105 protein-coding genes, 1 tRNA gene and 1 pseudogene (1 of these 107 running past the window's edge) are annotated in these 115343 nt (G+C 42.1%); 53 read left to right on the top strand and 54 right to left on the bottom strand.

The features are described 5' to 3' along the window. The 3 genes from hpsA to gloA form a co-directional block, all read right to left on the bottom strand. A protein-coding gene (hpsA, locus tag V7L31_RS30945; RefSeq protein WP_334699771.1) for a hormogonium polysaccharide biosynthesis protein HpsA crosses the window boundary here: on the bottom strand, positions 1 to 1697 show its 5' end (the start). Its footprint begins 2932 nt before the window's first position; the window shows 1697 of its 4629 coding nt (coding positions 1–1697); the start codon lies at positions 1695 to 1697; its stop codon lies beyond the left edge, outside the window. 1068 nt (positions 1698 to 2765) lie between these two features. Next, positions 2766 to 5408 carry an ATP-dependent chaperone ClpB gene (gene clpB / locus V7L31_RS30940; protein ID WP_334699770.1) on the bottom strand — a complete coding sequence of 881 codons (2643 nt, stop codon included), beginning with the start codon at positions 5406 to 5408 and terminating at the stop codon, positions 2766 to 2768. Positions 5409 to 6036: 628 nt separating this feature from the next. Continuing rightward, positions 6037 to 6471 (bottom strand): lactoylglutathione lyase, encoded by a 435-nt coding sequence (gloA, locus tag V7L31_RS30935; protein ID WP_334699769.1) that lies wholly within the window; start codon positions 6469 to 6471, stop codon positions 6037 to 6039. 269 nt (positions 6472 to 6740) lie between these two features. Here gloA and eno point away from each other — a divergent pair, with 269 nt between their 5' ends. Then, positions 6741 to 8030: a phosphopyruvate hydratase gene (gene eno, locus V7L31_RS30930; RefSeq protein ID WP_334699768.1), complete on the top strand. Its 1290-nt coding sequence runs from the start codon at positions 6741 to 6743 to the stop codon at positions 8028 to 8030. Positions 8031 to 8105: 75 nt separating this feature from the next. On the opposite strand, the gene argC is transcribed toward eno, so the two are convergent. Next, complete coding sequence (gene argC, locus V7L31_RS30925; protein ID WP_334699767.1) at positions 8106 to 9164, bottom strand: N-acetyl-gamma-glutamyl-phosphate reductase; 1059 nt, start codon at positions 9162 to 9164, stop codon at positions 8106 to 8108. Between the two features lie 333 nt (positions 9165 to 9497). Between argC and ribBA the strand changes: the two genes are divergently transcribed. From ribBA to V7L31_RS30910, 3 genes are all read left to right on the top strand, one after another. Next, the gene (gene ribBA / locus V7L31_RS30920) at positions 9498 to 11183 is read left to right on the top strand and encodes a bifunctional 3,4-dihydroxy-2-butanone-4-phosphate synthase/GTP cyclohydrolase II (protein ID WP_334699766.1); all 1686 of its coding nucleotides are present in this window, start codon (positions 9498 to 9500) and stop codon (positions 11181 to 11183) included. A gap of 86 nt (positions 11184 to 11269) precedes the next feature. Further along, positions 11270 to 11494: a type II toxin-antitoxin system HicB family antitoxin gene (locus V7L31_RS30915; protein ID WP_334699765.1), complete on the top strand. Its 225-nt coding sequence runs from the start codon at positions 11270 to 11272 to the stop codon at positions 11492 to 11494. After that, complete coding sequence (locus tag V7L31_RS30910) at positions 11494 to 11733, top strand: type II toxin-antitoxin system HicA family toxin (RefSeq protein WP_334699764.1); 240 nt, start codon at positions 11494 to 11496, stop codon at positions 11731 to 11733. The genes V7L31_RS30915 and V7L31_RS30910 overlap by 1 nt, the downstream gene beginning before the upstream one ends. Before the next feature lie 262 nt (positions 11734 to 11995). Here V7L31_RS30910 and V7L31_RS30905 read toward each other — a convergent pair whose 3' ends face one another. Further along, on the bottom strand, positions 11996 to 13708 hold the full coding sequence (locus tag V7L31_RS30905; RefSeq protein WP_334699763.1) for a diflavin flavoprotein: 1713 nt from the start codon (positions 13706 to 13708) through the stop codon (positions 11996 to 11998). Between the two features lie 134 nt (positions 13709 to 13842). Further along, positions 13843 to 15567 carry a diflavin flavoprotein gene (locus V7L31_RS30900; RefSeq protein WP_334699762.1) on the bottom strand — a complete coding sequence of 575 codons (1725 nt, stop codon included), beginning with the start codon at positions 15565 to 15567 and terminating at the stop codon, positions 13843 to 13845. A gap of 134 nt (positions 15568 to 15701) precedes the next feature. Here V7L31_RS30900 and V7L31_RS30895 point away from each other — a divergent pair, with 134 nt between their 5' ends. Then, a complete protein-coding gene (locus tag V7L31_RS30895; protein ID WP_334699761.1) occupies positions 15702 to 16520 on the top strand; it encodes a pantothenate kinase in 819 nt (272 codons plus the stop codon). Positions 16521 to 16688: 168 nt separating this feature from the next. On the opposite strand, the gene V7L31_RS30890 is transcribed toward V7L31_RS30895, so the two are convergent. After that, a complete protein-coding gene (locus V7L31_RS30890; protein WP_334699760.1) occupies positions 16689 to 17531 on the bottom strand; it encodes an alpha/beta fold hydrolase in 843 nt (280 codons plus the stop codon). A 193-nt stretch (positions 17532 to 17724) separates the two neighbouring features. Further along, on the bottom strand, positions 17725 to 18219 hold the full coding sequence (locus tag V7L31_RS30885; protein ID WP_334699759.1) for an NUDIX hydrolase: 495 nt from the start codon (positions 18217 to 18219) through the stop codon (positions 17725 to 17727). Between the two features lie 577 nt (positions 18220 to 18796). On the opposite strand from V7L31_RS30885, the gene V7L31_RS30880 reads away from it, so the two are divergent. Continuing rightward, positions 18797 to 18961: a hypothetical protein gene (locus tag V7L31_RS30880; RefSeq protein WP_167407613.1), complete on the top strand. Its 165-nt coding sequence runs from the start codon at positions 18797 to 18799 to the stop codon at positions 18959 to 18961. Positions 18962 to 19194: 233 nt separating this feature from the next. On the opposite strand, the gene argH is transcribed toward V7L31_RS30880, so the two are convergent. The 6 genes from argH to trmD form a co-directional block, all read right to left on the bottom strand. Then, positions 19195 to 20580, bottom strand: a complete 1386-nt coding sequence (argH, locus tag V7L31_RS30875) for an argininosuccinate lyase (RefSeq protein ID WP_334699758.1) — start codon at positions 20578 to 20580, stop codon at positions 19195 to 19197. A 108-nt stretch (positions 20581 to 20688) separates the two neighbouring features. Then, a complete protein-coding gene (locus V7L31_RS30870) occupies positions 20689 to 20895 on the bottom strand; it encodes a hypothetical protein (protein WP_334699757.1) in 207 nt (68 codons plus the stop codon). A 100-nt stretch (positions 20896 to 20995) separates the two neighbouring features. Next, positions 20996 to 21784, bottom strand: a complete 789-nt coding sequence (larB, locus tag V7L31_RS30865; protein WP_334699756.1) for a nickel pincer cofactor biosynthesis protein LarB — start codon at positions 21782 to 21784, stop codon at positions 20996 to 20998. Between the two features lie 72 nt (positions 21785 to 21856). Beyond that, a complete protein-coding gene (locus V7L31_RS30860; RefSeq protein WP_334699755.1) occupies positions 21857 to 23638 on the bottom strand; it encodes an ABC transporter substrate-binding protein in 1782 nt (593 codons plus the stop codon). Positions 23639 to 23701: 63 nt separating this feature from the next. Beyond that, complete coding sequence (gene ispF, locus V7L31_RS30855; RefSeq protein WP_334699754.1) at positions 23702 to 24187, bottom strand: 2-C-methyl-D-erythritol 2,4-cyclodiphosphate synthase; 486 nt, start codon at positions 24185 to 24187, stop codon at positions 23702 to 23704. A 38-nt stretch (positions 24188 to 24225) separates the two neighbouring features. Beyond that, positions 24226 to 24969 (bottom strand): tRNA (guanosine(37)-N1)-methyltransferase TrmD, encoded by a 744-nt coding sequence (gene trmD, locus V7L31_RS30850; protein ID WP_334699753.1) that lies wholly within the window; start codon positions 24967 to 24969, stop codon positions 24226 to 24228. A gap of 538 nt (positions 24970 to 25507) precedes the next feature. Between trmD and V7L31_RS30845 the strand changes: the two genes are divergently transcribed. Together V7L31_RS30845 and cphA are read left to right on the top strand one after the other, a co-directional pair. Next, positions 25508 to 26371, top strand: a complete 864-nt coding sequence (locus V7L31_RS30845) for a cyanophycinase (RefSeq protein ID WP_334699752.1) — start codon at positions 25508 to 25510, stop codon at positions 26369 to 26371. A 377-nt stretch (positions 26372 to 26748) separates the two neighbouring features. Next, on the top strand, positions 26749 to 29454 hold the full coding sequence (cphA, locus tag V7L31_RS30840; RefSeq protein WP_334699751.1) for a cyanophycin synthetase: 2706 nt from the start codon (positions 26749 to 26751) through the stop codon (positions 29452 to 29454). A gap of 41 nt (positions 29455 to 29495) precedes the next feature. On the opposite strand, the gene tatA is transcribed toward cphA, so the two are convergent. Then, positions 29496 to 29669 (bottom strand): twin-arginine translocase TatA/TatE family subunit, encoded by a 174-nt coding sequence (gene tatA, locus V7L31_RS30835; RefSeq protein WP_094348761.1) that lies wholly within the window; start codon positions 29667 to 29669, stop codon positions 29496 to 29498. A gap of 81 nt (positions 29670 to 29750) precedes the next feature. After that, positions 29751 to 31154, bottom strand: a complete 1404-nt coding sequence (locus tag V7L31_RS30830; RefSeq protein ID WP_334699750.1) for a serine/threonine protein kinase — start codon at positions 31152 to 31154, stop codon at positions 29751 to 29753. A gap of 93 nt (positions 31155 to 31247) precedes the next feature. On the opposite strand from V7L31_RS30830, the gene cbiT reads away from it, so the two are divergent. Both cbiT and V7L31_RS30820 read left to right on the top strand, forming a co-directional pair. Continuing rightward, positions 31248 to 31850: a precorrin-6Y C5,15-methyltransferase subunit CbiT gene (cbiT, locus tag V7L31_RS30825; RefSeq protein WP_292849404.1), complete on the top strand. Its 603-nt coding sequence runs from the start codon at positions 31248 to 31250 to the stop codon at positions 31848 to 31850. A 142-nt stretch (positions 31851 to 31992) separates the two neighbouring features. Continuing rightward, entirely contained in the window at positions 31993 to 32874 is an 882-nt protein-coding gene (locus tag V7L31_RS30820; protein WP_334699749.1) for a phosphatidate cytidylyltransferase, read from the top strand. 329 nt (positions 32875 to 33203) lie between these two features. Here V7L31_RS30820 and V7L31_RS30815 read toward each other — a convergent pair whose 3' ends face one another. Next, positions 33204 to 33917 carry an LmeA family phospholipid-binding protein gene (locus tag V7L31_RS30815; RefSeq protein ID WP_334699748.1) on the bottom strand — a complete coding sequence of 238 codons (714 nt, stop codon included), beginning with the start codon at positions 33915 to 33917 and terminating at the stop codon, positions 33204 to 33206. Between the two features lie 134 nt (positions 33918 to 34051). Between V7L31_RS30815 and V7L31_RS30810 the strand changes: the two genes are divergently transcribed. Together V7L31_RS30810 and V7L31_RS30805 are read left to right on the top strand one after the other, a co-directional pair. Further along, the gene (locus V7L31_RS30810) at positions 34052 to 34864 is read left to right on the top strand and encodes a pseudouridine synthase (protein ID WP_334699747.1); all 813 of its coding nucleotides are present in this window, start codon (positions 34052 to 34054) and stop codon (positions 34862 to 34864) included. Continuing rightward, positions 34839 to 35651 (top strand): helix-turn-helix domain-containing protein, encoded by an 813-nt coding sequence (locus tag V7L31_RS30805; protein ID WP_334699746.1) that lies wholly within the window; start codon positions 34839 to 34841, stop codon positions 35649 to 35651. The genes V7L31_RS30810 and V7L31_RS30805 overlap by 26 nt, the downstream gene beginning before the upstream one ends. Before the next feature lie 87 nt (positions 35652 to 35738). Here the strand turns inward: V7L31_RS30805 and malQ are convergent, their stop codons facing one another. Then, on the bottom strand, positions 35739 to 37247 hold the full coding sequence (gene malQ, locus V7L31_RS30800; protein WP_334699745.1) for a 4-alpha-glucanotransferase: 1509 nt from the start codon (positions 37245 to 37247) through the stop codon (positions 35739 to 35741). Positions 37248 to 37474: 227 nt separating this feature from the next. On the opposite strand from malQ, the gene V7L31_RS30795 reads away from it, so the two are divergent. Continuing rightward, complete coding sequence (locus V7L31_RS30795; RefSeq protein ID WP_334699744.1) at positions 37475 to 37906, top strand: NUDIX hydrolase; 432 nt, start codon at positions 37475 to 37477, stop codon at positions 37904 to 37906. A gap of 100 nt (positions 37907 to 38006) precedes the next feature. After that, the gene (locus V7L31_RS30790) at positions 38007 to 39134 is read left to right on the top strand and encodes a Rid family detoxifying hydrolase (RefSeq protein WP_334699743.1); all 1128 of its coding nucleotides are present in this window, start codon (positions 38007 to 38009) and stop codon (positions 39132 to 39134) included. A gap of 550 nt (positions 39135 to 39684) precedes the next feature. Here V7L31_RS30790 and V7L31_RS30785 read toward each other — a convergent pair. Together V7L31_RS30785 and V7L31_RS30780 are read right to left on the bottom strand one after the other, a co-directional pair. Continuing rightward, positions 39685 to 40332, bottom strand: a complete 648-nt coding sequence (locus V7L31_RS30785) for a (2Fe-2S) ferredoxin domain-containing protein (protein WP_334699742.1) — start codon at positions 40330 to 40332, stop codon at positions 39685 to 39687. A gap of 70 nt (positions 40333 to 40402) precedes the next feature. Next, positions 40403 to 40654: an Asr1405/Asl0597 family protein gene (locus tag V7L31_RS30780; RefSeq protein WP_334699741.1), complete on the bottom strand. Its 252-nt coding sequence runs from the start codon at positions 40652 to 40654 to the stop codon at positions 40403 to 40405. A gap of 508 nt (positions 40655 to 41162) precedes the next feature. Between V7L31_RS30780 and V7L31_RS30775 the strand changes: the two genes are divergently transcribed. The 7 genes from V7L31_RS30775 to nblB all read left to right on the top strand — a co-directional run bounded on the left by V7L31_RS30775 (position 41163) and on the right by nblB (position 49789). Then, a complete protein-coding gene (locus V7L31_RS30775) occupies positions 41163 to 41717 on the top strand; it encodes a Dps family protein (protein WP_334699740.1) in 555 nt (184 codons plus the stop codon). Positions 41718 to 42247: 530 nt separating this feature from the next. Next, on the top strand, positions 42248 to 45514 hold the full coding sequence (gene carB, locus V7L31_RS30770; RefSeq protein ID WP_334699739.1) for a carbamoyl-phosphate synthase large subunit: 3267 nt from the start codon (positions 42248 to 42250) through the stop codon (positions 45512 to 45514). Between the two features lie 609 nt (positions 45515 to 46123). Then, positions 46124 to 47080, top strand: coding sequence for an RNA polymerase sigma factor, RpoD/SigA family (locus V7L31_RS30765; protein WP_334699738.1), 957 nt, complete (start codon positions 46124 to 46126; stop codon positions 47078 to 47080). Between the two features lie 241 nt (positions 47081 to 47321). Then, positions 47322 to 47666, top strand: a complete 345-nt coding sequence (locus V7L31_RS30760) for a DUF760 domain-containing protein (protein ID WP_334699737.1) — start codon at positions 47322 to 47324, stop codon at positions 47664 to 47666. Between the two features lie 332 nt (positions 47667 to 47998). Then, complete coding sequence (gene mutT, locus V7L31_RS30755) at positions 47999 to 48415, top strand: 8-oxo-dGTP diphosphatase MutT (RefSeq protein ID WP_334699736.1); 417 nt, start codon at positions 47999 to 48001, stop codon at positions 48413 to 48415. Between the two features lie 172 nt (positions 48416 to 48587). Then, positions 48588 to 49052: a CBS domain-containing protein gene (locus V7L31_RS30750; RefSeq protein WP_179068350.1), complete on the top strand. Its 465-nt coding sequence runs from the start codon at positions 48588 to 48590 to the stop codon at positions 49050 to 49052. A 71-nt stretch (positions 49053 to 49123) separates the two neighbouring features. Then, positions 49124 to 49789, top strand: a complete 666-nt coding sequence (gene nblB / locus V7L31_RS30745) for a phycobilisome degradation protein NblB (RefSeq protein WP_334699735.1) — start codon at positions 49124 to 49126, stop codon at positions 49787 to 49789. A 116-nt stretch (positions 49790 to 49905) separates the two neighbouring features. On the opposite strand, the gene V7L31_RS30740 is transcribed toward nblB, so the two are convergent. After that, a complete protein-coding gene (locus V7L31_RS30740; RefSeq protein ID WP_334699734.1) occupies positions 49906 to 50649 on the bottom strand; it encodes a PEP-CTERM sorting domain-containing protein in 744 nt (247 codons plus the stop codon). A 529-nt stretch (positions 50650 to 51178) separates the two neighbouring features. Then, complete coding sequence (locus tag V7L31_RS30735) at positions 51179 to 51697, bottom strand: DUF456 domain-containing protein (RefSeq protein WP_334699733.1); 519 nt, start codon at positions 51695 to 51697, stop codon at positions 51179 to 51181. 155 nt (positions 51698 to 51852) lie between these two features. Here V7L31_RS30735 and V7L31_RS30730 point away from each other — a divergent pair, with 155 nt between their 5' ends. Next, positions 51853 to 52767: a M48 family metallopeptidase gene (locus V7L31_RS30730; RefSeq protein WP_334699732.1), complete on the top strand. Its 915-nt coding sequence runs from the start codon at positions 51853 to 51855 to the stop codon at positions 52765 to 52767. Between the two features lie 370 nt (positions 52768 to 53137). Here V7L31_RS30730 and V7L31_RS30725 read toward each other — a convergent pair whose 3' ends face one another. After that, positions 53138 to 53770 carry a cofactor assembly of complex C subunit B gene (locus V7L31_RS30725; protein ID WP_334699731.1) on the bottom strand — a complete coding sequence of 211 codons (633 nt, stop codon included), beginning with the start codon at positions 53768 to 53770 and terminating at the stop codon, positions 53138 to 53140. A 61-nt stretch (positions 53771 to 53831) separates the two neighbouring features. Then, entirely contained in the window at positions 53832 to 54560 is a 729-nt protein-coding gene (gene rpaB, locus V7L31_RS30720; protein WP_012412029.1) for a response regulator transcription factor RpaB, read from the bottom strand. Between the two features lie 170 nt (positions 54561 to 54730). On the opposite strand from rpaB, the gene radA reads away from it, so the two are divergent. The 4 genes from radA to V7L31_RS30700 all read left to right on the top strand — a co-directional run bounded on the left by radA (position 54731) and on the right by V7L31_RS30700 (position 59970). Further along, positions 54731 to 56263, top strand: a complete 1533-nt coding sequence (gene radA, locus V7L31_RS30715) for a DNA repair protein RadA (RefSeq protein WP_334699730.1) — start codon at positions 54731 to 54733, stop codon at positions 56261 to 56263. An 85-nt stretch (positions 56264 to 56348) separates the two neighbouring features. Then, on the top strand, positions 56349 to 57074 hold the full coding sequence (locus tag V7L31_RS30710) for a Uma2 family endonuclease (protein WP_334699729.1): 726 nt from the start codon (positions 56349 to 56351) through the stop codon (positions 57072 to 57074). A gap of 238 nt (positions 57075 to 57312) precedes the next feature. Further along, positions 57313 to 58068, top strand: a complete 756-nt coding sequence (locus V7L31_RS30705) for a Uma2 family endonuclease (protein ID WP_334699728.1) — start codon at positions 57313 to 57315, stop codon at positions 58066 to 58068. A gap of 654 nt (positions 58069 to 58722) precedes the next feature. Beyond that, on the top strand, positions 58723 to 59970 hold the full coding sequence (locus V7L31_RS30700; RefSeq protein WP_334699895.1) for a serine/threonine-protein kinase: 1248 nt from the start codon (positions 58723 to 58725) through the stop codon (positions 59968 to 59970). A gap of 221 nt (positions 59971 to 60191) precedes the next feature. On the opposite strand, the gene V7L31_RS30695 is transcribed toward V7L31_RS30700, so the two are convergent. After that, positions 60192 to 61100, bottom strand: a complete 909-nt coding sequence (locus tag V7L31_RS30695) for a Tll0287-like domain-containing protein (protein ID WP_334699727.1) — start codon at positions 61098 to 61100, stop codon at positions 60192 to 60194. Between the two features lie 292 nt (positions 61101 to 61392). Between V7L31_RS30695 and V7L31_RS30690 the strand changes: the two genes are divergently transcribed. Both V7L31_RS30690 and V7L31_RS30685 read left to right on the top strand, forming a co-directional pair. Then, positions 61393 to 63282 (top strand): serine/threonine-protein kinase, encoded by a 1890-nt coding sequence (locus tag V7L31_RS30690; RefSeq protein ID WP_334699726.1) that lies wholly within the window; start codon positions 61393 to 61395, stop codon positions 63280 to 63282. Between the two features lie 142 nt (positions 63283 to 63424). Then, positions 63425 to 64318 carry an SDH family Clp fold serine proteinase gene (locus tag V7L31_RS30685; RefSeq protein ID WP_334699725.1) on the top strand — a complete coding sequence of 298 codons (894 nt, stop codon included), beginning with the start codon at positions 63425 to 63427 and terminating at the stop codon, positions 64316 to 64318. Between the two features lie 31 nt (positions 64319 to 64349). Here V7L31_RS30685 and V7L31_RS30680 read toward each other — a convergent pair whose 3' ends face one another. After that, positions 64350 to 65063 carry a peptidoglycan-binding domain-containing protein gene (locus V7L31_RS30680; RefSeq protein WP_334699724.1) on the bottom strand — a complete coding sequence of 238 codons (714 nt, stop codon included), beginning with the start codon at positions 65061 to 65063 and terminating at the stop codon, positions 64350 to 64352. Positions 65064 to 65486: 423 nt separating this feature from the next. Here V7L31_RS30680 and V7L31_RS30675 point away from each other — a divergent pair, with 423 nt between their 5' ends. The 8 genes from V7L31_RS30675 to V7L31_RS30640 all read left to right on the top strand — a co-directional run bounded on the left by V7L31_RS30675 (position 65487) and on the right by V7L31_RS30640 (position 76280). Then, positions 65487 to 66935 (top strand): hypothetical protein, encoded by a 1449-nt coding sequence (locus tag V7L31_RS30675; RefSeq protein WP_334699723.1) that lies wholly within the window; start codon positions 65487 to 65489, stop codon positions 66933 to 66935. Between the two features lie 231 nt (positions 66936 to 67166). Next, on the top strand, positions 67167 to 67628 hold the full coding sequence (gene rimP / locus V7L31_RS30670; protein ID WP_292849347.1) for a ribosome maturation factor RimP: 462 nt from the start codon (positions 67167 to 67169) through the stop codon (positions 67626 to 67628). Between the two features lie 214 nt (positions 67629 to 67842). After that, entirely contained in the window at positions 67843 to 69117 is a 1275-nt protein-coding gene (gene nusA, locus V7L31_RS30665) for a transcription termination factor NusA (RefSeq protein ID WP_334699722.1), read from the top strand. Between the two features lie 147 nt (positions 69118 to 69264). Further along, positions 69265 to 69534, top strand: a complete 270-nt coding sequence (locus tag V7L31_RS30660) for a YlxR family protein (protein WP_179066568.1) — start codon at positions 69265 to 69267, stop codon at positions 69532 to 69534. 482 nt (positions 69535 to 70016) lie between these two features. After that, positions 70017 to 73193 carry a translation initiation factor IF-2 gene (gene infB, locus V7L31_RS30655; protein WP_334699721.1) on the top strand — a complete coding sequence of 1059 codons (3177 nt, stop codon included), beginning with the start codon at positions 70017 to 70019 and terminating at the stop codon, positions 73191 to 73193. A gap of 105 nt (positions 73194 to 73298) precedes the next feature. Then, complete coding sequence (locus V7L31_RS30650; protein ID WP_334699720.1) at positions 73299 to 73919, top strand: low-complexity tail membrane protein; 621 nt, start codon at positions 73299 to 73301, stop codon at positions 73917 to 73919. A gap of 177 nt (positions 73920 to 74096) precedes the next feature. Beyond that, the gene (locus V7L31_RS30645) at positions 74097 to 74294 is read left to right on the top strand and encodes a hypothetical protein (RefSeq protein ID WP_179066571.1); all 198 of its coding nucleotides are present in this window, start codon (positions 74097 to 74099) and stop codon (positions 74292 to 74294) included. A 294-nt stretch (positions 74295 to 74588) separates the two neighbouring features. Continuing rightward, positions 74589 to 76280, top strand: a complete 1692-nt coding sequence (locus tag V7L31_RS30640; protein WP_334699719.1) for a DUF1565 domain-containing protein — start codon at positions 74589 to 74591, stop codon at positions 76278 to 76280. 138 nt (positions 76281 to 76418) lie between these two features. Here the strand turns inward: V7L31_RS30640 and V7L31_RS30635 are convergent, their stop codons facing one another. Next, complete coding sequence (locus V7L31_RS30635) at positions 76419 to 76712, bottom strand: DUF3493 domain-containing protein (protein WP_334699718.1); 294 nt, start codon at positions 76710 to 76712, stop codon at positions 76419 to 76421. Positions 76713 to 76745: 33 nt separating this feature from the next. On the opposite strand from V7L31_RS30635, the gene V7L31_RS30630 reads away from it, so the two are divergent. Then, positions 76746 to 76817: transfer RNA gene (locus V7L31_RS30630), tRNA-Thr, on the top strand. A 275-nt stretch (positions 76818 to 77092) separates the two neighbouring features. Here V7L31_RS30630 and V7L31_RS30625 read toward each other — a convergent pair. Both V7L31_RS30625 and V7L31_RS30620 read right to left on the bottom strand, forming a co-directional pair. Continuing rightward, on the bottom strand, positions 77093 to 77530 hold the full coding sequence (locus V7L31_RS30625) for a hypothetical protein (protein ID WP_334699717.1): 438 nt from the start codon (positions 77528 to 77530) through the stop codon (positions 77093 to 77095). A gap of 140 nt (positions 77531 to 77670) precedes the next feature. After that, complete coding sequence (locus V7L31_RS30620; protein WP_334699716.1) at positions 77671 to 78009, bottom strand: hypothetical protein; 339 nt, start codon at positions 78007 to 78009, stop codon at positions 77671 to 77673. Positions 78010 to 78135: 126 nt separating this feature from the next. Between V7L31_RS30620 and V7L31_RS30615 the strand changes: the two genes are divergently transcribed. The 6 genes from V7L31_RS30615 to V7L31_RS30595 all read left to right on the top strand — a co-directional run bounded on the left by V7L31_RS30615 (position 78136) and on the right by V7L31_RS30595 (position 81152). After that, a complete protein-coding gene (locus tag V7L31_RS30615) occupies positions 78136 to 78339 on the top strand; it encodes a BrnT family toxin (RefSeq protein ID WP_334699715.1) in 204 nt (67 codons plus the stop codon). Positions 78340 to 78377: 38 nt separating this feature from the next. Continuing rightward, on the top strand, positions 78378 to 78656 hold the full coding sequence (locus V7L31_RS30610; RefSeq protein ID WP_334699714.1) for a BrnA antitoxin family protein: 279 nt from the start codon (positions 78378 to 78380) through the stop codon (positions 78654 to 78656). 75 nt (positions 78657 to 78731) lie between these two features. Further along, positions 78732 to 78995, top strand: a complete 264-nt coding sequence (locus V7L31_RS30605) for a hypothetical protein (protein ID WP_334699713.1) — start codon at positions 78732 to 78734, stop codon at positions 78993 to 78995. Positions 78996 to 79116: 121 nt separating this feature from the next. Beyond that, complete coding sequence (locus tag V7L31_RS32760; protein ID WP_442944523.1) at positions 79117 to 79320, top strand: DNA cytosine methyltransferase; 204 nt, start codon at positions 79117 to 79119, stop codon at positions 79318 to 79320. A 66-nt stretch (positions 79321 to 79386) separates the two neighbouring features. Further along, complete coding sequence (locus V7L31_RS30600; protein ID WP_334699712.1) at positions 79387 to 80175, top strand: DUF3883 domain-containing protein; 789 nt, start codon at positions 79387 to 79389, stop codon at positions 80173 to 80175. A gap of 20 nt (positions 80176 to 80195) precedes the next feature. Continuing rightward, complete coding sequence (locus V7L31_RS30595; protein WP_334699894.1) at positions 80196 to 81152, top strand: Z1 domain-containing protein; 957 nt, start codon at positions 80196 to 80198, stop codon at positions 81150 to 81152. Positions 81153 to 81372: 220 nt separating this feature from the next. Here the strand turns inward: V7L31_RS30595 and V7L31_RS30590 are convergent. Beyond that, positions 81373 to 81486 (bottom strand): annotated as a pseudogene (locus tag V7L31_RS30590) (M42 family peptidase); the annotation flags it as partial. Here V7L31_RS30590 and V7L31_RS30585 point away from each other — a divergent pair. Beyond that, a complete protein-coding gene (locus tag V7L31_RS30585; protein ID WP_334699711.1) occupies positions 81468 to 81629 on the top strand; it encodes a hypothetical protein in 162 nt (53 codons plus the stop codon). The pseudogene V7L31_RS30590 and the gene V7L31_RS30585 sit on opposite strands and share 19 nt — an antisense overlap. A 25-nt stretch (positions 81630 to 81654) precedes the next feature. Here the strand turns inward: V7L31_RS30585 and V7L31_RS30580 are convergent, their stop codons facing one another. The 3 genes from V7L31_RS30580 to V7L31_RS30570 all read right to left on the bottom strand — a co-directional run bounded on the left by V7L31_RS30580 (position 81655) and on the right by V7L31_RS30570 (position 85628). Beyond that, entirely contained in the window at positions 81655 to 82689 is a 1035-nt protein-coding gene (locus tag V7L31_RS30580) for an SGNH/GDSL hydrolase family protein (protein WP_334699710.1), read from the bottom strand. A 508-nt stretch (positions 82690 to 83197) separates the two neighbouring features. Then, complete coding sequence (locus V7L31_RS30575; protein ID WP_334699709.1) at positions 83198 to 84595, bottom strand: S-layer homology domain-containing protein; 1398 nt, start codon at positions 84593 to 84595, stop codon at positions 83198 to 83200. Between the two features lie 856 nt (positions 84596 to 85451). Then, positions 85452 to 85628 (bottom strand): hypothetical protein, encoded by a 177-nt coding sequence (locus V7L31_RS30570; protein ID WP_334699708.1) that lies wholly within the window; start codon positions 85626 to 85628, stop codon positions 85452 to 85454. A gap of 609 nt (positions 85629 to 86237) precedes the next feature. On the opposite strand from V7L31_RS30570, the gene V7L31_RS30565 reads away from it, so the two are divergent. Next, complete coding sequence (locus V7L31_RS30565) at positions 86238 to 87443, top strand: histidine kinase (protein ID WP_334699707.1); 1206 nt, start codon at positions 86238 to 86240, stop codon at positions 87441 to 87443. Between the two features lie 52 nt (positions 87444 to 87495). Here V7L31_RS30565 and V7L31_RS30560 read toward each other — a convergent pair whose 3' ends face one another. After that, complete coding sequence (locus V7L31_RS30560) at positions 87496 to 88524, bottom strand: PleD family two-component system response regulator (protein ID WP_334699706.1); 1029 nt, start codon at positions 88522 to 88524, stop codon at positions 87496 to 87498. Next, the gene (locus V7L31_RS30555) at positions 88512 to 88712 is read right to left on the bottom strand and encodes a hypothetical protein (RefSeq protein WP_334699705.1); all 201 of its coding nucleotides are present in this window, start codon (positions 88710 to 88712) and stop codon (positions 88512 to 88514) included. Before V7L31_RS30555 ends, V7L31_RS30560 begins: the two co-directional genes overlap by 13 nt. A gap of 583 nt (positions 88713 to 89295) precedes the next feature. Between V7L31_RS30555 and V7L31_RS30550 the strand changes: the two genes are divergently transcribed. Continuing rightward, positions 89296 to 89556, top strand: coding sequence for a chlororespiratory reduction protein 7 (locus tag V7L31_RS30550; RefSeq protein ID WP_334699704.1), 261 nt, complete (start codon positions 89296 to 89298; stop codon positions 89554 to 89556). Positions 89557 to 89716: 160 nt separating this feature from the next. Here V7L31_RS30550 and V7L31_RS30545 read toward each other — a convergent pair whose 3' ends face one another. Then, positions 89717 to 90286 (bottom strand): DUF2854 domain-containing protein, encoded by a 570-nt coding sequence (locus V7L31_RS30545; protein WP_292849317.1) that lies wholly within the window; start codon positions 90284 to 90286, stop codon positions 89717 to 89719. Between the two features lie 378 nt (positions 90287 to 90664). Between V7L31_RS30545 and V7L31_RS30540 the strand changes: the two genes are divergently transcribed. Beyond that, positions 90665 to 90838 (top strand): hypothetical protein, encoded by a 174-nt coding sequence (locus V7L31_RS30540; RefSeq protein ID WP_179066585.1) that lies wholly within the window; start codon positions 90665 to 90667, stop codon positions 90836 to 90838. Between the two features lie 130 nt (positions 90839 to 90968). Here the strand turns inward: V7L31_RS30540 and V7L31_RS30535 are convergent, their stop codons facing one another. Together V7L31_RS30535 and ppk1 are read right to left on the bottom strand one after the other, a co-directional pair. Beyond that, entirely contained in the window at positions 90969 to 91385 is a 417-nt protein-coding gene (locus V7L31_RS30535; RefSeq protein WP_334699703.1) for a response regulator, read from the bottom strand. A gap of 270 nt (positions 91386 to 91655) precedes the next feature. Further along, positions 91656 to 93806, bottom strand: coding sequence for a polyphosphate kinase 1 (gene ppk1, locus V7L31_RS30530; protein ID WP_334699702.1), 2151 nt, complete (start codon positions 93804 to 93806; stop codon positions 91656 to 91658). A gap of 878 nt (positions 93807 to 94684) precedes the next feature. On the opposite strand from ppk1, the gene V7L31_RS30525 reads away from it, so the two are divergent. Both V7L31_RS30525 and V7L31_RS30520 read left to right on the top strand, forming a co-directional pair. Continuing rightward, complete coding sequence (locus tag V7L31_RS30525; protein WP_334699701.1) at positions 94685 to 95113, top strand: hypothetical protein; 429 nt, start codon at positions 94685 to 94687, stop codon at positions 95111 to 95113. A 559-nt stretch (positions 95114 to 95672) separates the two neighbouring features. Continuing rightward, the gene (locus tag V7L31_RS30520) at positions 95673 to 96575 is read left to right on the top strand and encodes a cation diffusion facilitator family transporter (protein WP_334699700.1); all 903 of its coding nucleotides are present in this window, start codon (positions 95673 to 95675) and stop codon (positions 96573 to 96575) included. Between the two features lie 134 nt (positions 96576 to 96709). Here the strand turns inward: V7L31_RS30520 and V7L31_RS30515 are convergent, their stop codons facing one another. From V7L31_RS30515 to V7L31_RS30470, 11 genes are all read right to left on the bottom strand, one after another. Then, complete coding sequence (locus V7L31_RS30515) at positions 96710 to 97114, bottom strand: response regulator (protein WP_334699699.1); 405 nt, start codon at positions 97112 to 97114, stop codon at positions 96710 to 96712. A 1110-nt stretch (positions 97115 to 98224) separates the two neighbouring features. Beyond that, complete coding sequence (gene guaA / locus V7L31_RS30510; RefSeq protein WP_334699698.1) at positions 98225 to 99847, bottom strand: glutamine-hydrolyzing GMP synthase; 1623 nt, start codon at positions 99845 to 99847, stop codon at positions 98225 to 98227. A gap of 228 nt (positions 99848 to 100075) precedes the next feature. Continuing rightward, on the bottom strand, positions 100076 to 101191 hold the full coding sequence (gene cbiD, locus V7L31_RS30505) for a cobalt-precorrin-5B (C(1))-methyltransferase CbiD (protein WP_334699697.1): 1116 nt from the start codon (positions 101189 to 101191) through the stop codon (positions 100076 to 100078). A 208-nt stretch (positions 101192 to 101399) separates the two neighbouring features. After that, positions 101400 to 101801, bottom strand: coding sequence for a hypothetical protein (locus V7L31_RS30500; protein ID WP_334699696.1), 402 nt, complete (start codon positions 101799 to 101801; stop codon positions 101400 to 101402). 202 nt (positions 101802 to 102003) lie between these two features. Then, positions 102004 to 102186, bottom strand: a complete 183-nt coding sequence (locus tag V7L31_RS30495; RefSeq protein ID WP_334699695.1) for a type II toxin-antitoxin system HicA family toxin — start codon at positions 102184 to 102186, stop codon at positions 102004 to 102006. Continuing rightward, entirely contained in the window at positions 102183 to 102374 is a 192-nt protein-coding gene (locus V7L31_RS30490) for a hypothetical protein (RefSeq protein ID WP_334699694.1), read from the bottom strand. The genes V7L31_RS30495 and V7L31_RS30490 overlap by 4 nt, the downstream gene beginning before the upstream one ends. A 109-nt stretch (positions 102375 to 102483) precedes the next feature. Continuing rightward, positions 102484 to 102705 (bottom strand): DUF6887 family protein, encoded by a 222-nt coding sequence (locus tag V7L31_RS30485; protein ID WP_334699693.1) that lies wholly within the window; start codon positions 102703 to 102705, stop codon positions 102484 to 102486. Further along, entirely contained in the window at positions 102692 to 102820 is a 129-nt protein-coding gene (locus V7L31_RS32755; RefSeq protein ID WP_442944520.1) for a DUF6888 family protein, read from the bottom strand. Before V7L31_RS32755 ends, V7L31_RS30485 begins: the two co-directional genes overlap by 14 nt. Before the next feature lie 108 nt (positions 102821 to 102928). Beyond that, a complete protein-coding gene (locus V7L31_RS30480; protein WP_322667827.1) occupies positions 102929 to 103225 on the bottom strand; it encodes a DUF7734 family protein in 297 nt (98 codons plus the stop codon). A gap of 16 nt (positions 103226 to 103241) precedes the next feature. After that, complete coding sequence (locus V7L31_RS30475; protein ID WP_334699692.1) at positions 103242 to 103838, bottom strand: DUF3177 family protein; 597 nt, start codon at positions 103836 to 103838, stop codon at positions 103242 to 103244. 480 nt (positions 103839 to 104318) lie between these two features. Next, a complete protein-coding gene (locus V7L31_RS30470; protein WP_334699691.1) occupies positions 104319 to 104564 on the bottom strand; it encodes a Calvin cycle protein CP12 in 246 nt (81 codons plus the stop codon). 373 nt (positions 104565 to 104937) lie between these two features. Here V7L31_RS30470 and V7L31_RS30465 point away from each other — a divergent pair, with 373 nt between their 5' ends. Beyond that, the gene (locus V7L31_RS30465; RefSeq protein ID WP_334699690.1) at positions 104938 to 106170 is read left to right on the top strand and encodes an FIST signal transduction protein; all 1233 of its coding nucleotides are present in this window, start codon (positions 104938 to 104940) and stop codon (positions 106168 to 106170) included. Positions 106171 to 106250: 80 nt separating this feature from the next. On the opposite strand, the gene V7L31_RS30460 is transcribed toward V7L31_RS30465, so the two are convergent. The 3 genes from V7L31_RS30460 to V7L31_RS30450 form a co-directional block, all read right to left on the bottom strand. Next, the gene (locus tag V7L31_RS30460; RefSeq protein ID WP_334699689.1) at positions 106251 to 107378 is read right to left on the bottom strand and encodes a metallophosphoesterase family protein; all 1128 of its coding nucleotides are present in this window, start codon (positions 107376 to 107378) and stop codon (positions 106251 to 106253) included. A 275-nt stretch (positions 107379 to 107653) separates the two neighbouring features. Further along, the gene (locus tag V7L31_RS30455; RefSeq protein ID WP_334699688.1) at positions 107654 to 107791 is read right to left on the bottom strand and encodes a hypothetical protein; all 138 of its coding nucleotides are present in this window, start codon (positions 107789 to 107791) and stop codon (positions 107654 to 107656) included. 240 nt (positions 107792 to 108031) lie between these two features. Beyond that, complete coding sequence (locus V7L31_RS30450; RefSeq protein WP_334699687.1) at positions 108032 to 108154, bottom strand: hypothetical protein; 123 nt, start codon at positions 108152 to 108154, stop codon at positions 108032 to 108034. Positions 108155 to 108252: 98 nt separating this feature from the next. Between V7L31_RS30450 and V7L31_RS30445 the strand changes: the two genes are divergently transcribed. Next, positions 108253 to 109125, top strand: a complete 873-nt coding sequence (locus tag V7L31_RS30445; RefSeq protein WP_334699686.1) for an S-methyl-5'-thioadenosine phosphorylase — start codon at positions 108253 to 108255, stop codon at positions 109123 to 109125. 340 nt (positions 109126 to 109465) lie between these two features. On the opposite strand, the gene V7L31_RS30440 is transcribed toward V7L31_RS30445, so the two are convergent. Next, a complete protein-coding gene (locus tag V7L31_RS30440) occupies positions 109466 to 110065 on the bottom strand; it encodes a hypothetical protein (protein ID WP_334699685.1) in 600 nt (199 codons plus the stop codon). Positions 110066 to 110402: 337 nt separating this feature from the next. On the opposite strand from V7L31_RS30440, the gene V7L31_RS30435 reads away from it, so the two are divergent. Next, entirely contained in the window at positions 110403 to 111323 is a 921-nt protein-coding gene (locus V7L31_RS30435; RefSeq protein WP_334699684.1) for a lysylphosphatidylglycerol synthase domain-containing protein, read from the top strand. 12 nt (positions 111324 to 111335) lie between these two features. Here V7L31_RS30435 and V7L31_RS30430 read toward each other — a convergent pair whose 3' ends face one another. Continuing rightward, the gene (locus V7L31_RS30430; protein WP_442944519.1) at positions 111336 to 112658 is read right to left on the bottom strand and encodes a hypothetical protein; all 1323 of its coding nucleotides are present in this window, start codon (positions 112656 to 112658) and stop codon (positions 111336 to 111338) included. 834 nt (positions 112659 to 113492) lie between these two features. On the opposite strand from V7L31_RS30430, the gene V7L31_RS30425 reads away from it, so the two are divergent. Continuing rightward, entirely contained in the window at positions 113493 to 115247 is a 1755-nt protein-coding gene (locus V7L31_RS30425; protein WP_334699682.1) for a Mu transposase C-terminal domain-containing protein, read from the top strand. The last annotated feature ends 96 nt before the right edge of the window (positions 115248 to 115343 follow it).

Raw genomic sequence — 115343 nt, 5'->3', positions numbered from 1 at the left:
CCGTTCCACCACAATGCAGGTAGGTTATTGCCAAGCAAAACGCGATCGCCAACGTATTGTTCTTTACCTAATTGTTGCTGCTTAGTTGTCTCTGTAGCGCTAGGTAACAGCTTAGTACTATCAGAACTATTAAGTTTGAGCGTTAATTTGGCATAGTTAGTATTAGTTTTACCATCACTAGGATCAAAGGGATAAACCCAAGTGTCTGGTGGACGCAGCGAGTCACCACTTCCTTGTAGGGGTTTATTATCAGTAGTATTATAAGTTCCTGCCGCATCTGTACCAGAAGGAATTTCATTATAGGGTACACGGCGAGTACGTTTTTTAAAGTAGAGTCCTAGCTGGTTATTACGGATACTAGCTTGTTGTGCTGTAGAGGCAGTCGAGGTGGTTAGATTTAATACTTTTAGTTGCTGTGTAATACCATCTTTGACTTCCTGTGGGTCAGTAGATGCATCGTAAGATGCCTGCGCTTGTACTAAGAGATTGATGCGCTGTACATAAGCGGAACTATTGTAGGCAATATTAGTCGGTACTCCGGCAACTGATTTGTTATCTTTAACACCATTACTGGTATTAGGATCAGATCCTTGTCCTTGGAACAAATGTACTAGAGTACTGTTACCTAAATCACTATCATTCGTGAAACCACCTGCTGCTAAATTGCCACCGACAATAATTTTGGAATTGTCTTGATCGTAAAAACAGGAATTTTTACTACTAACCTGATAAAGTGTAACAGTTTGAGCACCGCTACCAGTCAGGAAGTTACTATTAGTTAATATCCGTCCATTGAGGTTAAATGCAGGACCAGGGGTAAGTTCTATATCATCTTCATAAACCACCGCATTGTTAACTAGCGGTAGTTGTACGCGATCTTGTTGATACTCTAAACCTGAAAAGCCTTTATTACCTTTGAAAGATTCGTAATTACCACTGGCTGATTGGTCAGTGATGGGAACATTAGCAGTGTAAACAAAAAAGCTTTTTTTGAGCTTGCTAGCGATATTAAACCAGCCTGTACTCCCCACTAAAGTAGCACTTGTTCCTAGAGTATCTTGACAACCGTTGCTTATACTACCAGAGGTCATGGGCGGAGTTCTGGCCTCTAGAGGATTTCTAGCACGACTATATGCGCCATTAGTTATAGGCGGATTTCGGAAATAAATTCCATAAAGAGTATAAGTGTCAAATTTCCCATTGTTATTTGTATCAATCGGGTACATCCATGCGGTTGGTAGTACTGTTTGACCGGTATAATTCAGATTTAGTTGAGTTTCATCTCCAAAAGTATATTCATTCAAATAATTTTTGAAGGCACTCTCTAAAGCTGTATCTGAAGGTGTAGCTCGTGGGAGCCGACGGTCATCAAATAGCTTGTCTAATTTTGCTCTAGCTCTGTCAAGGGCAGGTGATGCGGCGTTAAGTACAGCCTCATTCACCCGGACATTACTAGCATTTTTGGAGCGTTCAAAAGACCGAAACAAAATAACAGTGGTCAACAAGACGACTACTATTAAAACCATTGCCACTGTCGGCAACAAAAACCCAGCATTTTCTGAGCCGCGTTTTCTTCGAGTACCAAAAAGAGTCCGCAGGAGCCAAATAATTTGCTTGTTAATTGCAGATAAAAACTGCTTGCTAATTTGTTTGAAGGTTTTTTGAATTGCCTTGACTAGCTGACGTTTTCGAGACATAGCTGCTTCCCTGTCAAGTTGTTTTTAGTGAGGTTTCTATTTTTTTGATATCTTTATTTTATGGCTGTCAAGTATTTTCACAGACATAAGATGAAGCTATATTTATGTGCCTACTGCATCTGGTTTTACGAAATTCCAAATGAAGTAGCTATTGCAAAAGAGAATTTGTTTAAAGTTATATCATTAATGAATTGTTGATTTTATCCGGTAAATACTGATTTTTTCAGAATTGTTTAATTCAAACTCGGTCAAGAATAAGAGCATAACGTCACAGTAAAATTGCGGAAATGTATTTTATTTGAAAGGAAATTTATGAAGATGTTGTTAGCAGAGTAGACCTATAGTACCCATCTGTTAAAAGAAAAATATCAGTTATTGCAAAATAATCAGATGTTAAGCGAAAATTCCCGACTTCTCTAAGAAGAAGCCGGGAATTTTGCTGTTTACATTGTTTTTATGAAGAGGTCATTTATAAAGAAAGCCAGGGCAATCAATACGCTTAGGTTAAGGGCTACTGGCAACAATTTTGGGTTGTAGAGACGGCGATTTATCGCCGTCTCTACAAGTGTTTTGGACTTATCTGAACTGTATTGGGACAAATGGAATGATGCCTTCGGCACGCCAAGGCAAAGGTATGTACACAAACATAGACGCTTTGCGGCTTCCCGTAGGGTATAGCGGTTCTTAATTGCATAGAAGAATACAGACCATTATTTGTAGGGGCACAGTATTGCTCATTGGTGTCAACTTAACGTGAAACCGCTCGTCCGCCGGGAATTGAAATTCCCGTCTCATAGCTAAAGTCATCTGAAGATGACTAAATATCGCTAAAAATCTCCAGTCTACTTCAGTAGACTTAAGCTAAAAGCCAAAGAAATTTATTTCCGGGCGGGCATGGATGCCAACAGATAAGCTATTTCCAGCTTAAGTTGACACTAATGGCATCTTGCCCACCCCACAAGAGTTTTAATTCCAGGCAATATGCAGGTTAAACGTCCAACAGCTTAACTACTGATTCAATGTAAGTTGACATTAAAGAGAAATGTCTCTCATTGAATTTGCCAGATGCTATGTAGCAATCTGTGGTACTGACACCTTCACCGGCACTTTTTTACTAAAAGACAGACCGTTTTCATTTTTGTCAATGATAATCGTGTCTCCAGAGATAAAAGTATTTTCCAGTAACTTGGTGGCGAGGGGGTTTTCTACTTCTCGCTGAATTGCGCGTTTGAGTGGACGCGCACCGTAAACTGGGTCATAACCTGATTCAACAAGATGATCGCAAGCTGATTGGGATATCTCAAAGAAGATTTTTTGCTCGCGGAGGAGATTTTCTACTCGTTTGAGTTGAATACGGATGATCTGCCGCATTTCTGTGCGATTTAAGGTATGGAAGAGAATAATATCATCGACGCGGTTGAGAAATTCGGGGCGGAAATGCGATCGCAACCCATCCATTACCCGTTTCCGCATCGTTTCATATTTGGAATCATCACCAGATACATCCAAAATATGTTCGCTACCAATGTTACTGGTCATGACAATAACGCTGTTACGAAAATCTACCGTCCTTCCCTGAGAATCAGTAATTCTCCCATCATCTAACACTTGCAATAAAATATTAAACACATCGGGGTGCGCTTTTTCCACTTCATCTAGCAGCACCACTGAGTAAGGGCGGCGGCGAACCGCCTCGGAAAGTTGACCGCCTTCTTCATAGCCTACATATCCCGGAGGCGCACCCACTAACCGAGAAACTGAGTGTTTTTCCATATACTCAGACATATCTAAGCGCACCAAGGCATCATCAGAATCAAAGAGAAACTGAGCTAATGCGCGGGCGAGTTCGGTTTTGCCCACACCTGTAGGGCCCATGAACAAAAATGAACCAATGGGACGAGAGGGATCTTTCATCCCCGCACGGGCGCGACGAATTGCGGCGGCTACTGCTTCTACAGCCTCTTCTTGCCCAATGACTCGTTGATGCAAATGACTTTCTAGTTGCAGTAATTTTTGCCGTTCTGATTCCAACAGGCGATTAACAGGAATTCCTGTCCACTTGGCGACGATTTCGGCAATATCGGCTTCGGTGACTTGTTCTCGCAGTAACGTGGAACCTTGGTTTTGAATTTCTAAAAGGCTCGCTTCTTTCGCTTCGCGATCGCGTTGTACTCCTTCTAATTTGCCATACTTCAATTGGGCAGCTTTATTCAAATCATAAGCACGTTCCGCCTGTTCGATTTGCACTCGCAGCGCATCTTCTTCTTTCTTTAAGGCGCTGATAGCTTCAAGTATCTGCTTTTCACCTTGCCATTGCTCGTTAAATGTCAGCTGTTTTTCCGTTAAATTGGCGATTTCTTGCTCAATTCGTTCTAAACGTTCTTTAGTTTGGGGAGTACCCTTTTCTTCGCCAGCTAACGACAGTTTTTCCATTTCTAACTGCATGAGGCGGCGATCGATGGTTTCCAATTCGGCTGGTTTGGAGGTAATCTCCATTTTCAACTGTGCTGCTGCTTCATCCACTAAATCAATGGCTTTATCTGGTAGGAAGCGATCGCTAATATAACGCGCTGACAAGCTTGCTGCTGCTACTAAAGCCGAATCAGAAATTTTGACGTTGTGATGCACTTCATAGCGTTCTTTCAATCCCCGCAGAATGGAAATAGTATTTTCCACCGTTGGCTGATCGACAAATACTTGCTGAAAGCGGCGTTCTAAGGCGGCATCTTTTTCTATGTGTTTGCGGAACTCGTCGAGGGTAGTAGCGCCAATACAACGCAGTTCTCCCCTCGCCAACATTGGTTTGAGCAGATTTCCGGCATCCATCGCCCCTTGTTGGTTGGAACCTGTACCGACTACGGTATGCAGTTCGTCAATAAACAGGACGATTTGCCCGTTAGATTCCGTAACTTCCCGGAGAACAGATTTTAGACGGTCTTCAAACTCACCCCGGTATTTGGCTCCAGCAATCAAACTACCCATATCTAAAGAAATGAGTTGGCGATTTTTTAGCGATTCGGGAACGTCACCATTAACCATTCGCTGTGCCAAAGCTTCAGCGATCGCAGTTTTACCTACCCCAGGTTCACCAATCAAGACAGGGTTATTTTTGCTACGACGAGACAAGACTTGAATTACCCGCCGAATTTCGTCATCCCGCCCAATCACCGGGTCGAGTTTTCCCGCTTTTGCCTGTTCTGTCAAATCTCTGCCAAATTTTTGTAAGGCTTCATAGCGGGATTCTGGGCTTTGATCTGTCACCTTTTGGCTACCGCGAACGGCTTTGATAGTAGCTTCTAGTTTAGCGGCATCCGCACTAAAGCCTTTGAGGATCTTTCGTCCAATGCGATCGTCTTCAGCAAAGGCCAAAAGTATATGTTCTACGGAGATGTAGGAATCTTTCATCCTAACTCTAGCTTCCTCGGCTCGGTCTAGTAAAATATCTAAATTGCGGCTAAGGTAAAGCTGATCGCTTTTACCAACTTTGGGCTGACGTTGGGTAAAGGCTTCTAGCTGCTGCTGCAAGCGGATTGGATCTACTTCAGATCGAGCCAGGATACGTATCGCTAGACTAGTGGGTTCTTCTAACAGGGCAATAATTAAATGTTCAACATCTAGTTGCTGTTGTTGATAAGCACGTACTATATCCTGAGATTTAACAATTGCTTCCCAGGCTTTATCAGTAAATTTATTTGGATCTGTAGGTTGCATCTTTAGAATTTTGGAATTTTGATTTTTAGTTTAGGGATTGGGAGTGGGGATTGGGGATTGGAAAAACTTTTCTCTAGTCACTAATTCCTAGTCACTAGTCCCCAGTCCCTAATTATCCAAGCATTCTCAGCGTATATCCGTGTGTATCTCTGGTGGCAATTTTGGCTTGGTAATTGGTGATAGTTTAATCCATTACCTATTTCCTAATTTAACGTGTCGTGGAAGTCCCCACCTTCTCTGCGAGACGCTAACGCGAACAATGTACTTATAAGGTGGGGATTATGAGCGGGATGTGAGAATTGCATCCAGTATGGTTTTTTTGCGTCAGCAAAAACAAATACGCTTATGATACTAATAGGATTTACGCAGAAGAGATCCCCTAACCTGCTTAAAAAGGGGAGGCAAAAAGCGAAAAGCCTCACGTATCTAGGTTTACCAGTATGAGATGCCAATGTGCGGGGAGATTGAATCTTCCCGCGTCTGGTTCAACTTTTCAAGATATCTCTTCAGCAAAAGTTGCTATCCAGATCCCCGACTTCTTCAAGAAGTCGGGGATCTAAATCCAGCTGAAGTAAGTGATATTCCACCCTAGCGGATAATTTATTTTTTTGGAAATCCGTTATGAGAATTACTTACTCACAAGTTGCTCTTGTGATTCCTGTTTGACTGCTGACCCTTGACTTCCAAGTTGAATCAGTTCAATTTTATATCCATCTGGATCTTCCACAAAAGCAATTACTGTCGAACCATGTTTCATCGCCCCTGGTTCACGCACGATTTTACCGCCCTGGCTGCGGATTTCGTCACATGTAGCGTAAATGTCATCAACACCAAGGGCAATGTGACCGTAAGCATTACCCAATTCGTACTTTTCCACTCCCCAGTTATATGTTAGTTCGATTACCGAATTGTCGCTTTCATCGCCATAGCCAACAAAAGCGAGGGTAAATTCTCCTCCTGGATAATCTTTTCGGCGCAGCAGTTTCATTCCTAAAACTTCACAGTAGAACTTTAAGGACTCTTCAAGGTTGCCTACCCGCAGCATTGTGTGTAGTAATCGCATATTGACCTTTTCTGTGTAATTGATTTAGTGTTATTCTCTGCAAACATTTTACCTAGCTCAAAGTCTTAAGGTAAAAATGCCGTCATAGAAAGAATTAAAAGCTTAAAGGACACGATAAACAATTACCCATTCTTGGCGTTGATTCCGATCCCTATAGTGAAAATCTTCTTTAATCTCAGCCAATAAAGCCTCTTAACAGCATAAGCTAACGATTGGGTTAGGCAACTGGACTGGATGCGTAACACACTCGAATAAAGGATAAAGTACAGATGAGTAAATTTCTAGATACTGCCATTGAGGCGATCGCAGCCCGTGAAATTCTTGATTCACGCGGTAGACCGACAATTGAAGCCGAAGTGCATTTAGCCAACGGTGTTGTCGGACTGGCGCAGGTTCCCAGTGGCGCTTCCACAGGCACTTTTGAAGCTCACGAACTGCGTGATGGCGATAAAAGCCGTTATGGAGGCAAAGGCGTACTCAAGGCAGTACAAAACGTCAAAGAAGCACTTGCACCAAAATTACTAGGCTTGGATGCCCTCAACCAAGAACTCCTAGACCGCACAATGATCGCGATCGATGGTTCTCCTAACAAATCCAATTTGGGCGCAAATGCGATTTTGGGAGTTTCCTTAGCAGCAGCCAAAGCTGGTGCTGAATCTCTTGATATTCCTCTATATCGCTATTTGGGTGGCCCTTTAGCGAATTTGCTCCCAGTACCGTTGATGAACGTGATTAACGGTGGCGCACACGCATCAAATAATGTGGATTTTCAAGAATTTATGATTGTGCCAATTGGCGCAACTTCTTTCCGAGAAGCATTGCGCTGGGGTGCAGAGGTGTTTGCAACTCTTAGTCAGGTATTGGATGAAAAGGGTTTGCTTACTGGTGTGGGCGATGAAGGTGGTTTTGCCCCTAATTTAGAGTCCAATCAAGTAGCTTTGGAATTGTTGGTTGCTGCCATTAAGAAAGCTGGTTATAAGCCAGGGGAAGAAGTCGCTTTGGCATTGGATGTAGCGGCTAGCGAATTTTACAAGAATGGGCAGTATGTTTACGATGGTAAACCTCACGCCCCGGCTGAGTTTATTGATTATTTAGGACAACTAGTTGACCAATATCCAATTGTGTCAATTGAAGATGGCTTGCATGAAGAAGATTGGCAAAGTTGGCAATTACTTACCCAGAAGTTAGGTTCGCGGGTGCAGTTGGTAGGGGATGATTTGTTTGTTACCAATGCCACTCGCTTACAAAGAGGCATTCAGGAAAAAGCCGCTAATGCCATTTTGATTAAACTCAATCAAATTGGTTCACTTACCGAAACCTTAGAAACGATTGATTTGGCAACTCGCAACAGTATCCGTTCAGTAATTAGCCATCGTTCTGGTGAAACCGAAGACACAACGATCGCTGATTTAGCTGTAGCAACCCGTGCCGGTCAAATCAAAACAGGTTCTCTGTGTCGCAGCGAACGCGTAGCAAAATATAATCGCTTGCTGCGAATTGAAGATCAACTAGGCGATCGCGCCGTTTATGCTGGTGCTGTGGGGTTAGGGCCAAAGTAGGGACTGGGGACTGGGGACTAGGGACTGGGGGCAAGAATTCTTCCCAATACCCAATACCCAATCCCTAATCCCCAATCATGGATAAAACCCCAACTTAGGCAACCCCAAGGTTTCATCCCAGCCCATCATCAGGTTTAGGCACTGAATAGCTTGGCCCGCCTGTCCTTTAATTAGATTGTCAATTGCTGACATGACAATTACGCGACCTGTGCGCGGGTCAACTTCTACACCGATGTAACAAAGATTGCTGCCATTAGCCCATTTGGTTTGGGGGTAAATACCGCTACCACAGACTTTTACCCAAGGAGAGTTACGGTAGAAGGCTGAGAAAATTGTGATTAAGTCATCTCGCACTAGACCAGGGTCGCTCATCTTGGCATATACCGTTGCCAAAATCCCGCGTACCATTGGGATCAGGTGCGGTGTAAATTGGATCATGAGTTCGTGACCAGCTAGGTCACTGCAAATTTGCTCAATTTCTGGGGTATGACGGTGACGACCGACGTTGAAAGCTGCGATTGAGTTGTCTGCTTCAGCTAGTAATAAGTTGGTTTGAGGCTGTCGTCCACTGCTAGATGTGCCGGACTTGGCATCGATAATAGCTGTTTCTGGTACGATTAAACCTTGCTTTAAGAGTGGCGAAAGTGCAAGAAGACTAGCAGTGGGATAGGAACCAGGACAGCCAATGAGTTGAGCTTCGGCAATGCGATCGCGATAAAGTTCTGGTAATCCATAAACTGCTGTCGCTGCAATTGTGCGATCGCTTCTCTCAATGCCATACCAATTTGTATAAGTTGTCAAATTACTAAACCGATAGTCTGCACTCAAATCTATAACTTTACATCCTTTTTCCAACAGTTTCGGCGCGATTTGGCAAGCCAGACCATTTGGTAAAGACAGGAAAACTACTTCACAGCGGTGAGCAATTATTTCTGGTTCTACAGCCTCTATTAGCAGGTTAGTTGCATGAGCTAGATGCGGGTAGAGATCCCCGAAGGATTTCCCGATACTAGTCTCACCACCTAAATAAACCAGTTCAACTTCTGGATGATCCATCAGTAATCGTACTAACTGTACTCCGCCATAGCCCGACGCGCCAACAATCCCAACGGGTACGCGTCTAAATTTGCCCATGATCTGAAATCCTTATCCCATGAATAGTTAATTCGTTCTCAGCTATCAACAATATCAGCGACTAGACGCGTAGCGCACAAAACGCCCCAAACGGGGAGATGGGGGAGAAATGGGGGCAGAGGAAGAGTTTTGCCTCCCCTGCTTATCCGAGCAGTATTGCCCCTCATCCCTCTCATCCTTTACTGTCGCTGCACTTTATCTCTACTTTTAATGACATAAATTCTTGTCACGCGATCAAATTATTGCTAGTCTACTTCTCTGCCTTATAAAGGAGCTACAATCTAAAAGGAGAAATTGTAAAAAAAATTTACGTTTATAGCTGGAAATCTTTCTGTGTCACAGCCTAATACTACCCAAGCTTTTAAATTTGATTCGATTGATGCCGCCTTAGCAGACCTAAAAGCTGGTCGCGTCATTGTAGTGGTAGATGATGAAAATAGAGAAAACGAAGGCGACTTGATTTGTGCTGCCCAATTTGCCACACCCGACACGATTAATTTCATGGCGGTGGAAGCGAGAGGGCTGATTTGTTTGGCAATGACAGGCGATCGCCTAGACGAGCTAGACTTACCTTTGATGGTAAGCAACATTACAGATACTAACCAAACTGCCTTCACTGTCAGTATTGATGCCGGGCCAGAATTAGGCGTAAGCACAGGCATCTCAGCCGAAGACCGCGCCCGCACTATCCAGGTTACTCTCAACCCAGCCACAAAACCCACCGATTTACGTCGCCCTGGTCATATTTTTCCCATTCGGGCTAAGGCTGGAGGCGTACTCAAACGCGCAGGGCATACGGAAGCGGCTGTAGACTTATCTCGACTAGCAGGGCTATACCCAGCCGGGGTAATTTGTGAAATTCAAAACCCTGATGGTTCAATGGCGCGGTTGCAGCAGTTAGTTGAATATGCTAAACGTCACAATTTAAAAATTATTAGTATTGCGGATTTAATCAGCTATCGCCTAAAGCACGATCGCTTAGTGTATCGTGAGGTGATTACCAAGCTGCCTAGTCAATTCGGCCAGTTTGAAATTTACGCCTACCGCCATACTCTGGATAATACAGAACACGTTGCAATTGTCAAGGGCGATCCAGCTAACTTCAAAGATGAGGCAGTAATGGTGCGGATGCACTCAGAATGCTTAACTGGTGACGCTTTGGGTTCTTTGCGTTGTGACTGTCGGATGCAGTTGCAAGCTGCACTGAAAATGATTGAGGCTGCTGGTCAAGGTGTAGTTGTATACCTGCGCCAAGAAGGGCGGGGAATCGGCTTGATTAATAAGTTGAAAGCCTACTCATTACAGGATATGGGGCTGGATACAGTCGAGGCAAATGAGCGTTTAGGATTTCCTGCTGACTTGCGAGACTACGGGATGGGGGCACAAATGCTCATGGATTTGGGTATCAAAAAGATTCGCTTGATTACCAATAATCCCCGTAAAATTGCTGGAGTCAAAGGCTATGGGTTGGAAGTAGTCGATCGCTTGCCATTGTTAATTGAAGCAAACGATTACAATTCTTATTACCTGGCAACAAAGGCGAAAAAGCTGGGTCATCTGCTGTTACAAACTTATTTAGTAACAGTAGCAATCCACTGGCAAGATGACCCGGAAGCTGTGACAGAACGCTATGAACGCTTAGAAAAACTGCGACATTTAGCGAGAAGTAATGATTTATTGTTGCAGGAAGAAGCGCGTCCGTTGGCGATCGCTATATTTGACGAGCCATCTTTAACAGTACACTTGGGTTTAGATCAGCCAAAAGTTGCTAGCTGTGATTGGTATCAACAAAGCGGTCATCCTTATGTACAGGCGGTCTTTCAAATTCTCGATAACCTCGCTACTTTGCCATACATCCAGAAACTAGAGTTTCTGATTTCTTCTGGTTGCGATCCTTTGAGCAATTTACAAGTCCAACTAGATCGGCAGACATTCACCGATGGTACACTGCCTTCATCGATTAGCGATCGCTTGGAGACACAGCAAATTTACAGCTTTAGCAAAAAGCCACAGCCCTAAAAGCCAACTTCTTAAGGGGTTGGAGGATTTATTGTATGTAAGTCTTACATTCCCCCCAAACTCTTCAGCCGTTCTTTTATATAACAATGAGAGCAATCAAAATTATTGTTGAAAAACATAATGACGGTTACGTAGCATATCCCTTGGGTATCAAGGGGGTTGTAGTTGGCGAAGGTGACAGCTATGAAGAAGCACTAGCTGATGTTAAATCTGCTATCTACTGCCATATAGAGATATTTGGTCAAGAAGTTTTAGAAGAGGAATCACCAGTTTTAGAAGCTTTTGTGGCGGAAGCTGAGGTTCCTATTTAATGGTTAAATTCCCAGTAGATGTACCTAAAGCTAAAGTTATTAAGACATTGGAATTTCTGGGATTCACTGTTATTAGGGAGCGAGAGCATATTGTTATGGAGCGAGAAAACGAAGATGGAACAAAAACCCCACTGACTATGCCTAACCATTCTCAAATTAAAGGTTCGACGTTGAAATCCATTTGTACTCAAGCGGGTATCTCAAGAGAGGATTTTTTGTCTGCTTATGAGCGAATCTGAAAGCAATACTGCTCGGTTAAGACTAAAAAATAGAAATGTGTAGCGAATTAGGCGATCGCTTTGAAACTGAAGTTCAATTATAAAACTCGCATTACAGATACTTTTGCACCAACCGCTCATGTAGCATAGCTTTTTTCAAAAGATGTTTCGTTCATAATCTTCACGTTCCTTTCGAGTAGCTAGACGGGCGCTGATGATACGGATAGCATTGGAACGTTAGCTATCCGCTATCAGAACTGTTTTGCCCAATGCCCATTCCCAATTAATAATGAGTTGCCGACTTGCGATGATGGACGGCTGTAACGCCATCAGTATCTAGCAATTTGCCACTCTCCACAGTCGCATAAACTAGCCAGTGGTCGCCAGATTCCATCCGGTTTTGTACGGAACATTCGAGATATGCTAGGGCATCGGTAAGTATGGGAGAACCGCTTTCCGTTTCTTCGGCGGCGACATCAGCAAATCGGTCTTGTCCTGGCCCAAAAGGTTTGAGAAAGTGCTTCATCAATCCCAAGTGATTGCCTTCTTTAAGGATGTTGAGGACAAATTTGTTTCCTGTATGGGTCAGTGTTTCTACTGCGCGGTCTTTGGCGACGGCGATGGTTAAACCAGGTGGGCTAAAGCTAGCTTGAGATACCCAAGAAGCTAACATGGCACTGGAGCGATCGCCTTCCTTGGCTGTAAGTACGCAAAGAGAACCGACAATGCGACCAACTGCTTGTTCTACAGTTGTTGCAGGTTGGCTTGGCGATCGCACTTTTCTCGCTTTCTTCAGTGCTTGGGCAAAGTCAGTTCCAGCTTCTTCACATAATTGCAGGGTAGCATCGTCGGGTTTGAATTTGACGCGGATGGTATCAAAACCAAACCGATAGCCAGCATCTTTTAATTTACTTTCAATTAAATCAACTGCTTCCCCACTCCAGCCAAAGGAACCAAAAGCACCGGCGAGTTTATTGTTAGTAGCGGTGGATAGTACAATTCCTAAAGCTGTTTGTACGGGTGTCGGTGCATGACCGCCGAGAGTCGGAGAACCGATGATGAAACCACCGGCTTTTTCCACAGCCGCCCGGATTTCTTCTGGTTCAGTGAATTCGCAGTTAATCGATTCTACAGCGACACCAGCTTTGGTGATGCCACGAGCGATCGCTTGGGCTAATGTGGCTGTATTACCATAAGCTGATGCATAAATTAACGCCACTGTCAAGTCAGCAGATGTTTGCTGTTGACTCCATTCCCGATAAGCTTTAGTCAATTCAATTAAACCATAGCGCACCAAAGGCCCGTGCCCATTGGCATACATTCGCACAGGAAAATCGACAAGTTTATCCAGTGCTGTTTCAACTTGACGGGCGTGGGGAGCCATGAGGCAATCAAAATAATAGCGCCGATCTTCGTTATATACTTCCCAACCTTCATCAAATACCTGATCTCCACAAACGTGCGCCCCAAATAACTTATCTGTGTACAAAACTTCTGTTTGCGGATCGTAGGTGCAGAGTTGATCTGCATAGCGGGGATTGGGGGTGGGAATAAATTGTAAATTGTGCCCATTACCCAAATCTAGGGTTTCTTCGCCCCGCATCACAAGAATTTGCAAATTTGGATTTTCTAGCGCCGCACGTAAATTTATTGCCCCTGGATTAGAACACACAAAGGTAATTTGCGGGGCAATTTCTAACAAAGCTTTTAAAGTTGCAACGCGGTTAGGATTTACGTGCCCCAAAATTACATAATCTAAATTTTCAAAATGGAAACGTTGCTTTAAAGCTTCTAAATAAATTTGCGTAAACGTTTCCCCAGGAGGATCGATAATTGCGGTTTTCTCGCTTTCTATTAAATAAGAATTAGCAGTTGTACCCTTAGCAAGAGCGTATTCAATTTCAAATCTCAGCCTTGACCAACTGCGCGATCGCAGTATTCTCGTATCTGTAGCTATTGGACAAACTTGAACATCACGGGGTTTATTTTGTGACATAGCTTTATTGGGGATTGGGGACTGGGGATTAGGGATTGGGTACTGGGGAACTCGGCGTACCTAAAGGGGATAAGGATCAATGAGGATTAGGTATTTGGAAACTTTTTCCCAGTCCCCAGTCCCCAGTCCCTTCTTTAATAATGATTACCAACTTTACGGTGATGCACAGCAGTCAAAGCTTCTGGCTTAGAAACCCGTCCGGCGTAGACTGTGCTGTATACTGCCCAGTGGTCGCCACAATCCATTCTAGTGGTGACTTCGCACTCCATGTAGGCGAGAGCATCGTTGAGGATAGGCGCACCATTTTCGGCTGGCTGGGTTCTCACACCTTCAAAACGATCGGCACCAGGGGCGAACCGCTTCAAAAAGTGCTTCATGAGTGGTTGGAAATTGCCTTCTTCTAAGATGTTGAGAACAAAGCGATCGCCTACTTGCATGAGTGATTCAATTGCCCGATCTTTGGCGACTGCAATGGAAAATCCCAAGGGTTTGAAGCTGGCTTGAGCAACCCAGGAGGCTAACATGGCACTGGATACATCGCCTTTTTTGGCAGTGATGATATACAATCCGCCGCTGATTCTACCTAATGCTTTATCTAAGTCAGCACCAAGGGATTTCATGGCTTTGATAGTGCGATCGCGTGTTACCCATTGAGCTAAGTCTGTACCCGCTTCTTCACACAGCTTGTAAGTGTTTTCCGTAGGTGTTTCTTTAATCCGAATCGCTGGAAAAACTGTTGTCAAACCCAAATTGCGGAATTTACTCACCAAAGGATCTATCGGTTCATCATCGCCACCGCCAGTTTCAAATACGCCGATGGCTTGCTTTTCTTTAGCAGATCCTAAAACTGTGCTGAGTGCAGCTTGAATACTAGCAGCACCAGAAGCCGGAGGTAGACCAACGATTAGCCCAGCACAGCGGCTAACTAGTTCCCGCAGTTCTTGTAAATCGACTTCAGATCCCAAATCGACGATTTCCACGGCAACACCAGTTTTACCGATACCGTTGGCAATTGCTTGGGCGAGGCGATCGCTATATCCGTATTCGGAAACATAAAATATTCCAATTGTTGTTTCTGGTTTGGTTTGGGTTTGACTCCAAGAGCGGTAACGTCCAACTAGTTCTTCAACATTATGAGATAATAATGGCCCGTGTCCTGTGGCAATCATGTCAATGGTTTTCAGTTCCGCCATCCGCTTCAGGGCAGACAAAACCGATCGGGCATTTGGCCCCATCAAGCAATCGTAGTAGTAATGAAAGTCTTCTTCGATCGCTGCCAAGTCTTCATCAAAGGTGCTATCTGAGCAATAGTGCAACCCAAAGGCATCACAAGTATAGAGAACTTTGGTTTTGTGGTCAAAGCTAAAGATGGTATCAGGCCAGTGTAAATTTGGAGCAATCACGAATTCAAATTCATGACCATTACCCAAATCTAAGCGATCGCCATTTTTCACAATCCGCCGCTTAAATGGCTGATGTACCAAATCTTCAAGAAACTGAATTGCCACTTTAGAACCGACAACGGTTATTTCTGGAGCGATTTGCAGCAAATCTTTAACTAAACCGCTATGGTCTGGCTCGGTGTGGCTGATAATCAAATAATCAATCTCTGTTGGCTTGATTAGTCCGGTGAGCGTATCGAAATATAGTTGACGAAACTTTTCGTGGGAGGTATCAACTAAGGCAGTCTGCTCCCCACGAATGAGAAACGAGTTATAAGTAGTACCGTTTTGCAGACCAAACTCAATATCGAAGCGATCGCGATCCCAATCCAAAGAGCGAATAGCCGTCGTCTCTTGAGCAATCTCTACAGTCTGTATGGTGAGCCGTTTTTCAGTTTTTTCGGTGAGCGCTACCATAACTCCCCTCCTTAATACAATGAGTATTTCTTCCTCTTATTTTATTGTGACACGGCTTGAATGTTAATTTTTATTAAAAAACCTATAGCTTACTTAAAAAAGTTAAAAGTGTGAAACGCAGAGGGATTGGGGGGATGGGGGAAATTTGGCTAGCATTGGAAATTGGGAACTCTCGGCTACATTGGGCGTTGTTTATTGGCAAAAAGCTTTACTCAGCTTGGGATAGCGACCATCTAGCTGAGTCTGCCATACAACAGTTAGCTAAATGTCAAACCCTGAATCATTTACTACTGGCAATTTCTGCACCCCATCAGAAAATTAGGGTAGAAAATACTTCCTCATTTCCCCCTCCCCTCCTCCTCGCCTCCGTAGTTCCTAGCCAAACTGCGATTTGGCAAACTTACCCAAATACTCGCGTTATTACCTTAGAGCAAGTACCACTCAAAAAGGTCTATCCCACACTGGGAATTGACCGCGCTTTAGCTTTGTGGGGTGCGGGAAAAACTTGGGGTTTTCCCATGTTGGTGATTGATGCTGGTACAGCGCTGACTTTTACAGCTGCGGATGCTAACCAGTGTCTAGTTGGAGGTGCAATTCTGCCAGGATTAGGCTTACAATTTGCAAGTCTTGACCAACATACAGGACAATTACCATTTGTAGAAATGCGAAAAATCGCATCTCTACCACCACGTTTTGCGCTTAATACAACAGAAGCAATTCAAAGTGGGGTAATTTACACACTATTAGCTGGAATTAAAGATTTTATTGAGGCATGGTTGCAATTATTTCCTAATGGAAAAATTGCAATTAAAGGTGGCGATCGCACTTTATTATTAAAGTATTTACAAGCCTTATATCCTGAAATTGCAGAACATTTAATTGTAGAACCAAATTTAATATTTTTGGGAATGCGCGAAATAGTAATAGGTAATAGCGTAGATAGAATAAAATGAAGAGAGAAGAGACGTAGGTTGGGTGGAGCGGAGCGCAACCCAAGAGATATCAATCAGCTTAACTTTGCGCTCTTTGCGTCCAACTCTTACGAGACGCTGCACGTACTTGCTTCTTCGTAGGAGTATGCAGTTCGTTCTTTTATCCCTCAAATTTAATGGGATAGACTACTAGTTTAATTCGTTTAAATTATGGCTTTTTAAAATACTTTCAATAAACTCCCGAATCTCCATCGCCACAACCCCAGCAGAAGATTCTGGTAAATCATTTCCAGCGTGGGCAATCATTTTTAACTCTACTTTCGGCATCAGTTGAGCATAAACCCGACTTTTGGCTAAAGCATCTGGTGTATCTTGGCCACCTTGTAAAATAAAAACTGGGGCATCTATCATATAAAGCCGCTTTTGCACTAATTCCGCCTCAATTTCTACTTGTCGTCGTTTGAAAAGTAACTGACAAGCTATGGGGAAACGTGACAATTCCTGACGTAATTGCAAATCCTGGGCAATTTTGTCATGCCAACCCAGAACTTTAGTTAAGGGAATTAGCGATCGCAACAATTTAACTATTATTGTTGGATAATTCAATAATCGCCGCATCTTCCGGCAATGTTGTTCTTGTCCTGCTATCTCTACACCCTCTGGTGCTAACAATACTAAACCATCAACTTTCTCTGGATACTTTAAAGCATAGCTAGCAGCAATCCAACCGCCAAGAGAATGCCCCACTAAATATACTTTTTCTAGCTTGACAGCTTGCAAAAATTCAGCTAAACACTCAACTTGTAAATCTATCGAATGGTGGATATTCGGATTCTCTGATTCACCAAACCCTAATAAATCAGGTGCAAAACAATGAAAATCTTGTGCAAGAGACTCCATCACAGATAACCATTGGCTGCTCTCATTCCAAGCACCATGTAAAAAAATTATAGGAGTTTTTTCACCGACTTCACGCCAGAATATTAGCCCTTGAGAAAGCTTTCTCCGGGAGTTGCGAAATAGTGTATCCATTTTAATTTAGTAGTTAACTTTTAGCACCATAATAAATAGTCATTAATCATTAGTCATTAGTCATTGGTTATTAGTTGTGGACAAATTTAAAGAGAGAAGCGTGAGCCGTTCGCACAGCCTCTCGTAGAGAAGAGATGCTTCCTTAGATCGTAACTTTGGCAGCAAATGACAAAAGACTAATGACCAATTATTATTATGCCAATGTTGTCAAGCCCTTCAAGTAGTCTTGCAACTGCCGAGTATGGTCGTGAGACATCTGTCCTGAAGGTAGGAAACTGGGAGAGAAAGCTTGGATTTCCATAACTTCCAAAGTATCCTTAATTTCCATTGTCCCATGCACCTCAGCTTCAACCACAATACAAATTGAATGGATTCTGGGATCGCGGTCTGGTGCAGAGTAAACCCCTACCAAACGGTTAATTTTCACTAAGTCTAGCCCAGTTTCCTCCATCAATTCCCGGCGGACTGTATTGGGAATATCTTCTCCCCAATCTACTATTCCTCCAGGCAATGCCCAAAGACCATCGTCACGCCGCCGGATCAGTACTATTCGACCGTCAGGTAAAATTGGGATGATGCTAGTGCCAGTAATGGGATGACGAAATATTATACCCAGTACTGTTTGTCCAATACGCCATAAGCTACGTGTGGACTCTACAGCTGCCGGAAAAAAAGCAATAACGTTCAATCTTCAAATTTTCTATGTTGTATTCTATAGTTCTCTACCACTTACATAGACTCAACTAATAAAATCTTGGTTGAGTTTTGTTTTATACAAAAATGTTTGTGGGTTGAGATTTTATTCTCACGATTTACGTAGAATATTATTAATTCTAACATCAAGTTTCAAGAGAAGCACTATATTTATATATACATAATATTTTTTGAATTAGGAAAAATTTCAGTTTATCGTTAGCATTCTTGCTGCTGAAACTAGCTATTACTAATAGTTTTTCAGCACACATTAAAAAAATAATCTGAATTCTTTCCTGATAAAATTGATTTGTTTCAATAACAACAAGTAGTTAGCTAATTTACAATCTATTTAACAGATTAGAATCTAAGAAAAGGTATTTTTCGTCTACCTGGCAGGGATAATTTAGAATTTTTATTGACAGATCAAGGTTCTATGCGATAGACTAGTACACTGTTTAAAGCGTATTTATTGCTGCACTAGGCTACAAGTATATCAATAACATTGGTAACTAATATTGCCTACGTGATGCCTAGTTGCTACTTTTTTGTTGTTTATTAATGAGGTGAACATGGCCAAGCGCCGTAACCCGAAAAAAGAAAAGGCGCTACGTAACCAGGCGTATGCCAGAAAGTTTCGTAAACGAACTACGACAGGAAGAATGCAGAGAAGGTTCCAACAAAGACCACCAAAGAGTGAGGAAGAAGAAGGCGCAGCAGCAGCTGACACTGAATAAGCTGCCTGCCTAAATCCTTATTGTTTCGGTTATTTAATTTTTAGGGCGTACATTTATTTGTACGCCCTTATTTATTATTGAGCATTGGGCAATTCAATTTTGGATTTTGGATTAAATTTCAATCTAAAATCCGTCTTAAAAAGTTTGCTCAACGGGGGGAACCCCCGCACGCAACTTTTGTCTCCGACACGCTACGCGAACGCAAAATCTAAAATCTAAAATTCTTACTCCCCCTACTGATCAATTTGAGCGCGGGCAGCTATGAGTGCTTTGCCTACCTGTACAAAGCCAGTACCACCGTAACTGTTGCGGGCTGCCACAACCTGACGGGGGGATATCGCCTCATAAATATCTGCTGCAAATGCTGGATGTAGTTGTTGCCACTCTTCCAATGTCAAATCTTTGAGGAGTTTGCCTACGGCAATACTAGTTTTTACGACTTTACCCACGAGGTTATATGCTTCTCGGAAAGGAACGCCTCGTGCTGCCAGATAATCTGCTACATCGGTAGCATTAGAAAAATCTTCCGCCACAGCTGATGCTAACCGCTCAGTACGAAATTCCAAACCTTCTCTCAGCAAAATCGTCATTGCTTCTAGAGAGGCTTTGACTGTCTTAACGCTATCAAATAAACCTTCTTTATCTTCTTGTAGGTCTTTGTTATATGCCAGGGGTAGCCCCTTCATAATCACTAACATTGCCTGGAGATGACCAAATACACGCCCCGTTTTCCCCCGCACCAATTCTGGAACATCGGGGTTTTTCTTTTGGGGCATGATACTGGAACCCGTAGCACAGCTATCTTTGAGGGTGACAAAGCGAAATTCTTCCGATGACCAAAGAATGACTTCTTCTGCAAGGCGGCTGAGGTGAACCATAATCAAACTAGCAGCACACAAGAATTCGATCGCAAAATCGCGATCGCTCACTCCATCGAGGCTATTAGCATAAATATCGTCAAAATTCAAAAGTTTGGCTGTGTAGTGGCGATCGATGGGGAAAGTAGTTCCCGCTAAAGCACCGCACCCCAAAGGTGAGATATTCACACGGCGAGAAACGTCACCTAGACGTTCCCAGTCGCGTTGAGCCATTTGAAAGTATGCCAAGAGGTGATGAGCTAAACTCACCGGTTGGGCGCGTTGTAGATGAGTATAGCCAGGAATCAGAGTTTCAACGTGTTTTTCAGCTATATCTAGTAAAACACCTTGAAATTCTCGCAATTCGCTTTTGATTTGTTGGATTTGGTCGCGGAGGTAGAGTCTGGTATCAGTACCAACTTGGTCATTACGCGATCGCGCCGTATGCACTTTTTTACCCACATCGCCCACAATTTCTGTCAGTCGGTGTTCAACTGCAAAATGTACATCTTCAGCATCGACACCAGGCTGAAATTTTCCCTGGCGGTACTCTTGGCGAATTTGTTCTAAACCGGCAACCAGTTGCTCTCCTTCTTCTAAGGAGATAATGCCCGTGTGAGCGAGCATTTTAGCATGGGCTTGAGAACCAGTCAGATCGTATTCGATTAATTCAATATCAAAACCTATACTGGCATTAAAACGAGCGATCGCTGGATGCAATGCTGATTCAAACCGCTGGCTCCAAGTTTCTTTTGTGGTCATAAATATTATGAGGGGAGTGGGGAGTGGGGAGTGGGGAATGGAAAGTGATGATTTAGGAAGAGAGGAAGACAATTTTCCTGATTTCCTACTCCCCACTCCCCCCTAAATTTAACCGTAGCTAGTTAGATTGCGAACGATATAGCCAATGAATAAACCAATCAACAATGCCCACACTTGACCTGTTTGTATAAAGTGGCTCCAAGCTTTTTGTATCTGATCCAAAACATGTGGATCAGTAATTGTTTGTGCTATGGCTGTCCAATTTACAGGCAAGTGCCAGAGGAAATGAGATATCAGATCGCTGTAGTGGCTCATATTTGATGATAAAGAAGTTAGGTTTTGCAAATTTCAGCATCAGTGCATTTTTAAGTACTGATATTTACTGAAATATTCGATATAACTTCAATGTCTTAACTCAAGATGTAGCCGATGCCAACCGCAATTTCTCGGCAGTCCGCAAAATTTGCCCTGCCAAAACTGCTGCACCAAAACCATTATCAATATTTACTACACCTACTCCCGCAGCACAAGAGTTGAGCATTGTCAATAAAGGTGCTAAACCACCAAAACTTGCGCCATAACCGATGCTGGTGGGTACAGCAATTACAGGACAACTCGCTAAACCAGCGACAACGCTGGGTAAAGCGCCTTCCATCCCCGCCACGACAATCAACACTGATGCTGACTCAATCAGGTGGCGGTTACTTAGCAAACGGTGAATTCCCGCAACGCCAACATCCCAAAGCCGCTGGACGCGGAAACCTGAAAGTTCAGCGGTGACAGCGGCTTCTTCCGCAACCGGTAAATCAGCCGTACCAGCAGAAAGAATGCCAATTTCACCCGCAAATTGTGGTTCGATGGTAAGAGGAGCGATCGCACAAATTCGCGCCGATTGGTAATATCGCAAACCGCTAACTTTTGATTCTAATACGGCATAAACTGCTGGTTCAATGCGAGTTGCCATCACCACCGGATTACGGAGGCGCATTACCTCCATAATTTGAGCAATTTGGTCGGGAGTCTTACCAGGGCCCCAAATCACCTCAGGGAAACCAGTTCTTAGCTGACGATGGTGGTCAATTTTGGCAAACTCGCCCACAGATTCATAAGTCAAGTCTTTGAGTGAGTCTAATGCCGTATCTGGGGTAACTTTACCATTAGCAACCGCAACGAGTAGCGATCGCAAAGTTTTTTCATCAGTCATTTGTCTTCTGTCCTTTGTCCTTTGTCCTTTGTCATTTATTTTTATCTGCAAGTAATGACCAATGACTAATGACTAATTTGTTATTTTAATTTCATGAATGTTCCAGAATGCGCCACCAAGTGCAGAGTATTGGATGCCTTCAAAGCGATTACGCACTGCTGACATTGATAAAGCATTAACTAGATAAATAAACGGTAAATTTTCTTGGGTAATTTTTTGTGTTTCGGCATAAATTTCTTTCCGCTTTGCTGGATCTAATTCCCTGGCTCCTTGAATGTATAACTTAGCAATTTCTGCTTCCCAAGGAGCCACTTCCCAACCTTGCACTGGCTTTTGTCCAGCTTGGGGTTTCTGATTAAACATGTGTAATCCACCTTCGGGAGACCAGACATTAGCCCCATCATTTGGTTCTAAACCACCAGTCAGACCCAGCATAGAAACTTCCCAGTCTAATGAATTTGATAGCTTATCTGTGTAAGTATTCCACGCTAGAGGAGTGAAATCAACTTGAATACCAATTTTACTCAGGTCTTGTTTAATTTGCGAGCCAATTGCTTCGCGGATTTTGTTACCAGCATTGGTGAGTAACGAGAAGCGAACGCGGTTTCCTTGAGCATCAATTAGTTGGTTATTGTTATATTTGAATCCTGCTTTTAATAGCAGTTCCTTCGCCTTTTCTATATTGTAGTTATAAACTTTTAGACCTTCTTCTGGCGACAAATAATAAGGGCTTTGCACAGAAATTGGCGAATTTTGGGGTTTACCTAAGCCACGGAAAGTGTTGTTAATCATTGTTTGCCGGTCAATTGCATAGGCTACTGCCTGCCGAAACTCTACAGTATTGAACCAACGCGATTTAATTGGATCGACCAGTGGTTTTCCATCTCTTTTACCTTTATTTAAATTGAATAAAATAAACGTTGTACCTGTTGCTGGCCCACCATTGAAAATTTTGAAATTTCCCTGCTTTTCTTGCACCTTTAGCAAAGAGAAATAATCTGGCGAGACTCCCACAGTATCTAATCCACCAGAACGGAATTGTAGTAAAGAAGTATCTGTTGATTCTACAATTTGCCACACAATCCGTTCAATATAAGGTTGGGGTTCTCCTTTGGGACCTTTGCGCCAGTAGTAGGGGTTGCGCCTGAAGACTACACGCTGACTTGTGTCGTAGCGCTCTAGCTTGTAAGGGCCGTTAACGATAATTTGATCTGGAGGAGTATCAACACCCCACTTTGACAGAAATATGGGCTTACCCTCTTGGTCTTTTGTCTTGATAAATGGTTCTAGGGTGTGAGCAGGTAAAATTGGTAATCCTAGAGTTCCTAAAAATGGTGCAAATGGTTCTGGAGTTGTGAATTCAATTCGTTGAGCATCGATTTTTCGTACCTTTGGCAAAGCCCGACTTGCACCAATCCGTAGCACATCTCTAGCATCTGCGGGAATCGCTTCGTTTAGGTAAATTTGGTTGAAGGTAAATACTACATCATCTGCTGTTAAGGGTTCCCCATCAGACCATTTCAATTCCTTACGTAAGGTAAAAACAAATCGTAATTTGTCATCAGAAATTTCCCAAGATTCTGCTAAAGAAGGCTCAATTTTGCCAGTTACGGGGTTTTCAGAAGTTAACCCTTCAAAAATCAGAGGAAAAACATTCGGAGATTCCTGGCTCAAAGGGTAGTTAAAAGTTTTGGGATCGCTGAGAATAGCAGTTACCAATTGCGGCGTTTGAGCAGCTGCACTTTTAAAGTTAGTAGGGTTGCAGGCGGTAAGTGTAAGGGCTGTTGCTGAAGTCAAAATTATGGGCAACCAAAAATATTTAATTGCCAGAAATATTTTTCTAAAAGATTTCATAATTCCAAATTTATTTCCATCCTAATCAGTCTTCAATATCTTTATCAGAGGCTAAAACAAAAGTTACTCGGAAGCAACTAGTAAGACAACAGCATAAGCACATATACCTTCTTCACGTCCAACAGGGCCTAATTTTTCGTTAGTGGTAGCTTTGATGCCAATTTGATTTGGTTCTAATTCTAAAACCGCTGCTAGTTTGTCACGCATATTGTGAATATGCGGTTTCAATTTTGGACGTTCTGCTACTACTACCGAGTCAATATTCCCCACCTGCCAACCTCGATCGCGAATTAGTTGATTTACTTGAGTTAATAGTATTAAACTATCTGCTCCCGCCCATTGAGGGTCACTAGGCGGAAAATAATGACCAATATCCCCCAAGGATAAAGCCCCAAGCATGGCATCCATAATCGCATGGGTTAGTACGTCAGCGTCACTGTGCCCTAATAAGCCGAGTTCATGGGGAATTTTAATTCCACCTAAAATCAAAGCGCGATCGCTCACCAGTTGATGAATATCGTAGCCGTTACCAATACGAATTTTAGTCATTAGTCATTAGTCATTAGTCATTGGTCATTAGTCAAGAGTTAGAAATTATTATTCTCCCCCTGCTCCCCTGCTCCCCTGCTCCCCTGCTTCCCCTGCTCCCCCTGCTCCAATTTCTCCAGAAGATCGGGGCGGCGATCGCGGGTTCTTTGAATTTGTTGTTCGTAACGCCATCGGGCGATCGCTGCGTGATTGCCACTGAGTAAGACATCAGGCACTTTCAAGCCGCGAAAATTGGCAGGACGAGTATATTGAGGATAGTCTAATAACCCTTCCTCAAAACTTTCTGCTGTGAGAGACTCCGTTTTGGCTACAGTTCCGGGTATTAGTCGCACGACGCCATTAATCAAAGCCATTGCTGGAATTTCTCCACCAGTCAGAATAAAATCGCCTAAAGATACCTCACGAGTTACTAAATGTAGCACCCTCTCATCCACTCCTTCGTAATGTCCGCAAATTACTATTAACTGGTCATAATTTGTCACCAATTCTTTCAAAAGAGGTTGATTAATTGTTTGACCTTGTGGACTCATCAAAATTACTTCTCTTCGGGGTAGAATCGGCAGCGACTCCACAGCGCTAAAAAGAGGTTCTGGCTTCATTAGCATCCCAACACCGCCACCGTAGGGTTCATCATCTACTTTTCGGTGCTTGTCAGTGGTAAAGTCCCGTGGATTAACCAGATGCACTTCGGCAATCTGTTTGGCTAAGGCTTTACCCAGCAGCCCAGAATTGAGAACAGAGTTAAAACAGTCAGGAAAAAGCGTAACTATATCAAAGCGCACAGTTATTCGTATTCGAGGACACTAATCTTAAATTTGAATGTCTAGCAAACATCAGCAAGCCAAGGTCGGGTTAAACTCCAGTTAAACTTTATCAATAGTATCTAAAACTACCAGACCTCTTGGATTTTAGATGGGATCAAAAGTTTTTCTAATTACTTAATTTATGTTTAAATGTTGTCACAACTACATTTAAATTAATAATCATATCAAGTTAACAACTTCCAGGATGCATCAAGCCGGCCTCAGAAAAAAGCGTAGTCTTAAATGCTTGTCCCCAATACTAAAGGGGGAATCTAGCCTCCAAAGACTATTTTGCCCTGCTGCAAGTGGACAGGTGAAAAACAAGGCACTGGCTTTGAGGAATGGGAACAAACACGTTTAGACTGAGGCAACGCGAGCGTTAGGCGAAAATTTGGAGAGTGGCTAGCCCAGATCCAAACTTCCAAAAAGTGTCCTCTCTAAAGTTGCAAAGCGCAAAAATCATGGCTGCTTCCGAACCTTGTTAAATTCACCTGAAGTTGTTGACAGGAGAGACAAAATGCCGCAATTACAAGCTAAATGGCTAGAAATGAGGACACCCCAAGCAACTAAAACCGCCGTTCTGGTTATCGGAGGTGCAGAAGATAAAGTTCATGGGCGCGAAATCCTACGAACTTTTTTTGGACGCGCCGGTGCTAGTAAGGCTTATATTACAATTATTCCATCTGCCTCTCGCGAACCTGCCATCATCGGTGGTCGGTATATTCGCATTTTTGAAGAAATGGGTGCCCAGAAGGTAGAGATTTTAGACATCCGCGAACGAGAACAGTGTGAAACCTCCCAGATTAAAGCATCCTTAGAAGCCTGTAGTGGGGTATTTTTGACAGGAGGAGACCAGCTGCGTCTTTGTGGCGTATTGGCAGATACGCCAGCAATGGAAATTATTCGTCAGAGGGTGAGGGCAGGGCAACTGACGTTAGCAGGCACTAGTGCAGGAGCGGCGGTGATGGGGCATCACATGATTGCTGGCGGCGGTAGTGGAGAAACGCCAAATCGTTCCCTAGTGGATATGGCAACTGGTTTGGGATTTATTCCTGAAGTCATCGTTGACCAACACTTTCACAACCGTAATCGGATGGGGCGATTGATTAGCGCGATCTCAGCTCATCCCGATCGCTTAGGTATTGGCATTGACGAAGATACTTGTGCTGTGTTTGAACGTGATGGGTGGTTACAAGTTATGGGTAAAGGCAGTGTCACCATTGTTGATCCCACTGAGTTGACCCACACCAACGAACCTCATGTTGGCGCTAATGAACCGTTAACCGTACATAATTTACGTCTTCATATCCTCAGCTACGGCGATCGCTTCCACTTGTACCAGCGGACTGTATTGCCTGCTGTACATCGAATTTCCAGCTGACGGTATAGAGTATCTGAGGTTACACTGAGTTGACCGCAAATTTTAGATGTTGGATTTTGGATTTTAGATTAAAAGAACTTTTCGGTACATACTACCAAAAAGTAGACAAAACCAATCTAAAAGAACTTCAATGACTCGGTTTAGCTAACTATCGTCAATCTAAAATTCAGAGAGTTAAGTACCCTAGTAGTATCTTTACAATCTAAAATGTCAATCTAAAATCCAAAATTGGTTGGCCGCACGTTTATTATTTCTTACCGTAGAAAAATGATAAGAATACCATGTAAAAAGAAAAAACTGTTTTTCATGAACAGTTTAGCGGTCAATTCCAGTAAGAAACTAGAATTTTGGTTCCGAATCTCCATCTACCTATTCCCATGAGAATCCTCAAGATCCAGACCTTACGCGGCCCAAACTATTGGAGCATTCGACGCCACAAACTGATCGTCATGCGCCTCGATTTAGAAACCCTTGGCGAGACGCCCTCGAATGAAATCCCTGGCTTTTATGAAGGATTAGTTGAGGCGCTGCCGAGTCTGGAGGGTCACTATTGTTCGCCTGGCTGTCGTGGTGGTTTTTTGATGCGAGTCAAAGAAGGCACTATGATGGGCCATATCGTGGAACACGTAGCCTTAGAACTCCAAGAATTAGCAGGTATGCATGTCGGCTTTGGTCGCACCCGCGAAACTGCCACACCCGGAATTTATCAAGTAGTAATCGAGTACCTGAATGAGGAAGCGGGACGCTACGCTGGACGAGCCGCAGTACGGCTGTGCCAGAGTATTGTTGATCGAGGCCGTTATCCCAAGGCAGAACTAGAGCAAGATATCCAAGACCTGAAAGACTTCACCCGTGATGCCTCACTAGGCCCCTCCACAGAAGCGATCGTCAAAGAAGCAGAAAAAAGAGGTATTCCCTGGATGTCGCTGGAAGCCCGCTTTTTGATTCAGCTAGGCTATGGCGTCAATCAGAAGCGAATGCAGGCCACAATGACCGATAACACCAGCATTTTGGGTGTAGAACTAGCTTGCGATAAAGAAGCCACTAAACGCATCCTCGCTGCTGCTGGTGCCCCAGTACCCAGAGGTACAGTAATCAACTTTTTAGACGATTTAGAACAAGCTATTGAATTCGTGGGCGGCTATCCCATCGTCATCAAGCCCCTGGATGGCAATCATGGACGTGGGATCACCATTGATATCAGAACTTGGGAAGAAGCTGAAGCTGGATACGAAGCTGCCAGACAGGTTTCTCGGTCAATTATTATCGAAAGATATTATGTTGGGCGCGACCATAGGGTATTAGTGGTAAATGGCAAAGTCGTAGCAGTCGCCGAACGGGTTCCGGCTCATGTCATTGGCAACGGCAGATCCACCATCTCCGAACTAATCGAAGAAACCAACCTTGACCCAAATCGCGGTGAAGGACATGATAACGTTCTCACTAAGATTGAACTAGACCGCACCAGCTACCAATTGCTAGAAAGGCAAGGTTACACCCTAAATAGCGTGCCACCCAAGGGCACTATTTGTTATCTCAGAGCAACAGCCAACTTAAGTACAGGTGGTAGTGCGGTAGACCGTACCGATGAAATTCACCCCGAAAATCTTTGGTTGGCACAACGAGTTGTCAAGATTATCGGTTTGGATATCGCTGGACTCGATATTGTCACCACGGATATTAGCCGTCCGCTGCGGGAAGTTGATGGCGTGATTGTCGAAGTTAACGCCGCCCCCGGCTTCCGAATGCACGTTGCCCCAAGCGTCGGCATTCCCCGTAATGTTGCCGGCGCAGTGATGGATATGCTGTTTCCTAACGAGCAATCTAGCCAAATTCCCATCCTCAGTATCACGGGTACTAATGGTAAAACCACCACTACCCGCCTACTAGCACATATTTATAAACAGACTGGCAAAGTAGTTGGATATACTACTACTGATGGAACATATATCGGTGATTACTTAGTAGAGGCAGGCGATAACACAGGCCCCCAAAGTGCCCACGTCATCCTCCAAGATCCCACAGTAGAAGTAGCAGTGCTGGAAACGGCTCGCGGTGGCATTCTTCGCTCTGGATTGGGCTTTGAAGCCGCAAATGTAGGTGTAGTATTGAATGTAGCCTCAGACCACTTAGGAATAGGCGATATAGATACCATTGAGCAATTAGCTAACCTCAAGAGTGTAGTAGCGGAAGCTGTATTCCCTGATGGCTATGCGGTACTCAATGCCGACGATCGCCGCGTCGCCGCTATGTCAGAGAAAACTAAGGCTAATATTGCTTATTTCACTATGAACCCCGACTCAGAGTTAGTGCGGAAGCACATCCAAAAGGGCGGAGTAGCGGCAGTGTATGAAAATGGCTATTTGTCAATTGTTAAAGGTGATTGGACACACCGGATAGAAAGAGCCGAAAATATACCTTTAACAATGGGCGGACGTGCGCCGTTTATGATTGCCAACGCTTTAGCTGCAAGTTTGGCAGCATTCGTGCAAAACGTCACAATTGAGCAGATTCGGGCTGGTTTGAAGACTTTCCGGGCTTCAGTTAGCCAAACACCGGGACGAATGAATCTATTTAATTTAGGCAACTACCACGCTTTGGTGGATTATGCCCACAATGCAGCCAGTTATGAAGCTGTAGGTTCCTTTGTGCGGAACTGGACTACAGGACAACGGATTGGCGTAATTGGTGGGCCAGGCGATCGCCGCGACGAAGATTTTGTTACTTTGGGTAAGCTAGCAGCGCAAATTTTTGATTACATCATCATCAAAGAAGATGATGATACACGGGGAAGACTACGGGGATCAGCTGCCCAGTTAATTATTCAAGGCATCACCGAAGTTAAGCCTGATAGCCGCTATGAATCAATTTTGGATGAAACCCAAGCGATAAATAAAGGCTTAGACATGGCTCCTGATAACAGTCTGGTGGTAATTTTACCAGAAAGCGTTACTCGCGCGATTAAGTTAATTAAGCTGCGTGGTTTAGCGAAAGAAGAGACACACCAACAAAATGCTGGCACAACTGTTATCGATTCCCAAAATGGAATCGCACCTTCTTCTGTTGTTAATACCTTGTTGTAGTCAAGAGAAGTCAGTGCGCTGACTCCTCCTGACTCCTTTTATTATTGTTTTTCTTCTTCCTGATTGGTTTCCTCGCTGGGAGTTTTCATCTCCTCCTTAAAACCTCGTAGGGTTTTCCCCAGTGCAGTCCCCAGTTCAGGAATTTTTTTTGGGCCGAAAATTAGAATAGCGACTATGCTAATTACAGCTATTTCTGGCCATCCCAGTCCAAACATATAAATTTCCTCTAAGGCATCTGTAATTAAATATAGACATTGATGGCTCACATACCATAAGTTAGCCATTGATGAATGCAACTAACTTCTAATTGGATTGGTAATTGGCAAATCTAACCAATCGCTTAATTCCTGGGCTATCCATTCTAGTTCCGCTTCCGATTTAATCGCACCACTATTACCACCAAGCTGATATTTTTTTACTCCTACCCAAATATCCAATTGTGCGGGAACGGCAATTCTAGTACCTTCAGAGTCTTTAGTAAAATGTTTGGGAATGTAAACTAACTTATTAATATTTTGCCTTGATGATGCACGGGGACGATAAAATTTCCAAGCAAACAACTCCCAGCTTAGGGCAATTTCTTTGGGATTCAGGCGTAGGCAGATGCGTCCAAATAAATTAAAAAGAAATTTATACACCATCATCAAGCCAGCACTCCAAAATGGAAGCGAGAACATGGCAAAGGGGATGTTGACAGGAAAAGGCGCTGAGAGTGCGTTAATTGTCCAAATGAGGATAAATGAATTCCAGACGATCGCAAATAAACCTGTAAATACTATTGATGGATCAAAACCAGATGGTGGAACGATAATTTCTAGAGAATCCCCATTTTTAGTTAGTTGAATCTTACTCCCATCTGGTTTGCCAACAACTAAAGTAGGTAAGTTTGTCGGTTCTGGTTTCTCTAAAGCTGCGATCGCATGGTCAGCAGAACTCAAACGGCGTTCTAAACTAGGTTCAATCATCCACCTTAACCAATTGCTAAAGCTGGGACTGAGATTAGCCGCTTCCTCAAACTGAATCCGAAAATCCTTTTGGGGTAAATCGGCTGGGTGAGTACCCGTCATTAAATAAATTAAGGTTGCACCTAAACTATAAAGGTCTGATGCTGCAACAGTGCGTCCGCCAAATTGCTCTGGTGGCATATAGCCATAAGTTCCGACTACAGTTCTTGTCCCGGTTTCGGTAGCCAAGACGGTTTGTACTGAGCCAAAATCTACCAAATAAACTTGACCAATACTATTACCAGAGCGATCGCCCAATAAAATATTGCTAGGCTTAATATCACGATGAATTACAGGCGGATGTAGCTCATGTAGGTAAACGAGAATCTCTAAAAGTGCTTTAGCTATCTCTTTGACTTCAATTTCTGTAAAAGTCCGCCCAGTTTGTAAACATTGCTCTAAAGTTTGTGCAGGGATATAGGTTTGTACTAGAGCAAATCCTTTGATGGTTGGTAAATTTACCTCAAAATAGTTTAAATAGCCAGGAATTGAGGGATGTGCTAGGTTTTTTAAAGTTTCAGCTTCTCGCTCAAACAACTTGAGTGAATCCCACTCAAAGTCACTACTAAAAGAGAGTAACTTGATGACAACTAATTCCTGAGTTTGCAAATCACGAGCTAATAGCGTCCGCAGCCCTGCTTTCTTTCCTAATAGCTGCTGAACTTCGTAGCGTTCGCCTAATATTTCGCCAATCATTATGTTTTCTTATAATGCTACGGTTGAAAAGTTTTATAGCTTATAGCTCTTCAATATGGCAAATCAATATCTTTAGTATAATTGCGTAATTCTATGCCCTCCCAACTTTGGCCTTATATTACCCCTGGTATTCCCGATGAATTATTTGAACATTTGCCAGGAATTCCCCTGAGCCAGCGAGAAGTCCGACTGCTATTAATTTCGCAACTGCGGCTAAAATCAGATTCCGTGTTGTGGGATATTGGCGCAGGGACAGGTACAATTCCGGTAGAGGTGGGGCTATTGTGTCCAGGTGGACAGATTATTGCTATCGAAAGGGATGAAGAAGTCGCTAATTTGATCAAGCGTAACTGCGATCGCTTTGATGTGAAAAATGTCGAAGTTGTTGAAGGCAGCGCCCCAGAATGTTTACACGATCTTAAGGTTGCCCCTCACCGTATTTGTATCGAAGGAGGACGCCCCATTCAGGAAATACTGCAAGCAGCTTGGCATTATTTGCCGCCATCCGGTCGGGTTGTAGCCACAGCTGCTAATCTAGAAAGTCTATATGCTATTTCTCAGAGCTTTTCTCTGTTAAGGGCTAGAAATATCGAAGTCGTCCAATCTGCGGTTAACCGCTTAGAGACACGCGGCTTTTCTCAAAGCTTTACCGCCGTTGATCCCATTTTTATCCTCAGTGGTGAGAAACTAGACTAAATCCAAAAGATTTTAGATTTTAGATTTTAGATTTTAGATTGGGGATTTAGGGCATAAGAAACCAAGCCACAATTACCAATCCCTAATCTCGAATAGCTAATCTCTAATCCAAAATCCAAAATCCAAAATCCAAAATACTTCTATGCCTTGGTCTCGGATTATTAGTGGAATTGTTGCGATCGCTCTTGCTCTTTCAGTTACCCTTTTGGGTGGTTGGTACTTTACTATCATGTTTGCGGTTATCGTCTTTTTGGGACAACAGGAATATTTTAATTTGGTGCGAGCCAGAGGTATAGTTCCTGCTGCTAAAACCACAATGGCTGCTAGCCAAGTATTGCTGGTAATTTGCACGCTAGATGGCAGTTTAGCTGATGCTGTGATGCCAATAGCTGGCACACTTATTTGTTTTTATCTGCTGTTTCAACCCAAATTTGCCACGATCGCTGATGTTTCCGCTTCCATTATGGGGCTATTTTACGTAGGTTATTTACCAAGTTATTGGGTACGGTTACGAGCAATTGATAGTGCTGCTTTTAGCAATCTCCCTTTTGGAGGTTACTGGCCTACAAACTGGATGGATTTCTGGGATAAGGCAAATTCCGCTTCTCTACCACAAGGTTTTACAGCAACACTACTAACTTTTTTGTGTATTTGGGCAGCCGATATCGGTGCTTATACCATTGGTAAATTCTTTGGAAAAACCCGTCTGTCTGAGATTAGCCCGAAAAAAACTGTAGAAGGTGCTGTCTTTGGTATTACTTCAAGTGTTGCTGTAGCCGTAGCAGGAGCCTATTATCTCCACTTGCCAAATTCCCCTTTCACTGGTTTAGCATTGGGTTTGCTGATTGGCATTGCTAGTCTTTTAGGGGATCTCACTGAATCTATGCTCAAGCGGGATGCTGGAGTTAAAGATTCTGGACAGTTAATCCCCGGCCACGGTGGTATTTTAGACCGTACTGATAGTTATATTTTTACTGCTCCTTTGGTTTATTATTTTGTGACACTACTGTTGCCGCTACTGTAGCGGTTTTCAGTTGAGTTCAATACATACCTAAGAAGAATAGCCCCAACCCTTGTAGGGATTGTCATTAACCACATTTTTGTCACAGTTAAAGTATTGCACTGACCTATATCCCGCCCGGAACTTAAGTTCCGGGCTAATAGCTCAATTCCACTCAAGTGGACTAAAATTCTGATGTAGTCCTCTTGAGAGGACTTATAGCTATTAGCCTTGGAATTCTATTCCGAGGTGGGGTAGCAACTAAGCGGGGGATTGTCCCCTTGTCCTCCTCATCCCTTGAGAGGCACTAGATCATTCAAAATAGGGTATGAGTATTTTTAAATCTGTCATCATCAAGGATTAACGTTAATCTTTCCACGACAGATCAACTTGCCTGGGATCAGTGTTAGTTCTTGGATATCGACATCTGAGCCAAGATCCAGATTGTACTCATGATTGTCCTCTAACATATCTGCTTGGGCAGGCTGAATTGGAATTAGTGCTACTTGCAACTCATGCCCACTGAGTAACTGTAAGCCTAGACAAATCTCTAGAGGCGTTGTTTCACTATTGGTTACTCTCAAACCTCGCAGTATAATTTGGTTGTTCCCCAGAAGAATTTCTTGCCAATTAATTGATTGTGTCTGTGGGTAATGTGTTGGTAAAACCTTAACCAATAAATCACTCAAAGCAGTCGATAATAAGTCAGATGAGAGAGAAGCATTGAGATCCTTCTCGTCTATGATTAAATCGCCAACCACTGGTACTGTTTCTAACAGTCGTAGAGGTTTTCCTTTGAGTACGGAGCCGATGTTTATCCGAATATTTTCTGCTGTTAATTTAATTTGTGTAATCTGGAGACCTTGATAAACTGGATGAGTGGCAAAAATAGATACCGAAGGGATGCGCCCAGAGAAAAGTTGGCGATCGCTCGCTTTGATCTCCACTTCTAATTCTGATATTTGGCTGACTTGCGCTCTTAACCAAAGCTTGACTGCTGTTGTTAGTACCTGCGTAATTATGCGGATTTTATTTGCATTTGTTGTTTGGGAATTTTGCTCTGGCATTTAACCAATCTGTTTATGGGTATTTGTTCAACAACTGAACAGAAATTAAATAAGCCTTAAATGTAACATTTATGCCTACTCGCTACAAAATGCAAATATCATTTAATTGTTAACAGTAAATAAGCAATTTCCACATGGAGGTACGGTTACAAAAAATTATTGCTCAATGGGGTATCGCCTCACGTCGCGAAGCCGAAGAAATGATTAGGCACTCACGGGTGCGGATCAATGGCGTGTTGGCACATTTAGGCCAAAAAGTTGATCCCGAAAAAGATGCGATCGCAATTGATGGTAAACCTGTATCCGAAAAGCAGCGTCCGGCTTTAATATATCTATTGCTGCACAAACCAGCGGGAGTGGTTTCGACTTGCTCCGACCCTCACCACAGACCAACAGTTCTGGATCTACTACCGAAAGAATTACGGGAGGGTTCAGGTATTCACCCAGTTGGCCGTCTAGATGCAGACTCCACAGGAGCATTAATCCTGACCAATGACGGAGAACTGACATTTGGATTAACCCATCCCCGCCACAGTATTTCCAAGACATATCATGTTTTGGTCAAAGGACACCCACCAGAAACAGTACTCCAAAAGTGGCGTCAGGGTGTGATGTTAGAGGGTAGAAAAACTAGGGCTGCTAAGGTACGTCTAATCGAACGCCGTGCCGAGCAAAGCTTTTTAGAAATAGTGTTGCAGGAGGGAAGAAATCGCCAAATTCGCCGCATAGCTCAACAGTTAGGATACCCAGTCATTAAGCTGCATCGGACTGCTATCGGCCCAATTCAATTACAAACTCTAAAGGAACCCTTTTTGTCAGAGGGTAAATATCGTTCCCTCAAAGATCATGAGATTCACTTTTTGCAAGAACAAATAACGCAACCTATTAATGATTTAGCGGAATTAAGGAGTGTCAGTAGGCATGAAATGGCTAAGAAAGAAGAATAATCACCAGCCATCACTTTCATTAGAGGAACAACGAGCCGAAAAGCTAGCAGAATTAGGCGCTCAACTTTGGGCATTACGGCAAGAACAGGGTCTTTCTCTAGAGCAAGTGGTTGTATTGACCAGAATTCCTCGGCGATTATTGCAGGCGATCGAAGAAGGTAATTTAAACGATTTGCCAGAACCAGTCTATATTCAGGGTTTGATTAGGCAATTTGCGGAAGCTCTAGGCTTGAATGGAGTAGAATTTTCTGGCACTTTTCCAATCAGTTCTGCACAAGCGAACTCCCAAGGTATTGGGGATGCTTCACCCTTGGCTCAATTACGTCCAATTCATCTCTACTTTCTTTACATATTGCTAATAGTATGCTCTGTAAATGGGTTATCTCAGCTATTAAATAACGCGGTACTACAAGCAAGTAATAGCCAAAATCAGCCATATCCCAAACAAAAGTCTGTTGTCAAACCAGAATTAGCTCAACTAAAAGAGTCTATGGAGGTACAACCCGTCAGCGACAACCTGAGCGGTGTCCAAAAGGAACAGGTTGTACAGATTGGTGTCACATTGAAAGCCTCATCTTGGATTCGGGTAGTAGCCGATGGCAAAACCGAGTTTGAGGGTATTCTGCCAGAGGGAACTCATCGAATTTGGAAAGCCCAAGAGCAATTGACAGTGAAAACTGATAATGCTGGAGGTGTTTTGATGAGTGTCAATCAGGAGAAAGCTAAAGAAATGGGAGAACCGGGGAAAGAGGAAGAAGTTAGGATTGCTGCCAAGCCTAAGTTTTGAAATATAGGGCATTGGGCATGGGGCATTGGGCATTGGTTATTTATTATTTCTCCCCCTGCCTCCCCTGCTCCCCCTGCTCCCCCTGCCTCACTGCTCTTCCGGGGCGCGTCCATTAAGTCTAGTCAGAACTTTTAGGCGATCGCGCCATTCATCTCTCAAGGCTCCTTCTTGATAGCGCCATTCCCAGTTATCCTCAGCAATACTGGGAAAATTCATCCGCGCTTCGTTTCCTAATCCCAAAATATCTTGCAAAGGAATAATCGCTTGGTTAGCGATGGAACTCAAAGCTAGGCGAATTAAATCCCAGTGGACTCCTTCAGAGCTGATGCAACCTAAATAAAGCCATAAGTTTTGCTTTTCGTTGTCATTAGCTGTGTTGAACCAGCCGATGGTTGTGTCATTATCGTGAGTACCAGTATAAACTACAGCATTTCGTGAGTAATTGAATGGCAAAAATGGATTAGCGGGATCTGAACCAAAGGCAAACTGCAAAATTTTCATTCCCGGAAATTCATACTTGTCTCGCAGCGCTTCTACCTCTGGTGTAATTACCCCCAAATCTTCTGCTAAGACGGGTAGCTTGCCCAACTTCTGTTTAATCGCTTCAAAAAAAGCGTCCCCAGGTGCTTCCACCCATTCGCCATTAATGGCAGTTTCTTCACCTTTGGGTACTGACCAATATGCCTCGAAGCCCCGAAAGTGGTCAATGCGAATTATATCGACATAATCCAGCATGGCCTCAAAACGCTGTACCCACCATTTAAAGTCTTGTTTTTGCAGTTCCTCCCAGTTATAAACCGGGTTTCCCCACAATTGACCAGTGGCGCTAAAGTAATCTGGTGGAACTCCTGCCATTTGGGCAACTTCCCCCGTTTCTTCGTCTAAGCAAAAGATGTTGGGATGCGCCCACACATCGGCACTATCATGAGCTACATAGATAGGGATATCGCCGATAATGTCAATGCCGCGCATATTCGCGTAGTTTTTCAGGTCTGACCACTGCCGGAAAAACTCAAATTGGATGAACTTGTAATAAAAAATATCTCCGTTGAGCCGGCTTTCTACCTGAGCTAATGCTTCTGGTTCCCGCTTGACAAATTCAGGCTTCCATGTATTCCAACTTGCTCCATTGTTAGCATCTTTCAGCGCCATAAATAAGGCGTAATTATCTAACCAATAGGCTTTACTGTCGCAAAAGCCTTCAAACTCTTTATGCTGGATCGGCGTAGCATTGGCTCTAAAGTTTTCACAGGCTTTTTTGAGTAGCCCAATTTTAATCGGTACAACCTGCTCAAAATCTACCTTTTCTGCTGGAAATCCTGGTAAATTAGCAAAGTCTTCTTCAGATAGTAAACCTTCTTCTAAGAGTTTTTCTGGGCTAATGAGCAGCGGATTTCCCGCCATTGCTGAGTAGCACATATATGGGGAATTACCGTATCCAGTGGGGCCCAGCGGTAAAACTTGCCAATATTGTTGATGGCTTTCTTTGAGAAAATCAATGAAGCGATAGGCTTCTAAGCCTAAATCCCCAACGCCAAATCGACTGGGAAAGGAGGTAGGATGCAGCAAAATGCCACTGGATCTAGGAAAAGGCATAAGTAACCTGAATTATGAGAGAGAGCAATTGTCTGATGGAGACGCGATGCGATTGCCCAAGGGGCAGTGGCAAAGCCAACGCATCGAATTTATCACTGAACGGTATTTGCAGGGGAAATCAAGTAAACTCATTTTGTTTGTCATTTGTCTTTTGTCATTTGTCCTTTGGCAATAACCAATGACTCATGACCAATGACCAATGATCAATGACTCATGACTAAATAACTATGACTTACCGAAATCCTACACCAACAGTTGATATCATCATTGAACTAGTAGATCGACCTCATCGGCCAATAGTGTTAATTGAAAGACATAATCTACCTTTAGGTTGGGCTATTCCTGGTGGCTTTGTAGATTATGGCGAAGCTGTGGAAGTGGCGGCGCGGCGAGAAGCTGAGGAAGAGATAGGTTTACAGGTAGAGTTGGTTGAACAATTACTCGTGTATTCTGATCCCAATCGCGATCCGCGTCAGCATACGATTAGCATTGTGTTTTTGGCGACAGCTAAGGGTGAACCAAAGGCTGGCGATGATGCTAAGAGTGTAGGGATTTTTGAGTATTGGTGTGTGCCTGGTAATTTATGTTTTGACCACGATCGCATTTTGCGCGATTATTGGCGATATCGGCATTATGGGATACGTCCGAGGTTGGGGTAGGAGGAACGAACCGCAAAGGACGCAAAGAGAAAGGCAGAAGAATACCTGCGACACAAAGTTTTTGTGATTATACTGTGTCAGTGGTATTTAAAGGTGCATTATGGACGCTGAGGAACTGTTGGAAAGATACGCCGCAGGGGAGCGGAAATTTAATTCTGCAAATCTTAGAGGGCTAGACTTCAAAGGTGCAGATTTAACTCAGATAGACCTACAACAAGCAAATTTGAATGGGGCAGACTTGAGCGAAACAACATTAATAAAAGCTCACCTTTTGCAAACAAGCCTTTCTAGGGCGTCCCTAACATTTTCAAATTTGATGTGGGTACAAGGTACGTCAATTAATTTAAGCTGGGCAGACCTTAGCGGTTCAGACTTAAGTTATGCAAATTTGAGATCTGCAAATCTGACTGGAGCAGACTTGACTAGAGCAAACTTTACTCAGGTAGAACTAACTGGAGTAAATCTTCAAGGTGCAAATCTTCATAAAGCTATACTCCGGGGAGTTAGTTTGGAGAAATGTAATTTGTCAGGAATGAATTTAGCTGAGGCTGATTTAGTTGGGGTATATCTAGAACAAGCAAACCTAAAAAAAGCCTGTCTACAAGAAGCAAATCTAGAAAGAGCTTGTCTGTCAAATTCAAACCTAATGATGGCAAACCTTAATGGTGCAAACCTGAAAAAGGCAAATTTAACTGGCGCAAATATCTACGGAACAACCTTTAAAAATGCAGACCTAACTGGTGCGATAATGCCTGATGGAGAGATTTACAAACCGATCGCAGCTGAAGCAGAAATCGGTAAACAAGAAACATCGTTAGAGAAAGTAATATCTATGACACGTAAAGTAATTAATACTGATAACGCACCTGCACCAGTGGGCCCTTATAATCAAGCGATCGCAGCTTCCGGTCAATTTTTATTCATTGCTGGACAAATTGCCATCGATCCCCGCCTTGGTGATGTCGTCTACACTGATGATGTCAAAAAGCAAACTGAGCAGGTATTAGCTAACCTTGAAGCCATTCTCATAGCTGCTGGTGCGACTTTTCAAGACGTGGTAAAGACCACTGTATTTTTAGCTGATATGAATGATTTCGCGGCGGTGAATGCCATTTATGCTAAATATTTCCCAGAAGATACAGCCCCAGCGCGGGCTTGTGTGCAGGTATCGCGCTTACCTAAAGATGTGTTGGTAGAAATTGATGCGATCGCTGTAATTAGCGGTTAGGAAAAATAGAACAGTGAGCAAAATCTTAACGGTTACATTTAATTGTTCTGTTTTGCGATGTAACTTCCATTCAACAAACGCGATCGCCTCTATAACTTTGGGAATACTGAAATTAAGTACCTAAGTAGTATTAAAAATTGCAGAAAAATCGTATCAGTGCCAGTATCGCCCCAGCAGACAAAGAAGTACTCATGCAGGCGATGCCTGCGGCGGGCTACGTCTACGCTTTTACAACTCTACCCAACTCATGACAAAGTGTAGGCGATCGCTTCATTCCCAACTTTTACAAAAGCTTGGCAAAAATTACCCCTAAAAGTGAAGAACCTGCACTAGGTTGTTAGGGTGTGGGTAAGCGATCGTAAGATTCCGGTTAAAAATTGTTCAATAGAAACCCTTCCACTCAAAAAACTGGCCTTAATTAAAGCCAGTTTTTTGATTTTATTGCTAACTTCTAGCAAATTTTACAGCCGAGCATTAATGGAACTGGAACACACTTAATGAAGATATTATTAAGCTTTCTCATTGAAATGTCAAGATTTAACTATTTTTTTCAGCAAAACTTACCGTTAGATATCGCTACTTCCCTTATATTCTCAGGCTTTGCGGATAAATTATTGTCACCAAAATGCTGATTGATCAGCGCCGGGATTTGTGAAGCTTGAATTCGGCTATGGCGAGTTTTATCTGGCATAACTAGGTTTGGCCCAGCTTTACAGTTTTTCATACAACCAGTGCCCTTGATTGTAACTTGGTCTTCTAAACCGCGATCGTTTAAAGCCGCCTCCAATGCCTGACAAACTCCGTTACCACCGCGTTTCATACAATCAGACTTTTGACACACCAAAATCGTGGCCTTAGTCTTAACTGGCTTTACTTTGACGTTATCAATAGATGGGGGTTCTTGTGGTGCTGCGATCGTTTGAACTGTCGCCATTTTAGAATTCGCCGCCATTACACGTTCAGCTTTCAGTGTAACTTTGTCTTTTTTTATATCGTATTCTTTATAACCAACAACTTGTAGCCAAGTACCTGCTGGTAGCCGCAAATCAAAAGCAGCCCGTAAATGTTTAGCAAGTTTAACGTAGCATTCACCCTCATGAGTACTCAACAGTAGACCTTTGAGCTTATAGCCATCTTTAATAACAAAATTTATAAACCTGCCTTCAAGGCAAAATTCTGAAATCTGAGATACACCCATTTTTTTGACCTCCTCTTAACTAATACAAGCTATCAAGCAATAAATTCTCAGCAGTACCCACAGATTAGAACTATTGATAGCGACTCTGCCAGCAGCACTCAAGAGTCCAAATCTGGTCTTGACGAGAGACTGTAAATCGCCGTATCACACTCCAAAGTTGAACAGCCGCAGTCGGATTGCCAATTTCAACTTTCAATGGCTGGTTAGCCTCACAACTACAGGGAATGTCTAACTCCTTTAGGCGTTGATAGACTTGCCAGCGGTCTGTCCAATTCACCTCAACAAGGTGACTTATTTCTATTTCCGAACTAAACGATTTCAAGAAAATTGCCCTCAAAGTGCAACAAACTTACAGTAAGCACCGCAATCTTACTCCCAGCTTTTTCAAAGTTTTAGCAGTTTAACCTCTTAAAACCAGCATAGCTTAAGTGCAAACAATTCTCATTAATTTTGGAAAAAAATAAAATTTTTGTAGCGATCGCATCAGGCAGAAATCCAGTCAAAATTCTTGCAGAAACTTCTCGCAGCGCTAGGGGATATAAGATTTAAGTTCCCGCAGAGCGAGAGATGAAGGAGAAAATTTTACCTTGTCTTTCGCATATCTCACATCGAAAGTTCTGCACACTTAAGCTCATCTGTCAAGATTGATAATCATAGATATATGTAATTTAATGAAACTACCATCATCCACCAAACAACAAACTAGAGATTTTTGGTAGGTAAAAATACAAAATCTTGTGATGGCAGATTGGCTTGCTCTTATTATTAAAATGTTAATATGTAAGGAATAAGCAGTTAAAATCTATAGCTGCTCAAAAGCGAGGAGAACAATGTCTGAAACGCAAATTTTGTTACGAAATTTTGGTCATGTATATGACAATCCTGTATTGCTGGATCACAGCGTAACTGCTCCAGTGACAGAAGGATTTAACGTTATATTAGCTAGTTTCCAGGCACTTTACTTGCAGTACCAAAAGCATCATTTTGTAGTTGAAGGCTCAGAATTTTATTCTCTGCATGAGTTTTTCAACGAAAGCTACAACCAAGTACAAGACCATATCCATGAAATTGGAGAACGATTGGATGGTCTAGGTGGTGTGCCAGTAGCTACCTTTAGCAAATTAGCAGAATTAACTGTTTTTGAGCAAGAATCCGAAGGCGTATATTCTTCTCGCCAAATGGTGGAAAATGACCTAGCTGCCGAACAAGCGATTATTGGCGTAATTCGCCGTCAAGCTGCTCAGGCAGAGAGTTTAGGCGATCGGGGTACACGCTATCTGTACGAAAAGATTTTGTTGAAAACTGAGGAACGTGCTTATCATTTGTCACACTTCCTCGCTAAAGACAGCTTAACTTTAGGATTTGTCCAAGCTGCTCAAAGCTAAAACTCTCATAATCTAGATTTATCTATCTAGACTGAAAAAAAGTTGGCAGCACTAACTCTTAAAATATTATAAAAAATGGCAGAGAATGTTATCCCTACATCTCTGCCATTTTTAATTTAAGTAAACATATTTACATAATATTTAACATTGATAAGATTTAGCAATTAGCTAGTGAAAATAAATTCCTATCTAAGTAATCTATCTGTGCATAAATAAGTAAATGGATATATGCCACAATAAATCACCAGTCGTTGAAAAATATTATCCGGTTAAATAATAAAAATTTGCAAAAGCTTTAAAAATTTAAGTATCACAATTAAATAAAATTGGAGATACAAAATAATTGTTGGGAATTGGATACTGGGAATTGGGGAATGGGTATTTGAAAAACTTTTTCCTAGTCCCCAGTCCCCACTCCCTACTCCCTCTTTGTCATCAAACTTAGAAAACTTAATAATAAAAAGCACGATGGGGGGTAAAGACACTTAAAATAATCAGGATTTGTATTCTCGTATTCCAAGGCAACGACTATGCCCCGCCGTGACGACCTCCAGAAGATTCTACTGTTAGGTTCTGGTCCAATTGTGATCGGACAAGCCTGTGAGTTTGACTACTCTGGCACTCAAGCCTGCAAAGCGCTCCGAGAAGAAGGCTATGAAGTGGTTTTGGTCAACTCCAACCCTGCAACGATTATGACCGACCCGGAAACGGCCGATCGCACTTACATTGAGCCGCTGACACCGGAATTGGTCGAAAAAGTCATTGAGAAAGAACGCCCCGATGCTTTACTACCAACGATGGGAGGACAAACCGCCCTCAACCTCGCCGTTGCTTTAGCCAAAAATGGCGTGTTGGAAAAGTATGGCGTTGAGTTAATTGGCGCTAAACTCCCAGCGATCGAAAAAGCCGAAGATCGAAAACTGTTTGGTGAAGCAATGGCAAGGATTGGAGTAGCTGTTTGTCCCAGCGATACCGCCGAATCTTTAGAAGAAGCCAAAGCTGTTGCCCGCCAAATTGGTACTTATCCCCTAATTATTCGTCCAGCCTTCACAATGGGAGGAAGTGGCGGTGGTATTGCCTACAACCAGGAAGAATTTGAAGAAATGGCACAGGTGGGTATAGATGCCAGTCCTGTTTCGCAAATTCTCATTGACCAGTCTTTACTCGGCTGGAAAGAATATGAACTCGAAGTGATGCGTGATTTGGCAGATAACGTGGTGATTATCTGCTCCATCGAAAACCTTGACCCGATGGGCATTCACACAGGGGATTCTATTACCGTCGCTCCCGCACAAACCCTGACTGATAAAGAATATCAAAGGCTGCGGGATATGGCAATTAAAATCATCCGTGAGATCGGGGTGGAAACTGGTGGTTCTAATATTCAATTTGCCGTCAATCCTCTGAATGGGGATGTAGTTGTAATTGAGATGAACCCCCGCGTTTCCCGCAGTTCGGCTTTATCTTCAAAAGCTACAGGTTTCCCCATCGCCAAAATGGCCGCAAAATTGGCTGTGGGTTATACCTTGGATGAAATTAAAAATGACATCACCAAGAAAACTCCCGCATCCTTTGAGCCGACAATTGACTATGTGGTGACAAAAATCCCCCGCTTCGCCTTTGAAAAGTTCCCCGGTTCTGACCCAGTGCTGACAACTCAAATGAAGTCTGTCGGGGAAGCAATGGCAATTGGGCGGACGTTCAACGAATCCTTTCAAAAGGCACTGCGATCGCTCGAAACCGGACGCGCTGGTTGGGGTTGCGATAAAGCCGAAAAATTACCCAGTGGTGAACAAATTCGCGCCCAACTACGCACACCTAACCCCGATCGCATTTTCGCCGTGCGTCATGCCTTGCAGCAAGGCATGACCATTAAAGAAATCTATGAACTGACTGGTATTGACCGCTGGTTCCTAGATAAATTGCAGCAACTTCTAGAAGTCGAAAAATTCCTGAAGCGGACACCTTTGCAGCAATTGACAAAAGAACAACTTTATGAAGTGAAGCGAGACGGATATAGCGATCGCCAGATTGCCTATGCCACCAAAACCACCGAAGATGAAGTTCGCGCCTACCGCAAGTCACTAGGAATCATCCCAGTTTACAAAACTGTAGATACCTGCGCTGCTGAATTTGAAGCCTTTACGCCCTACTACTATTCTACCTACGAAGAAGAAACAGAAGTTTTGCCCGCAACCAAACCAAAAGTATTAATTTTGGGTGGTGGTCCCAACCGCATTGGGCAAGGAATTGAGTTTGATTATTGTTGTTGTCATGCCGCTTATGCCTTGAAAGATGCGGGTTATGAGACGATTATGGTCAACTCTAACCCAGAGACAGTTTCGACAGATTACGATACTAGCGATCGCCTTTACTTTGAGCCTTTAACAAAAGAAGATGTCCTTAACATCATCGAAACCGAAAATCCAGTCGGAGTAATTATCCAGTTTGGCGGGCAAACACCGCTAAAGTTGGCTATCCCATTACAAGAATTCCTTAGCAATAATACTTCTGGACTAGTCACTAAAATCTGGGGTACATCACCAGATTCTATCGACATGGCAGAAAACCGAGAGCGGTTTGAAAAGATTCTCCAACAGTTGAATATTTCCCAGCCGCCCAATGGTATCGCTCGGAGTTACGAAGATGCGCTGATTGTCGCCAAACGTATAGGCTATCCGGTGGTGGTGCGTCCCAGCTATGTGTTAGGGGGACGGGCGATGGAAATCGTGTATTCCGATGCTGAGTTGGAACGTTACATGACCTTTGCAGTACTAGTGGAACCAGAACATCCGATTTTGATTGATAAGTTTTTGGAAAACGCCATTGAAGTCGATGTAGATGCGATCGCCGATCATACCGGACGGGTAGTGATTGGTGGTATTATGGAACACATCGAGCAAGCTGGGATTCACTCAGGAGATTCCGCTTGTTCCTTGCCCTCCATTTCCTTATCACCAGCAGTTCTCAATCAGATTCGCACTTGGACGGTGCAGCTAGCACAAGCCCTGTCAGTCGTCGGGTTGATGAATATTCAGTTTGCTGTGATCGGTGCAAGCAGTTATTCTCCCCAAGTTTATATTCTCGAAGCTAATCCCCGCGCCTCGCGCACAGTACCATTTGTATCTAAAGCTACAGGGGTACAGTTAGCGAAACTAGCATCCTTAATTATGTCAGGCAAAACCTTAGAGGAGCTACATTTCACCGAGGAAGTCATACCCACACATATTGCTGTAAAAGAAGCTGTATTACCCTTTAATAAATTCCCTGGAACTGATACAATATTAGGCCCAGAAATGAGATCCACTGGTGAGGTGATGGGGATTGACAGTGACTTTGGCCGGGCCTTTGCCAAAGCAGAATTAGGTGCTGGGGAGCGTTTACCGCTAACGGGAACTGTATTTGTATCAATGAGCGATCGCGATAAAGCTGCTGCAAGTGGTGTGGTGAAGGAATTTATCGATTTGGGCTTTACAGTGATGGCTACCCTTGGTACACGCCGAGTTCTTATCGAACAGGGGTTAAATATTGAGTTGGTGTTGAAACTCCATGAAGGTCGTCCCCATGTTCTAGATGCAATCAAAAACCAAAAAATCCAACTTATTATCAACACACCATCCGGGGAAGAAGCCCAGACTGATGCTAGGTTAATCCGCCGCACAGCCTTAGCTTACAAAATTCCCATCATTACTACCATTGCCGGCGCAAAAGCTACCGTCGCCGCCATCCGTTCCTTACAGAATACGACTTTGGACGTAAAAACCATCCAAGAGTACTGTGCGATTGCGAGGGAGTAGGGAGTAGGGAGTAGGGAGCAGGGGAGCAGAGGAGCAGGGGAGCAGGGGAGCAGGGGAGCAGAGGAGCAGAGGAGCAGGGGAGCAGGGGAGCAGGGGAGCAAGGAAGAATAACCAATACTCAATACCCAATCCCCAATCCCCAATCCCCAAGAAAATTAAGTCATTGTTATAAGAGAATGAATATAGTTCTCATTGAGATACTTTAACAAATATGAGGAAGCTTATGTTAACCAGATAATTTCTTAAATTCACTTATAGTCATCCTTAAGATAGAGGGCGACGTTGCATGAACTGGAACAACCAGGAAATTTAATGTCGCCATCTAGCCAAAACATTCTCATAAATGTTACAATTCTTAATAAGAATCCAATAAAAAATGTTTAATAAGCAACCTTTTATCTAACTGTAGATACTTGTGAAAAGTAGGAAATAACTGTAGTTTTAGCAGTTAAGAAGCCTAAATTTGATTATTATGAGCAGCCGAGTTTATCGGGCGCGTAAGTTGCAAACCATAGTATAGGTTCCCAGTCTAACTGGGTAACACCCTAATAAAGCATCTATCCCTTAATGACCCTACCGCCAAACCCATCATTACCAAAGAGTAGCGCCATGAAGACCGCTCAGACAGCCACAGACCTCGTGCGGACTTACCTGCGTGAGATTGGCCGTGTGCCACTCTTAACACACGAGGAAGAGATTTTCTATGGTAAACAGGTGCAACGTTCCTGCGCTTTGCACGAATCAAGAGAAAATCTTGCCACCCAGCTAGATCGTCAACCGACTCTAGAAGAGTGGGCCACAGCAACAAACCTAGAACCAGCAGAGTTGAACGAAGCGATCGCAGACGGTGAAATTGCCAAGCGTAAGATGGTAGAAGCCAATTTGCGGCTGGTAGTCTCCGTTGCTAAAAAGTACATCAAGCGCAACGTCGATTTACTGGACTTGATCCAAGAAGGTAGTATTGGTATGCAACGGGGCGTAGAAAAGTTTGACCCCACCAAAGGGTACAGATTTTCTACTTATGCCTATTGGTGGATTCGGCAAGCAATTACTCGTGCTATTGCCGAAAAAGCCCGCACCATTCGGCTGCCGATCCATATCACCGAAAAATTAAATAAGATTAAAAAGGCACAGCGCCAATTGTCTCAAAAATTGGGGCGCGCTCCCACAGCTGGAGAGCTAGCCGAAGAATTAGAATTGACCCCCAAACAAGTACGAGAGTATTTAGAAAAGGCGCGTTTACCTCTTTCTTTAGATTTGCGGTTGGGTGATAATTACGACACTGAACTCGGAGAAATGCTGGAAGATCCAGGAGCATCTCCCGAAGAGTTCGTCATGCAATCTTCCTTATCTTATGACTTAGATCGCCTAATGGGCGATCTAACGCCACAACAGAGGGAAGTAATTACGTTGCGCTTTGGGTTAACTGATGGGCAAGCGCTGACTCTGGCGAGAATTGGTGAAATCTTGAACATTAGTCGAGAACGAGTGCGGCAAATTGAGCGAGAAGCTTTAACTAAACTTCGTAAATCTAAAGCCAATATGGATGAATATTTGGCAAGTTAGGGTAAAGTTAGGAGTTAAGATTTAGGAGTGATGAGTTTTTAATTAACTCTTCACTCCTCACTTTATTTATTGGGGTGAGAAAATACGCCGGCTTTTGTACGGTTACACCTACTTCCACTTTTAAGCTAGGCTGTTACATTAGTTGACAGGAAGACAAAATAACTAAGTCAAATCCAAAACAGGCATTTAATATTTAAATTACAAGCACCGCAGCCAATAGTGGTAGTTAAGGAGCTAAAAAATGAGTAACCCATCCAATCGTGTCTCAGAGTTTTTTAATAGCGAATCAGAAACTAATGATTTACTATGGCAGTACGTTAAATCCTTGAGTCCAGAGACAGTTACACAGCTATCTAAACCCACATCTGCTGAAGTGTTTCAGGTGATGGAACGGAATATTACAGGACTATTGGGTAATCTGCCTTCAGAACACTTTGGTGTTACCGTAACCACAAATCGGGAAAATCTGGGTCGGCTTCTGGCTTCTGCGATGATTAGTGGTTATTTCTTGCGTAACGCCGAACAGAGAATGAATTTTGAAATTGCCCTACAAGGCTCAGAAACTAATAATAGCGAAGTTGAGTAGAAATATAGAATTTTCCAAATTCTATATACTTGGGCTGGTAGCGAGTTACAGTTACAGCGATGATTTAATTAGGGTTGAAATTTAAACGCAGAGTAACGCAAAGTTTTTGGATTTTGTTATCTGTGAACTCCTAAAATTTGGTAATTAGTTTAAGTAGAGGCGTATTGCTAAATGATTAATACACATTTGTGGATAAACTAACAGCATTAGACGACTTTCGCAATAAATATAAATAAACTCGGCAGAGTTAAAACTACTCTGCCGAGTTTTGTTATTAGCTAAAAGTAAAAAGTCAATAATTCTTCCCCTATTCCCTATTTCCCCAATCAACTATGAGTGAAAGCAGTTCTTTTCCACCCCATAAAATCATTGGTGTTGCAGTAATTTGGAATGACCAAAAGCAAATTTTAATCGATCGCCGTCGTCCAGAAGGAGCTATGGGTGGTTTATGGGAATTTCCTGGTGGTAAAATTGAGCCTGATGAAACTATTGAAGAGTGTATTCAACGGGAAATTTCCGAAGAACTGGGAATAGTAATTGAAGTGGGAGAGCATCTGATTACTATTGACCATAGCTATACAAACTTGCGCGTTACCCTCACAGTACATCACTGCCGCCATCTTACAGGCATCCCCCAACCTTTGGAATCCGATGAAATTCGCTGGGTAACTTTGGCAGAACTAGAGCAGTTTAATTTTCCGAAAGCAAATACTCAAATTATTGCTGCATTAAAAGGGACTGGGGGCTAGGAAAGAAGCAGAGGGAGCAGAGGTGCAGGGGAGCAGAGGAGAATAATTAATGACCAATGACTAATGACGACTAATGAGCAATCCCGTAACAATCTATTAATTGCATCAGGTTGAGTCCCGCAATTTTCTACAATAGGCGCAGGGACTTTGATTTAAGGTGTCAGCAATATAAATGCCTAAAACCGTTACCGATGTGATGAGCCGCGATCCTATTGTTGTCCGGGAAGAAACTCCACTGAAGGAAGCTATCCAAATTCTCGCAGAACGCCACATCAGCGGACTACCTGTTGTGGATGATCTCGGTAAATTGGTAGGCATTATCTCAGAAACCGATTTGATGTGGCAGGAAACTGGTGTTACTCCACCTGCGTACATTATGTTTCTTGATAGTGTTATCTATTTAAAAAATCCTGCTACTTACGAACGTGATTTGCACAAGGCTCTAGGGCAAACCGTTGGGGAGGTAATGAGTAAAAACCCGATCGCTATTTCCCCTGATAAAACTTTAAAAGAAGCAGCTACAATCATGCACGATCGCAGCGTTCACCGCTTGCCAGTACTTGACAGCACAGGTCAAGTAATTGGTATCCTCACTCGTGGTGATATTATTCGGGCTATGGCTGCTAGTCAAGATTAGTCATTGGTCATTAGTTTTTAATACTTAACTTTTGACTGTTTTTTACAGCTTTGAAAATCAAGGATAACTAAATGAGTATTACTCCGGAGTCTGTTAGGCAATTGCTCAGTTCTGAGGATTTAGGCGATCGCTTACGTGCAGTAAATCAAATCCGTCAACTGGAACCGGCGATTGGCTTTGAATTAATTCAAAGCGCTATTGGTGATCGCAATTCCCGTGTCCGTTACTCAGCGGTGAGTCAAATGGATACACTCGGAACCCAGGATTTGCAGCTATCCTTAGATATTTTGCGCGATCGCTTGCTTCATGACTCCGAAGTAGATGTACAAGCAGCAGCCGCAGACTGTTTGGGTGCTTTAAAGTTAAGTGAAGCTTTTGAAGATTTGCAGCAACTTTATCATACAACCGGTGAATGGCTAATACAATTCAGTATTATTGCGACATTAGGTGAGTTAGGCGATCCACGAGCCTTTGAACTACTCAAAGAGGCACTCTCATCAGAAAACGAATTAGTCCAAACTGCTGCGATTAGTTCTTTGGGTGACTTGGGAGATGTACAAGCAGTTCCCCTACTGGCTCCCTATGCTACCAATCCAGATTGGCAAATTCGTTACAGACTTGTACAAGCCTTGACTCGTTTGGGTAATCCAGAAGCCAAATCTATCTTAGAAACTCTGGCTAATGACGAAGTAGAAGCGATCGCAAATGAAGCGAAAAATTCTTTGCAGTCAGTCTAAAGTAGAAAAAAATTCGACCTGGTTGGTAAAATTTTGCATTCCAGCCAGATCGAATAGATAAATTAGAGTTACTTTCGGTTGCTAAAAGTCACTTGTTTATATTTAAGATAGGTTTATTAAACAACACTTTTGCGGTGGCGAGACATCACCATTACAGCACCTACTGCACCCAAGCCTAGTAATGCAGCTGGTTCAGGAACGGAAGTGGTGAAGGTAGAACCAGAAAAAGTCAAATTATCTAATGAACCGCCAGCAGTATCGAGAATTGAATTTGCTTGAGCAACAGTAGTATTATTTCTTTGGAAAGATAAGCTTCCGGCTCCATTAGTTATTTCCCCAGTCGCGCTGGTAAAGTACCCCCACAGATCAACGGCTATAGTAATGTTTGCACCAGTCTGGGTTATTTTATAACCAGAAGATGTCAAAGTAAAGATATTCTTGCCATCGGCTAGAGAAGCTGTATTTTCCCCAGGTAGAATAGTACCAGGAAGTGTGAGATTACCGAGGTCTAAAAATGGATTTTGCACAATACCGCTTGAAAACGAGATGATATCACGTATACTGGCTGAATTAAAATCTAAGAAGCTTCCTGTCTGAGCGGCAACACTAACTGGGGTACTCTTTACTCCATTAGAATCTGCAATAATGCTATCTGGAGTAAAGGTTAGTGAATCTTTTTTCAATGTTACTAAGCTGCTGGCAAATGGATTCGCAGTTAAACCACCGTTAAAGCTGAACTCACCTGTAAGTGAAACAGCTTGAGCAGAACCAACAGAGGTAAACAACCCAGCAGCAGCTAAGGGAAGTGCAGCAGTAGTAGCCAGGATAGCATTTAGTAATTTAGATTTTAAACTAATCATAATCGTTTGAAAGTCCTAATAATAATCTTGAACAGAGAATGTGATTTCGTTACTTGTACTATCAGTAATTTATAGAAAATACTGTCAGTGAAAGCGAAACTTGCGTGATGTATTTCTTATCTCCATGAAATCACATAGACTTAGAGCCTGCAAGAATTACTGAGTGGTCTTCACTACATCTTCAACAGATTACTGTCCTTCATGAAGTCTTAATTCGTCATATATCTGCGCTTTGTACGTCTAACAAGCTTTAAATTGTTGCCAATGGCTCTGATTTGAAGAAAGTTAGTTTACGTAAGATAAATACAAAAGTATTTATTAATACATAATATTGCTCAACCATTTTTTAGATAAATAGAGTATGCAGTGTATCTATTTTCTCTTCAGTTAATTATTTTTAGTGAAACGGTTCCTCCCATAGCGCAAATGAAAGGAACCACTATATTTGTTTAATATGGATAGTCTTTGCGACAGGTGGCTAACTACTGGCTATTAGCACTCTTATGAAATGTTTCAAAGCTTTCAAATGCTAAGAGCCAAATACCTGTGGCCAAGTTGTCACAACAAAAACTACAACGGCTGCGATCGCTAACAGCCCTTGAATCAAATTTCCAACCAAAGATCCAACTACAATTCCGATACCTGCTTTAACTGCCAACGCGAATTCACGCCGGTAAAGATACTCACCAATAATTGCTCCTAAAAGCGGCCCCAGTAAAATTCCTAACAGTGGCCCCCCAAAAGGTAAAGTTGGCAATAATCCCAAAAATCCCACCACCAAGCCGATAATTGCGCCAATTTGTCCCCACTTACTAGCTCCGGCTTGTTTTGCTCCCACATAGCTAGCTAAAAAATCTACTCCGACACTGAGCAGTAAAACTATAATTGTGACAATTAAGGGAATTTTGATAGCTGCAAAGGAACTAGTAACGATTCCCCAGACAATAATTGCAATTAAAATTAAGCTGCTACCAGGAATGGCAGGAACTACTGCACCGATAATACCCACAAGCATTACGGCAATTAATAGCCAATAAATAATTTGCATAGATCAATTATAAATTTCCAAATTTCCTCATAGAGGCACACAGATATGCGCCCCTACTGTATATTCTATCTGGGTAAGATGATGACAAATGCCTACTACACTGTGGTGGAAGTTTGCCTAATACTTCAAAACTGCTATTTAAAAGCTCAAAACCTATGACGAGAAAAATATTAACTGGACTAAGTTCTGAAGCTTACGAACACCCGTTTGATCGCAAAGCCTTGGCTTCTTTGCAAAAGATGCCCGGTGTCTCCTTACTACTCAAAAAAGTTAACGAATACGGTATTGATCGCTTACTTAGATTGCAAAGCCTTGGTAGTGAAATCAGAATTTCGCCCCGTAATTTTCCTGAATTACATCAAGCATTTGTAGAAACTTGCCAAATTCTTGATGTTGCTCCGCTTCCTGAATTGTATCTGTTTCGAGGTACAGGTCACATTGAAACCTATATTGTTGGTGTAGAAAAACCCCTTGTTGGTATCAATTTAGATGCAATGGAGTGGCTTGATGCAAATGAGTTGCTTTACGTTTTCGGACATGAAATCGCTCGCATTAAAAGTCAGCACATGATTTATCACCAAATGGCAATTGTTATGCCAACTTTGAAAAATTTGTTGAGTAGTACCACACTGGGAGTCGGTGGGTTAGTAGCTGGCGGCATGGAATTAGGTTTGTATAATTGGCGGATGATGGCTAGGTTCACCGCCGATCGGGCTGCAATGCTTGCTTGTCAGGATATTGACGTAGCAACTACTACACTGATGAAACTTGCAGGTTTACCGGATGAGTACTTGACTACTGCTGTAATCGAAGATTTTCTCGTCCAAGCCCGTGAGTTTGCATCTAATAACTTAGATAGTGTGGATAAGGTAACAAAAATATTAAGCTATACAGAATCAGAGCTTTCCTGGGTAATTATGCGGGCAGGTGAGTTATTGAAATGGGTTGATTCAGGAGAATATGATAATTTAATTCAACAGATAAATTTAAAGACACCAGAAGAACCGGAAGCAAAAGAAGAAAAGACACCAGAGGAAAAAGAAGGGTGGAATTTTTTGACTTCTTGGTGATGGAATTTTGGATTTCCCGATTTTAGATTAAATTTTTCAATCTATCGTGATGCTCAATAGCAAAGCGTTAGTTAATACTTAAGCGTGTGACTCGCTAGGGACTTCCAAATAAAAAATATCTAATTAACTCCTGTGGGGTGGGCATCTTGCCCGCCCTATGGACTGGGCGGGCGAGACGCCCACCCCACAATTTTGGATAATTTATTTCTGGGAGTTTCCCTAATGCTGTGCCATCAGCAATTCAAAAGCTTAAAGATTTATCACTTAGACTAATGCGGGGACGCAGATAGCTTTGAATGATAAGTGGTTAGCCGAACTTGATATTAATCTAAAATCAAAAATTGGCTTACTTTTTAAACTATCGAACAACCTAAGTACTAAGAGTAACGGCTAATTTATCAGCAATTCCCGCAATCCAGTTTTCATCTTGTTTGGTGTAACTGCGAGGAGCGTTTGCTCCCAAAATTAGCGCACCTTGGTTGCCAATAGGTTGACAAATTACACCTTGAGTATTTTCTGGTAAATAATCAAACTCAACTCTACCTGGATATATTTTGAGAGCAACTAGATAAATCGGTTTTTGTTTTTCAAGTACCTGTTTTAAAATTACTCCTGGTACAACTTCAGATTTCGTAGCCAGAATGCCGCGACGCAACAAAACTTTACCTTGATAAAAAACTACCAGCGATCGCGTGACTGTATTAGTTAACAATAAATGAGATGCCCACGCTAGCTCTGTTTTCACGGCTTCGGGTAAATCTGCTGCGAGTACAAAGCCTTCTTCTCCAATTAGTTCTACAATATCAGGCGATCGCGGCTGAACTTGCTGCCAAATTAAGCCCGTCAAAATTAACACCGCACTCAAAATCACGCCCACTACATCACCACGCGATTGAGACTGGGTTAATTCCGGTGTCAATAAACGGTTAATCAATAAAAGTACAGCGCCTAGCCCACCCACAACAATAGGTAGACGCCGCAAAACTCTATTAGGATCAGTCATTAGTCATTAGTCATTGGGCATTGGACAATAATTAAAGTTCTTCTCCTCCTGCCTCATCTCCTCACTCCTCCCCTGGTTCAATAATCCGCTGGAAAAGATAACCAGTACCCCGCGCGGTAAGAATCAATTCTGGGTTGCTAGGATCATCTTCTAATTTTGCCCGCAAACGGGATATATGCACATCTACTACGCGGGTATCCACATGACGTTCTGGTGTATAACCCCATACTTCCTGTAAAATTTCCGAACGAGAAAAAGCTTCTCCAGAGCGACTGACTAACAACTCTAACAAGCTGAACTCCATACCCGTCAATCGAATACGCTCATCGCCTTTGTAGACTTGTCGCTTATTCGTATCGATTTTAATATTAGCGACATGGATCACCCCAGAACTGGGAATACCAGAAGCACCGTTTTTATCTACCCGCCGCAGCACCGAGCGAATCCGGGCTTCTAGCTCCTTGGGGGAAAATGGTTTAACTACATAATCATCAGCACCCAATTCTAATCCGGTGATGCGATCGGCGACATCACCCAAGGCTGTTAGCATAATAATGGGGACATCTGATTCTTTTCGTAATTCTTGACATACACCATAGCCGTCTAGCTTTGGCATCATTACATCTAAAACTACCAGGTCAGGCTCAGTTTTGCGAAAAGTTTCCAAAGCTTCTTCCCCGTCGCCAGCCGTCACTACATCGTAGCCAATCATGGAAAGGCGCGTTTCCAAAATCCGGCGAATGCTGGCTTCGTCGTCTACCACCAAGATTTTTTCTTTATGGCTTTCCAAGTTTCTCTAGGCTCCTTAACTAAAAATTTACATGATTAATTTTTAATACCATAATATTAAGATATCATTCCATGAATTGATTTGGAAAAAGCTCTAAATACTACTATTATTAGTTTCTAGTTTTTTTCAAGAATTAAGTAAATATTAAGATTATTTAATAAGATTTAAGAATGGCAAAGCCAAAAACCTTTTTCACTTGTAACGAATGTGGAGCAGAATCGCCCCAGTGGTTTGGTAAGTGTCCAGCTTGCGGCACTTACAACTCCCTAGAAGAACAAATTTCGATTCAATCCTCAGTAGATGTACCCAGTCGAGGGGGAGTAAGCAGTTGGCAATCGGCTCAAGGCAATGGCAAATCTCATGCTAAACCAGCTAAAGCGCGAGCCTCTTTAACATTCGATCAAATTACCGATCGCCAAATTGCCCGCTGGGAGTCTGGTTATGGAGAATTAGATCGGGTGCTTGGAGGTGGGGTTGTCCCTGGCTCTATGGTGCTGATTGGTGGCGATCCGGGTATCGGTAAATCGACTTTATTGTTGCAAGTATCAAATCAATTAGCACAGAAATACCGCATCCTTTACGTAACTGGTGAAGAATCGGGACAGCAAGTAAAATTACGAGCTTCCCGTTTGGGAGTATCAAAACCCCTGAGTGTGGTTAATGAGGGACAGGTTGAAGTAGTGGTAGATCCTACACTACCCATAGACCCTGACAGTATAGGTGCAGATTTATATGTACTGCCAGAAACAGATTTAGAAGAAATTTTACGGGAAATAGATTCTCTCAAGCCAAACGTGGCGGTAATTGATAGTATCCAAACGGTGTTTTTTCCGGCGCTGACTTCTGCACCGGGTTCAGTAGCCCAGGTACGGGAATGTACCGCAGCACTGATGAAGGTGGCGAAGCACGAAGATGTCACCATGCTGATTGTGGGACACGTTACCAAAGAAGGAGCGATCGCGGGGCCAAAAGTTTTAGAGCATTTGGTAGATACGGTGTTGTATTTTGAAGGCGATCGCTTTGCTTCCCATCGGTTATTACGGACAGTCAAAAACCGTTTCGGCGCAACTCACGAAATCGGTATCTTTGAAATGGTGGCAGATGGATTACGAGAAGTCTCCAACCCCTCAGAGCTATTTTTAGGCAACCGTGACGATCCAGCACCCGGTACAGCAATTGTGGTTGCTTGCGAAGGCACTCGCCCCATCGTTGTGGAATTGCAAGCTTTAGTAAGTCCCACCAGCTACCCTTCCCCTCGGCGGGCTGGAACTGGCGTAGACTATAACCGCCTAGTGCAAATTCTCGCCGTCTTAGAAAAACGAGTGGGAATTCCGATGTCCAAGTTAGATTCCTATGTTGCTTCTGCGGGTGGGTTGAATGTGGAAGAACCGGCGGTAGATTTGGGAATTGCGATCGCGATCGTTGCTAGTTTCCGCGATCGCATCGTCGATCCCGGTACAGTATTAATCGGTGAAGTTGGGTTAGGTGGACAGGTGCGATCGGTTTCCCAAATGGAACTGCGGTTAAAAGAAGCAGCTAAGTTGGGATTTAAAAGAGCGATCGTGCCAAAAGGGACAAAATTTCCCGACTTAAATATTGAAATATTACCAGTATCTAAAGTAATAGATGCGATTATCGCTGCCATCCCCCATCAGGAATTGACAGCAGACGATTTAGAACCCGATGAAGATGAATTACCATAGCCGCTTCGGGATTGGTACTGGGTATTGAAAAACAGTTCCTAGTCCCCAATTACTAGTGCTTTTTACACACCAAAGGAAAATCCTCATGACAACCCTCACCCAAGACTACCAAATCACTTGGGAAAGACTACCCGATGATTACAAACTCCCAGATGATCCAGTGGACAACATCAACCAACCAGCCTTAGCTGCCGCACTTACAGAAAGTCTACAATTAGCTGGAAAAATTTCAGCTAACGCCCTAACAACAACTAATTACGGCATTTGTGCCACTATAAACAACAAAATGGTCATTAAAGCCCCTGATTGGGCTTTTATTCCCAAAATTAATGTTAGTAGAGAAAAAGTAACACGCAGTTACACACCTCAATTAGAGGGTGACATTCCGCTAATTGTGATGGAATTTGTTTCCGATACACAGGAGACAGAGTATTCTATCAAAGCGACATATCCCCCAGGAAAATGGTTTTTCTACGAGCGCATCTTAAAAGTGCCAAACTACATCATCTTTGAGCCAGATAGCGGCAGTATCGAGATGTATCGCTTAACTACAGAACAGTACATTTTGCAAGAGCCTGATGAAAATCAACGCTACTGGATAGCAGAAATGAATCTTTACCTTGGGGTGTGGCAAGGTACTCGTGAAAACCGCATAGGAAAGTGGTTACGATGGTGGGATGAACAAAGAAAGCTTTTGCCTTGGGGTTCCGAGTTAGCCCAACAGGAACGCGAACGCGCCGAACAAGAACGCCAACGCGCTGAACGACTAGTAGCACAATTACGGGCGGCGGGCATTGAGCCAGAAGTGTGATGAAATGTTTTAAGAAAAATTGAAAGGCACTGATCCCTGACTTGTCAAACAAGTCGGGGATCTTAATTTCTCACAAATGATTAAGTGAATACCAGTTGTTAGGCAAAACGAGGGTTTAACAACTGCGATCGCCATCTATAGGAATCCTATTAGATTGCGTGAAAAAACTCAGTAAATATCTATTCGCTTCTGTTCCCTATTCCCTGTTCCCTTTTAGAAGCTATGAATTTAGCATAATATGACTTCTTCTCCCCATTACATCCCTCAATCTGACCCGCCGCTTCCTCCTTGGGAAACTCTACCAACGATGTATGATTTACCAAGTGACAACCCAGAGGAACCAGGCTTGCCAGACGATTTTCACTTTTTACAACCCTTACTTTTATATTTAACTTTTCAGCCCGTTAACTGGAATCCCGAACTAGTTTACAGTGCGGCCGACCTTAATCTCTACTATGATTTACAGCATCTTTTGTGGTATAAGCGCCCGGATTGGTTTGGTGTGGTAGGTGTAGAAAAGTTATACAAAGGGCAAGACTTACGCTTAAGTTATGTAACTTGGCAAGAACCAGCAAATCCTTTCGTGGTTGTTGAGTTATTATCCCCTGGTACGGAAGACGAAGATTTAGGCACAAGAAGAGAAAGTGCAGTAGATAAACCTCCTAGCAAATGGGAAGTTTATGAGCGAATTCTGCGGATTCCCTACTATGTTGTTTTTAGTCGCTACACTAATGAACTTCGGGCTTTTCAGTTAGTCGGCGGTCACTATGAACCGATGAACTTGACCGAAGGACGTTTACTAATGCCAGAGATAGATTTAAGTTTAGGCTTATGGCAAGGTTCATTTCGAGATATTGAAAGGTTGTGGTTAAGGTGGTTCAGTTTAACGGGAGAATTAATTCCCGCACCCACAGAGGAAGCGGCGGCGGCTACTGAACGAGCTATCATTGCCGAACAAGAAGCTACTCAAGCCAAACGAAAAGTAGAACAATAAACAGAACGTTTGCGTCAGTTAGGTGTGAATCCTGATGAACTAGATGAATTATTGTAGCTTCAGGAGTTTTTTGTAATACGGAGGATAATTTTCTGCTTTTGAGAACTCATCTATACTGAAACCTTTCATAGCTGATGCCGAAACAGCTATCTCATTCATAATGATACTGGTTCTCGTAAAGATTAATTTTTGAGAGCGATGTCTACGACGAGCTGCGCTAACGCATATTCAGCACTTGAAATACATATAATATTTTTTTCAGCAAGTCTTATAGCAACCTCAGTTTTTCAAAAAAACCATAATCGCGCTATATTCTTACTATTCCCCAACTCAGTGCCAATTGGGCTACTAGGGGTAAAACAAAGTACAGCAGCGAATCAAAAGGCGATATTTGCAGATATGACCGCAGACACGGATGATGTCGCGGCGGCTAAAATATCTAAGTATGAGTAGTATGATCGAGCTACCCAAGTAAAAACTGTTTGTTTGATAACACAAGACCATCAGAAGATTGTAGAAAAGTGTATTTCCTTGTCTGGATAGTGATGCTAACCTCAATTTTAAGGATGTTATCAGCCTTTATCTGCTAGAGTTTCTGACTTTCAGCAAACTAGATAATTTATCAAAAATAAAATCGCTAGGAGTGCGATGATGATGTCACAGTCTCATATCACAAGGCCAGAAATAGCTGCTGGAACTCTAATCGATAACCGCTATATTATCCAAAAACTTCTAGGACAGGGAGGATTGGGACGAACCTATTTGGCCTTTGACACTCGTAGGTTTAATGAAGCTTGTGTTCTCAAAGAATTTGCACCCATTGGCACAGGGGAAAGTGGACTGGAACAATATCGCAACTTATTTAAAAGAGAAGCAAAAATTCTTCATCAATTGCAACATCCTCAAATTCCCAAGTTTTTGGCTTGCTTTGAAGGAGATGGTAGGCTTTTTCTAGTACAAGAATATGTCGATGGTAAAACATATTCTAGACTACTAGGAGAACTTCAACGTCAAGGGAGAAACTTTTCTGAAGACGAAGTTATACAGTGGCTAAAGAATCTGCTGCCTGTTTTGGAATATGTCCACCAACATAATATTATCCATCGAGATATTTCTCCTGACAACATCATGTTACCTGATGGCAATAATTTGCCAGTACTGATTGACTTTGGTGTAGGTAAACAAATTACTGATATAAACGAGGGAAGAAGTTCAAATCAACAGGTAACATTTGTTGGCAAAATGTCCCTCGTCGGGAAAGTGGGATATGCTCCCCGCGAACAGATTAGCCTGGGTTTATGTTCACCCTCTAGTGACCTTTATGCTTTGGGTGTAACTGCTATTGTACTACTCACAGGTAGAGATCCATCTTTACTAATGGATCAATACTCCTTAGAGTGGAACTGGCGTTATTATACCTATGTTACTGATGAATTCGCTCAAGTACTTGATTGCATGTTGGCAGATAGACCTAACAAGCGATACCAAACAGCCAGGGAAGTTATCATAGATTTACAGCGTATTGAAGAACTAAAAGTAGCAGCATCTCCTGCAATTATGGTTGATGATTTGCCTTCCACGGTATTTAACCCTGAATTTCAGGGGATGTCGGACATATCGCAATCATATAACCAACCTGAAGAAACAGAAACAATTTTTAGTTCACCGACTAATCCACAAACTGGGCGAATTCAACAACGACAACCTTCACTCCAGCCAGCATTTGTTAAACACTGTCAACAACAGCTAGCTTATCACATTGGCCCAATGGCAAATCTGATTATAGAAGAAATATTAGCTCAAAATCCTGATATTTCACCTGACCAATTTATTGAACTCTTAGCTAGGGAAATTCCTAGCTTTCAAGCAGCTTTTGAATTCAAAAAAAGCTTGTTCTTATAGAGGCTTATACACCAACACAGTTCAGTTAAGCCCGAAGTTCAATGCAAGAGACGTTGCAATGCAACGTCTCTACAGACCTAAAATCAATACCAAAAATCCTTAATTGAACCGTATTGACTTGTACACCATAGAATTAGGAATAAATTTTCATCTTTTAACTAATTCTGTGGGTTTAAGTCAAACAATTTTGACTTTTGACTTTTGACTTTTGACTTTTGAATTTAATCACCTGTATTTCCCTGAGTGCGTTTGATTCTTTTCATTGCCATTTCTAAACTTAACTGCATCCTTTTAAAGGCTTTAGCTAAATTACCAATTTCGTCATTAGACATCTGCTCAAATTCAACTTCCATGTGTCCCGTACTGACTTCCTCAGCTATGCGAGTCATACGCTTAAGAGGCATCACAACTTGTCGATTCAAGAACAGGTTGACTAACAGGATAGTCACGATAAATATAGCTGATACAATCAGAATAATTAGTAAAGAAGACTGATTGGCTTTACTGATTACATTATTCGCCGGTACTGATATAATCTGAGCGCCGACAATCTCATGAAGCTTCCACCCAAATCCATTAGCTGCGCCATAAAGAGTAATCATACTTTGAGGTGCAGCTTCGGGCACACTATGACATTTCAGACAGCTTTCTTCAGAAACTTCTAAGGGACGAGCAATATAAAAGATATCCCCACCAGGAATTGAGCGAAATCCACTTACTTCTTTAAGGTCTGATTTATTTCTGAACCTTTCTACAATTTCCGTTTCAAAACCATCAGCCTTATCCCGAAGATTTGTCGGATTGAGAGTTGCTTCTTTGTAAAAGAAATCACGGTATTCTGTTGTTTTTCGTAAAATTTCAAATACCTCCCGTGCTGAGTATCCAGGCACGGTTTGCGGCAAAAATTCAGTAGCCAATTTATCAACTAGCTCTGGATTCACTTGAGTGCTGGTGTATTTGCGAACAGAACTCATTGTTTGAATGAGCATGAGACCAGTTGAGCTAATATCTTGTTTAGCATTTTCTCGGAGCAGGGAGGAAAGAGCAAACCCAGTCAAGCTCAGACCGAATGTGAGAATTACCAGTAGTAAAATTGTAAATTTTTGTTTCAGATTTAGATTCTTTAGCATAATTTTAGATTATCGATAAGTCAAATTATTATGAACAAATATTGCTAAAGTCATCGTTTACTCTAGCATGAGCAATCAACTAAAAATTTTAGTGTAAAGACATAGTTGAGCTAAAACTATGAGGATATATCCAACTTTATACTATTAGTAATTATTGAGGTTAATGAAAATGTTCTCTAAGTAACTAAGTTGTAAAAATCTACAACAGCAATTCAAATGGAATTCCCAAAAATTCCGGTGGCTGTTTTGATGCCGTGCCAAAATAAATACCAGCAATTGTCAAATATTACTAATGGTGTGGAATGCAGGAAAGTCTTTATTCGGGGGACGCTACATTATCGAAAGCCAACTAGGTGAAGGCGGAATTGGCATTACTTATCTTGCCAGAAATCAACGGAATCAACAGCGAGTGATTAAAACCCTCAAAGAAGAAATCCTGAATCACCCCGCCTGGATACTCCACCGAAACAAGTTACGGCAAGACTTTCGTGATGAAGCAGTTAGGCTGGCTGTGTGCCATCATCCTCATATAGTACAGATAGAAACCATCTTTGATGAGGGAAATTTCCCTTGCATGGTGATGGATTATATCGAAGGCGAAGACTTGGGACAGCGTTTGAAGCGAATAGGGGTGCTATCAGAAGCAGAAGCACTGCTGTATATCCGGCAAATTGGCAGTGCTTTGACCCTAATCCATTCTAAAGGACTGCTGCATCGGGATCTCAAACCACGCAATATAATGATCCGTATTGATAAACCAGAAGCAGTGCTGATAGACTTTGGCATCGCTAGAGAATTTATTCCTAATGTAATTCAAAGGCATACTGCATATCGCACTCCTGGTTTTGCCCCTCCTGAGCAGTATGAAGCAGAAGCGCCACGAGGAGAATACATTGATATCTATGCCTTAGCCGCTACTTTGTATAATTTACTTACCGCAGTTGTACCAACAAGTGCAGATGATCGGCGTCATAATATTAATTTAGAACCACCACAATATTTGAATCCCAACATCAGCAGTAGGGTAAATCAGGCTATTATGTGCGGTATGGATTTGGAGTCAACCTACCGTCCCCAATCTGTGCAGGAATGGTTGGATTTATTGGACCCTGATGTTGGGGAAGATATAACAGAAATACCTTCTACCTTAATTGTCACACCTAGACAGCAACTACCTCCACCTGTTGTATTAGACCGACAGAAGTGGCAATGTGTGCAGACCCTTAAAGGTCATTCTAGTATGGTTCATGCGATCGCCATTAGCCCAGATGGCCAATTTATTGCTAGTGGCAGTAATGACAAGACTATCAAACTTTGGCAAGTGGCTAGTGGCAAGCTAGTGCGTCAATTGGGTCGTTGGTTTTCTAGTCATTCCAGTATGGTTCATTCCGTTGCTTTTAGCCCAATTTCTGCAAACTTTTCTTATCAAGGAGATTCCAGCAAATCTGCGGGAGTTACAGACTTAAATCGGGGAATCTTAGCTAGCGGTAGTTGGGATAATACCATCAAATTATGGGATGTCAACACAGGCAAAGAAATTCGTACTCTCATTGGTCATGCCAACTGGGTGAATTCTGTTGCCTTTAGTCCAGATGGCAAGTTTCTGGCTAGTGGCAGTGCTGACTGCACAATCAAACTGTGGCAAGTGGGTACTGGCATAGAAATCCAAACTCTCACAGGTCATTCCGACGCAGTTTCATCAGTGGCTTACTGTCCGAGAACGCCTGCAACCAATAGCCAGGATAAACAGCTAGTGGCTAGTGGCAGTAATGATTACACAATTAAACTCTGGCAAGGATACACCCCCAGAAATATTTATACACTTACAGGTCATTCCTTCTTTGTCAACTGTATCGCCTTTAGCAAGGATGGGGAAATTATCGCTAGTGGCAGTGGTGACAACACAATTAAACTGTGGCATGTAAATACAGGCAGAGAAATTCGTACTCTCATTGGTCATTCTGATTCCATTTGGTCAGTCGCCTTTAGCCAGGATGGACAATTTCTCGCTAGTGGTAGTTGGGACAACACTATCAAAGTGTGGCACGTACACAGTGGCAGAGAAATCAGTACACTTACAGGGCATTCCAGCTATGTGAGATGCGTTGCCTTCAGTCATGATGGACAAACTCTAGTTAGCGGTGGTGATGACGACACTATCAAAATTTGGCGGAGGGGGTAGTAAATAATTTTTAATTTTTAATTTACGTCTCTCTGTGCTGAGTGTGGTTCGATACTTTTAAATCTACAGATAGAATTGCGATCGCCCCAAATTTGTCACAATAATTACGGCAACCGTGATTTTTGAACAATAAATTAGAGATATGGGCTTTGGTATTGGTGACTTATTCTGGATTTTCCTCCTTCTGACTTCTCTGCAACCCCTTTGGCAAAAACGTCAAATAGAATATCGGCGTTTGCGTGCTTTACAAGAATTCCAGCAGGAACGCAAAAGTCGGGTGATTTTGTTAATTCACCGCCAAGAGTCCATTAGCTTTCTGGGAATTCCGATATCTCGCTACATTACTATCGAAGACTCAGAACAAATATTGCGTGCAATTCGCCTCACACCTCCAGATGTGCCCATTGACTTAATTTTGCACACTCCTGGTGGTTTGGTTTTGGCTACCGAACAAATCGCTAGAGCTTTAATTCGCCACCAGGCAAAAGTTACAGTCTTTGTACCTCACTATGCTATGAGTGGCGGTACAATGCTTGCGATCGCCTCTGATGAAATTATTATGGATGCTAACGCTGTCTTAGGGCCAGTTGATCCCCAATTGGGTAATTACCCCGCAGCTAGTATCCTGAAAGTAGTTGAAGATAAACCCATCAGTGAGATCGATGACCAAACTTTAATTATGGCTGACCTCTCACGCAAAGCAATTCAGCAAGTGCAGCAGTTTGTGCGGACTCTCCTGAAAGATAGTATACCCAAACAAAAAGTTCTGCCAGAAAATATCGAACCGATTATCGAAGCCCTAACAACTGGGCGCGTCACTCACGACTATCCCATCACTATTGAAGAAGCAACAGAAATGGGGCTGCCCGTAACCGTCGGACTGCCCCATTCTATTTACGATCTCATGGATCTGTACCCACAATCCCAAGGAGGGAGACCCAGCGTGCAGTACATTCCTATGCCTTACAATGACCGCCTTCCAATTCTACCTACACCCAAGGGCAGACCCTTAGAAGAACCAAATCAGAGGACTTGAGTGGTTCTGGGGTAGGAGTTGTTTGTGGCAACTAGGGTGTAGTTGTTGGAGTGGCTGTTGGAGTGGCTGTTGGGGTAGCTGTTGGGGTAGCTGTTGGGGTAGCTGTTGGGGTAGCTGTTGGGGTAGCTGTTGGGGTAGCCGTCGGTTTAGCTGTTGGTTTAGCCGTCGGTTTAGCCGTCGGTTTAGCCGTCGGTTTAGCCGTCGGTTTAGCCGTCGGTTTAGCTGTTGGTGTCGGTGTCGGTGTTGCTGTTGGTTTAGCCGTCGGCTGACTCACAACTGTCTTTGCTTCTTCATTCAGCTTTTGGCGGAGTGCTAAATTAGCAATTCCAGTTTCTTGCAGCTGATATTTCTTCTGATATTCCTTCACCACTTCTTCTGTGCGGGAACCATAAAAATGATCGCGTGGGAGGGGAGGATTGGGCTTCACCACTGCATTCAAATTGGTGTGCAGAATTTTAACGATATTAGCAGCAAAATCTTGGGTTTTTGGCCCTGCTATCCCATCAACTGGTTTTAGCTTATAGCCCGTCTGAAATTCTCGAATTGCCTTTTTAGTTTCTTCGTCCGTCAAAGCAGTGTTTGTTATCTTGACGTTATAGCCTAATCCCCGCAATACCTCACGGAACTGCTGGGGCGTATAGCTACGCTGAGGGGCTGCGAAACCGGTGTCTGCAATTACTAAACTAGCAGTCACCAGGCAAGTAACAGCAAAGGTTGCGCTTGATTTTCCAAACCCACACCACATATTCAAAACTCCTTTGGGTTAAATCAGCAGGATTATAAAAGTTAACAGCTGCATTTTAAGTTTGTTTAATAACTTTTTTCACGATTATTTCATGATTTTTGAATAATTTGTGACTTATTTTTGTAAAATTTAGCCTAAAGCACAAAAATTTATTTGTATCATCTATCAAAAGAAGTATCTTATATGAGCAGAGATACAACAGTTATGATTTGAATCGAATAGACCCTTTGATCTGGGAATTGGGACTGGTACTCACACAGGCGGTTAAAGCTCGTGTGGTTTTGATTTCTAACTGCCCTTTTCGCTGGAAGCACGGGGGCTTTAGGCATCACGACTCGTAATTTCTTGGAAATAGCCGAAAATTAATTAAGCGAAAGAGCTTATATTCTCAATGCTCTCAAAATGTATAATATATGACAAAGAATGAGAAACGTAAAATCTTCTAAACAGCGTAATCTTTGGTTTGAAAGATTTATGGCAATTACTACCGCCGTAAATTTAGGTTTAGTTTTGTTTGATTTTAGTTACGTACCTTGGCGAGATTTTTACTTGCGAAAACTTCCCCAAATTGTTGAGATTTATGATCCAATCAAAGGTATTGAAAGTCATCGAGAGACGAAAAATTATTTAGAACTAGTAAAGGCATTAGAAGAACAAGTCAGCCAAACAGGGTTACAGTCGCCTCAAGTCAATAGCAGGCTAGAAGAAATCAGGCGTCTTAGTAGCGAGATAATTGACAGTAACCCCTTTGCGGGAGCGAATAAGAGTGGAACGCTGGAAAAAATCAAACAAAGAATGCGATCGCACATCGGTAAAGAATCTGCAAAACAGTCCTTCGCTACTTTTTGGAGTCAGCCGTATCTATCACAAAATGGCTGGCTTGAAGAAATTAATTTTTTTAACAAAAGCATCCGCCCTTTGATCGCTAGTAACTACTACCGCCAAATCGGGGAAAATGGCGATTTTATTAATAAATTCTGGCTTATTGACTTACCTTTTCTGATTTTATTTGGCGTAGAATTGCTGGGGCGCACCTTCTTGCTCAAACGCCAACATCCTGGTTTTAGCTGGTTAGAAGCACTATTGTGGCGTTGGTACGATTTATTTTTACTACTGCCATTTTGGCGAGGATTGCGAATCATACCTGTATTAATTCGCCTCGATCAAGCGCGGTTATTGAATCTGCATCCAGTGCGAAAGCAACTTAATCAGGGAATTGTCGCCAATTTTGCCGAAGAACTCACAGAAATTGTCGTGGTGAGAGTGATTAATCAGGTTCAGGGTTCAATTCAGCGGGGTGAGTTAACAAACTGGCTCTCGCAACAAGAAAATTTACGTCCCTATATAGATATTAATAATGTGAATGAAATGGAAGCGATCGCAGGTCTTTTGGTAAAAACAATAGTCTACCAAGTGCTACCTGATGTTCAACCTGCGATCGTTGCCATTTTGCGCCATAACATCGAAACCGTCTTCCATCAAGTCCCCGTTTACCGCAATCTCCAGAATCTCCCTGGCGTGGGACAGGCTCAAACCCAGTTAAGCGAACAATTGGCGACTCAAATCACAACTAATCTTTACAAAACGTTAGTTAGTGCTGTTGAAGACCCTGTGGGTGCAAAACTCACCAGTCAACTAGTAGAAACCTTTAGCAAAGCCTTGGGATCTCAAATAAAGCAAAAACACGTACTTTCAGAAATTCAGAGTTTACTTTTTGACTTCTTAGAGGAAATCAAACTCAACTACGTTCAGCGTCTATCCCAAGAAGACATAGACCAAATTATCGAGCAAACTCGGAAGCTAAGAACACAAACATCAGTTTCCACAGTAGTTGATAAAGGTAATACTCTCCCAAAAATCCGGGAAGGGTAGGGAGAGCGGAGGAGCAGAGGGGCAGAGGGGCAGGGGAGCAGGGGAGCAGGGAGACAAGGAGGATTACTAAAGCCAATGCCCAATGACTAATGACTAATGACTAATGACTATTTAAGAAATGCGCTAAACTCGAATTAGGCGAATCATCATTTGGTTCGTCACAAGACTTCTTGGAAGATATACCTATCGCAGGAAGTGGGTCGACGCCCACTTTTTTTATTGAATTCTCTCATGGCTCATCCTTTAGTTCCACAAATTATTGATTTGGCGACACCAGTAGCAGAAGGACTGGGATTAGAAGTGGTTGGCGTGGTTTTTCACACCAACCAAAGTCCCCCAGTGTTGCGGGTAGATATTCGTAACCCTGAACAAGACACTGGGTTGAACGATTGTGAGAGGATGAGCCGTGCTTTAGAAGCTTCCTTAGATGCTGCGGAAATCGTTCCAGATAAATACGTCTTGGAAGTGTCTAGTCCTGGTATTTCGCGGCAATTGGTAACAGACAGGGAGTTTATTTCCTTTAAAGGATTTCCTGTCATTATCTCCACAACGCCCCCCTACGACGGACAACAAGAGTGGACAGGTCAGTTGATTCGTCGGGATGAGACAACACTTTACTTAAACCAAAAAGGTCGTGTAGTCGAAATTCCCCGTTCCCTAATTAATAAGGTGCAGTTAGACGAGCGCCGATAAACGAGGATTAGAGGCTAGGGACTAGGAGACTAGGAGACTTGGGACTAGGGAGCAGGGAGCTAGGGAGCAGGGAGCAGGGAGTAGGGAGCAAAGGAGAAGAATTTTTCCCTCCGCCCCCTGCACCCCGCCCCTCTGCCTCTTTTCAATGCCCCATACCCAATGCCCAGTCCCCAGTCCCCAGTCCCTAATTTCTAATTTCTAAAGGAGATTGCTTATGTCAATGGTTACTTTACCTGGATTAAAAGAATTAATTGAAAGTATAAGTCGCGATCGCAACTTACCCCGACTTGCAGTTCAATCAGCGATTAGAGAAGCCCTACTCAAAGGCTATGAACGTTATCGTCGTGCCCAAAATTTAGAGCGCAGACAGTTTGACGAAGATTATTTTGAAAATTTTGAAGTAGAACTCGATATTGAAGGAGAAGGCTTTCGCGTCCTTTCCACCAAAACCATTGTCGAAGAAGTTAATAATACAGACCACCAGATTTCCCTAGAGGAAGTTCAACAAGTCGCTCCCGAAGCGCAATTAGGGGACTCTGTAGTGCTGGATGTTACCCCCGACCAAGGAGAATTTGGGCGGATGGCGGCGATGCAAACGAAGCAGGTATTGGCGCAAAAACTACGGGATCAACAGCGCCAAATGGTGCAAGAAGAGTTCCAAGATTTAGAAGGAACAGTCCTGCAAGCAAGAGTCCTGCGGTTTGAGCGGCAATCAGTGGTTTTGGCAGTCACCAGTAATTTTGGTCAGCCAGAAGTAGAAGCCGAATTACCGAAGCGAGAACAGCTACCCAACGATAATTATCGAGCAAATGCCACCTTCAAGGTATATCTGAAAAAAGTCTCCCAAGGTCAGCAACGAGGGCCACAGTTGCTTGTGTCTCGTGCTGATGCTGGTTTGGTGGTTTATCTCTTCGCCAACGAAGTCCCAGAAATTGAAGATGAAGTGGTACGGATTGTTGCCGTCGCGAGGGAGGCAAACCCCCCCTCGCGTTATGTCGGCCCCCGGACTAAAATAGCAGTAGATACTCTCGATCGCGATGTAGACCCAGTAGGCGCTTGTATTGGAGCCAGGGGATCGCGAATTCAAGTGGTAGTCAACGAATTACGCGGTGAAAAAATAGATGTAATTCGCTGGTCGCCAGACCCAGCAACATACATTGCTAATGCCTTAAGTCCAGCACGGGTAGATGAAGTACGGCTGATGGACCCAGAATCACGGCAAACTCACGTACTGGTGGCTGAAGATCAATTGAGTTTGGCTATCGGCAAAGAAGGACAAAACGTCCGTTTGGCAGCCCGCCTGACTGGTTGGAAAATAGACATCAAAGACAAAGCTAAGTATGACTTTGCAGGAGAGGATGCCAAATTTGCAGCCGTCAGAACAAAATATCAATCAGAGGAAGACGATCTGGAATACGAGGAAGAATACGAGGATGAAAGTCAGGAAGAATTAGAAGAAGATAGTTTTGACAACAACGATGATGAATAATTGATTAATTTTGTAAAGTTTTGATACTGTAGATTGTAGTCTTAGTCTCAAGGATTATTTTCTCAAAACTGCTGGGTATAGGTAAAAAATAGTCATAGTAAACTTATTTTTACTGCCATTATCCTGGGCTGAGATCGTAGAGAACCGATGAAACCAAATTATCGGCGCTGTATTAGTTGCCGTAAAGTAGGCTCAAAAGATGAGTTTTGGCGGATTGTCCGCGTCTTTCCATCGGGAAAGGTACAATTAGATCAGGGCATGGGGCGTTCCGCCTATATTTGTCCAGAAACGAGTTGCTTACAAGCGGCTCAAAAAAAAAATCGACTAGGGCGATCGCTACATGCATCAGTGCCAGAAACACTGTACCAAAGCTTGTCGCAACGTCTAGCCCGCATTAATACCCAAAACCAAATTTAGTTGGAACAACTTTGTGACGTAATCATCAGAGGCATTGTGTCGAAAGCCGAAGTCGTGCTTTCATCACACTCCCCGTTGATCGTTAAGGTTAGTGCCAAAATAGTAAATGGGTGTAAAAGGCATTCGGCTCTCCAATAATAAAGAGGGACGAAGCAACATTCCCAGAACAAGATGTAATCGATTGTGTTGTGGAAGACTCAGAATCACCAAAACAAGAAACTACAAAATGGCAACCTGGTAGCGCTCAGGCGCAGTTCGGCGTCAAGGGTTCCTATAAAAATCTTTTATTTAAGAAGTTTTTATAGGTATCCCTCAACCATCATTCCTGGTGGGGATGCCATTATTAAACCGAAACATCTCTCTTTCCTGATTGGAGGCACCGGCAAAAACTGAACGGCAGTCTAAAAACAGTAATCCAAGGATGGAGATGTCGCAAACCAGGCAACCATCCGCTAAAACTGTAAATTAAAGGGGAAGAGTGGATGAACAACGGCAAAGTTAGAATTTATGAATTATCAAAGGAATTGAATTTGGATAACAAAGAGCTACTAGCAATTTGCGACCAGCTCGATATTGCGGTCAAAAGCCATAGCAGCACGATTTCAGAATCCGAGGCAGAAAACATCCGGGCAGCAGCAGAAAAGCTTGCAGCTACGAATGTGTCAGCCAAAAAGGAACTAGGTACAACCAGCCATAAGCCAAATTCACCACCCAACGGCGGACGTAACCGACCTGCTGCACCCCACAAACAGCAAATTTTGGAAATACGCAAACCCAAAATATTGAGAAATACTACTCCCAACGCCCCAGAGGCGTCACTTGCTAACAATACCCAAGCTGCCTTGTCTGAAGCTAATCCTCCCTCTCCTCCACGGCCTTTCGCTACACCAGTCTCACCCCTGAAACCGGCAGCACCAACTCGTCCTGTGCCCCGGACTCAATCTGAGACTAAAGAGCAACCTCCGATCCAATCTCCGATCGCTGACTTGGAACAAACGCCTAATCCAAATCCAGCACCGGAAAAAATAGCATCGCAAAAACCGGAAAAAACAGTTGCACCCAGACCGAAATCGGAAAAACCGATTAAACCGCAACTAGTTGCTCCTCCAGCCAGACCGGCGGCGGAAGAAGCTCCGGTGGTAGATGAACAGCCAGGATATCAGGCAGATAAACCGATCCTCAAACGCGAGCAACGGCTACGACCCGCAGAAGGCGATCGCGAGCAAATTAAGCCGAGAGTCGCTAAACTGCCAACAGACCAGTCGCCAGTCGGTGCGCCACAAAGGACAAGTCGTCCCACTCCTGCACCCAGCCGACCAGAGCCAAGGGGCAATAGACCATCTGCACCATCACAACTAGGAGAAGGGCAACGACCTAGACCAGCACGCCCAGGTGAATCTGTAGCAGCCGCAATGCCGATCGCTACTCCACCCAGGCAGTTGTCAGGAATAGCCGGCAAATCTCAAGGATTGGGTGATGAACCAATCACTCCCGATCTCCTCGACTTGAAACGCCCAAGTCCGCCTCGCCCGACCAAAGGCGGCAAAAAGTGGGTAGAAGAGGAAATCATTGACGAAGTTAAAGAGAAGGCAAAAGCTGGCGTTAAAGGCAAGCGGATCAAGCCCATCCTTGATGATGAGTTTGAAGAAGATTTGCTGGATGATGACGATATCGACTCACCAGCCATAGTCCAAGTCAGCCTTTCCATCGCTCGTCCTCCCAAACCGAAAGCGACTCGACCTGTACAGATGCCAGGTGCAACCCTTGCTAGCGCCCCAACTGCAAGAGCTAAAAAATCTGGTTCTCGGTCTGGTTCTCGGTCTGGTTCTGGCCGCGACCATCACCAAAACCGTCGCCAAGAAGCCGAGACCAAGCGCGAACGTCCCCCAAAAGTGACGATCACAGGGCCGTTGACTGTGCAAGAACTGTCTGACGTATTAGGCGTTCCCGATACAGAGATTGTCAAAATCCTGTTCCTGAAAGGTATGGCGGTGAGTATCACTCAAAATCTAGATATTCCCACAATTACCCTGGTAGGAAAAGAACTAGAAATAGAAGTTGAAACCGTCGAACGAGAAGCCGAAGCTCGGAAAATTACGGAAATGGTCGGTGCAGAAGACCTAGAATATCTCCACCGCCGTCCGCCAGTCGTGACAATTATGGGTCACGTAGACCACGGTAAAACAACCTTGCTCGACTCAATCCGCAAAACCAAAGTGGCTGCTGGCGAAGCTGGCGGTATCACTCAACACATTGGTGCTTACCATGTGGATTTGGTACATGAGGGTAAACCACAGCAGATAGTTTTCCTGGATACTCCTGGTCACGAAGCTTTTACAGCGATGCGGGCACGAGGAGCGCGGGTAACAGATATTGCCGTGTTGGTAGTGGCTGCTGATGATGGTGTCCGTCCCCAAACCATTGAAGCCATTAGTCACGCCCAAGCTGCGGGAGTGCCAATTGTTGTTGCCATCAACAAAATTGACAAAGAAGGGGCACAGCCAGAGCGGGTTAAACAAGAACTGACCCAATATGGTTTGACAGCAGAAGACTGGGGCGGTGAGACAATCATGGTTCCTGTGAGCGCTATCAGAGGTGAAAATCTGGATACGCTCTTAGAAATGATTCTCTTAGTAGCAGAAGTTGGAGAACTATCTGCTAACCCAGATCGTGCCGCCAAAGGAACTGTCATTGAAGCACATCTGGATAAAGCTAAAGGAGCAGTTGCTACCTTGCTAATTCAGAATGGTACTCTGCGTGTGGGCGATATCTTGGTAGCTGGTTCGGCCTTCGGTAAAGTCCGGGCAATGGTAGATGACAGAAGCAAGAGAGTAGATATTGCTTCTCCTTCCTTTGCTGTCGAGGTACTAGGTTTAAGTGATGTACCAGCAGCAGGCGATGAGTTCGAGGTCTTCCAGAACGAAAAAGAAGCCAGGGCACTCGCTAGCGATCGCGCCGATAGACAACGCCTATCCCGTCTGTTACAAGGTCGTGTTACCCTCACAACCCTGTCCGCTCAAGCCCAAGAAGGCGAGTTGAAAGAACTCAACTTGATCTTGAAAGGAGACGTACAAGGTTCGGTGGAAGCCATTGTGGGAGCGCTCAAGCAAATCCCGCAAAACGAAGTCCAAATTCGGATGCTGTTGGCGACTGCTGGGGAAATCACCGAGACAGATATCGACTTAGCCGCTGCTAGTAACGCTGTAATTATCGGCTTCAACACCACCTTTGCCAGTGGCGCTAGACAAGCCGCCGATGAAGCAGGCGTCGATGTCCGGGAATACAACGTCATCTACAAACTCCTAGAAGATATCCAAGATGCCTTGGAAGGTCTTTTGGAACCAGAGTTGGTGGAAGAACCCTTGGGTCAAACCGAAGTCCGTGCCGTCTTCCCAGTCGGTCGTGGTGCGGTTGCCGGTTGCTACGTTCAATCTGGCAAGCTAGTTCGCAACTGCAAAGTCAGAGTGCGACGCGGCGGTAAGGTGATCTTTGAAGGTGTCCTTGATTCCCTAAAACGGATGAAAGAAGATGCCCGTGAGGTTAACGCTGGTTATGAATGCGGTGTCGGCATCGACAAATTCAATGATTGGGTTGAAGGTGACATCATCGAATCCTATCAGATGGTTACGAAACGCCGCACTCTCACCTTAACGAGATAGTGTTAAGGGTAAAATGGTTAGAAGTTAGGAGTGATAAATTAGGAGTTAGTAGTTAAAGATTGCTAATTCTTAACTCCTAACTCTTAACTTACAACTTTTTATAATATGCATTCATTTCGCTCTGAACCTATTTTGTGGATTCATGTCGCTGGATTGGCGACTTTGCCTGTTTTTTTAGTACTCTGTTTATTTTTCTTGTCTGTAGGCGAGCCGTTTTTACCAGTCTGGATGGAGCTATTCTTAGTTGCCGCCATCGGTGTTCTCCCCCTGTTGTGGATGCAGTTGCGTCGCCCCTTTTATATATTTGCTCTTTTAGGAATAGCCCAAAAGCCAGAAAATCTGACTGAAAGTCAGCGAAAAATTCTCTGTTTAATTAATACAAAGTTAAATCGTATTCTGGCATTAGTAGCAGCAGTATTGTCAGTTTTTGTATTGTGGTATCTTTATCAAATTGCCCCATTAGTAGCAAATTCAGCTAAATTTCTCCCACAATGGCGCAGTCTTGCACTAGTGCTTGCAGGGTTAGCTTTTTTAGGCAGCAATCTATTTTTACAAATACCTGTGAGTGTAATGCGAGTTTTGGTGACTAATGACACAGAATTTGCTGGCATAGAACCGTTATCTTTAGAAAAGATTAAGCAAGACTTTACCATTTTAGGGGTGCGGGTTAATCAAATCGTCCCCCGATTACTGCAATCCTTGTTTAGGATAAATACAGATTCGTAGCAGCCCACAAAGTATATTATTTCACTTTCAAGGACTAGAGAGGAAAGCAGGGGGCAGGGAGCAGGGAGCAAGGGAGAAGAATTATTCCCCTCCGCCCCCTGCACCCCGCCCCTCTGCCTCCTTTCAATGCCCAAAACCTAATTACCGTTGAAGTTTAAAATAAAGGAATGAGGAACTATGGCTCAAATTCCAGCTTCTAGCGATCGCCAATTTTCTGCTGATACTGAAATTTGGTATAGCCTTAAGTGCGCGATCTCCACTAGTTCCGGTTTTCAGCGCTGGCAACTAGAACGCGATACCCAATTACAGGGAATTCGTCTGGAACAGCAAGTACAGCGATATTTAAGGGAAACTTTAGAAACTTTAGCTTACTAGTAGAATTTTCTAAATAACACAATAGACATCTGGTGAAAAAGAATGTAGAGACGCGTTAACAGTGGGACTAATCCCAGCATTAACGCGTCTCTACAAGTATTTATACGTAACGTATAATTAATTTCTGAAGATGTCTAATATAACTAATGTATAAGTTCTGTGATGTATCTAAGGAATTTAGCTGAATCAGTGCTAATCATCCAGTATAGTTTTGCATGGGTTTCATAGTAGCCTTGTAACTATTGTAAAACCTTGTTCAACATACCGTAATTCAGCACATCACAGACTCAAAAAATGAAATATCGGGGTTTTCACATTTTTCTAGCGAAAAATTTCCGCCTTCTTTCTAGCAATAATCTCAGATATACTTTGCACGTGGGAGCCGGACTCACGGCAATGCTTATTGTTTCTAGTGGTTCACTACTACCGAGTGAAGTTAATGCTGGTGCGACTAACCGAGAAAGTATTGCCCCAACTCTCACAGCACAAGTTCCTACAACAGCCGCAGCGATTTACGTTAATCCAGCAAGTGGTGCAGATAGGGCTGGTGCTGGTGCAACCTCAGCGACACCTTACAAAAGCATCAGTTTCGCTCTCAGTCAAGCCCAAGCAGGTGCAGTTATTCAATTAGCACCTGGTAACTATAACCAAGAAAGTGGCGAAACCTTCCCACTGTTGCTGAAACCAGGGGTAATACTGCGGGGTGATGAAGCTAGTAAAGGTCAGGGGATATTAATAACAGGTGGAGGTTTCTACACTAGCCGTACCTTTGCCAGACAAGATATTACCATCCTTGCCGAGCAAGATACCACTATTACTGGTGTCACCGTCACCAACCCAAATAGCCGGGGTACGGGTGTGTGGGTGGAATCAACTAATCCCATCATCAAAAACAGTACTTTTACTAACAGCGTTAGAGAGGGTGTTTTTGTCACGGGTACAGCCAATCCCAAAGTCGAAGGTAATCTCTTTGTGCAAAACAAAGGCAATGGCATTTCAATTGCTAAAGCGGCCCAAGGAGAAATTCGGAGTAACTTATTTCAGGATACAGGTTTTGGTCTTGCGATCGGTGGCACTTCTACGCCCCTAGTTGTGGAAAACCAAATTGTCGAAAATCAAGATGGTCTTTTTATCTCAGAGTCAGCGAAGCCCGTATTGCGTAAGAATGTCATTCAGAATAATAAGCGGGATGGAGTAGTAGCAACTGTTAGTGCTTTACCCGATCTTGGCACCAATGAAAATCCTGGTGGTAATCTGATCCGCAATAACACTCGTTATGATGTGAACAACGCCACCAAAACAGGTAAAATTATTGCTGTTGGCAACGATATCGATCAGAAAAAGATTTTTGGCTCAGTAGATTTTGTTGCCGCATCTGTTGATGTACCCCCTGGAGGGCCTGTTGCCTTTAAAGATGTGCCAGCAAATTTCTGGGCAAAAACCTACATCGAAGCTTTAGCCTCCCAAAGTATTATTGCTGGTTTCCCTGATGGCAGCTTTAAACCAAATGAACCTGTAACCCGCGCTCAATTCGCCACTATTGTCACTAAAGCCTTAACGCCACCAGTCAAACGTGCAGGCATTAAGTTTAAGGATGTAGCAACCAATTTTTGGGCTTACGCTGCAATTCAATCTGCTTACCAGAGTCAATTTGTTTCTGGTTATCCCGATGGCACTTTTAAGCCACAGCAGCAAATCCCCAGAGTACAGGTGTTAGTCGCTTTAGCTAATGGTTTGGGCTTAACTGCGAATAATCAGAATATCCTTTCCTTTTACACTGATGCTGCCCAGATTCCTAATTATGCGATCGCTCCTGTTGCGGCGGCAACTGCACGGCAATTAGTAATCAACTATCCCACAGTGAAGCAACTAAATCCTAATCGTCAGGCAACTAGAGCCGAGGTTGCTGCCTTTGTTTACCAGGCACTCGTCAATGCTGGACGTGCCCAACCCATTCCTTCATCCTATTTGGTAACAGCCCAGTAAATGCCTAGTTAGCAAATTTTAAGCGCCAGACTGATAATTTACTAGTCTGGCGCTTCTGATATAGTGGGTTTTAATTTTAGGGTTTTTTAAACATAAAATTTGCAGAATCTAAAAATTAACTAGCTAAAATTTCTCCCTTCAGGAATTAGGATTTTTACCCGATTGGGGGCGTTGTTGCCGACGCTGTTCCCAGCGCCAAAGGAAAACCATGAGAGCAACTATTCCTACTTGAAGAGCTAAATTAGGCAAAGCGCTCTCAACATTGCGTCCGGCAAGCACTTGGAAGAAAAAGACGAATGCACCGAGTGAACCAGAAGCACCGAAAGCAACATAGAAAAATTGTCGGAAGCCCCGATAAGGAGCGGCTATTTCTGCTTTGAGGCTGGCGTATTGTTCGGGGTTAAGGCGATTTTTGCGATTTTGATCTACCATGATTAAATCATGTTATACTCTTAGATTGTGTACGCCGATGTGGCTCAGTGGTAGAGCAGCTGATTCGTAATCAGCAGGCCGTGGGTTCAAATCCCATCATCGGCTTTGATAAAAGTATTGCTCAATAGTCAAGTTTGACACAAATCATGTACAGTGACTAATTATCTATGATCGGTGACATATTGATGTCGTTGTGACAAATTATTGTCATCAAACCTAGATTCTGATGATGGTGATTATGTGACAGTGCGAGGAACTCAAGTATTTACTACTAATTCGGGAGCGATCGCATCCTCGACATAACAAAATGTTGGCGACAAAAAGAACCCCGACTTTTCTAAAAAGTCGGGGTTCTGGTTTCTTGTTTAAATAGGCGTGGATTATTGCGGCAAAGGAGTTGTGCCATTACCGTTAGTTGACGCATTGGCAATTGCAGCTTGAGTAGGTTGAGTCGTAAGAACCGCTACAAGTGGAGTAGCTTTTGAACTAGAGTGTTTACTTCGTTTTCGATTGGAGCCGCCAGCCTTGGAATACTCCATACTGTTTTTGCCGTAGACAGTTGCAACTCCACTTAGCATTCGTTCAGACATTTCGGAGAGAGCTTTATCCATCTGGGTTACTGTTTTACGCGATTCTTCCAGATTGGAAACTAGCGTATTATTAGCTTCTACCATCGCACGGGTAGTATTGATTAGGTGGTTGTAAGCTTCAATGGTTAACCCATGTCCTAAATCCAGATTTTCATCAATAGATTTAAGCAAGGCGAGACGAAGTTGGGCTTTGTCAATAGCAGCAGAACCACGAGTTTTTAAAGACATAACACATCCTTTTTTAATAATTCCTTTTTCAACATAGTGGAGTATGCTTTTGCCTGAGATGGGTAGTTTTGTGGATTTCTTTCATTAAAAGTTCAATAAAAGAATTACGACTTTGACTGTGTTTTTACTCATTTTTCATATCATTTTGTTGTTTTAGAATAAGTACAATCAGCAACAGTAATCACAAAATCAATAAATGCATACCCCGAAATAGCAATTGCATACCCCGAAATAGCAATTGCATACCCCGAAATAGCAATTGCATACCCCGAAATAGCAATTGCATACTCCGAAATAGTAATTGCATACCCCGAAATAGTAATTGCATACCCCGAAATAGTAATTGCATACCCCGAAATAGTAATTGCATACCCCGAAATAGTAATTGCATACCCCGAAATAGTAATTGCATACCCCGAAATAGCAATTGCGAACGCCAAATCTATAAATGCGTTGGCATAGACTACCGCAGGCATCACAAAATCATTGCGCCTACGTTATCGCTCAACCCAACCTACGCAAAAATCAGGTTATCTCTAACACTGAGCGTATTGGGATATTATGCAGGATAATAGAGATGGTTCAATTAGCGTGTCTAAATTTTCATGCAGTTTGAGTGGGATGAGGCGAAAAATTTAGAGAATCTTCGCAAACATGAGATTGATTTCGCCGATGTTCCTGAGATGTTTGAAAGTCCAATGCTAATTGAGTTAGATGATCGTTTTGATTACGGAGAAGACCGTTGGCTCGGTATAGGTTTCCTCAGCAACGGTGTAGCCGTTCTAGTGTTGGACAGAACGCAAAAATAATGTGATTCGGATCATTTCAGCACCAAGGGCAAATCGGTATGAGCGACAAAAACTTGAGAAATACCTCTCGTACTAACTGGACAGCATTGGAGTCAATGAACGATGAAGAAATTGACTACTCTGATATTCCACCATTGACAGAAGATTTTTTTCAGAAAGCTACTCTCCGAGTTCCCGCACCTCAAGCACAGCAATTGGTACAGATTGAGCCAGATATACTAGAGTGGTTTCAAGCTCAAAGCGGAGAATATAAAACCTTAATCAACTCTGTTTTACGTCTTTACATCGAAAACTGCGACGAACACAAAGCAGTGTAACAATTCAAAATTCAATATTACACCGGAACTTCCCCCTCGATTAGATGACAATTTATATTGGGTGGGTGTTGCTTAATGTTTCCTCAAAAGCGCGATCGCCTAAATCACAATTGCGTTGGCGTAGCCCAACCCAGGCATCACACCCTTGTTTTACCTGAAACTGCCACTGGGCGATCGCCTGAACAACCTTTGCAACTATTAGAGTTTGACAAGCAAGCGGCATTAGAGGTATTTTGTCAGGGACAAACTGTGATTCCTTTCTGGTACAATGCCTGCGCTAGGCTACGCCAACGCGTACATCAAAAATTAAGGGACAATTTTAAAAATTATCGTAAATAAGTAGTGATGCTATAATCTTTGATACTAGTGTCAATTTTGGTACGTATATTCAATCCAAACAAAGACCATCTTATAATTGAATTCTTTGACATAAAATATTTCATGATAAAGCCAGCTTGTAATCCAGGTTCAAGGGTTCTTTATTGAATGTTCTTTAGAACTAGCACCGAAAGCAATTCTTTTGGAAAATGTGCAAGGTATTCTATGGACACCTCGTTCTAATAAAAGTAAGAATAAACGCAAATTAACAGTAGTTGATTATATTGCAAGAAAATTTACGGATGCTGGTTATGTTCTTTTTCCCGCAGTTCTAGATGCTGCTTGACATAACATAAGGTAATCGCTGATATTCAAATTATTACTTTATTATTTTAAGTTAATAATCAAATTTATGAGTCGAGCCAATAATAACAAACATGAGAATTATGAAATTCTTAATTTAATTGGATATGGTTTAGCTAAATTTGATATGGATTTTGTTAGAGAATTTAGTTTTAAAACTAAGCAAGAGTTTTTTGTTTATCTTGTAAACACTGGTATTGCTAAAACTGTAGGGACAATAAAAAATAGACAAGATTTATTTGATCCTTTTTTTGATAATGCAAGAAAAGGATGGTGGCAAAAAGGAAATACATATATTCATCGAAAAATACTAATTGATTCCCTTTTTGGTTCAGAAGATTATAAATCTTATGCAAATATTATCAAACTCTACTTAGATAAAAAAATTAGTAGTATAGACACTATAAATGCGAAACTTATAAGCCCTATTTTAAAGAGCAAATTTAAGCAATTACAAGATACTGGGAAAGCAGCAGAACTGTTTTTTATACAAAATTATCAAAGTATACACGAATTTAAAGATGGTTTTTTAGAAGATGCCCGAACGTTTGGAGATGGCTACGATTTTCAAGTAGATGTTTTCCAAAAAGCATTTTTAGCTGAAATAAAAGGCATTAAATCTAATTATGGTAGTGTAAGATTAACAAATAATGAATTTTTGAAGGCGCAGGAATATAAAAAGGATTATGCTCTTGTGGTCGTAAGTAGTTTGGAAGATGTTCCAAAGTTTAGTATTATTTTTGATCCTGTAAGCAATATGAATTTTACAAGAAACATTATATTACAAAGACAAATAACTTTTAATTATAAATCTTTTACTTGGGAATCTAAGTATTAATCATTATATAATTTACTGATATTTTAAATGATTTAGCAGAAATAGCAAGACGAATTACCTCTACAGAAGTCATAGAAATTAACTCTGTTACTGGTGAAGGAATTAGACCTAATCCAGCACGAAGACATACTCTCTATATAGGTGGTACAAAAATAGGTCGCGGTGTGACTGTCAAGAATCTTCTAGTTACTTACTACGGTAGAGATGCTCAACAACCACAGATGGATACAGTTTTACAGCACGCAAGAATGTATGGATATCGTCGCAATGAATTAGCAGCTATTCGTATTTACTTGCCAACTCATCTAGCTCAAAGATTTGTTAACATTCATGAGAGTGATGATTTAGTCAGAGAACAGTGTCAAGCGATTCATTTACCTATTCAGCTTATTCCTTTGATGGCAAAAGGAATTAAAGCGACTCGCCGTAATGTATTAAATGACGATACAACTCGAATAACTTATCAAGGAGGAAGGCAGTATTTCCCTTCATTACCAATATCAGATCCTAATATGTTGAGTAATCAAACCCAAGAACTTGATAATCTACTGTCTACGGCTAAATATCCTAATCATCAACAACCATATACGGTAACAATTGATGAGCTTTTAGAAATTCTGAATTTTCAGTACAAAACGCCTGGATCAAGTGGTGCTTGGAATGATGATTTGATTAGGCAAGCCGTTTCTGCCCTCCGAGATCAGCAAAGATATCAAAATGTAGGTACATTAGTTATCGTTAATCGATCAGCAGATATTGGGAAAAGTTCGGACAGGAACTATTCTCAAATAGGAGCTGTTTTACCTGGAAATACTGGAAGCGCTCCGTATGAAATTAACCGCAATTATCCTACATTACTAATGACTCGAACTAATGGAAACATTAATCCTCCTAGAGGCTGGGATGGAGTACCTTTTTGGATTCCAGTTATCCGATTTCCAGATGGTAACTATGCGTTTTATGTAAATGAAAGCTAATTTAACTTTCTCCAATTAGTCTAGATCACTAACTTTTGATAAGTTACCATCTAAACTCTTATAAAGCAGGTATTTTAAACTTAGCCCTACACTTAGGACATTTGGAAAGTAAACACAAATTGTGGCGATTTCGGTCACATAACATCAACGTTAGGAATAATTCTGCTGTGCGATCACGCATCGACAATCAGAAAAATTCACCTGTAGACTATTTCACGAGTCAATGAGTTTCGCAGAAAGCTTTTAACAAATCGATACAATTAGCGATCGCTCTTAAATGAGCAATTTCATAACCGTGGGTATTTTGGGTGAGAAATGCCAAACAAGCAGCACGCTACGCACCAGACTTCCACACCCAGCGCCGTAAATCGTTGCATCAATAACTGGTTAATCTCAGCTTCTACACCACTCGGAGAATGGTGCATAGCTAATTATTCAAGTATTTCCAATCAGCGATCGCAATCTCACATCGATTAGTTTAGTTTTCAACTGTTATATGAGATCATTGTGCATCAATAACCCGACCTGCTGATACAAGTGCCGATCTTTTTTGTTGACGCTTCAACACTCCTACCGCACCAAAAGCACCAAGAGCTAAAATCCCCAAGTTTATTGAGGGTTCAGGAACAGACTTAGCCTCAATTGCCGCCAATACCGTTTCTGCTATCACCTTATGACCAGCGGTTGTTGGGTGGAAATCGTCCCAAAACAGAAAATTGTTGTTCGCTGGATTACATATATCTAGCCTATCTAGACAAGACTCAGTTACATTTGTAAAACCGAATGCGCTTGCCTGACTAAATAAAGAATTAGTATCAATATAATTAATGTTGAGATTAGGGTTTTGACTCAAACCGCTTACAGTTTGTGCTAAACCTAAGTTAAAGGCACTAGCCGAATTACTAAGAGTTATAGGATTGCGACCATCTTTCTTAGCCCCTGGTAGCTTTCCTAAATCTGGCAAGTTAAATACCACAATATTTTTCGCGCCGATCCCTGCCAAAGTATTCAACGCCTGGGATATATTACTGATCGGCGTAGCCGAGTCTCCAGGATTAACAAAAAGGAAATCATTCGCACCTGCCCACAATGTATAAAGTGCATTGGGATCGGCAGTTTGATTATTTGCTTGCAGAATTCCAGCATAATCAGAGACTTGTTTGAGGACTCCCGGTAAACCTTGATTGGGAAAGACAGCGTTATCTAAACCAGAGGTAGCACCACCGAAAGCGAAGTTTATCCCTTGGGTAGGAATTGGTGTGGGAGGAATAGTAGTGAAATTTATATCAGTTACTAAAGTGGGGTGTAATCCTAGTTGATTTCCAAGATAATCCACCCAGTTTGGCCCATTGGAAAAACGTCCTTCAAAGTAAGGTGGGCTTGGAGGATATGTTTGGCCGCTAGCATTGTATATATTACCTGTATCAGAAAGACTATCGCCAAATACATAAAGCTGATCGAAACTCGCAGCCGAGGCTTTGGTCGGCAACATGAAAGAAAATAGAACAAATCCGACTGCGACAGCTTGTTTTTTCATATTTGTTTTATCCGTGGTATTTTTTGGTCTGCTGAAAAGTGATAAAAGGGCGATAGTCTGACAAATTGTCCTTTGAGTTACTTCAATGGGTCGCGCCGAGGATTCCTTAACTTCTCTACAACACGCTATGCGTAGCTTGTTTCTACGAAGTGGTACAGCACAGTAAAAAGGTGAGTAATAGTAGCTCCGGGACTGGGTACTGGGGATTGGGAAAGATAATTTTTCCCAATTTGGTTGGGGTTTGAATCCCCATCAAAATTGTTCAAGTCCCTAATCCTCAATCCCCAATTCAAAACTAAGTACCTTTATTGAGCTATTCTGCGTCATTATACTTAAACTATGCCTCAAAAATTCATAAAATACAGATAAAAACGCTGAAAATACTTAGATTTACATTTTCTTCATCAAAAATCGGGATTTTACAAAGAAATAGCAAAATTTACTACCTAAAAGGTTGTAATTGCTCACTTTTATGTTTACGCTAAACTAACTGCTTTTTAACTTCTCTTTAACTTCTCTTTAACTTCACAGCCTCAGCAGCCGATACACCCTCACCCTGAGTGCCAAAGTACCACAAAGCCATAGCAGCCTCAGCACGCGTTACTGATTTTTTGGGTTGAAACAGAGTCGTATAACCAAACACCCGTCGAATATTCGATTGTTCGCTATTTTGGTAATCAGCCAACACTGCTCTTAAAGCCTTGGGGTCAATTCGCGCTGCATCTTGGAAACCCCAGGTTTGTTTGACTGTATCTAAGTTAGCAGAAGGTAAAGCTTGGCGAGTATCTAGGGGTAATTTCCACAGTAGTAACTGTTCCCGCGTTAGGGGTGCATCAGGACGAAACAAAACTACTGTCGAGTCTCCAGACAAAGGACTGGGAATTAATCCAGCTTCCGCTAATCCCTGAATAGCAGGAAAATCAGGGTCTTTTGCCGATAAATCACTAAAAGCTGGTTGAGTACTTTCTGATGCCAAGCGAATTTGTTTAGCTGGATTGCTGGCATACATAGCATTGTTAGCAGCAATTAGCCAACGGGCATATTCCCGATGTGTAACGATTTTATTCGGTTCAAACTGTTTAGTAGTACTAATAGTAGAGTTGCTTTTAGTTGTCTTTGGCTCTAAAGACAAAATACCTAGTGTAGCCAAGTCTTGGATATGTTGCCGCCATTCTTGCGGTACTTTATTCAGATCGTTGAATACCTGAGATTCAGGTGTTGCTGTTGGGATTGTTTGGTTATTAACCGTACTTGGTGTCTGTGCTGCTAAGTTTACAGGTGGTATTGGGCCAATGAACTGGGGATTTCCTGGTTGAGAAATGGCGTTAGTAGTTTCGCTAGGATTTGTAGTTGGGGTAGGTTGTGCCGTTGCAGTACTATTGGGTACGTAATCAATCAGTAATTCAGTAGCCGTTTGGGGTTGATTCGGTGTAGCCTTAGTAACTGATTTAGGCTGAATGTAAATCTTCAACAGCAAATCGTGACGACGTGCCTCAAAAGCGCCCCCTGCATCATCTGTTGGCTGTTGCAAAATCTGCCAGTTATTTGCTTGAAACTGGCTGCGATAAAAGCTAGCAATAAAGTTGCTGGGGTCAGAACTCAACCAACGAGTTGAGATTTTATTTTCTGAACTGCTAGCAGGTGTAACTTCCTCTAGTTTGGCATTGGAATATAGGGGAATATCTTTAGGAAAATCAGCTGGTAACTGAACTGTTGATTGGTTTTGCTGTGCTTGTGGTTGGTTAACCTGAGATTCTCCAAAGACAACTGGATTGCTTTGCAGCTTCGGATCTGCCGCCAAAGATTGCTCTAGGTTTTTGGCGACTGGACTGTTAGCACAGGCTGTTAAGGAAGTGAGTAGAACAGCCCAAATGAGAAATACAGCTGGACGTTTGCAGGGAAGCACAGGAAATCACAAATTGAGTTTCAATTCCTACCCTAGCGCAGACTGTTCATTAAGTGGGGATTGGGCAAAGACAGTTCCGTTTGCGGATAACTAAGGTTTAGCCCGTTCCGAATGGGGAATCTCACTTCTTGACTTAGTACTCTTGACTTAGTACTAATGAATGCCACTACCACACATCATAAAATTGGGACTTCGGTTACTGTTTGCGTAAGTCCTATCTTTAATAGATCACCAAAAGACACTACCGACTTGCGGCGTCTTCTTCGTAAATGTCTATGTTGGTGAAGATAATATCTCTAAAAATGAGTAAACGGTAGCTTTTGCTACCGTATTGTCTTTGTTTTACAGCCATTAGGTTTTTATAATTCCCATGCTTATTTATAGAGTTCCCTAAAATTCTGGAAAACTAACATTTTTGGAAAAAAAATAAATAAACCTGAAATACCTGCTAGATAAGAGTTTTATGATTTGGGAGTTCGGAGAAAGTTTAGTTATTAGATCAAGGCGAAAGCCGCCGACTACGAACCGATCAATACTAGATTGTGAATCCGCCCTTTGCAATTTTTTAGAGAGTTATCTAAATATTCCATTGCTAGAGTAGATAACTAGCTTTAATCTGGTTCCAGATGCACTAGTTGTAATGCGATGCCTACGGCGGGCAAAGCTTACGCCAAGCAACTGAAGTGATAGACTAGAACTAAAGCCCCCCTAGCCTCACCCAAGGAGGGGAAATTAAGTTCGCTAACCTGGCTTACAATCAATTTTGGAAATTATTCATCTAACGATGGTAAGCTGAGTAAGGCAATATCTGGAAAATGCCAGTGTTAAGCAATTCCAGAAACTTAGCGTAAGTTCATTATTCTTGGCGACTGGGGTAATAAGCAAAGTAGCTGAGTGTCGCAGCAGTTTTCCTAGTATGTCTAAATTGATTTTCTGGGGAAAGTGCTACTTGTGCTATTGTCAAGAGTTTCTTGACAGCCTCGAAAGCAGTGAGTGCTTTCTTTAAAAGTGCGTAGTTTACCGCCGTAGGCATGGCCTTTATGTTATCTAAAGCTTTTCCTCAGATAACCCATCCCCTCTTCTTCTGGGAAGGATGGTAGTTTTTAAAGGACAAGGCTGGGCATAAGGTGTGCTTTGCAAGTTATAGAGGCAGTACGGAATTAGCTATGGCTGTTTTACCAATCATTAGTAGGATTAGGTAAAGGCAGGCAAAAAAGACACTTCATCAAATGCACTGGCGGTTGAGAAAACACTCTACAAAATTGGTCTGAACAGTTTAACAGCTTCCTGATAAATTAGATACAATTAGCATCTGTGTTTACTTGGGTGATTGCTTATTCAAAGCATGTACTCGAATTGACAAGCTGCCTCACTAACCGATTTGACATAGCAATAAATGTTTTCACCTGCTAACTCTGGCGAAAATTTTTAATTCAGGGCAAATTAAGACTTATATTCAAGGGGCTTGGGTGTTTCTTGGAGATGAAGTCAGCCAAAAAGCTAAAAAAGATGTGTCTGATGTCAAAAACGCAGATCGGATAGGAGGATGAAAATCTAAAATATATATTAAGAAGAAAAACAACGACCATCGACAACCGTCAGTCTATTTTACTTTCTGTAAAGCGTCACCGGGTTGTTACCAGTGCTGAAACACGATTACATGCAAGTTTCCCAGGATCAGCCGATTCATTCTGAGGCTCCACTCCAACTGCTGCTGTTTGTCGATGGACGCCCCAAGTCCCGCCAACAGGTACAGCGAATCCGTGCTTACTTAAAAGAATTGCAGGCTGAGTATAGTTTTGAACTTCAAACTATTGATGTTGGACAACAACCTTACTTAGCAGAACACTTTAAATTAGTAGCAACGCCAGCTTTAATCAAAATCCATCCCGAACCACGACAGGTTTTAGCTGGGAGTAATATCATAGCGCAATTGAAAAACTGGTGGCCTCGCTGGCAAGCTGCTGTAGACGCCTATTTAAAATTACAAGAAGACTTACAAGAACGTATAGATGATACTGCAAGGGCCACATCATCCAAATCTACTATCCGTTCTGTTGCTGTTTCTGCTGAACTAATCCGACTCTCAGACGAAATTTTTCGCTTGAAACAGGAAAAAGATAACCTCCAAGAGCAGTTACAGTTTAAAGATCGGGTGATTGCAATGCTGGCGCACGATCTCCGCAATCCGTTAACTGCTGCCGCGATCGCCATAGAAACTCTTCAATCTAACTACAATTTAGATACAGGTCAATTTCAACGCCTCAAACCATCCTTGACCGCACATCTCTTAAAACAAGCCCGTAATCAAACTAAGATTATCGATCGGATGATTGCCGACCTTTTGCAGGTAGGTCGTGGCAAAGATACAGAATTTCCTATTTTACCACAAAAAGTACAGCTAGGTAAACTGTGTATAGATGTACTAGAAGAATTGTGCGATCGCTATACCGCCAAATCCCAAGAGGTAGAAACGGATATTCCCAGTGACTTACCTTATGTATATGCCGACCCAGAACGCATCCGGCAAGTGCTAGTAAATCTATTGGATAATGCCATCAAATACACCCCAGAAGGTGGGAAGATTAGCATTGCTGGACTACACCGCACTACTCAAAAAGTTCAGTTTAGTATTGGTGATAATGGGCCTGGTATTCCTGTAGAGAATCGCGATCGCATCTTTGAAAACCACTTCCGCCTACAACGGGATGAAGGTACAGAAGGTTACGGCATTGGTCTTTGTCTATGCCAACGTATCGTCCTAGCACACTATGGCCAAATTTGGGTAGACTCTGCCCCCAATAATGGAGCATGGTTTCACTTCACACTACCAGTTTATCCTTCTTAGGTAATGGGTATGAGGCATTAAGGCTTGGTCATTCACAAATGACAAATGACAATTAAGTACTTGAAACAAAACGATCGCGCCCCCCGGCTTTTGCTTGATAGAGTGCTTTATCTGCCAGCACAATCAAATCCGAAGGTGAGGATTCCCAAGTGGGGACAACAGTTGCCACACCCATACTTAGGGTGACATGCTCACTCACCAGAGATCCGTCATGAACAATTTGCAAATCTTTGATTCCTGCTTGTATCGTTGCAGCAACGTGAAGTGCGCCAGATGCAGGAGTGTATGGCATAATCACAGCAAATTCTTCGCCACCATAACGCGCTACTAAATCCTGATGTTTTTGTGCCTTAAGACTTAAGACAGCACCCACCTTTTGTAAACAGACATCCCCAGCTGGATGGCCATATCTATCGTTATAAAACTTAAAAAAGTCGATATCACACAAGATCATCGACAGAGGAGATCCCTCTTGTGCGAGATTAATCCACTGAGTATTGAGATAATCGTCAAAGCGGCGACGATTAGCCAACTCAGTTAAGCCATCTACATTGGCCAGGTGATGCAAAGCTTCGTTTGCCGCCTCTAATTGTTTGTATACTTGCGCTTGCTGTAACAGTCGGCGTAATCGCTGGCGCAATACAGGCCAGTGAATTGGCTTAGTAACATAATCAGTTGCGCCAGCGTCAAAAGCACGGTTTACGGAATCCTCATCATCCAAGCATGTGATCATCAAAATGGGAGTGCGCTCCCATATCTTGGATATAACCGTATTGTTAAGGGCCGAGTCACTATCAAAGTTTGCAAGGGCTGATATTAAATTATTCCTAGCAATTTGGAGCAAGTGCTTACAGCAGGTAAAGCCATCCATTACAGGCATGACAGCATCTAGCAAAACTATATCTGGTTTGATGGTCTCGTAAGCATCTAAACATTGCTTGCCATCATTGACCTCGATCACTCGATAACCTTCTTGTTCCATCGCTTTACGCAACAATACGCGCATGGTCTTGTCATCATCAGCCACTAGAATCAGTGGCGGTTGCTTAGTAGAAAGAGGAAATGGGCTTATGCCTGACATGAGTTGCCTTCCACTTGCGGGACTATCCTGAAAAAGGCTGTACAACTCGATCGCATGGGGGCGATCGCTATTTTCATCAATGCCAGGATTTGCGGTGGAGGTGTGTCTAGCTTCACAATCAACTGTTTTTTGGCAATGGACTGCTCAATATTCTTGAGCCAAGCAAGCGGTAGATAACTAAGTTGCATAGACAATCTATAATTGGAACACGAAGGCAATTATTACCTTTTTGTTCGGCTGTGGTTATGGGAGGAAATGTTACTTTTATATTTCCCAATTGTTAAAGTTAAATTACAACTTTTTTGAGAATTGCAAATGGATACCTTACGCATTTAGTTTTGGAGTTACTTTAGGAACCTAGTAAGACAGAACAAAGCAATTGCTAAAATGCCCTCAAAAGATCGCTAATACTAAATTCTCAGATCGGCTGACTTAAATTTATTCAGTCTATTTGGTAAGGTTTGCTGGGGTTTAGTATAATAACATAAGGTTGAGATTAAGCCTGTACAAGGCTTGATTCTCCATTGATTTTAGGTTAATAAATTAAGTAAAAAATCTTATTTAGTTGTATTCAGAATATTGAGTTATAAAAAAATATTTTTTTGTAAGAAAATGTATATAAATATACTAAAAGTTAAATTATCTAATATATTGGACAACTAAATCTTAGAATTTCTTCACAGACTGCACATTAAAATTGCCATCTTAACTAAACAAACAAAAATTTTTTCAAAACTTTCCACATCTATTTACCTTTCCTAAATCCTTAAAATGCCAGACTTATTAATGTATCAGCAGGATAACTTTGTTGTTCTAGAAACCAATCAACCAGAACAATTTCTGACACTATCAGAGTTATTAAAAAAGCTCGAAACAACTCTTCAAAAACTCATAATTCAAGATTTGTCGCCTGACCTACAAAACTTTGATACTGTGGAAGCTCAAGCACAATATTTACTCGACACCACCTGCGAATTAGATATTGGCCCTGGACAATATTTACAGTGGTATGCAGTTCGTTTAGAAAAGTAACTTTTTGGTCAGTGATTAAGAGAATCCCAAAAAATAAATTTTTCAATAGTTAGTAAGGTGGAATAATACTTGCCTAAGTTGCCTAGATAGTCGGCTTCTTCAAGAAGTCGGCTATCTAAATCGTAGATAAAGGCATGGAGTTAGAGTACAATAATTTTTGCTATTGACTACTGACTAAGGACTCTTTTTGAGTATTAATCAACGCTAGCTCAATTGTATTTTCAGACGGCTGTGTTATTTGAATCTCCAATCCAGGGCCAAAATAATTGGTCATTTTTTCCTGCTTTTTTTGCCACACATCAAATGGTATTAGCGGTGAATCAAATTCTAAAATTAAGGCATAGCTCCCATTCACTTCTGTTTCTCGCAACCCTGTTACCGTTGGTCGTTCCTGGTCTGTGGGACTTAAACCTAGAAAAGAAAGTGTTGTATCTAGATGAGCGTCTTGACCATAGCAATATCGGGTGATGTCTTTGCGAATTTTATTTTGAGTTTCAGTTGCTTGCTGCTGGCGTAGTATCAATGCTGAAGGTGATGTCGTTTGGCTAAAAGGTACTGGCTTAAGTTCATTAGCTTTTAGCGCCAGCCCTCCCAACAATAGAGGAATCCCGTAAAAAAATCCGACAAGATTGAGTGTGGCATTATTATCAGCATAGGCAATGAAGCCAATGACGGTTAATATACCGCCGATAGTTAAACCAAGTGTTCCCAAAGAGATTTGGCGTAGCATGAGCTTAAATTAGTATAAAGTCAGAATACCTTAGTTTTATTATCGTCGGCTATGAGCAACAAATTAGGGAAGAACATCGTTCGTATCTGGTAAACTGTTCCATATTTAAATTGCATAAGCTGGGCGCTCATGTTGCCCACCCCACAAGAGTTATGTTTAATTCGATTCTGCAAATTAGATGTTCTTTAGCTCAGTTAAAAGGACAAACAGAATTTGCCCTAGCTCTAAGTTGACACGTATGAGTAGGGTTACGGAATATACAGGAAGTTTCTAACCAAGAAAAGTTACTCTCGTGGACTACTAAGGGCGTACAGTGGCCAAAATATTAGATTTTGAGTTAACTTTAAATTTAAAGGTAGTTAAAGATAGGAAAAAATAATGGATTTACAGACTATAAAAGAACGAATTGTCGCAGTTCAAAGTAAACGGGAGTACTTGTTAAGTCTACTGGAACAACCAAACCTGGGAACTTTGAGAGTTGACGTAAATCAAGCTTTGGAAGAACTAGATGAATTAATTGATGAATTTAGACGCACCATTCCCGTAGAGTAGAAAATATCAAAAATTGCGTCGGTTTAACCTTCAACTTCAGGCTATACCGACGCTTTTCATTACTATCATGTCCTCAAATCCCCAGAATTAAACTAAACCTGAGTTGACGAAGCAACATAGCTTAATCGGTTTATCCTGCTACTGAACCATCTGCTGCACGCTTACCTAATTGTCTAACTAAGGCAATAAGTTCACTTGTAGGTACATCTTTCTTACAAACGTCATCAAAGCTAGACATTTCTTTTGTACCCTGGAAATTCACGTCTTCTACTGAGGAGTAAGCAAGGATTTGGGTATTGGGAGATATAGCTTTAATGTGACTAGACGCACTCCAGCCATCCATTACAGGCATTTGTAAATCTAGAACAATTACGTCAGGATGGCAACGTTTAACCATTTCTATAGCTTCTTCACCATTACTGGCTAAACCCACTACTTGAATATTTTCCTGGCAAGAAAAAACCAATTGTAAGGTTAAACGAGTCAGTTCGTGGTCATCAACTACTAGAACACGCAAGGTAGAAAGCTCACAGGATAACATTAACATTGAGGGGAAAGACAAATTTATTCAGAATAACCCCTCCAGTTTATGGGAACAAGTACCAGCACTAACTCTATCCTATGGTTGAATAACTTGTGTGAACCCATGACAAAAAACCTAGACAACTGCTCAAAAAATTCAAGTTTTTCAAAATTAACTAAGTTGAGCTAGTTGTCAAGGTATAAGTAACTTATTTTTTAACGCTTCGCAGAAGTTTGCAACCTCAGCGAAGCAGGTTGGATTGCTTCACTCAATCAGGTTTGAGGCTACACAAGTTTAACGTAATGCCATGTTCATAATAATTTTTTGTGAGTTAGCTTCTGGAGAATCATCATAAGGACGACGTTGAATATAACTGCCATCGGCTTGTAATTCCCAAGCTTGGCGATTGTCTGCGAGCATAATTCCCATAATTTCTTGCAAATCTTTTGCAATATCTGGATCTTTGACTGGGGTAATTACTTCGACTCGACGATCTAGGTTGCGGCGCATCCAGTCGGCACTACCGATATAGATTTCCTCTTGGGTATTGTTATGAAAATAATAAATCCGAGAGTGTTCTAAAAAGCGACCGACAATGCTAATGATGCGAATGTTTTCACTAATGTCTTTGATTCCTGGACGCAAACAACAAACGCCCCTGATAATTAAGTCGATTTGCACTCCGGCGCGGGAAGCTTCATATAGGGTGGCGATAATTTCTGGATCAACTAGGGAATTCATTTTGGCAACAATGCGTCCAGAAAATCCATTTTGAACATTTTCAATTTCGCGGTTAATTAGTGCTAAAAAGCGATCGCGCATATTCACAGGTGCAACCAGCAACTCTCGATAAGACTTTTGCAGGGAGTAGCCTGTCAAGAAATTAAATAAATCTGTGATGTCAGCACCCAATTCTTCACGGCAACTGAATAATCCCAAATCTGTATACAGACGTGCAGTTTTGGGGTTATAGTTACCAGTGCCAATATGTACGTAGCGACGTATCCGGTCTTTTTCACGCCGTACTACCATAACGGTTTTACTATGAGTTTTCAGCCCCACTAAACCATAGACAACATGAACTCCAACTCTTTCTAGTCGTTTTGCCCAGTAAATATTATTTTCCTCATCAAATCGCGCCTTTAATTCCACTAGTACGGATACCTGCTTGTCGTTTTCGGCAGCGGCAATTAAGGCGTTGACGATGGGTGAGTCACCAGAAGTCCGGTAAAGAGTCATCTTGATGGCTAACACATTCGGGTCATAGGCGGCACTAGTAATAAAGCGCACAACGGTTTCCGAAAAGGATTGATAAGGATGGTGTACTAGTAAATCCTTTTCTCGAATCACAGCAAAAAAGTCTTTTCCTTCGTCCGTCTCCAAGACATCTGGATCTAAACTCGGTTCTCTTAGCCTTTGCAAGCGTAATGGGACAACAGATTGGCGTGGTGGATCTTTGAGTTCTGGCAATGGCAAGGACATGAAATACATCAAATCCCGTAGTCCCAAAAGACCATCTACTTCGTAGAGATCGCTTTCTGTTAATTCCAAATCTTGCAATAATCGCGATCGCACTATTTCGGGAGTCTGGGATTGAATTTCTAGCCGGACTGGACTCCCACCCAACCGCCGTTTTCGTAGTTCCTGTTCGATGGCTAACAGCAAATCATCTGCTTCATCTTCTTCTAAGACCAAATCAGCGTCACGGGTAATGCGGAATGGATGATATTCTTGAATGTTCATCCCTGGAAATAGAGATTCCAAGTTATGAGCGATCACCTGTTCTAAAGGTACTCCAGTCCAGTTGGTGGGTTTGTCGCTGTTCTGATCTCCCAATTCTGGCGGTATGGGTAAAAATCGTGGTAGAACGCTGGGGACTTTCACTCTGGCAAATAATTCTTCTTCGGTGTCTGGGTTTTTGACCACAACAGCCAGATTCAGACTGAGATTAGAAATAAAAGGAAAGGGATGACTAGGATCAACAGCCAAAGGAGTTAAAACCGGAAAGACTTGTTCCTCAAAATAACTGTTGATATGAGTTCGCTGTTTTTGATTTAAATCTATGTAATCCAGTATATGGATGCCGTGATTTGCTAATAAGGGTCGAAGTACTTGCTCAAAATGTTGGTGCTGTTTCTTGACATGGGGAATGAGGGTAGACCTAATATCGTCTAACTGTTGTTGTGGTGTCCGACCATCGGGGGTTAACAGACTAACTTTCGCCTCTACTTGTTGCTTTAAACCAGCAACCCGCACCATGAAAAACTCATCCAAATTGGAGTTAAATATTCCCAAAAACTTGAGGCGTTCCAAAAGAGGCGTGCGATCGTCACAGGCTTCATGTAACACCCTGCCATTAAATTCTAGCCAGCTTAACTCTCGGTTAAGATAATATTGTGGATCGCTGAGATTGATGGGGGTAGCGCTTTTCTTAGATTTTGCCATAATGACTTAAAGGCAGCAAATGTAGCCCATTGAACTGGGGGACAATAAACATAGTAAGTTAAATGGTACTTGAGCATAACGCTGAGGCAATTTTTTACTGTGCTGGTTCTCTACCTTGCTACTGGTAAGGGACAAATATTTCACCTCACTTACATTCCTTTCTCCTCATAAATTTTTGGTTTTGCGATCGCAGTTAGAGAGACACGCTAAATCGCCGTCTGTACAAAGAATTTATCTATCAATTCTTTATTGACAGACTACTAGTCTTTATTGACAGACTACTAGCGGATGCTTCGCGATCGCGCAAGGCGTTTTTTTCCGAGAATCATTCTACTCAACCCATAACTAGATTTTATAGCCCGTTTAAATTGTGTGGAATATGGTGGGGTATACAGTTGTGCATCTCTATGAATATTGCATCTAGACGAGAACTGTAATCAGTCTGGGAAGTCAAATTGTTGTCCACAGCATATTACCTATAAAGATGCACTGAAGATTTAGCAAAGATTATGATATGGACATTTCTGACGACTTATGACGAATTATTAAGCTGTATTTACAGAGAATTATGGTGTAATAAGCGGTCTAAAGCCTTACCTCAATTGCTTTCTATATTTTGTTTTCCATAATACAAAATTTGGTAAGGATTGCCACAATTTTCATACAGGCATTAAATAGATAAAAGCCTCGTTTTATCTCTATTCTATAGGTTTTTTGGCGCTATATTTAAGTTCCACACTCACAATTTTATCTATTAGTTTTTTTAATTTATGACTGCTAAGATTTTGAAAAAATCCAGTATTGTTACTGAGAGTTTTCTAGAAAGCAATGGTTATATTGAAAACGCAAAGAGAAACAACACGAGGAGTTTGTTAATCATGAAAATTTCTGCAATTCTCAAAGGAAGCATCTGCTTGTTAGGTTTGGTTAGCGTTGGTAATATCCTAGCTGCACCAGCAAGTGCAGGGCAAGCAGCAGCCCGTGGTGCTGTAACTATTGTTAGAGCTTCAGGCGCTTCTATCAGTGTTAGTGGTGAATTAACTTTGCCCAATAACGCATACTACGATCAGACTCTAACCATTACACCTGCCATTACTGGTACACCAGCCGCAGACGATGAAGTTGTAACTTCTCTAATAATAGACCCAGGCACACCTAACGTTACAAACCTCTCTACTAGCAGCAATCCTTTTGTAGCTTCAGCAGCAGCAGCATTAGATGCAGCTGTAACTGCTAACGATATTGGCGCACAAGCAGCGATTATCCGGGCTGGTGCTGGTGCTAATGGCTTAGGCGGTTTAGAATAGATTAAGTTTTTGCTTCGTAAGTACTTACAAAGTTTTTTGCAACTGACAGAACAGTTAAATAAATATAAAGACAGGGAAGAGAAACAGCAATGCTATATCTCTTCCCTATATTTGTTTGTCTTCACTACATTCCCCTGGCAATGACAAATTATTGACCAATTTCTGAATAAACCGTCAGCTTTTTTATCCTTATAAGGTAGTAAATAAAGCTCATTCAGATTATCAGTTATTCGGAGTAAATACAGACTACTTATGGTTGTCATCATATCTTTGAATACAATTCGATGCAATCTCAGTGGATGTATGAATAACAAAATTAATTCAAATATTCTTGAAACTAATGCTAAAAATACGCGCTTATCTGTCAAAGCTATTACTAATGGCTATCCAGCTTGTAGCTGCTGTTAATTAAAAATAATCTCAATAAATTGCTCTAAAAAATAGAGACTATAGAGATACTTAACTCTTACTGTGTAAGACTTTGATACACTTTATTTGTGTTTATTTGTATTTTGAGGTCTACATTAGAAGTCATAGAACTTGATGTAATAAATTATCTATGACTTACGATAACCGCGCCGAAGTACGAAAAGTTTTAATTATTACCTTACTACTCAACCTGTTTGTACTGGGATTAAAAGCACTCGTGGGCTACTGGACAGGTTCTTTAAGTTTGCTAGCTGATGCCTTGCATAGTGTGACAGATAGCGCTAACAATATTTTAGGATTAGTTGCCAGTAAATTTTCTTCTCCACAACCCGATCGCGAGCATCCCTACGGACACCACAAATTTGAAGCTGTAGGCGCTCTAGGAATTGCCTCATTTTTAGGAATAGCTTGTTTTGAAATTCTGCAAGGAGCAATCGAGCGCATTCTCAAAGGTGGTGGTGAACCTGTGAAAATCTCGCCACCTGAGTTGTGGTTATTACTAATTGTGCTGGGTGTGAATATTTTTGTGGCGTTTTATGAACGTGCTGTAGGTAAACGGGTAGGTAGCTCAATTCTCATCGCTGATGCTACACATACCATGAGCGATATTTGGGTGACAATCTCTGTAATTGGCGGCTTAATAGGAGTTTGGCTAGGTTATCAATGGATGGATTTGGTGTTAGCTTTTCCTGTAGCTTTGTTAGTATTTTGGAGTGGCTGGTCAGTTTTAAAAGAGAATTTGCCTTGGCTTGTGGATCAAATGGCGATCGCACCAGAGGCAATACATGCGATCGCAACTTCTATTCCAGGCGTAATTAACTGTCATGCGATCGCTTCTCGCGGTGTTCTTGGTCGTCAAGTGTTCATTGAAATGCATTTAATCGTGGATGCAGTAGATGTAGAAACCGCCCACCACATCACCGAAGAAGTAGAAAGCCGATTAGAAGAACGGTTTCGTCCAGTAAGGATTTTAATTCACGTCGAGCCACCAGCATATAAATCTGAGCAAATTAGTTTTGAAGCGAAGGGATGAGGAGTGAGGGACAGGGGACTGGGGATTGGGGATAAAGCAAGGGAGAAAAGTTTTTCCCTCAGCAAGAGCAGCACCCTGCTCCTCTGCCTCTTTTCAATGCCCAATGCTCTGTTCCCAATACTTATATCTTTGTGTCAACTTTTATAAGATGCAACCAAATTAGCGACGATCGCAACTAGTTCTCCTGGATCAACCGGTTTAGGGACATGAGTTTGAAAGCCTGCTTCCAAAGCGCGGCTACGATACTCGCTATCGCCATAAGCAGTTAAGGCGATCGCGGGTAGTTTTCCATAAATATCAGGCTTCAGCGCCCGAATCTTGCGGATAAGAGTGTAGCCATCTTCACCAGGCATCGCAATATCACAAATCAAGACATCTGGTTGCAACTCAGGTAATACTTTCAATGCTATTCCTGCGGATGCAACTGCCGTAATTGCAGCTCCATCAGCTTCTAACACGGTAGTAATGTAAAAACGGCTATCATCATCATCATCAACTACGAGGATGTTTAAGCCAGCAAGGGGAAGAGCAGGTTCCATAACATCTCCATAAACGTTGATTTAATGAAACTTATTTCTAATAATCTGCTTATTATTTTTTATGCCACCATACCTTTGGTAATTTTACTGCGATCGCGCCTATTTTCCTAGACAATAACTCAATTTTTTTAACCACCATCCAATTGATGATTAGTTATTCATTGGTATTTATAATTATTGAGTAGATAAAATTATGTTAGTGTTTAACAAAACAGAATTCAGGAGCCAGAATTCAGAATTTAATTATGTGCGACTGGGCGGGTGAATAAATGGGTTTAAGTCCCCCACTAAATCGGAGATATAGTGATGCAACAATTGAGTTACAGGTTTAATCCCCCACTCATTGATTCTGATTCCTGTTAGCGATAGCGGGGCGTTTAGCCCATTCTGACTTCAGAATTATTCTTAAAATTCCTTTATATTTAAAAAATTATCTTTCATAAATAGCTGAAGTTCTATAGGATTACTATTTGATTTGTGAAAAGATACGTAGTTGCATATCAAGGCTAAAATGTTACAAAAAAAATGTAGGTTGAATGAGGCTTTGCCAAAGCCAACATCCTGATATATGCTGGATTCCACCCAACCTACGTCTAATGCACAATTTTTTTGCTTGCCACACCAGTAGGGTGAGCTACGCGAAACGCTAACACACTACAAATACTTAATTTTTTCAAAAATAAAACTGGATTCCTATAGAATAATCTTGCTGATTAATAACCGCTTTATTACTAAGCTGTTCTATATTTAAATTCCATATATTGGGCGGGCAAGATGCCCACCCCACAAGAGTTATATTCAATTTTATTATGCAAATTAGATGTTTTTTAACTTAACAGGTTTAGATTTTGATCGATTCTTTAAAATTTAAAGGTAGTAATACCAAAGTCAAAAAAATAGACAATACCGAGGCTTTAAACAAGTCAGTTCGGCATTGTCACTTTGAAATACAACTGAAGCGCAGGCGGAGACACTCTGCCGCAAGTCTTTAATTAGGAGTCAGAAGTAAACTAGATTTTATCCTTGATTATTAACTTGCAACCTGCTGTATATGAATCTCAACTAATACAACCAATCTGAATTAGATGAAAGATTCATATCAAAACTTGATTACTCCCATTCAATGGTTCCAGGCGGCTTAGATGTGATGTCATAAACCACCCGATTAACGCCTTTGACTTCATTCACAATCCGCGTGGAAATCACTTCTAGGACATCGTAAGGCACTCTCGCCCAATCAGCAGTCATGCCATCTTCACTGGTAACAATCCGCAAAACAATGGGGTAAGCATAAGTACGTTGATCTCCCATAACACCAACACTACGAATTGGCAGCAATACAGCAAATGCTTGCCAGAAATCATGATACATACCGCGTTGGTTAATTTCTTGCCGGACAATCAAATCTGCATCGCGCAAAATGTTTAATCGCTCAGATGTGACTTCCCCCAAGATGCGAATTGCCAAACCAGGCCCAGGAAAAGGTTGCCGTTGGACAATTTCTTCTGGTAAACCAATGGAACGCCCAACTCTGCGGACTTCATCTTTAAATAGTTTCCGCAGTGGTTCCACCAATTTAAATCTGAGGTCTTTGGGCAAACCACCAACATTGTGATGACTCTTAATTTTCACCGCTACCCGTTCACCACTTTGGGGATCAACGTTGGTGTCAGCAGATTCGATCACATCTGGATAAAGAGTTCCTTGAGCTAGATAGTCAAAGTGACCGAGGCGCTTGGATGTTTCTTCAAATACGCTGATAAATTCGTGTCCGATGCGGCGGCGTTTTTCTTCTGGATCTGTGACATCAGCGATCGCAGCTAAAAAGCGATCGCGAGCATTAACATATTCTACAGGAATGTGAAATTGCTCTTGAAACAGCTTTACCAATCGCTCTGGTTCATACTTTCGCATAAAGCCTTGATCGATAAACACGCAAGTTAGTTGCTCACCAATCGCTTTATACAGCAAAAAGGCCAAGGTAGAAGAATCCACTCCCCCAGACAGCGCCAACAACACCCGCTTTTCGCCAACTCTGGCGCGAATTTCTCGAACTGCATCTTCGACAAAAGCTGCTGTTGTCCAAGTGGGTTCGCAATCGCAGATATGGTAGACAAAATTACGAATTAATGCTATCCCACCAATAGAATGCACTACCTCTGGATGAAACTGAACGCCGTAAAGTTTCCTTTCGTGGTCGGCGATCGCAGCACAGGGAGTATTTTCGGTATGTGCCAGCAATTCAAACCCTGATGGCATTTGGGTAACTGAGTCTCCATGACTCATCCACATCGTAGTACCATCTTCGACATTAGTGAGCAAATCTGTGGGATCGTCAATATATAATGAGGCTTTGCCGTATTCACCGCGATCAGCCTTTGCCACTTCGCCACCGAGTTGGTTTACCATCAGCTGCATCCCATAGCAAACACCCAAGACGGGTATTCCCAAATTCCAGATTTCTGGATCGCAATGGGGAGCCTTCTCACCATAAACTGAACTTGGGCCACCAGAGAGGATGATTCCCTTAGGATTGAGTTGGCGCAAATGTTCAGAAGTAGTGCGATAGGATAAAACTTCGGAGTATACTTGAGTCTCGCGGATGCGACGGGCAATTAGCTCAGAATATTGAGAGCCAAAATCCAGAATTACAATCAATTGACGATCAAGCCGCCCAAAATTTTCCAATGTTTGGGGCGCTTGTTCAGTTGGTAGAGTCACCGCTGTATTCATGACGGGAGAGTTATATCTGTTAAGGATAAGTAGATGCTTTGTGGTCTATGGAGATGCTATTATTCAGCCTGGACAGGCTGATAATGGTATAGAAAGCCTTGACAAACGCGAGTTTATGTGCGTTTGTCAAGTACCGGAGTCGGAGATGGTATTAAAACGATAAATCTACCCTAGAGTGGTTACTTAAAGGATTATTTATTTGAATTGTTTACGATTATTCATAATAAATTAACATAATTTTCCCATCAACAGACCAGCAGTTTTACTCTTCACAATAATTTTGCGATCGCGATCGAAGAGAATAGAGCCACAGACTGTTACTTTTGTGCCTTTTTCGCTATGGCTTTGGATATATTCTTGGGAACGAACATCGATAGTTTCGGCGATCGCACTGTAAACTTGATTTACCCAATCACTACCAGTTGCAGCATCTAGGGATTTTAGATGTGTTAGTGCTGCTTCAGCAGTTACACTGTTAAATACAGCTTGGATATCTGGTGATTTTAAACCTGCGATCGCACAGTGCGCGGCCAAAATTTCCCGCCGTCCATCAGCCAAGTAGTGATGGGTATGAAAAATCCCTCCAGCCAGCTTCATCAGCTTCCCGTGATAGCCAAATAATAAAATTTCTTTGACACCCAGCACATCAGCTTCTACTAACATTGGGCCAAGCCAGTTAGCAGTTTTGACTAATTGATCGGGATTTATCCCTAATTTACGCGCCAAATCTAAGCCATTCTCCCCGATACAAAATACTAAACTCTCAAAACGACTGGCTTTATTTTGTAATTCCGCTCGAAAAACTGCAAGCTGATCTGGTGTACTTAAGGGTTGAGAAATGCCAGTTGTGCCTAAAAGGGAAAGTCCTTCAACCACACCAAAGGCAGAATTTGAAGTTCTAACAGCTAGCGATCGCCCTTCAGGTAGAATAATCGTCACTGTGATTTTTTCTCCCGGTGCTAGGATTCGTTGCAAATTCTCTTGCAACAGCCTTTGAGCATAAGCATAAATAGCTGGCTTGTCATCAGCATTTAATTGCCTACCAATTCCTTCGCCACCTTTAATAATTACTGCATCATCACCCTGTTCTCGCCATTCCACCAATGCCCAAATCGGTGTATCTTTAGTCAAATCGAGATTATCACCGGGATCGCTGCGGGCGATCGCTAAAGCTGTATTCTCAGATAATCCTGCAACCTGTTCAATGGTGATTTCGGCAATTTGAGCGGGTTCAATTAAATCTACTGATGCTATGCTTAGGGGTTTGCGATCGTGTAGCCAATGTAAAGCTGCAACAGCAGCAGCACACGCAAAGACTGGGAGAGTGTATCCAGAACGGGACATTTTTAAATTTTAAAAATCAAAATAATTCTTCAAAAATAAAGACAGTTTGAGATGGCAATTTAGACCTCAACTGTAGCTTACTTCCTTCAGGGTAACGCCCCCGTTCAAAGGCTGCCAGAAACCTTGAACTCACCACCAGAGACTTTCAACAGTCCGATGCAAGAGGATTGTTATGCCGCAACAAGCACAAACATTGTATATCCTGAACCTAGCATTTTTTCCCCAATTGTGGTTTAAAATCAGCCTTAGTAATAACGTCAATACAATCATTGTCTGTAACAATAAAGTAATGAACCAGATCCCTAGTTTTCAACATTCCACAAGATTCATCTACTAACTCCTCCACAATATCTGAATTGGACACCACATATACTGTTTCCTCCATTGGTAAAGGCAAGTGCTGGAGTTGCTTGAGCCTGCGCCCTTCGTCTATAACCCGATACACTTCTGTATATGCGAACTTCACTGTGATCGTTTGATTTGGATCATAAAAAATGAGGTCTATTTCCAGACCATCATCACTATATTTAAGCAACTGCAAATCACTACGTTTTTTGGGGAAAGCTCCTATCTGCCAAGGTTTGTAAAACTGATGTTGAGTTCTATCCACTTTGGTAAAACCTCACATAAACCCACCCTGTTTGATTGAGGATTATGATGTCTAAATAATTCTTCAGAATCCAAGACACTTTCAGATGGTAATTTAAACCTATCTGTAGTTTGCTTGCTTCAGTGTAACGGTAAAGTTAAGTCGATGCAGATACCCTCATCTTATCACCAAAAACTTCTCAGCGTTCGGCTACAACGCCATATTAACCCACGTCACCAAGCATTTTAATGATGTGTTTGGCAAGCTGTTCCTTAATTTCTCGATGCCTTGGAACAGGTTGAGATACCTTTGTTATGGGGTTCTGATACCAGTCATGTTTACCACCATGACGAATAAAGACACAACCCATTTCTTCCAGGTGTTTGATCAAGTCCCGTCGTTTCACGATACCTCAAGTTCAGCCACTCTTCGGACATTGGGAATTGTCCCATTCGTTAATTCTTTGTAAATATCAGTTAAGTTCTCCTTCAATTCGTTTTCGGTTTCTGCCTGAGTCCAGTAGTCTGGATACTCCTGGAGATAGCCAAGCCACATCTCCTCATCTTGCCAGTAAACATATTTCTTGGTTGTCATAGGGTGAAAGACTTATGAACTTCTCCAACTATGCCAACCATCTTATCAAACCGGGCTGATTATTGATTCTACAGAAACTTTGAAACTTTGAAATTTTCCGCATAACTATTCATAAAAGCTGACTACTACTTCTTGCTGCTTCTAGCTTTTGGCGAATCGCTGCTTGAACCTTCTCATCAAAATCGGGATCGTTGGGGCTTGCAACAATCCTCCTCGGACGCTGATTAATCCTATCCAAGTATGCTTGAAAAGCAGCTTGATCCCCCCGATGTTTGAGAAAATACTGTTTCAATTCAACATCAGACATTGAATCGTAATTAATTCGGCTCATCAGACAACTCTCCGTTGGGTAAAATTTGGAATTCAATCTCTTCGTCATACCCAACAAGAATGTATATATTAGGAGTCCGATTATCAACACAAATGAGGTATATGGGTTGAAGCATGATATACGTCAGTTGATAGCTAATACGATACAAACTTGCTACTTAGCAGCAGTAGGCATTTTACTTAACTACACCAAAATTACGAACGAATTACGAATTAGTAATTAGTCAAACACCTACTTCTAATAATAGAGCTTCCATAGCTTCCCAAGAAATTCCTTGTTGAATATAACGGGGTGCTTCAGGATTGTAAGGACTGGCTACTCGGTCAATGTTGAGGATGTTTGCCCCATCTGGTAGAACTGGTACATCTGCATCAAATGCCGTTGGACGCATCAAAGAACTGGAAAAGCCTTTGAAAATAGCAATTGTATCTTGCTCGTCAGCAATTTCCACCGTTACAATTAGGACTTCTTTGGTGCGTTTAGCAGTGTATTGTTCCAGTCGCTTGCCAATGGAATTCATTTTTTTAAGATTAGGGTTACTGTGGTGTGGCTGAACGTCCCTGTTTGCCCAGCTTAATTAGAACAAAATAGCTTAAGTAAAGTACATAAATTACTAAACTAGTTATGCCAAGAAAACCTAAAAACTCAGCCTTACTGTTAGCATGAAAATATTCTTTGAATAGCAACGGAGCCTCGAACCAAACCTGACAATAGGAAGTCTTCAGCACATTGCCAGAAAAAGCACAACCCAAAAAAGGGATAAAGGCAAGTGTGCCCAAAAAACAATAAACAGTTGTCGCCCAGCGCCAAGAAGTAAAAATAAATTTTAAAGAACCACTGGTTTGATACTCAATTTCATCGTTGATATCCACCCAGAACCATAGCGAAATCGGGATCAAAATCCGAGCCATTAACCCAGAGATAAAGCTAACTGGATACTGGGCAATCATTAAGTAAATCGTGATTGCCACTAGGCTTGCTACTCGCCAGTATATGATCAATAAGCGTTGTATGGCTTCCGTTTTTTGCACAAATGCCCAAATCAGAAGAATTAGCGGAATAATTACCAAGAATAATACTGATAGTCGGTAATCAATCCAGACAAAAGGGCGAAACCAAATATTATAGTCCATAGTTTTTCTCAAACAATAGATAAAAAAGATGTCAGGAGTCCGAATAATTAAGTGGGGTTTTATACCACTACCTGATTGTAGACTGCTAAATAAGGCAGGGGTATTAAACTCTTTTATTCAGGAGTGAGTCGGACTCCAATTCATCCTGAATTCTTCTTGATAATAGTTTATTGAACCTCGGATGACTAGAAGTCATGAGTATTACAAACAAATTTATAGGGGCGTACAGATGTACGCCCCTACTGCCAATTATATTTGTTGTTTAATTTATGAAAATAGCAGCTTATCTCGTTGGGAGAAGCATCTTGATTAAAATAAGGAATTATTTTTTGTTTCCACGACTAAAATCGGGGATTTAAGTAAAACGCTTGCAAGTGGAGGATATTGGGAAGTCTCCGCATCCCCCACTCTAGGCGTCTTCTTTAGTCGATGGTGGTTATTTGCTGACTCAAACTACAGAAAATCCGCTTGCCTCAATTTCTAGTCGTCGTAAACCCGGCATTCAATTGCATCTGGGTTGTCATCACAATACTGTTCTAGAGAGTTTTTTGGCTTGCTTTGGCGCTTGTGGGAAGCTTCGGCTTGCAATTCTTCTACTGCATCCCAAGCAGCAGCGCACTCTGGAGAGTTGCTACCGTTGATATCGCAAACAGTACGCGCTTGTTCTACTTCTTCTTGGATTTTCTCTTGAATGTCGCCTTTTGTTGTCTCTTGGATGTTGGTCATTAGCTTTAGTCTCGTTGTGTGTTGTTAATACTAGTATAGAAAATGTTCAGAAATGGCAATTTTTCGCTTGATTAATAACCATTCTAACCATTTAGCCGATCATAAGTTAGTGCTTTAGACTATTGATTTATAACCAATACAGCAAGTTAGCGTATCTATAAGGCATTTACCTTTATTTTTTAAGATTTTGTGGAATCAGTAGCATAGATAAATAATCATACAATATATTTAGATGCCTATATAGGGAATGACAACCCCAGCTTCTTGGGATGGTGGAGACAAAGAGCTGGTGTCAATTCTTATAAAATGCAATTCTTCCTAAAATCAAAAGTCAAAACCTACTAGCCCAAAAAGAGAAAGAAGCTCAAAACTCATGGCAGACCAAATGCAGTGGGCAAATGCCCTATCAACCCGTCATTCTTTGGAAGCCGCTGTTACAGATGTGGTGGAACGTGCTGTCTCATCGTTAACGGCACCTGCGGATCTAGGACTGGTATTCATTTCGTCTGCTTTTGCGAGTGAGTATTCCCGACTGTTACCTTTGTTAGCTGAGAAACTTTCTGTGCCAGTGTTAATCGGCTGTAGTGGTGGAGGTGTGATTGGGACGACAGTTAGCGGAGATACCCAAGAACTAGAAGCTGAACCAGCTATTAGCTTGACTTTGGCACATCTTCCAGGAGTGAAGATTCAAGTTTTTCATGTTATTGCTGAAGATTTACCTGACTTAGACAGTTCACCAGATGCTTGGCTTGATTTGATTGGTGTACCACCCTCCCCCACGCCCCAGTTCATCTTACTTTCTAGTTCTTTCGCCTCTGGAATCAACAATTTGTTACAAGGGCTGGATTTTGCTTATCCAGGATCGGTGATAGTGGGGGGACAGGCTAGTGGTGGAGGTATGGGTGGTCGTGTTGCCTTATTTTGTAACGATGCTAGTAGTGAGGAACACCAAAATCTGTACAGAGAGGGTACTGTTGGTATAGCTTTGACTGGCAATATTGTTTTAGAAACGATTGTAGCCCAAGGATGCCGACCGATTGGCGAGCCATTGCAAGTCACAAAAGCCGATCGCAATATTATTCTGGAGTTAGACGAAAAAGTACCTTTAGTGGTGTTGCGAGATTTGATTGCCAGTCTCAGCGAACAAGAACGGAGTTTAGCCCAGCATTCTCTGTTTGTGGGTGTGGCAATGGATGAATTTAAGTTGGCTTTGCAGCAAGGAGACTTTTTAATTCGTGGTATTCTTGGGGTCGATCCAAATGCTGGGGCGATCGCAATTGGCGATCGCGTCCGTCCTGGTCAAAGGCTGCAATTCCACCTCCGCGATGCCCAAGCCTCTGCTGAAGACCTCGAATTACTCCTGCAAAGTTATCAACACCAGCGAGAATCTGAACCCTCTGCTGTAGCTGCTTTGATGTTTTCCTGTCTGGGACGAGGTGAAGGACTCTATGGAAAACCCAACTTTGATTCGGAACTATTTCAGCGCTACCTTAACGATATTCCTGTAGGTGGCTTTTTCTGTGGCGGTGAAATCGGCCCTGTTGGTGGTAGAACCTTCTTACACGCCTACACTTCAGCATTTGGAATTTGTCGTCAAAATAAGTAATGAGTGCTGAGGCAATTTTCGATTTTGAATTTTGGATTGAAGGAAAAATCTAAAATCTAAAATCCAAAATTGAATGACTCCTAACTCTTATTCAGCAAAAGTGTGGTGTTATTATCAATCATCGTCAAATTTCCAGCAGTGGCGATGCTTGGATTGGGCTGTGATGCACTATATGTCTGAATATAGCGCCGCACTTCTGGGGGAAAATGAGGATAATCTAAGACTGCATCACCATCGGCAATAGTTGCCCAGAAGTCACGCAAACCAGGAGCTAATTCTTTTGCCTGTGATAATGGTAAGTTTAATGGAGAGTGAGTTAATAGCTTAATTAGGAAGGGGAAAGAGCGATCGCCCATCCATTGCCTTGATGACTGTTGCAAGTCGGGGAACTCCGGCACAGATTCAACGCGATGGGATAAAATTTGCAACCATTCTTTACCTTGGTTATCTCGATGAAACTCTAGCACCCGATAAGGGTGAGGGTAGCTCACTAAAGAGCCAGTGGTAATATCATAAACTCCATCTGAGTAAGCAATATCCTGAACGTGCAAATGCCCCGTAAACACTAGCTTGACTCCATAGCGCCTCAGCAATTGCAACAGTTCTGCGGAATTAGATAACATATAGCGATTTGCTAGTGGATGACTCGACTGATTGGGCAAATGCTCCACCACATTATGATGTACCATTACCAAAACTAAGTCATCACCAGAGGCCGCCAGCACCTCTTCTAACCACCGTAGCTGTTTGGCATCTAAAGACCCTATCTGCTCCCCCTGATCATTAAAGGAGTTAGAATTTAGTCCAATTAGCTTAACTCCAGGCAGCAATTGACGAATGTAGTACATTTGCTGGGGATCGTCATAGCCAAACTTCGTGTAATAGTAAGGAAAATCCGCAAAAGCAATTGATTGTCGATCGGCCAACATCACAGGAACGTCATGATTCCCAGGAACAACATAGACGGGAAAAGGAAGTTCGGCTAAACATTGTTGCAACCAAGCGTGATTTTCTGGTTCGCCGTGTTGGGTTAAATCTCCTGGTAACAACAGGAAATCTAAATCAAGTTGTATTAAATGTTCCAGTACGCTTTTAAACGCTGAGACACTTACTTCCACTAGATGAAAGCGGCTGGGATGATCCCAGATTGTATGGGGAAGTGCCAGGTGTAAGTCGCTGACTACCGCAAAGCGAAAATTGAGAGTCATTGATTTATGAAAATGTTAAAAGCAGGGGTTAAAAACAAGTCTTTTTCCAAAAGTATAACGCTTGCTTTGTTTCCCTGCGTAGGAGTGCATCTACTTAACATTTGTATACATGAAACAGCGATCGCACCCCATATACAAAAGAGATTTGGCATGAAATTATTGATGCTTTGCTAAAAGATTTAAAAATTTTATCCAAATGGATATCGGCTAAAGATATAGAAAAGTTGTGGTCGGTTCAGAGATTCGAGAGTTTTCCTAGAACTAAAACCTGGAAGTCAAGCACTCAGTGATTCAGGTTCTCTACCCGATATTTCTACAACGCGCTTCAACCAATTTTCTGTTTGTTGAGCAGCAGATAGCTTTTCTGTAGCATCCGACCAGATTGTATCCCACTTAAACAGCCAGCGCGTCAAAACTCGAACTAAGTCAACTAACTCTGCTGCCCGATCAATATCGTCTGCCTATACCATATCTGGGACAATCCACTCAATAAAATACCTACTCTCTTTTACAAGGTGTATAATCGAGTCCTGATGCGACCCTTCAAGCCACAAGGTTTTTATTTGAGATAAATTTGCTGCTAAGTGACCCAAACGAGTGGGGATATCATTCTGCACAAAGCTTTGTTGCTTCAAGGTAAAGTCTGTCATAAGTTACCAAAAAACAACTATTACCTGACGCTCGATATCAACTGCAAGTTTGATGTAGAACTTGTGTTCTTGGAGCATCTGCTCTATTTGTTCAGGAGTAGCGCGAGCGCGAATTAACAGAATCAATGTGTTTTCCTCACTTCTAAGCGTTGAGTAAAGAATAGTTTGGCAAGACATCCACGATAAAATAACTTAGCAGATCAGCAAGTAACAGGTTCAGAGTCATGGCTCAAGCTAGTATTGGAATTATTGGTGGTAGCGGTCTGTATAAAATGGATGCGCTCAAAGATGTTGAAGAAGTGCAAGTCCAAACTCCTTTTGGTTCACCATCTGATGCTTTGATTCTGGGGACTTTGGATGGGACACGGGTAGCTTTTTTGGCGCGTCATGGCCGCAATCACACGCTTTTACCTTCTGAGTTACCGTTTCGCGCGAATATCTATGCGATGAAGCAATTGGGTGTGAAGTATTTAATCTCAGCTAGTGCTGTCGGTTCCTTGAAAGCAGAGGCGAAACCACTGGATATGGTGGTGCCAGATCAGTTTATTGACAGGACGAAAAATCGGATTTCAACGTTTTTCGGTGAGGGAATTGTGGCTCACATTGCCTTTGGCGACCCGATTTGTAAGAATTTGGCTACTGTGTTGGCAGATGCGATCGCATCTCTCAATTTACCAGAAGTTACTCTCCATCGCAGCGGTACTTATGTCTGCATGGAAGGCCCAGCTTTTTCTACTAAAGCAGAATCGAATCTTTATCGCAGTTGGGATGCAACAATTATTGGTATGACAAATTTACCAGAGGCGAAGTTGGCAAGGGAAGCAGAAATAGCTTATGCAACCTTAGCACTGGTGACAGATTATGATTGTTGGCATCCAGACCATGACAGTGTGACGGTAGAATTAGTGATTGGCAATTTGCTGCGGAATGCTGTAAATGCTCAAAAGGTGATTCAAGAAACTGTGCGCCGCTTGAGTGAAAATCCGCCAACCAGTGAGGCGCATTCGGCGTTGCAGTATGCAATTTTGACTCAGTTGGATAAAGCACCAGCGGCAACAAAGGAAAAATTAGGGTTATTGTTGCAGAAGTATTTGTAGTGAAGAATTCAGGAGTCAGAATCAAGACACTTCTCTAGGAACAGACGCGCTAACGCTATAAGTGGGGCATAGATCAATACAGTTCAGAATGAGCAACAAAAGACTTGTAGAGACGGCGATTTATCGCGTCTTGAAAACCCAAGCGTATTGGGACATAGATCCCATGTGGGAAGAAAGCTATAGTGCTACTGATTAAAAACCACCAAATCATAAGATTTGGTGGAGGTATTAAACAAATCTATTCATCAGCCACTTGTATAGAATTCATGCCGAATTCTGTTAGTGTAGCCCATTCAGAATTCAGAATTCTGACTTCTGAATTCTGTTTCGATAACTAATTTCAATCAACCTTTCTGGCTGCACCCTTCACTGCGTCGGCTGCATCCTCTGCTGTGCGCTGAACATTTTTACCAGCATCATCAGCCCCACGTTGAATATTTTTCGTCAAGTCTTTGGCTGCATTTTGGGTATTTTCCTTGAGATTTTCAAATCCACGCTGAGTACCCTCAACAAGACCTTCCCGCAATTCTTCGGCGGAACTACCAACATCTTCACCCAGATTCTTCACTCTTTCGCCAAGGGGTGTACCTTCTTGGAAGTTCCGAATATATTGCTCTCGACTGTCAATTCCCTTCTGCTCAATATTTTTTTGAGCATTTTTTACTAGCGCCTCAGCTCTATCATTAGCTGCTTTTTCATCTATCGCTCTCGGATCTACATCACTAAAGTTATTTATCCCGCCAGCAGGAGAAGAGAGAGGATTATTTTTTGTAGGATCATATCGCTGGACGTTAGGTGCTTGCGAACCGGGCTGTGGTGGCTGTGCTGCTACTCCTGGAGCGCCACAAGCCTGTGTCATAAATAAAAACATTCCTGCCAAAAAAACAGTTAAAACTTTCAGAGGACGAATGTTTTTTAGCCAATTCATTGTTTTTTTCATAGTTCTCACTCCTTGCATTTTTGTGACTAAGCTAAACTTTAACCAAGATAACACTTGGAATTATTTTTGTATCCCAAGCATTAATGAAAATAATAACTTTCATTAATCATATTAATAGTAAAATAAGTTTTGCCTCTAGCGCAAGTCACATTTTATTTATTACAAAAAGAATAATTTTATCTAACTTTAGGGAGAGACAAACTAAGATAATACAGTTTTTGTAAAAAGAGTTATATCAACTTGTTTGATACCTGAAAAGCTTTGGATATATAGCTGATATACTATAGGATTTGAGCTATTTAGCCTTTGTAGCTCTCACCGTTAAATTACTAAATCCATGAAGAAATTTTTCCGCTGGATAATTTTGGGGGGAACGCTGTTTTTTTTAGGGAAAGCTTTGAAGGATAATTGGAGCGAGGTTACTGCTATCCGCATTGATGATGTAGGATGGGCAATTATGGCGATCGCTACCGGGATAACTTTACTAGCTCATACTTGGGCAGGCTGGATCTGGACTTGGATTCTCCAAGAGTTAAATCAACCTTTATCATCTCCCCAGTTTATCCAAGTTTACCTAAAAACGAACATAGCTAAGTATTTACCAGGTAATATCTGGCATCACTACGGACGAATTGTCGCCGCCAAAAATGCCAATATTCCTACTGGTGCAGCCACCCTAAGCGTTTTGCTCGAACCCCTACTCATGCTAGCGGCTGCTTTAATCATCATTGTCTTATGCAGTAGCCAATTTGCACCAGCTAATACTACCCTTGTTATACGAATACTACAATTGCTGAGTTTAGCTGTAGTCCTTTGTGCGATTCATCCCTGGTTTTTAAACCCAGTTATTCGCTTTTTATACAGATTGAAAGCAAAAAAATCTGCTACTACTACTCAACCAACCGTTCCCTTCAGTCTTAAAAGCTATCCTCTACGCCCTTTGTTAGGAGAATTGGGCTTTATGGGATTACGCGCCACTGGGTTTATATTAACTGTATCTGCCCTGGGTTCCTTGAATGCGAATCAAATTCCTTTGTTGTTAGGGGCTTTTAGTTGCGCTTGGTTATTGGGGTTTGTCGTACCGGGTGCGCCTGGTGGGTTAGGTGTGTTTGAAGCGACTGCCTATGAACTTTTACGACACCACTTTCCAGCAGCTTTAGTATTTAGTGCGATCGCTCTATATCGTCTCATTAGTATTCTAGCTGAAACTGCGGGTGCTATCCTCGCTTGGCTAGACGAACGCCTTGCTAAATCATAAATCAGGTAAAACTTATTTTTTTCTATCTACCTTCATCTGTGAAAACACACGATAACCATCGAGATTTAACTGCTGATTACTGCTTTGTTCTTCTTCTTCCATCTTAATCAGGTTATATTCTACGTTTTCTGCATAAATTGCAAAGGTGATATTAAAAATCTCGATAAAATTTATTACTCCCTTGCATTCCTCTTCTGAATATTTTTCGTAAAAACGAATCAGATTAGCAATCCGAGTTTCTAAATGTCTGCGAGAATTTCTAGAAATCAAAATAATCTTTAACAGTATAATTACTAATGTCAGAGCATTGCCTTGGTTCAGCAATAAGACAAATAATGATGAAGGCTCTTTGCCATTTTCTGTTGTCAAGCAATCAATCACTCGATTACAAGTTCTCAAAAATAATTCTTTAGTGATATTTTCTTGATTATAATCCGTCTTCCATAAGGATAAACTAATTACAAACTGCTGCCGCCAATTTTCTCCCGATTCTTTATTTTCTACAGAAAGAAATAGATATTTCTCCAGGTTTATTTTAAATTCCTCTAGAGTTTGATTTTGAGTTTGTTTGATAAATATATGGGCAATATTTTCATGACTAAACACACCTCTTTTTAAGACAATTGCTTTGATTAAACGCAGAGCTTGGTCTCCCAAAATGCTGGGATTTGTATAGCGTGCTGTGCTTGAGACAGCAGATTGAGAACGAGCAATATACATTGCAAGTTCAAACTTAAATTTGTCTTTCATCTGTTTAGAAAGCTTTCTAGCAGCCTCTTGTTGCTCTATAGGATTCTTCTCATTAACAGATTGATCGATTAATAAATAGGAAGTGTAGCGATTAGCCCAATGACCTTTAGATGATTCCTCATATTTCGTAGCAAATAATTTCAAATCCTTGTAATCTTTGCTGTTAACAAAATTCTCTAGCCAGCTTTTACAAATCTTGACTACTGGAGGATTATTGTCTTTTATCTTGAGATTTTCATTAACAAATAAATTAACTAATTCTTGGATATATTTGTCTTTTCGGTTAGTTTTCCAATTATTAACGATGATGTAGCAACACCGCTTAAGTGTATTACGTAATTCCTGTTCGTTATCATCTAAAAAAATGCTGTATATTCCAGGTATATAATCGGAATCTTCTGAATCAAGACCATCTATAAATAAACCTTTGAATTCGCGTAAAATATCCTCTGGTGGCAACTTTTTGACAATTTCCACGAAGAAGCTATAAACCTCATCTTGTGCAATTTGCACATTTACCTGTTGAGAGTTAGACGTAACACAATGGGAATCTTCCTGACTAATTGATAAACGATGAGCGGTCATTTCAGTTATCAGGACAAAAATACTTCCTGTTCATATTATTACCAGCTTAACCTTGCTGAACAGTAGCATCAATCTATTCTTCAGTGATTCGGTAATTTTTTTACATAAATTTGATTAAATAAGACCATAAATAAAGTATTAAAGACAAATTGTTTAATCCTTTATCAAATAGTTCAGTGAGATTACTTACTTGTGAAGGAGGTAGGAGGTTGTAATGCACCCAAAACCCTCATGTAGAGACGCGATTTATCGCGTCTTCAATAGACCAATTATCTACACTAATAACCCCAAGCGTATTGCAGTGTAGATAACTCTTGGAGGTGCTGCACGAACAGTTGTACACTACACCAAATCAGAGATTTGGTGGCTGGCTAAAACCCAATACGCTTGGATTAAGGGCTACTGGCAACAATTTTGGGTTTTCAAGACGCGATAAATCGCCGTCTCTACAAGTGTTTTGGGCTAAAATCCTTGCTCTTTTTGCTTACTTAACTATCTTGCTAACAATCTAAGATTATACATACATAACTATATGGGCGGACTGATCTATGATTAGATACAACCCGCCCATATGTACAGTGACTAATTAAATGTCGCCGTGACAAATTAATGTCATTCATTAAATCCTTACCCAGTACAGGTTATAGCGGTTTAGCAGTACTAAAATAACATCATTAATAGTGGCAAATTAGCTGTCATTTTATGTAATAGTGACAAATTAGCTGTCGCTTCATTAGAGTAAAAAAGCTTTTGTGTATTTTCATAATGACAAATTGACTGTCGCTTTGCGTAGAGATAGAATAACAATATGTTTTTATAAAAAAGTTTTATATTATGAACAGTCAGCAAAATCCTGATTTAGCTGTTCATCCCTCGGCAATTCCTATGGAAGACTTACTAGGAGAAAGTGCTACAACTCTTGAGAAGAATGTAATTGCCACACAACTATCAGAGGAAGCCCAACTAAAGCTAGAGGTAATCCAAAGTTTACTGGAACCCTGCGATCGCACTACTTATGGGCAGAAGTTGAAAGAAGCTGCTGAAAAACTAGGTGTATCGGTGCGAACGGTGCAGCGATTAGTCAGAAAGTGGGAGCAAAATGGCATAGTCGGACTCACTCAAACTGGCAGGGGTGATAAAGGAAAGCATCGAATTGGTGAGTTCTGGGAAAACTTTATTCTCAAAACCTACCGGGAGGGTAACAAGGGTAGTAAACGCATGACCCCTAAACAAGTTGCCCTTAGAATCCAGGCTAAAGCCCGTGAGTTGGAGGATTCAAAGCCACCCAATTACAGAACCGTGTTACGGGTATTAGCGCCTTTACTGGAAAAGCAAGAAAAAGCCAAGAGTATCCGTAGCCCAGGTTGGAGAGGAACTACGCTTTCGGTTAAAACTCGTGAAGGAAAAGATTTATCGGTTGATTACAGTAACCATGTTTGGCAATGTGGCCATACCCGCGTGGATGTGTTGCTGGTAGATCAACATGGTGAAATTCTAAGTCGTCCTTGGCTAACAACAGTAATTGACACCTACTCTCGTTGCATCATGGGTATCAATTTGGGTTTTGATGCCCCTAGTTCGGTGGTAGTAGCCTTAGTATTACGTCATACGATTTTGCCAAAGCGATACGGTTCAGAGTATAAACTGCATTGTGAGTGGGGAACTTATGGGAAACCAGAACACTTTTATACAGATGGTGGCAAAGACTTTCGCTCTAACCACTTGAGTCAGATTGGAGCGCAATTAGCGTTTGTCTGTCATTTACGCGATCGCCCTTCTGAAGGTGGAGTAGTGGAACGTCCTTTCAAAACATTAAATGACCAACTATTTTCCACGCTTCCTGGGTACACCGGATCTAATGTACAGGAACGCCCAGAAGATGCGGAGAAAGACGCAAGACTTTCTTTACGAGAACTAGAACAGTTACTTGTACGTTACATCGTAGATCGTTACAACCAAAGTATTGATGCGCGGATGGGCGACCAAACTCGCTTTGAGCGTTGGGAAGCAGGTTTGCCTACAGTACCAGTACCAATACCAGAACGAGATTTGGATATCTGTTTAATGAAGCAATCACGGCGCACTGTACAAAGAGGTGGTTGCTTGCAGTTCCAGAACTTGATGTATCGAGGAGAATATCTGGCAGGTTATGCCGGAGAAACTGTCAACTTAAGGTTTGATCCCAGAGACATTACAACAATTTTGGTTTATCGCCAAGAGAAAAATCAGGAAGTATTTCTGACTCGCGCTCACGCTCAAGGTTTGGAGACAGAGCAACTGGCATTAAATGAGGCTGAGGCAGCAAGTCGCAGACTCCGTACCGCAGGGAAAACTATTAGTAACCAATCATTATTGCAAGAAGTCGTTGACCGCGATGCTCTTGTAGCTACCAAGAAAAGTCGTAAAGAGCGTCAAAAATTGGAACAGGCGGTTTTGCGATCTGCTGCTGTTGATGAAAGTAAAACAGAATCCTTGCCTTCCGAAATAATTAAACCAGATGAAGTGGAATCTACAGAAACGGTTCACTCTCAATACGAAGACATTGAGGTGTGGGACTATGAACAACTTCGTGAAGAATATGGGTTTTAAACAATAGACCTCTTGCAGAAATATTTTATGGTATGTTTAAGGGTTTGCCAGTACCTATTTTGAGAGAATATGCAATACGAACAAAGCAAAAGCTTA

This window comes from Nostoc sp., from assembly GCF_036916655.1.
GTDB lineage: Bacteria > Cyanobacteriota > Cyanobacteriia > Cyanobacteriales > Nostocaceae > Nostoc.
This window is presented reverse-complemented; position numbering and strand designations above follow the sequence as displayed.

Coding starts and splice junctions, on each gene's coding strand:
- V7L31_RS30765 (WP_334699738.1), top strand. CDS start 46,124: ATGAAGACCGCTCAGACAGCCACAGACCTCGTGCGGACTTACCTGCGT.
- V7L31_RS30890 (WP_334699760.1), bottom strand. CDS start 17,531: ATGGATACACTATTTCGCAACTCCCGGAGAAAGCTTTCTCAAGGGCTA.
- V7L31_RS30430 (WP_442944519.1), bottom strand. CDS start 112,658: ATGACCGCTCATCGTTTATCAATTAGTCAGGAAGATTCCCATTGTGTT.
- V7L31_RS30905 (WP_334699763.1), bottom strand. CDS start 13,708: ATGTCACAAAATAAACCCCGTGATGTTCAAGTTTGTCCAATAGCTACA.
- V7L31_RS30470 (WP_334699691.1), bottom strand. CDS start 104,564: ATGACCAACATCCAAGAGACAACAAAAGGCGACATTCAAGAGAAAATC.
- V7L31_RS30465 (WP_334699690.1), top strand. CDS start 104,938: ATGGCAGACCAAATGCAGTGGGCAAATGCCCTATCAACCCGTCATTCT.
- V7L31_RS30535 (WP_334699703.1), bottom strand. CDS start 91,385: ATGTTAATGTTATCCTGTGAGCTTTCTACCTTGCGTGTTCTAGTAGTT.
- V7L31_RS30740 (WP_334699734.1), bottom strand. CDS start 50,649: ATGATTAGTTTAAAATCTAAATTACTAAATGCTATCCTGGCTACTACT.
- V7L31_RS30690 (WP_334699726.1), top strand. CDS start 61,393: ATGGTGTGGAATGCAGGAAAGTCTTTATTCGGGGGACGCTACATTATC.
- V7L31_RS30625 (WP_334699717.1), bottom strand. CDS start 77,530: ATGTCTTTAAAAACTCGTGGTTCTGCTGCTATTGACAAAGCCCAACTT.
- mutT (WP_334699736.1), top strand. CDS start 47,999: ATGAGTGAAAGCAGTTCTTTTCCACCCCATAAAATCATTGGTGTTGCA.
- V7L31_RS30785 (WP_334699742.1), bottom strand. CDS start 40,332: ATGGGTGTATCTCAGATTTCAGAATTTTGCCTTGAAGGCAGGTTTATA.
- V7L31_RS30870 (WP_334699757.1), bottom strand. CDS start 20,895: ATGAGCCACTACAGCGATCTGATATCTCATTTCCTCTGGCACTTGCCT.
- clpB (WP_334699770.1), bottom strand. CDS start 5,408: ATGCAACCTACAGATCCAAATAAATTTACTGATAAAGCCTGGGAAGCA.
- V7L31_RS30460 (WP_334699689.1), bottom strand. CDS start 107,378: ATGACTCTCAATTTTCGCTTTGCGGTAGTCAGCGACTTACACCTGGCA.
- V7L31_RS30735 (WP_334699733.1), bottom strand. CDS start 51,697: ATGCAAATTATTTATTGGCTATTAATTGCCGTAATGCTTGTGGGTATT.
- ispF (WP_334699754.1), bottom strand. CDS start 24,187: ATGACTAAAATTCGTATTGGTAACGGCTACGATATTCATCAACTGGTG.
- V7L31_RS30700 (WP_334699895.1), top strand. CDS start 58,723: ATGTCACAGTCTCATATCACAAGGCCAGAAATAGCTGCTGGAACTCTA.
- V7L31_RS30490 (WP_334699694.1), bottom strand. CDS start 102,374: ATGACAACCAAGAAATATGTTTACTGGCAAGATGAGGAGATGTGGCTT.
- V7L31_RS30635 (WP_334699718.1), bottom strand. CDS start 76,712: ATGGTAGATCAAAATCGCAAAAATCGCCTTAACCCCGAACAATACGCC.
- V7L31_RS30675 (WP_334699723.1), top strand. CDS start 65,487: ATGAGAAACGTAAAATCTTCTAAACAGCGTAATCTTTGGTTTGAAAGA.
- carB (WP_334699739.1), top strand. CDS start 42,248: ATGCCCCGCCGTGACGACCTCCAGAAGATTCTACTGTTAGGTTCTGGT.
- V7L31_RS32755 (WP_442944520.1), bottom strand. CDS start 102,820: ATGCTTCAACCCATATACCTCATTTGTGTTGATAATCGGACTCCTAAT.
- V7L31_RS30440 (WP_334699685.1), bottom strand. CDS start 110,065: ATGAAAAAAACAATGAATTGGCTAAAAAACATTCGTCCTCTGAAAGTT.
- infB (WP_334699721.1), top strand. CDS start 70,017: ATGAACAACGGCAAAGTTAGAATTTATGAATTATCAAAGGAATTGAAT.
- V7L31_RS30435 (WP_334699684.1), top strand. CDS start 110,403: ATGAAGAAATTTTTCCGCTGGATAATTTTGGGGGGAACGCTGTTTTTT.
- V7L31_RS30760 (WP_334699737.1), top strand. CDS start 47,322: ATGAGTAACCCATCCAATCGTGTCTCAGAGTTTTTTAATAGCGAATCA.
- guaA (WP_334699698.1), bottom strand. CDS start 99,847: ATGAATACAGCGGTGACTCTACCAACTGAACAAGCGCCCCAAACATTG.
- gloA (WP_334699769.1), bottom strand. CDS start 6,471: ATGCGATTACTACACACAATGCTGCGGGTAGGCAACCTTGAAGAGTCC.
- V7L31_RS30640 (WP_334699719.1), top strand. CDS start 74,589: ATGAAATATCGGGGTTTTCACATTTTTCTAGCGAAAAATTTCCGCCTT.
- V7L31_RS30605 (WP_334699713.1), top strand. CDS start 78,732: ATGTTTCCTCAAAAGCGCGATCGCCTAAATCACAATTGCGTTGGCGTA.
- V7L31_RS30730 (WP_334699732.1), top strand. CDS start 51,853: ATGACGAGAAAAATATTAACTGGACTAAGTTCTGAAGCTTACGAACAC.
- V7L31_RS30820 (WP_334699749.1), top strand. CDS start 31,993: ATGCCTTGGTCTCGGATTATTAGTGGAATTGTTGCGATCGCTCTTGCT.
- V7L31_RS30650 (WP_334699720.1), top strand. CDS start 73,299: ATGCATTCATTTCGCTCTGAACCTATTTTGTGGATTCATGTCGCTGGA.
- V7L31_RS30795 (WP_334699744.1), top strand. CDS start 37,475: ATGACTTACCGAAATCCTACACCAACAGTTGATATCATCATTGAACTA.
- V7L31_RS30705 (WP_334699728.1), top strand. CDS start 57,313: ATGACTTCTTCTCCCCATTACATCCCTCAATCTGACCCGCCGCTTCCT.
- V7L31_RS30425 (WP_334699682.1), top strand. CDS start 113,493: ATGAACAGTCAGCAAAATCCTGATTTAGCTGTTCATCCCTCGGCAATT.
- rimP (WP_292849347.1), top strand. CDS start 67,167: ATGGCTCATCCTTTAGTTCCACAAATTATTGATTTGGCGACACCAGTA.
- V7L31_RS30880 (WP_167407613.1), top strand. CDS start 18,797: ATGGCCAAGCGCCGTAACCCGAAAAAAGAAAAGGCGCTACGTAACCAG.
- V7L31_RS30570 (WP_334699708.1), bottom strand. CDS start 85,628: ATGCCTACGGCGGTAAACTACGCACTTTTAAAGAAAGCACTCACTGCT.
- tatA (WP_094348761.1), bottom strand. CDS start 29,669: ATGTTTGGACTGGGATGGCCAGAAATAGCTGTAATTAGCATAGTCGCT.
- V7L31_RS30810 (WP_334699747.1), top strand. CDS start 34,052: ATGGAGGTACGGTTACAAAAAATTATTGCTCAATGGGGTATCGCCTCA.
- argH (WP_334699758.1), bottom strand. CDS start 20,580: ATGACCACAAAAGAAACTTGGAGCCAGCGGTTTGAATCAGCATTGCAT.
- V7L31_RS30660 (WP_179066568.1), top strand. CDS start 69,265: ATGAAACCAAATTATCGGCGCTGTATTAGTTGCCGTAAAGTAGGCTCA.
- V7L31_RS30685 (WP_334699725.1), top strand. CDS start 63,425: ATGGGCTTTGGTATTGGTGACTTATTCTGGATTTTCCTCCTTCTGACT.
- V7L31_RS30815 (WP_334699748.1), bottom strand. CDS start 33,917: ATGCCAGAGCAAAATTCCCAAACAACAAATGCAAATAAAATCCGCATA.
- eno (WP_334699768.1), top strand. CDS start 6,741: ATGAGTAAATTTCTAGATACTGCCATTGAGGCGATCGCAGCCCGTGAA.
- V7L31_RS30915 (WP_334699765.1), top strand. CDS start 11,270: ATGAGAGCAATCAAAATTATTGTTGAAAAACATAATGACGGTTACGTA.
- V7L31_RS30615 (WP_334699715.1), top strand. CDS start 78,136: ATGCAGTTTGAGTGGGATGAGGCGAAAAATTTAGAGAATCTTCGCAAA.
- V7L31_RS30680 (WP_334699724.1), bottom strand. CDS start 65,063: ATGTGGTGTGGGTTTGGAAAATCAAGCGCAACCTTTGCTGTTACTTGC.
- cbiT (WP_292849404.1), top strand. CDS start 31,248: ATGCCCTCCCAACTTTGGCCTTATATTACCCCTGGTATTCCCGATGAA.
- V7L31_RS30645 (WP_179066571.1), top strand. CDS start 74,097: ATGGCTCAAATTCCAGCTTCTAGCGATCGCCAATTTTCTGCTGATACT.
- V7L31_RS30600 (WP_334699712.1), top strand. CDS start 79,387: ATGAGTCGAGCCAATAATAACAAACATGAGAATTATGAAATTCTTAAT.
- V7L31_RS30725 (WP_334699731.1), bottom strand. CDS start 53,770: ATGACTGATCCTAATAGAGTTTTGCGGCGTCTACCTATTGTTGTGGGT.
- V7L31_RS30480 (WP_322667827.1), bottom strand. CDS start 103,225: ATGAATTCCATTGGCAAGCGACTGGAACAATACACTGCTAAACGCACC.
- V7L31_RS30900 (WP_334699762.1), bottom strand. CDS start 15,567: ATGGTAGCGCTCACCGAAAAAACTGAAAAACGGCTCACCATACAGACT.
- V7L31_RS30475 (WP_334699692.1), bottom strand. CDS start 103,838: ATGGACTATAATATTTGGTTTCGCCCTTTTGTCTGGATTGATTACCGA.
- larB (WP_334699756.1), bottom strand. CDS start 21,784: ATGACTGATGAAAAAACTTTGCGATCGCTACTCGTTGCGGTTGCTAAT.
- V7L31_RS30750 (WP_179068350.1), top strand. CDS start 48,588: ATGCCTAAAACCGTTACCGATGTGATGAGCCGCGATCCTATTGTTGTC.
- V7L31_RS30550 (WP_334699704.1), top strand. CDS start 89,296: ATGCCAGACTTATTAATGTATCAGCAGGATAACTTTGTTGTTCTAGAA.
- V7L31_RS30910 (WP_334699764.1), top strand. CDS start 11,494: ATGGTTAAATTCCCAGTAGATGTACCTAAAGCTAAAGTTATTAAGACA.
- V7L31_RS30830 (WP_334699750.1), bottom strand. CDS start 31,154: ATGATTGGCGAAATATTAGGCGAACGCTACGAAGTTCAGCAGCTATTA.
- V7L31_RS30560 (WP_334699706.1), bottom strand. CDS start 88,524: ATGTCAGGCATAAGCCCATTTCCTCTTTCTACTAAGCAACCGCCACTG.
- nusA (WP_334699722.1), top strand. CDS start 67,843: ATGTCAATGGTTACTTTACCTGGATTAAAAGAATTAATTGAAAGTATA.
- cbiD (WP_334699697.1), bottom strand. CDS start 101,191: ATGTCCCGTTCTGGATACACTCTCCCAGTCTTTGCGTGTGCTGCTGCT.
- V7L31_RS30585 (WP_334699711.1), top strand. CDS start 81,468: ATGCCAAACAAGCAGCACGCTACGCACCAGACTTCCACACCCAGCGCC.
- V7L31_RS30520 (WP_334699700.1), top strand. CDS start 95,673: ATGACTTACGATAACCGCGCCGAAGTACGAAAAGTTTTAATTATTACC.
- V7L31_RS30580 (WP_334699710.1), bottom strand. CDS start 82,689: ATGAAAAAACAAGCTGTCGCAGTCGGATTTGTTCTATTTTCTTTCATG.
- V7L31_RS30710 (WP_334699729.1), top strand. CDS start 56,349: ATGACAACCCTCACCCAAGACTACCAAATCACTTGGGAAAGACTACCC.
- V7L31_RS30860 (WP_334699755.1), bottom strand. CDS start 23,638: ATGAAATCTTTTAGAAAAATATTTCTGGCAATTAAATATTTTTGGTTG.
- nblB (WP_334699735.1), top strand. CDS start 49,124: ATGAGTATTACTCCGGAGTCTGTTAGGCAATTGCTCAGTTCTGAGGAT.
- V7L31_RS30515 (WP_334699699.1), bottom strand. CDS start 97,114: ATGGAACCTGCTCTTCCCCTTGCTGGCTTAAACATCCTCGTAGTTGAT.
- radA (WP_334699730.1), top strand. CDS start 54,731: ATGGCAAAGCCAAAAACCTTTTTCACTTGTAACGAATGTGGAGCAGAA.
- V7L31_RS30540 (WP_179066585.1), top strand. CDS start 90,665: ATGGATTTACAGACTATAAAAGAACGAATTGTCGCAGTTCAAAGTAAA.
- V7L31_RS30610 (WP_334699714.1), top strand. CDS start 78,378: ATGAGCGACAAAAACTTGAGAAATACCTCTCGTACTAACTGGACAGCA.
- argC (WP_334699767.1), bottom strand. CDS start 9,164: ATGGGCAAATTTAGACGCGTACCCGTTGGGATTGTTGGCGCGTCGGGC.
- ppk1 (WP_334699702.1), bottom strand. CDS start 93,806: ATGGCAAAATCTAAGAAAAGCGCTACCCCCATCAATCTCAGCGATCCA.
- V7L31_RS30525 (WP_334699701.1), top strand. CDS start 94,685: ATGAAAATTTCTGCAATTCTCAAAGGAAGCATCTGCTTGTTAGGTTTG.
- V7L31_RS30845 (WP_334699752.1), top strand. CDS start 25,508: ATGCCGCAATTACAAGCTAAATGGCTAGAAATGAGGACACCCCAAGCA.
- V7L31_RS30485 (WP_334699693.1), bottom strand. CDS start 102,705: ATGAGCCGAATTAATTACGATTCAATGTCTGATGTTGAATTGAAACAG.
- V7L31_RS30790 (WP_334699743.1), top strand. CDS start 38,007: ATGGACGCTGAGGAACTGTTGGAAAGATACGCCGCAGGGGAGCGGAAA.
- V7L31_RS30775 (WP_334699740.1), top strand. CDS start 41,163: ATGTCTGAAACGCAAATTTTGTTACGAAATTTTGGTCATGTATATGAC.
- V7L31_RS30545 (WP_292849317.1), bottom strand. CDS start 90,286: ATGCTACGCCAAATCTCTTTGGGAACACTTGGTTTAACTATCGGCGGT.
- V7L31_RS30895 (WP_334699761.1), top strand. CDS start 15,702: ATGGGGGAAATTTGGCTAGCATTGGAAATTGGGAACTCTCGGCTACAT.
- cphA (WP_334699751.1), top strand. CDS start 26,749: ATGAGAATCCTCAAGATCCAGACCTTACGCGGCCCAAACTATTGGAGC.
- malQ (WP_334699745.1), bottom strand. CDS start 37,247: ATGCCTTTTCCTAGATCCAGTGGCATTTTGCTGCATCCTACCTCCTTT.
- V7L31_RS30555 (WP_334699705.1), bottom strand. CDS start 88,712: ATGCAACTTAGTTATCTACCGCTTGCTTGGCTCAAGAATATTGAGCAG.
- V7L31_RS30695 (WP_334699727.1), bottom strand. CDS start 61,100: ATGCTAAAGAATCTAAATCTGAAACAAAAATTTACAATTTTACTACTG.
- V7L31_RS30805 (WP_334699746.1), top strand. CDS start 34,839: ATGAAATGGCTAAGAAAGAAGAATAATCACCAGCCATCACTTTCATTA.
- V7L31_RS30445 (WP_334699686.1), top strand. CDS start 108,253: ATGGCTCAAGCTAGTATTGGAATTATTGGTGGTAGCGGTCTGTATAAA.